The 112004-nt window shown below is 70.6% G+C and carries 105 protein-coding genes, 1 tRNA gene and 3 pseudogenes (1 of these 109 cut by a window edge); 51 read left to right on the forward strand and 58 right to left on the reverse strand.

Annotation, left to right across the window (positions count from 1 at the left end; genetic code table 11):
• Nucleotides 1–568 carry the 5' end (the start) of an NADH-quinone oxidoreductase subunit D gene (locus tag ACIHIX_RS09185; protein WP_399952104.1) on the reverse strand. 584 nt of this gene lie to the left of the window's left edge, so the window shows 568 of its 1152 coding nt (coding positions 1–568); the start codon lies at nt 566–568; the stop codon falls past the left edge of the window.
• A gap of 31 nt (nt 569–599) precedes the next feature.
• On the opposite strand from ACIHIX_RS09185, the gene ACIHIX_RS09190 reads away from it, so the two are divergent.
• Together ACIHIX_RS09190 and ACIHIX_RS09195 are read left to right on the forward strand one after the other, a co-directional pair.
• Nucleotides 600–1103, forward strand: coding sequence for a PH domain-containing protein (locus ACIHIX_RS09190; protein ID WP_399952106.1), 504 nt, complete (start codon nt 600–602; stop codon nt 1101–1103).
• Nucleotides 1100–2443: a PH domain-containing protein gene (locus ACIHIX_RS09195; protein WP_399952108.1), complete on the forward strand. Its 1344-nt coding sequence runs from the start codon at nt 1100–1102 to the stop codon at nt 2441–2443. The genes ACIHIX_RS09190 and ACIHIX_RS09195 overlap by 4 nt, the downstream gene beginning before the upstream one ends.
• A gap of 106 nt (nt 2444–2549) precedes the next feature.
• Here ACIHIX_RS09195 and ACIHIX_RS09200 read toward each other — a convergent pair whose 3' ends face one another.
• Complete coding sequence (locus ACIHIX_RS09200; protein WP_399952110.1) at nt 2550–3938, reverse strand: hypothetical protein; 1389 nt, start codon at nt 3936–3938, stop codon at nt 2550–2552.
• Between the two features lie 133 nt (nt 3939–4071).
• A complete protein-coding gene (locus tag ACIHIX_RS09205) occupies nt 4072–5199 on the reverse strand; it encodes an alpha/beta hydrolase (RefSeq protein WP_399952112.1) in 1128 nt (375 codons plus the stop codon).
• 233 nt (nt 5200–5432) lie between these two features.
• Between ACIHIX_RS09205 and ACIHIX_RS09210 the strand changes: the two genes are divergently transcribed.
• The 6 genes from ACIHIX_RS09210 (at nt 5433) to ACIHIX_RS09235 (ending at nt 10621) form a co-directional block, all read left to right on the forward strand.
• Nucleotides 5433–7244, forward strand: a complete 1812-nt coding sequence (locus ACIHIX_RS09210) for a phosphatidylglycerol lysyltransferase domain-containing protein (RefSeq protein WP_399952114.1) — start codon at nt 5433–5435, stop codon at nt 7242–7244.
• A gap of 122 nt (nt 7245–7366) precedes the next feature.
• Nucleotides 7367–8260, forward strand: a complete 894-nt coding sequence (folP, locus tag ACIHIX_RS09215) for a dihydropteroate synthase (RefSeq protein WP_399952115.1) — start codon at nt 7367–7369, stop codon at nt 8258–8260.
• Complete coding sequence (locus ACIHIX_RS09220; protein WP_399952117.1) at nt 8257–8760, forward strand: nuclear transport factor 2 family protein; 504 nt, start codon at nt 8257–8259, stop codon at nt 8758–8760. The genes folP and ACIHIX_RS09220 overlap by 4 nt, the downstream gene beginning before the upstream one ends.
• A gap of 321 nt (nt 8761–9081) precedes the next feature.
• Nucleotides 9082–9441, forward strand: a complete 360-nt coding sequence (gene folB / locus ACIHIX_RS09225) for a dihydroneopterin aldolase (RefSeq protein WP_399952120.1) — start codon at nt 9082–9084, stop codon at nt 9439–9441.
• Complete coding sequence (gene folK, locus ACIHIX_RS09230) at nt 9438–10049, forward strand: 2-amino-4-hydroxy-6-hydroxymethyldihydropteridine diphosphokinase (RefSeq protein WP_399952122.1); 612 nt, start codon at nt 9438–9440, stop codon at nt 10047–10049. The genes folB and folK overlap by 4 nt, the downstream gene beginning before the upstream one ends.
• A gap of 86 nt (nt 10050–10135) precedes the next feature.
• A complete protein-coding gene (locus tag ACIHIX_RS09235; protein ID WP_399952124.1) occupies nt 10136–10621 on the forward strand; it encodes a DUF3180 domain-containing protein in 486 nt (161 codons plus the stop codon).
• A gap of 196 nt (nt 10622–10817) precedes the next feature.
• Here the strand turns inward: ACIHIX_RS09235 and ACIHIX_RS09240 are convergent, their stop codons facing one another.
• From ACIHIX_RS09240 to dacB, 7 genes are all read right to left on the reverse strand, one after another.
• Nucleotides 10818–11147, reverse strand: a complete 330-nt coding sequence (locus ACIHIX_RS09240) for a hypothetical protein (protein WP_399952127.1) — start codon at nt 11145–11147, stop codon at nt 10818–10820.
• Between the two features lie 22 nt (nt 11148–11169).
• Nucleotides 11170–11775 carry a GTP cyclohydrolase I FolE gene (gene folE / locus ACIHIX_RS09245; protein ID WP_399952129.1) on the reverse strand — a complete coding sequence of 202 codons (606 nt, stop codon included), beginning with the start codon at nt 11773–11775 and terminating at the stop codon, nt 11170–11172.
• A gap of 123 nt (nt 11776–11898) precedes the next feature.
• Nucleotides 11899–13938 (reverse strand): ATP-dependent zinc metalloprotease FtsH, encoded by a 2040-nt coding sequence (gene ftsH / locus ACIHIX_RS09250; protein ID WP_399952132.1) that lies wholly within the window; start codon nt 13936–13938, stop codon nt 11899–11901.
• Nucleotides 13939–14134: 196 nt separating this feature from the next.
• Nucleotides 14135–14695: a hypoxanthine phosphoribosyltransferase gene (hpt, locus tag ACIHIX_RS09255; protein WP_329344192.1), complete on the reverse strand. Its 561-nt coding sequence runs from the start codon at nt 14693–14695 to the stop codon at nt 14135–14137.
• A gap of 53 nt (nt 14696–14748) precedes the next feature.
• The gene (tilS, locus tag ACIHIX_RS09260) at nt 14749–15801 is read right to left on the reverse strand and encodes a tRNA lysidine(34) synthetase TilS (RefSeq protein ID WP_399952135.1); all 1053 of its coding nucleotides are present in this window, start codon (nt 15799–15801) and stop codon (nt 14749–14751) included.
• Nucleotides 15802–15976: 175 nt separating this feature from the next.
• Nucleotides 15977–17107 carry a zinc-dependent metalloprotease gene (locus ACIHIX_RS09265; RefSeq protein WP_399952138.1) on the reverse strand — a complete coding sequence of 377 codons (1131 nt, stop codon included), beginning with the start codon at nt 17105–17107 and terminating at the stop codon, nt 15977–15979.
• 67 nt (nt 17108–17174) lie between these two features.
• Complete coding sequence (gene dacB, locus ACIHIX_RS09270) at nt 17175–18752, reverse strand: D-alanyl-D-alanine carboxypeptidase/D-alanyl-D-alanine-endopeptidase (RefSeq protein ID WP_399952141.1); 1578 nt, start codon at nt 18750–18752, stop codon at nt 17175–17177.
• A gap of 79 nt (nt 18753–18831) precedes the next feature.
• On the opposite strand from dacB, the gene ACIHIX_RS09275 reads away from it, so the two are divergent.
• Together ACIHIX_RS09275 and ACIHIX_RS09280 are read left to right on the forward strand one after the other, a co-directional pair.
• Complete coding sequence (locus tag ACIHIX_RS09275; RefSeq protein ID WP_194078292.1) at nt 18832–19323, forward strand: inorganic diphosphatase; 492 nt, start codon at nt 18832–18834, stop codon at nt 19321–19323.
• A gap of 136 nt (nt 19324–19459) precedes the next feature.
• Complete coding sequence (locus ACIHIX_RS09280; protein ID WP_399952144.1) at nt 19460–21133, forward strand: threonine/serine exporter ThrE family protein; 1674 nt, start codon at nt 19460–19462, stop codon at nt 21131–21133.
• A gap of 93 nt (nt 21134–21226) precedes the next feature.
• Here the strand turns inward: ACIHIX_RS09280 and ACIHIX_RS09285 are convergent, their stop codons facing one another.
• Entirely contained in the window at nt 21227–22090 is an 864-nt protein-coding gene (locus ACIHIX_RS09285) for a DedA family protein (protein WP_399952147.1), read from the reverse strand.
• A gap of 133 nt (nt 22091–22223) precedes the next feature.
• Between ACIHIX_RS09285 and ACIHIX_RS09290 the strand changes: the two genes are divergently transcribed.
• On the forward strand, nt 22224–22589 hold the full coding sequence (locus ACIHIX_RS09290; RefSeq protein ID WP_399952150.1) for a YbjQ family protein: 366 nt from the start codon (nt 22224–22226) through the stop codon (nt 22587–22589).
• An 18-nt stretch (nt 22590–22607) separates the two neighbouring features.
• Here ACIHIX_RS09290 and ACIHIX_RS09295 read toward each other — a convergent pair whose 3' ends face one another.
• On the reverse strand, nt 22608–23369 hold the full coding sequence (locus tag ACIHIX_RS09295; RefSeq protein WP_399952153.1) for a MerR family transcriptional regulator: 762 nt from the start codon (nt 23367–23369) through the stop codon (nt 22608–22610).
• 125 nt (nt 23370–23494) lie between these two features.
• Here ACIHIX_RS09295 and ACIHIX_RS09300 point away from each other — a divergent pair, with 125 nt between their 5' ends.
• Together ACIHIX_RS09300 and ACIHIX_RS09305 are read left to right on the forward strand one after the other, a co-directional pair.
• A complete protein-coding gene (locus ACIHIX_RS09300) occupies nt 23495–24778 on the forward strand; it encodes an ion channel protein (protein WP_399952156.1) in 1284 nt (427 codons plus the stop codon).
• A gap of 24 nt (nt 24779–24802) precedes the next feature.
• On the forward strand, nt 24803–26203 hold the full coding sequence (locus ACIHIX_RS09305; RefSeq protein WP_399952158.1) for a glutamate decarboxylase: 1401 nt from the start codon (nt 24803–24805) through the stop codon (nt 26201–26203).
• 13 nt (nt 26204–26216) lie between these two features.
• Here the strand turns inward: ACIHIX_RS09305 and ACIHIX_RS09310 are convergent, their stop codons facing one another.
• The 6 genes from ACIHIX_RS09310 to ACIHIX_RS09335 all read right to left on the reverse strand — a co-directional run bounded on the left by ACIHIX_RS09310 (nt 26217) and on the right by ACIHIX_RS09335 (nt 31744).
• Entirely contained in the window at nt 26217–26975 is a 759-nt protein-coding gene (locus ACIHIX_RS09310; protein ID WP_399952160.1) for an ABC transporter permease, read from the reverse strand.
• Nucleotides 26972–27910: an ATP-binding cassette domain-containing protein gene (locus tag ACIHIX_RS09315; protein ID WP_399952162.1), complete on the reverse strand. Its 939-nt coding sequence runs from the start codon at nt 27908–27910 to the stop codon at nt 26972–26974. Before ACIHIX_RS09315 ends, ACIHIX_RS09310 begins: the two co-directional genes overlap by 4 nt.
• A 73-nt stretch (nt 27911–27983) precedes the next feature.
• The gene (locus ACIHIX_RS09320) at nt 27984–28625 is read right to left on the reverse strand and encodes a PadR family transcriptional regulator (protein WP_399952165.1); all 642 of its coding nucleotides are present in this window, start codon (nt 28623–28625) and stop codon (nt 27984–27986) included.
• A gap of 10 nt (nt 28626–28635) precedes the next feature.
• Nucleotides 28636–29187, reverse strand: a complete 552-nt coding sequence (locus ACIHIX_RS09325; protein ID WP_399952167.1) for a DinB family protein — start codon at nt 29185–29187, stop codon at nt 28636–28638.
• A gap of 123 nt (nt 29188–29310) precedes the next feature.
• A complete protein-coding gene (locus ACIHIX_RS09330) occupies nt 29311–30771 on the reverse strand; it encodes an aldehyde dehydrogenase family protein (RefSeq protein ID WP_399952170.1) in 1461 nt (486 codons plus the stop codon).
• A 148-nt stretch (nt 30772–30919) separates the two neighbouring features.
• Complete coding sequence (locus tag ACIHIX_RS09335; protein ID WP_399952173.1) at nt 30920–31744, reverse strand: helix-turn-helix domain-containing protein; 825 nt, start codon at nt 31742–31744, stop codon at nt 30920–30922.
• Between the two features lie 354 nt (nt 31745–32098).
• On the opposite strand from ACIHIX_RS09335, the gene ACIHIX_RS09340 reads away from it, so the two are divergent.
• A complete protein-coding gene (locus ACIHIX_RS09340; protein ID WP_399952174.1) occupies nt 32099–32584 on the forward strand; it encodes an ATP-binding protein in 486 nt (161 codons plus the stop codon).
• A gap of 92 nt (nt 32585–32676) precedes the next feature.
• Here the strand turns inward: ACIHIX_RS09340 and ACIHIX_RS09345 are convergent, their stop codons facing one another.
• The 8 genes from ACIHIX_RS09345 to rpmG all read right to left on the reverse strand — a co-directional run bounded on the left by ACIHIX_RS09345 (nt 32677) and on the right by rpmG (nt 36236).
• Complete coding sequence (locus ACIHIX_RS09345; protein ID WP_399952176.1) at nt 32677–32937, reverse strand: DUF397 domain-containing protein; 261 nt, start codon at nt 32935–32937, stop codon at nt 32677–32679.
• A 148-nt stretch (nt 32938–33085) separates the two neighbouring features.
• Nucleotides 33086–33550: an SRPBCC domain-containing protein gene (locus tag ACIHIX_RS09350; RefSeq protein WP_399952178.1), complete on the reverse strand. Its 465-nt coding sequence runs from the start codon at nt 33548–33550 to the stop codon at nt 33086–33088.
• Nucleotides 33547–33903: an ArsR/SmtB family transcription factor gene (locus ACIHIX_RS09355; protein ID WP_399952181.1), complete on the reverse strand. Its 357-nt coding sequence runs from the start codon at nt 33901–33903 to the stop codon at nt 33547–33549. The genes ACIHIX_RS09350 and ACIHIX_RS09355 overlap by 4 nt, the downstream gene beginning before the upstream one ends.
• Nucleotides 33904–33928: 25 nt before the next feature.
• Nucleotides 33929–34300 (reverse strand): VOC family protein, encoded by a 372-nt coding sequence (locus ACIHIX_RS09360; RefSeq protein ID WP_399952184.1) that lies wholly within the window; start codon nt 34298–34300, stop codon nt 33929–33931.
• A 65-nt stretch (nt 34301–34365) separates the two neighbouring features.
• Nucleotides 34366–34602: a 30S ribosomal protein S18 gene (gene rpsR / locus ACIHIX_RS09365; protein WP_399952185.1), complete on the reverse strand. Its 237-nt coding sequence runs from the start codon at nt 34600–34602 to the stop codon at nt 34366–34368.
• Between the two features lie 5 nt (nt 34603–34607).
• Entirely contained in the window at nt 34608–35807 is a 1200-nt protein-coding gene (locus ACIHIX_RS09370) for a CobW family GTP-binding protein (RefSeq protein WP_399952188.1), read from the reverse strand.
• The gene (locus tag ACIHIX_RS09375; protein ID WP_399952191.1) at nt 35807–36064 is read right to left on the reverse strand and encodes a type B 50S ribosomal protein L31; all 258 of its coding nucleotides are present in this window, start codon (nt 36062–36064) and stop codon (nt 35807–35809) included. The genes ACIHIX_RS09370 and ACIHIX_RS09375 overlap by 1 nt, the downstream gene beginning before the upstream one ends.
• Nucleotides 36065–36071: 7 nt before the next feature.
• On the reverse strand, nt 36072–36236 hold the full coding sequence (gene rpmG / locus ACIHIX_RS09380; RefSeq protein WP_399952194.1) for a 50S ribosomal protein L33: 165 nt from the start codon (nt 36234–36236) through the stop codon (nt 36072–36074).
• A 63-nt stretch (nt 36237–36299) separates the two neighbouring features.
• Here rpmG and rpmB point away from each other — a divergent pair, with 63 nt between their 5' ends.
• The 4 genes from rpmB (at nt 36300) to ACIHIX_RS09400 (ending at nt 38038) form a co-directional block, all read left to right on the forward strand.
• Nucleotides 36300–36536, forward strand: a complete 237-nt coding sequence (gene rpmB / locus ACIHIX_RS09385; RefSeq protein ID WP_399952196.1) for a 50S ribosomal protein L28 — start codon at nt 36300–36302, stop codon at nt 36534–36536.
• On the forward strand, nt 36536–36841 hold the full coding sequence (rpsN, locus tag ACIHIX_RS09390; protein WP_399952199.1) for a 30S ribosomal protein S14: 306 nt from the start codon (nt 36536–36538) through the stop codon (nt 36839–36841). Before rpmB ends, rpsN begins: the two co-directional genes overlap by 1 nt.
• Nucleotides 36842–36895: 54 nt before the next feature.
• Nucleotides 36896–37393: a hypothetical protein gene (locus ACIHIX_RS09395; RefSeq protein ID WP_399952202.1), complete on the forward strand. Its 498-nt coding sequence runs from the start codon at nt 36896–36898 to the stop codon at nt 37391–37393.
• 108 nt (nt 37394–37501) lie between these two features.
• Nucleotides 37502–38038: a DUF4232 domain-containing protein gene (locus ACIHIX_RS09400; protein ID WP_399952205.1), complete on the forward strand. Its 537-nt coding sequence runs from the start codon at nt 37502–37504 to the stop codon at nt 38036–38038.
• Nucleotides 38039–38044: 6 nt separating this feature from the next.
• On the opposite strand, the gene ACIHIX_RS09405 is transcribed toward ACIHIX_RS09400, so the two are convergent.
• Entirely contained in the window at nt 38045–39157 is a 1113-nt protein-coding gene (locus ACIHIX_RS09405; protein WP_399952208.1) for a DUF2786 domain-containing protein, read from the reverse strand.
• A 65-nt stretch (nt 39158–39222) separates the two neighbouring features.
• Between ACIHIX_RS09405 and ACIHIX_RS09410 the strand changes: the two genes are divergently transcribed.
• The 3 genes from ACIHIX_RS09410 to ACIHIX_RS09420 all read left to right on the forward strand — a co-directional run bounded on the left by ACIHIX_RS09410 (nt 39223) and on the right by ACIHIX_RS09420 (nt 42680).
• Nucleotides 39223–39849, forward strand: coding sequence for a LysE family translocator (locus tag ACIHIX_RS09410; protein ID WP_399952211.1), 627 nt, complete (start codon nt 39223–39225; stop codon nt 39847–39849).
• 48 nt (nt 39850–39897) lie between these two features.
• Nucleotides 39898–40620, forward strand: a complete 723-nt coding sequence (locus tag ACIHIX_RS09415; protein WP_399952214.1) for a Clp protease N-terminal domain-containing protein — start codon at nt 39898–39900, stop codon at nt 40618–40620.
• A gap of 380 nt (nt 40621–41000) precedes the next feature.
• The gene (locus tag ACIHIX_RS09420; RefSeq protein ID WP_399952217.1) at nt 41001–42680 is read left to right on the forward strand and encodes a bifunctional 3'-5' exonuclease/DNA polymerase; all 1680 of its coding nucleotides are present in this window, start codon (nt 41001–41003) and stop codon (nt 42678–42680) included.
• A 27-nt stretch (nt 42681–42707) separates the two neighbouring features.
• Here the strand turns inward: ACIHIX_RS09420 and ACIHIX_RS09425 are convergent, their stop codons facing one another.
• Nucleotides 42708–46022, reverse strand: a complete 3315-nt coding sequence (locus tag ACIHIX_RS09425) for a BTAD domain-containing putative transcriptional regulator (RefSeq protein WP_399952220.1) — start codon at nt 46020–46022, stop codon at nt 42708–42710.
• Nucleotides 46023–46350: 328 nt separating this feature from the next.
• Between ACIHIX_RS09425 and ACIHIX_RS09430 the strand changes: the two genes are divergently transcribed.
• The 6 genes from ACIHIX_RS09430 to ACIHIX_RS09455 all read left to right on the forward strand — a co-directional run bounded on the left by ACIHIX_RS09430 (nt 46351) and on the right by ACIHIX_RS09455 (nt 52371).
• Nucleotides 46351–46902, forward strand: a complete 552-nt coding sequence (locus ACIHIX_RS09430; RefSeq protein WP_399952223.1) for a SigE family RNA polymerase sigma factor — start codon at nt 46351–46353, stop codon at nt 46900–46902.
• 5 nt (nt 46903–46907) lie between these two features.
• Nucleotides 46908–47273, forward strand: coding sequence for a hypothetical protein (locus tag ACIHIX_RS09435; RefSeq protein ID WP_399952226.1), 366 nt, complete (start codon nt 46908–46910; stop codon nt 47271–47273).
• 38 nt (nt 47274–47311) lie between these two features.
• Nucleotides 47312–48970, forward strand: coding sequence for a dolichyl-phosphate-mannose--protein mannosyltransferase (locus ACIHIX_RS09440; protein ID WP_399953747.1), 1659 nt, complete (start codon nt 47312–47314; stop codon nt 48968–48970).
• A 1188-nt stretch (nt 48971–50158) separates the two neighbouring features.
• Nucleotides 50159–50755: a helix-turn-helix domain-containing protein gene (locus tag ACIHIX_RS09445; protein WP_399952229.1), complete on the forward strand. Its 597-nt coding sequence runs from the start codon at nt 50159–50161 to the stop codon at nt 50753–50755.
• On the forward strand, nt 50752–51213 hold the full coding sequence (locus ACIHIX_RS09450; RefSeq protein ID WP_399952232.1) for a hypothetical protein: 462 nt from the start codon (nt 50752–50754) through the stop codon (nt 51211–51213). Before ACIHIX_RS09445 ends, ACIHIX_RS09450 begins: the two co-directional genes overlap by 4 nt.
• Before the next feature lie 501 nt (nt 51214–51714).
• Entirely contained in the window at nt 51715–52371 is a 657-nt protein-coding gene (locus ACIHIX_RS09455; protein WP_399952234.1) for a hypothetical protein, read from the forward strand.
• A gap of 56 nt (nt 52372–52427) precedes the next feature.
• On the opposite strand, the gene ACIHIX_RS09460 is transcribed toward ACIHIX_RS09455, so the two are convergent.
• Together ACIHIX_RS09460 and ACIHIX_RS09465 are read right to left on the reverse strand one after the other, a co-directional pair.
• Nucleotides 52428–53105, reverse strand: coding sequence for an AAA family ATPase (locus ACIHIX_RS09460; RefSeq protein ID WP_399952237.1), 678 nt, complete (start codon nt 53103–53105; stop codon nt 52428–52430).
• Entirely contained in the window at nt 53102–53860 is a 759-nt protein-coding gene (locus tag ACIHIX_RS09465) for a GntR family transcriptional regulator (RefSeq protein WP_399952239.1), read from the reverse strand. Before ACIHIX_RS09465 ends, ACIHIX_RS09460 begins: the two co-directional genes overlap by 4 nt.
• Nucleotides 53861–54279: 419 nt before the next feature.
• Between ACIHIX_RS09465 and ACIHIX_RS09470 the strand changes: the two genes are divergently transcribed.
• The 10 genes from ACIHIX_RS09470 to ACIHIX_RS09515 all read left to right on the forward strand — a co-directional run bounded on the left by ACIHIX_RS09470 (nt 54280) and on the right by ACIHIX_RS09515 (nt 60666).
• Nucleotides 54280–54663 (forward strand): ATPase, encoded by a 384-nt coding sequence (locus ACIHIX_RS09470; protein ID WP_399952241.1) that lies wholly within the window; start codon nt 54280–54282, stop codon nt 54661–54663.
• An 89-nt stretch (nt 54664–54752) separates the two neighbouring features.
• Nucleotides 54753–54929 (forward strand): hypothetical protein, encoded by a 177-nt coding sequence (locus tag ACIHIX_RS09475; protein WP_399952244.1) that lies wholly within the window; start codon nt 54753–54755, stop codon nt 54927–54929.
• A 112-nt stretch (nt 54930–55041) separates the two neighbouring features.
• Nucleotides 55042–55305, forward strand: a complete 264-nt coding sequence (locus ACIHIX_RS09480) for a DUF6284 family protein (protein WP_399952247.1) — start codon at nt 55042–55044, stop codon at nt 55303–55305.
• Nucleotides 55302–55751, forward strand: a complete 450-nt coding sequence (locus tag ACIHIX_RS09485) for a Pycsar system effector family protein (protein ID WP_399952250.1) — start codon at nt 55302–55304, stop codon at nt 55749–55751. Before ACIHIX_RS09480 ends, ACIHIX_RS09485 begins: the two co-directional genes overlap by 4 nt.
• Nucleotides 55748–56851, forward strand: coding sequence for a conjugal transfer protein (locus ACIHIX_RS09490; protein WP_399952253.1), 1104 nt, complete (start codon nt 55748–55750; stop codon nt 56849–56851). The genes ACIHIX_RS09485 and ACIHIX_RS09490 overlap by 4 nt, the downstream gene beginning before the upstream one ends.
• Nucleotides 56851–57237: an RRQRL motif-containing zinc-binding protein gene (locus ACIHIX_RS09495; protein WP_399952256.1), complete on the forward strand. Its 387-nt coding sequence runs from the start codon at nt 56851–56853 to the stop codon at nt 57235–57237. The genes ACIHIX_RS09490 and ACIHIX_RS09495 overlap by 1 nt, the downstream gene beginning before the upstream one ends.
• Nucleotides 57237–57560, forward strand: coding sequence for a hypothetical protein (locus tag ACIHIX_RS09500; RefSeq protein WP_399952259.1), 324 nt, complete (start codon nt 57237–57239; stop codon nt 57558–57560). Before ACIHIX_RS09495 ends, ACIHIX_RS09500 begins: the two co-directional genes overlap by 1 nt.
• Nucleotides 57548–57721, forward strand: coding sequence for a pRL2-8 (locus ACIHIX_RS09505; protein WP_399952262.1), 174 nt, complete (start codon nt 57548–57550; stop codon nt 57719–57721). Before ACIHIX_RS09500 ends, ACIHIX_RS09505 begins: the two co-directional genes overlap by 13 nt.
• A 147-nt stretch (nt 57722–57868) precedes the next feature.
• Complete coding sequence (locus tag ACIHIX_RS09510; protein ID WP_399952265.1) at nt 57869–59995, forward strand: FtsK/SpoIIIE domain-containing protein; 2127 nt, start codon at nt 57869–57871, stop codon at nt 59993–59995.
• 203 nt (nt 59996–60198) lie between these two features.
• On the forward strand, nt 60199–60666 hold the full coding sequence (locus ACIHIX_RS09515) for a hypothetical protein (RefSeq protein ID WP_399952268.1): 468 nt from the start codon (nt 60199–60201) through the stop codon (nt 60664–60666).
• 14 nt (nt 60667–60680) lie between these two features.
• Here ACIHIX_RS09515 and ACIHIX_RS09520 read toward each other — a convergent pair whose 3' ends face one another.
• A complete protein-coding gene (locus ACIHIX_RS09520) occupies nt 60681–61709 on the reverse strand; it encodes a hypothetical protein (protein ID WP_399952271.1) in 1029 nt (342 codons plus the stop codon).
• 144 nt (nt 61710–61853) lie between these two features.
• Here ACIHIX_RS09520 and ACIHIX_RS09525 point away from each other — a divergent pair, with 144 nt between their 5' ends.
• The 4 genes from ACIHIX_RS09525 to ACIHIX_RS09540 all read left to right on the forward strand — a co-directional run bounded on the left by ACIHIX_RS09525 (nt 61854) and on the right by ACIHIX_RS09540 (nt 66339).
• Entirely contained in the window at nt 61854–62741 is an 888-nt protein-coding gene (locus ACIHIX_RS09525) for a bifunctional DNA primase/polymerase (protein ID WP_399952274.1), read from the forward strand.
• 2 nt (nt 62742–62743) lie between these two features.
• Nucleotides 62744–64216 (forward strand): ATP-binding protein, encoded by a 1473-nt coding sequence (locus tag ACIHIX_RS09530; protein ID WP_399952276.1) that lies wholly within the window; start codon nt 62744–62746, stop codon nt 64214–64216.
• A gap of 475 nt (nt 64217–64691) precedes the next feature.
• Nucleotides 64692–64889 (forward strand): helix-turn-helix domain-containing protein, encoded by a 198-nt coding sequence (locus ACIHIX_RS09535; RefSeq protein WP_399952279.1) that lies wholly within the window; start codon nt 64692–64694, stop codon nt 64887–64889.
• 64 nt (nt 64890–64953) lie between these two features.
• A complete protein-coding gene (locus tag ACIHIX_RS09540) occupies nt 64954–66339 on the forward strand; it encodes a tyrosine-type recombinase/integrase (protein ID WP_399952281.1) in 1386 nt (461 codons plus the stop codon).
• A 45-nt stretch (nt 66340–66384) separates the two neighbouring features.
• On the opposite strand, the gene ACIHIX_RS09545 is transcribed toward ACIHIX_RS09540, so the two are convergent.
• The 12 genes from ACIHIX_RS09545 to bldG form a co-directional block, all read right to left on the reverse strand.
• Nucleotides 66385–66458, reverse strand: a tRNA-Thr gene (locus ACIHIX_RS09545).
• A gap of 109 nt (nt 66459–66567) precedes the next feature.
• Nucleotides 66568–68169 carry an alpha/beta hydrolase gene (locus ACIHIX_RS09550; protein WP_399952284.1) on the reverse strand — a complete coding sequence of 534 codons (1602 nt, stop codon included), beginning with the start codon at nt 68167–68169 and terminating at the stop codon, nt 66568–66570.
• A gap of 134 nt (nt 68170–68303) precedes the next feature.
• Nucleotides 68304–69509: a DNA polymerase III subunit delta' gene (locus tag ACIHIX_RS09555; protein ID WP_399952286.1), complete on the reverse strand. Its 1206-nt coding sequence runs from the start codon at nt 69507–69509 to the stop codon at nt 68304–68306.
• 115 nt (nt 69510–69624) lie between these two features.
• Nucleotides 69625–72927, reverse strand: coding sequence for a dTMP kinase (gene tmk, locus ACIHIX_RS09560; protein WP_399952289.1), 3303 nt, complete (start codon nt 72925–72927; stop codon nt 69625–69627).
• 124 nt (nt 72928–73051) lie between these two features.
• Nucleotides 73052–75892 (reverse strand): type I DNA topoisomerase, encoded by a 2841-nt coding sequence (gene topA / locus ACIHIX_RS09565; protein WP_399952292.1) that lies wholly within the window; start codon nt 75890–75892, stop codon nt 73052–73054.
• Nucleotides 75893–76135: 243 nt separating this feature from the next.
• Complete coding sequence (locus ACIHIX_RS09570; protein ID WP_399952295.1) at nt 76136–76333, reverse strand: hypothetical protein; 198 nt, start codon at nt 76331–76333, stop codon at nt 76136–76138.
• A gap of 143 nt (nt 76334–76476) precedes the next feature.
• Nucleotides 76477–79062: a protein kinase gene (locus ACIHIX_RS09575; protein ID WP_399952298.1), complete on the reverse strand. Its 2586-nt coding sequence runs from the start codon at nt 79060–79062 to the stop codon at nt 76477–76479.
• A 191-nt stretch (nt 79063–79253) separates the two neighbouring features.
• Nucleotides 79254–80771 (reverse strand): methyltransferase, encoded by a 1518-nt coding sequence (locus ACIHIX_RS09580; RefSeq protein ID WP_399952301.1) that lies wholly within the window; start codon nt 80769–80771, stop codon nt 79254–79256.
• Between the two features lie 69 nt (nt 80772–80840).
• Complete coding sequence (locus tag ACIHIX_RS09585) at nt 80841–81443, reverse strand: small secreted protein (RefSeq protein WP_399952304.1); 603 nt, start codon at nt 81441–81443, stop codon at nt 80841–80843.
• Nucleotides 81444–81636: 193 nt separating this feature from the next.
• Nucleotides 81637–84042 (reverse strand): sodium-translocating pyrophosphatase, encoded by a 2406-nt coding sequence (locus ACIHIX_RS09590; RefSeq protein ID WP_399952307.1) that lies wholly within the window; start codon nt 84040–84042, stop codon nt 81637–81639.
• 254 nt (nt 84043–84296) lie between these two features.
• A complete protein-coding gene (locus ACIHIX_RS09595) occupies nt 84297–84734 on the reverse strand; it encodes an ATP-binding protein (RefSeq protein WP_399952310.1) in 438 nt (145 codons plus the stop codon).
• A 116-nt stretch (nt 84735–84850) separates the two neighbouring features.
• Nucleotides 84851–85192 carry an anti-sigma factor antagonist BldG gene (gene bldG, locus ACIHIX_RS09600; protein ID WP_003975386.1) on the reverse strand — a complete coding sequence of 114 codons (342 nt, stop codon included), beginning with the start codon at nt 85190–85192 and terminating at the stop codon, nt 84851–84853.
• Nucleotides 85193–85271: 79 nt separating this feature from the next.
• Here bldG and ACIHIX_RS09605 point away from each other — a divergent pair, with 79 nt between their 5' ends.
• Complete coding sequence (locus ACIHIX_RS09605; RefSeq protein WP_399952312.1) at nt 85272–87839, forward strand: DEAD/DEAH box helicase; 2568 nt, start codon at nt 85272–85274, stop codon at nt 87837–87839.
• Here ACIHIX_RS09605 and ACIHIX_RS09610 read toward each other — a convergent pair.
• The 8 genes and pseudogenes from ACIHIX_RS09610 to ssd all read right to left on the reverse strand — a co-directional run.
• Nucleotides 87793–88170: pseudogene (locus ACIHIX_RS09610) on the reverse strand (Rv3654c family TadE-like protein); the annotation flags it as partial. The gene ACIHIX_RS09605 and the pseudogene ACIHIX_RS09610 overlap by 47 nt on opposite strands.
• Nucleotides 88167–88520: a TadE family type IV pilus minor pilin gene (locus tag ACIHIX_RS09615; RefSeq protein WP_399952315.1), complete on the reverse strand. Its 354-nt coding sequence runs from the start codon at nt 88518–88520 to the stop codon at nt 88167–88169. The pseudogene ACIHIX_RS09610 and the gene ACIHIX_RS09615, both read right to left, overlap by 4 nt.
• Nucleotides 88507–88695 (reverse strand): DUF4244 domain-containing protein, encoded by a 189-nt coding sequence (locus ACIHIX_RS09620; RefSeq protein ID WP_329336481.1) that lies wholly within the window; start codon nt 88693–88695, stop codon nt 88507–88509. Before ACIHIX_RS09620 ends, ACIHIX_RS09615 begins: the two co-directional genes overlap by 14 nt.
• Before the next feature lie 141 nt (nt 88696–88836).
• Entirely contained in the window at nt 88837–89628 is a 792-nt protein-coding gene (locus tag ACIHIX_RS09625) for a type II secretion system F family protein (protein ID WP_399952317.1), read from the reverse strand.
• Between the two features lie 58 nt (nt 89629–89686).
• A pseudogene (locus tag ACIHIX_RS09630) lies at nt 89687–90124 on the reverse strand (type II secretion system F family protein); the annotation flags it as partial.
• 300 nt (nt 90125–90424) lie between these two features.
• Nucleotides 90425–90877 (reverse strand): annotated as a pseudogene (locus tag ACIHIX_RS09635) (hypothetical protein); the annotation flags it as partial.
• On the reverse strand, nt 90861–92111 hold the full coding sequence (locus ACIHIX_RS09640; protein ID WP_399952320.1) for a TadA family conjugal transfer-associated ATPase: 1251 nt from the start codon (nt 92109–92111) through the stop codon (nt 90861–90863). The pseudogene ACIHIX_RS09635 and the gene ACIHIX_RS09640, both read right to left, overlap by 17 nt.
• Nucleotides 92108–93211, reverse strand: a complete 1104-nt coding sequence (gene ssd / locus ACIHIX_RS09645) for a septum site-determining protein Ssd (protein ID WP_399952323.1) — start codon at nt 93209–93211, stop codon at nt 92108–92110. Before ssd ends, ACIHIX_RS09640 begins: the two co-directional genes overlap by 4 nt.
• A 571-nt stretch (nt 93212–93782) precedes the next feature.
• Here ssd and ACIHIX_RS09650 point away from each other — a divergent pair.
• Complete coding sequence (locus ACIHIX_RS09650; protein WP_399952326.1) at nt 93783–94616, forward strand: HAD family hydrolase; 834 nt, start codon at nt 93783–93785, stop codon at nt 94614–94616.
• 383 nt (nt 94617–94999) lie between these two features.
• Here the strand turns inward: ACIHIX_RS09650 and ACIHIX_RS09655 are convergent, their stop codons facing one another.
• Nucleotides 95000–95824 carry an oxidoreductase gene (locus tag ACIHIX_RS09655; protein ID WP_399952329.1) on the reverse strand — a complete coding sequence of 275 codons (825 nt, stop codon included), beginning with the start codon at nt 95822–95824 and terminating at the stop codon, nt 95000–95002.
• Between the two features lie 101 nt (nt 95825–95925).
• Between ACIHIX_RS09655 and ACIHIX_RS09660 the strand changes: the two genes are divergently transcribed.
• Nucleotides 95926–96906 carry an ATP-binding protein gene (locus tag ACIHIX_RS09660; protein ID WP_399952332.1) on the forward strand — a complete coding sequence of 327 codons (981 nt, stop codon included), beginning with the start codon at nt 95926–95928 and terminating at the stop codon, nt 96904–96906.
• Between the two features lie 39 nt (nt 96907–96945).
• On the opposite strand, the gene ACIHIX_RS09665 is transcribed toward ACIHIX_RS09660, so the two are convergent.
• Nucleotides 96946–98220: a hypothetical protein gene (locus tag ACIHIX_RS09665; RefSeq protein WP_399952335.1), complete on the reverse strand. Its 1275-nt coding sequence runs from the start codon at nt 98218–98220 to the stop codon at nt 96946–96948.
• Nucleotides 98221–98527: 307 nt separating this feature from the next.
• On the opposite strand from ACIHIX_RS09665, the gene ACIHIX_RS09670 reads away from it, so the two are divergent.
• Nucleotides 98528–100996: a bifunctional SulP family inorganic anion transporter/carbonic anhydrase gene (locus ACIHIX_RS09670; RefSeq protein ID WP_399952337.1), complete on the forward strand. Its 2469-nt coding sequence runs from the start codon at nt 98528–98530 to the stop codon at nt 100994–100996.
• Between the two features lie 51 nt (nt 100997–101047).
• Here the strand turns inward: ACIHIX_RS09670 and ACIHIX_RS09675 are convergent, their stop codons facing one another.
• Both ACIHIX_RS09675 and ACIHIX_RS09680 read right to left on the reverse strand, forming a co-directional pair.
• On the reverse strand, nt 101048–101644 hold the full coding sequence (locus ACIHIX_RS09675) for a hypothetical protein (protein WP_399952340.1): 597 nt from the start codon (nt 101642–101644) through the stop codon (nt 101048–101050).
• Nucleotides 101641–102261 carry an RNA polymerase sigma factor gene (locus tag ACIHIX_RS09680; protein WP_399952342.1) on the reverse strand — a complete coding sequence of 207 codons (621 nt, stop codon included), beginning with the start codon at nt 102259–102261 and terminating at the stop codon, nt 101641–101643. Before ACIHIX_RS09680 ends, ACIHIX_RS09675 begins: the two co-directional genes overlap by 4 nt.
• A gap of 229 nt (nt 102262–102490) precedes the next feature.
• Between ACIHIX_RS09680 and acs the strand changes: the two genes are divergently transcribed.
• The 5 genes from acs to ACIHIX_RS09705 all read left to right on the forward strand — a co-directional run bounded on the left by acs (nt 102491) and on the right by ACIHIX_RS09705 (nt 107837).
• Nucleotides 102491–104449, forward strand: a complete 1959-nt coding sequence (acs, locus tag ACIHIX_RS09685) for an acetate--CoA ligase (RefSeq protein WP_399952345.1) — start codon at nt 102491–102493, stop codon at nt 104447–104449.
• 147 nt (nt 104450–104596) lie between these two features.
• Nucleotides 104597–106033, forward strand: coding sequence for a Na+/H+ antiporter NhaA (gene nhaA, locus ACIHIX_RS09690; RefSeq protein ID WP_399952348.1), 1437 nt, complete (start codon nt 104597–104599; stop codon nt 106031–106033).
• A gap of 64 nt (nt 106034–106097) precedes the next feature.
• Nucleotides 106098–106586, forward strand: a complete 489-nt coding sequence (locus tag ACIHIX_RS09695) for a phage holin family protein (protein WP_399952351.1) — start codon at nt 106098–106100, stop codon at nt 106584–106586.
• Nucleotides 106583–107527, forward strand: coding sequence for an alpha/beta fold hydrolase (locus ACIHIX_RS09700; protein WP_399952354.1), 945 nt, complete (start codon nt 106583–106585; stop codon nt 107525–107527). Before ACIHIX_RS09695 ends, ACIHIX_RS09700 begins: the two co-directional genes overlap by 4 nt.
• Nucleotides 107528–107654: 127 nt before the next feature.
• Entirely contained in the window at nt 107655–107837 is a 183-nt protein-coding gene (locus tag ACIHIX_RS09705) for a hypothetical protein (protein WP_228047413.1), read from the forward strand.
• 61 nt (nt 107838–107898) lie between these two features.
• Here ACIHIX_RS09705 and ACIHIX_RS09710 read toward each other — a convergent pair whose 3' ends face one another.
• From ACIHIX_RS09710 to nth, 3 genes are all read right to left on the reverse strand, one after another.
• Nucleotides 107899–109098, reverse strand: a complete 1200-nt coding sequence (locus ACIHIX_RS09710; RefSeq protein WP_399952357.1) for a MarP family serine protease — start codon at nt 109096–109098, stop codon at nt 107899–107901.
• 48 nt (nt 109099–109146) lie between these two features.
• On the reverse strand, nt 109147–109869 hold the full coding sequence (locus tag ACIHIX_RS09715) for an NUDIX hydrolase (protein ID WP_399952360.1): 723 nt from the start codon (nt 109867–109869) through the stop codon (nt 109147–109149).
• Nucleotides 109870–110107: 238 nt separating this feature from the next.
• Complete coding sequence (gene nth / locus ACIHIX_RS09720) at nt 110108–111031, reverse strand: endonuclease III (protein WP_399952362.1); 924 nt, start codon at nt 111029–111031, stop codon at nt 110108–110110.
• A 276-nt stretch (nt 111032–111307) separates the two neighbouring features.
• On the opposite strand from nth, the gene ACIHIX_RS09725 reads away from it, so the two are divergent.
• Entirely contained in the window at nt 111308–111982 is a 675-nt protein-coding gene (locus tag ACIHIX_RS09725; protein WP_266824125.1) for a Crp/Fnr family transcriptional regulator, read from the forward strand.
• Nucleotides 111983–112004 lie beyond the last annotated feature (22 nt).

A 112004-nucleotide genomic window follows, 5' to 3' on the forward strand; every position in this document is an offset into this window, starting at 1 on the left:
CGGCGACGGCGGCCCGCGCGCGTCCCGTCCAGCCGGCCGGGAGGTCCTCCTTGAGGCCGCCGACGCGGTTGAACATGTAGTGCATGCGCCCGCCGGAGACCTCCTCCATGACGTTCTGGAGCACCTCGCGCTCCCGGAACGCGTAGAAGACCGGCGTGATGCCACCGAGCTCCAAGGGGTACGACCCGAGGAACATCAGGTGGTTGAGGACCCGGTTGAGCTCCGCGAGCAGCGTGCGCGTCCACACCGCGCGCGTGGGGACCTCCATGCCCAGCATGCGTTCGACGGCGAGGACCACGCCCAGCTCGTTGGAGAAGGCCGACAGCCAGTCGTGGCGGTTGGCGAGCATGATGATCTGGCGGTAGTCGCGCGCCTCGAAGAGCTTCTCCGCGCCGCGGTGCATATAGCCGATCACCGGCTCCGCGTGCTGGATCCGCTCGCCGTCCAGGACGAGCCTGAGGCGCAGCACACCGTGCGTCGACGGGTGCTGGGGCCCGATGTTGAGCACCATGTCGGTGCTCTCCGCGGCGCCGCCGATACCGACCGTGGTCTCCGTCGTGGGAGTCATGGACACAGTCTCTCCTACGTACGCTGACCCTATGGAGACGGGGAGCGGGCAGGACACGGAACCGGTGGCGGGCGAGCCGGTGTGGATCGGGCTGCCCCCTGGGCTGCTGCGGATGCGAAGGCTGTTGCTGATGGTGTGGCTGGGGCTGATCGCCCTCGCGCTGGGTGTGCTGCTCGGCCTGTTCGCGGGCCCGGTCTGGGCCGCCCTCGCGCTGCTGCCGCTCGCCGTCATCGCCTGGGGCTGGGTGATGCTCGGCCGCAACTGGGCCTCCTGGCGCTACGCCGAGCGCGCGGACGACCTGCTGATCAGCCGGGGCGTGCTGTGGCGCGAGGAGACGGTCGTGCCGTACGGGCGGATGCAGCTCGTCGAGGTCACCTCCGGCCCCGTGGAGCGGCACTTCGGGCTCGCCAGCGTCCAGCTCCACACGGCCGCCGCGGCGACCGACGCCACCATCCCCGGCCTCGAACCGGCCGAGGCGGAACGGCTGCGCGACCGGCTCACCGAGCTCGGCGAGGCCCGATCGGCGGGCCTGTGACGACGCCGGGTCTCGACGACGGCGTGCCCGAGCTGCGGGCCAGGCCGCCGGTGACCGAGCGGCGGCTGCACCCGGTGACCCCGCTCAGACGGGCGTGGGCGCCCGTGGCGGTGCTCATCGGGTGGGCGGTGCACGACCCCGACCAGGCGCAGCGCCAGCTGACCCGGCTCACCACCACGACCCTGCTGATCGCGGTCGCCGTCCTGGTCCCGGCCGCCGCCCTGTACGGCTTCCTCACCTGGTGGTACACGCACTTCGCGGTCACCGAGTCCGAACTGCGCATCCGTACCGGTCTGGTGTTCCGGCGCACCGTGCACATCCGGCTGGAACGCATCCAGGCCGTCGACGTCACCCAGCCGCTCCTCGCGCGTGTGGCGGGCGTCGCCAAGCTGAAACTCGACGTCATAGGCGCCGACAAGAAGGACGAGCTCGCGTTCCTGGGGGAGCGCGAGGCGCGCACGCTCCGCGCGGAACTCCTCGCGCGCGCCGCCGGGTTCGCACCCGAGACGGCGCACGAAGTCGGCGAGGCTCCGGCGCGCGAGCTGCTGCGCACGCCCCCGCGCGACCTCGCGATCGCCCTCGCCCTGACGGGCGCCACCTGGGGCGCCCTGGTCGCCGCCCTCGTCGTACCGCCCGTCCTGTGGTTCGCCACCCACAGCCTGTGGACGGTCCTCGCCACCGGGCTGCCGCTGCTCGGCGCGGCGGGCGCGAGCAGCGTGGGGCGGTTCGTCGGCGAGTACGACTGGACCGTGGGCGAGTCGCCCGACGGACTGCGGATCGACCACGGACTCCTGGACCGCACGCACGAGACGGTGCCGCCGGGGCGCGTGCAGACCGTGCGGATCGTGGAGCCGCTGCTGTGGCGGCGGCGCGGCTGGGTGCGGGTGGAGCTGGACGTGGCCGGGTCGTCCAACTCGGTGCTGGTGCCGGTCGCCCCGCGCGAGGTCGCCGAGGCCGTCGTCGCGCGCGTGCTGCCCGGCGTGACGGTGCCGCCGCCGAGCGCGCTGTCCCGGCCGCCGCGACGCGCCGGACGGTGCGTGCCGGTGTGGTGGCGCGGCCATGGACTCGCCGTCACGGACGCGGTGTTCGCGGCCCGGCAGGGACTCCTGAGGCGCAGCGTCGCCCTCGTGCCGCACGCCAAGGTGCAGAGCGTACGGCTCGTTCAAGGCCCCTGGCGGCGCCTGTGGGGGCTCGCCGACGTCCATGTGGACACGGGGGCCGGCAAGACCGTCACGGCCCGTCTGCGGGACGCGGAGGAGGCGGCGGAGCTGCTGCGGGCGCAGGCCGAGCGCTCACGGACGGGACGCCGCGACGCGCTGCCGGACCGCTGGATGGCCTGACGGCGGCATCGCCGCGCCAGGAGCCGGACGCACGACTGCTCACGAAAACGGTGAGGCCGCGCGGCCCCGACCGGGAACCACGCGGCCTCACCGCCAGGCGACTCGCTCAGGACACCGCGCTGCGCAGCCCCTGCAGGTCGATCTGCTCCGTCTCGTCGTGCGCCGTCAGGTCGATGACCTGGCCGACACCGCGCGACTCCGCGTCGGCCGGCTTGAACTCCGCCTCGGCCTCGGCCTTGTGGAGCGCGAGCGCCTCCTGGCCGACCACGTCGGCGAGGTCCTCGTTCTGCACCGCCTCCAGGGCGGCGGACGCCTTCTGCATGCCGAAGAAGTCGAAACCGCCCTCGACCGTCGAACGCCGCACGGGCGCCGCCGGGACGACGGCCACGGCGGTCGGCGCGACGAAGTGTCCGGAGGGCTGCTGCACGGGCTGGGCAGGCTTGGCCGTCGTGGTGGGGGTGATGGCGACCGCGCGCTCGTGCTCGTCGGCCGCCACGGGCTGCCCCTGCGCCTCGTCCTCCTGCGCGGACTGCGCGGCCTCCGCTGCGGAGTCGCCGGAGGCGTGGACCTCGGCGGCGACGGGGCCGGCCTGGGCCGGCACGTGCTTGGTGGGGCTGTCGCCCTTGGGGCCGCCGTCGCCGTCCGGCGTGCCGTCCCCCTTCGGGGAACCGTCGCCCTTGGGCGAGCCCTCGCCCTGGGGAGCATCCGTGGAGGCGTCCGTGGAGGCGTCCGTGGAAGCCTCCTTGGAGGCGTGCGCAGAGGCTTCCTCGGGGGCGTCGGCATCGGCATCGCCATCACCCTTGCCGGCAGCCTCCGCGTCGAGCTTCGCCAGCGCCACCTTGGCCCGCAGGAACAGCTGCGAACCCTCCGGCGAGAAGATCGCGGGCGTCTCCGGCTCGTCGTCGGCGGCCTCCGCGACCTCCGGACCCGCCACCGCCTCCGCGCCCTCCGCCTGGTCGTCCTCGACCGAGGCAGCCACAGCCTCGTCCTCCTCGACGCCGGCCGCGGGAACCGGCACCGGAGGCAGCGCGCGGGCCGGCGCGGCCTCTATCTCCAGGAGACGGCGCCCCTCCAGGGCGCTCGCGCGCTCGGTCTCCGCCGTGGCGTACCGGCGCAGCAGCGCCGCGTGCTCATTGCGCAGGCCCGCGAGTTCGGAGCGCTTGGCCCGCAGCCGCTGCTCCAGCTTGACGCGCAGTTCGCGCGACTCCTCGAGATCGGTCTCCAGTTCGGCGACCCGCTCCTCGAACCGCCACTCGTCGCCGGCACGCGCGCGCGTGAGGTCGGCGACCTGCTTGCCGGCCTGCGCGTCCCAGCGGCGCATGACGGCAGCACCGACCACCGCCGTCGCCGCGGCGCTCGCGGCGATGACACGCAGCACGGCCTGTTGCGAGAACACCCAGGGTCCGAAGGCGCAGACGAGCGAGACGCCTGCGATCGCCGACGGGGGAAGCAGCCTGTGCAAAGGCGGTGAATGGCGGTGACGTCCACGTGGCATGGCCAGAAACTTACCGCGCGTAGGCGAATCGTGGTGCCCCGGCCCGTAAAAACACAGCCATCCCGAGGCCTTCACACGACATCAGGAATCAGACCGGCCACCGAATTCGACACCGCCAAGATCATTTCCGGTCTCACCGGTCGCTCAACCGCCCGCTGATCCACTGGAGAGTCGCCGGAATCTCCCGCCGCCAGGTGTTGAAGTTGTGCCCGCCGCTTTCGAGGATGATCGACGAGATACGGGTCCGGTCGGTCTCCTTGACGCGCTCTATGAACTTCAGGGTGTCCTTGTAGTTGGACTCGCCCACCTTGCTGCTGCTGACGAGCAGTGAAGTGTCGGGGGCCGGCTCGTGCTTGAGGTACCACCACAGATCGGCGCGGTTGCGGAGTTCCTCGTTCCCCTGGAAGAGATCACCCGTGGTGGGGTCGATGGGCGCCTTGTAGTACGGCGAAAGGCCCGCCCCCGCGGCGTACACCTCGGGGTGGTGCATGGCGAGCTTCAGTGCGCAGTAACCGCCCGTGGAGTCACCGATGACGCCCCAGCTGCCCGGCTTCTTCCCCACCCGGTAGTGCGCGAGTACGGCGTCCGGCAGATCTTTGGCGAAGAACGACTCCGTCTGCGGTCCGTTCGGAATGTCGACGCACTCCGTGTCCCGGGGCGGCGCCACCGTCGGCCGCAGCATCACCAGGATCATCGGCTGCATACGGCCGTCCTTGGCGAGCTCCAACGCCGTGCTCGGATAGTGGAGTTTGTCGACCAGCGCCCGCGCGGTGCCCGGATAACCGGTGAGGACCACGGCCGCCGGGAACGTGCGCGTGCGGTACTGCGGCTGGAAGTACTCCGGCGGCAGGTAGACGTAGGCGGACGTCGCGATGTGCGTCGTACGGCCCACTATGTCGACCTGCTGGATCTGTCCGGCGCGCTGCGGCCGTCCGCTGCCGGTCTCCTTGACCCGTCCCACGTCCGTCACCTGGAGCGGGCCGCCGGAGCCGCCGTTCGCCGTGTGGTTCATGACGACGCCCTGCTCGTCCTCCTGTCCGAACAGGTCGGCCCAGCTCGCGTAGAACCCGAAAGTCTGATTGGCACCGAGCCCGAGCGCCGCGAACAGCGCCAGCTGGGTCGCGAACAGCAGGCCCACGCGCCCGCTGACGGCCCGCCAGCTGCGCCGGGCCAGCCGTGGCCACAGCCATACCGTGCCGACGAACAGAGCCACGGCCGACGCGATCGCCAGCACCAGCACGTTGTTGCCCGTGAGACCCATGGTTGCTTCCTGCCTGCGCTTTCTCCCCGTACCGACGCGCCTCCCGCGGATCTTCGCGAGGGCTTGTCCGGCCCTTTTCCCGGCCTTTGAACCGGCTTTGGAGAAGTGAGTGAACCTCTCTCCCCGAGACACCGTCCTAGAGGGCGCAATGTCGCCGGATGCCCGAATCGGGCCCGGATCCAAGGTCTCTCGCAGAACTACGGGATGCGATGTCTGTCAGGACAGATGAGGAAATGTCGGGCGGGGTTCCGAGCCGATCACCGCGTGTGCGGCGCGTACTGCGCGGCCCGCGCCCTGAGGCCGTCCCGGTCCTGGTCGCCAGAGCCTGCGCGGTGGTGGGGCTTCTGGACATTGCCGCGGGGGTGTTCCCGCGCTTCCGTCACAGCCGTATGCACACCCTGGCCGAGGTGCTGCCCGGCGCGCTCGGGCCGTTCGCCGCGGCGCTCTCGCTGAGCGCCGGTGTGCTGCTGCTCCTGCTCGCGCACGGCCTCAGGCGCCACAAGCGGCGGGCCTGGCGGGCCGCCGTGGTCCTGCTGCCGGTCGGCGCGGTCGCGCAGTTCACGTACCGCCACTCCCCGGTGGGCGTGCTCATCTCGCTCGCCCTGCTCGCGCCGCTGCTGATCCACCGCGACCAGTTCAAGGCGCTGCCCGACCCGCGCAGCCGCTGGCGCGCGCTCGCCAACTTCGTCCTCATGGGCGCCGGTTCCCTCTTCCTCGGACTGGTCATCGTCAGCGTCCACCCCAGGACGCTGGTCGGCGACCCGAGCCTGGCCGATCGCATTACGCACGTCCTGTACGGCCTCTTCGGCTTCGAGGGCCCGGTCGACTACCAGGGCAACACCTCCTGGACGGTCGCCTTCTCCCTCGGCGCCCTGGGCCTGCTCACGGCCATCACCACGATCTACCTGGCCTTCCGCCCCGAACACCCCGCCGCGCGCCTCACAGAGGACGACGAGGTCCGTCTGCGGGCCCTGCTGGACAAGCACGGCGGCCGCGACTCCCTCGGCCACTTCGCCCTGCGCCGGGACAAGGCCGTCGTCTTCTCCCCCAGCGGCAAGGCCGCGGTGACCTACCGCGTCGTCTCCGGCGTCATGCTCGCCAGCGGCGACCCGATCGGCGACGTCGAGGCCTGGCCCGGCGCCATCGAGCGCTTCATGGACGAGGCCAGGGCCCACTCCTGGACGCCCGCCGTCATGGGCTGCTCGGAGACGGGCGGCGAGGTCTGGACCCGCGAGACCGGCCTGGACGCCCTCGAACTGGGCGACGAGGCGGTGGTGGACGTCGCGGATTTCTCCCTCGCCGGGCGCGCGATGCGCAACGTGCGCCAGATGGTCAAGCGCATCGAGCGCGCGGGGTACGAGACCCGCGTACGGCGCGTCCGTGACCTCGGCGACGCCGAGCTGGAGCGCGTCCGCCGCGCCGCCGACGACTGGCGCGGCACCGACACCGAGCGCGGCTTCTCCATGGCGCTGGGCCGCATCGGCGACCTCGCCGACGGCGACTGCCTGATCGCCACGGCCCACAAGACCGACGAACAGCCCGGTGAGTACGGCGATCTGAAGGCGATCCTGCACTTCGTGCCCTGGGGCCACGACGGCGCCTCCCTGGACCTGATGCGCCGCGACCGCTCGGCGGACCCCGGCATGAACGAACTCCTCATCGTGGCCGCGCTCCAGGCCGCCCCGAAGTTCGGCATCACGCGCGTGTCGCTCAACTTCGCCATGTTCCGCTCCGCCCTCGCGCGCGGCGAGAAGATCGGCGCGGGCCCGGTGCTCCGCGCCTGGCGCGGACTGCTGGTCTTCCTCTCCCGCTGGTTCCAGATCGAGTCCCTGTACAAGTTCAACGCCAAGTTCCAGCCCCGCTGGGAACCCCGCTTCGTCGTCTACCGCGCCTCGGGCGACCTGCCCCGCATCGGCTTCGCCGCCATGCAGGCCGAGGGCTTCGTGAACCTCGCCCTGCCCCTGCCGCGGTTCCTGCGCCGCCGCCGGACCGCCGCACGCGCGTGCGCGCACGCGGTGGCGGAAAGAGACATCCGCGCGGCATGACCCCGAAACAGCCGGGCCGCCTGAGGACAGGCCCGGGCGGAAGCCCCACCCCCTCTCCAGCCCGGGGGCTTCCGCTCGGGCCGCACGCCGGTACGGCTCCGCGCGGGGCCTAGGCTGAACGTATGAGCAAGCAGAGCGGACGCGGGCGCGTCGTCGGCCTACCGGCATGGGACCGCTGCGCGGTCATGGGGGTCGTGAACGTCACGCCCGACTCCTTCTCCGACGGCGGCCGCTGGTTCGACACGACCGCCGCCGTCAAGCACGGCCTCGCCCTCGTCGCGGAGGGCGCCGACCTGGTCGACGTCGGCGGCGAGTCGACCCGCCCCGGCGCCACCCGCGTGGACGAGGCCGAGGAGCTCAAGCGCGTCATCCCGGTCGTCCGCGGCCTCGCCGCCGAGGGCGTCACCGTCTCCGTGGACACCATGCGCGCCTCCGTCGCCGCCCAGTCCCTCGCCGCCGGCGCCGCCCTCGTCAACGACGTCAGCGGCGGCCTCGCCGACCCCGCGATGATCCCGGTCGTCGCCGAGGCGGGCGCCCCCTTCGTCGTCATGCACTGGCGCGGCTTCCTGGAGGGCGGCAACGTCAGGGGCGTCTACGCCGACGTCGTCACCGAAGTCATCGACGAACTGCACGCACGCGTGGAGGCCGTCCTCGCCGGCGGTGTCTCCCCCGACCGCATCGTCGTCGACCCCGGGCTGGGCTTCTCCAAGGACGCCGAGCACGACCTCGTCCTGCTCGCCCACCTCGACCGCCTGCTCGCCCTCGGCCACCCTGTGCTCGTCGCCGCCTCCCGCAAACGCTTCCTCGGCCGCGTCCTCGCCTCCGCCCCGGAGGCAGCGCCGCCGCCCGCCCGCGAGCGCGACGCCGCGACGGCCGCCGTCTCCGCACTCGCGGCGCACGCCGGCGCATGGGCGGTGCGCGTGCACGAGGTGCGCGCGACGGCGGACGCGGTACGGGTCGCGCGCGCCGTGGAAGGGGCGCGCGAAGCGGACAACAGCGCAGAGGGAGACCGGTGAGCACCGCCCACACCGACGTCGAGCAGGTGGAAGCCGCCAACACCGCCTACTACGAGGCGATGGAGCGCGGCGACTTCGAAGAACTCACCTCGCTCTGGCTCACCCCCGCCGACCTGGGCGTCGACGAGGAGTACCACGACCCCGCCGACGCCGGCGGGATCTCCTGCGTGCACCCCGGCTGGCCCGTGCTCACCGGCCGCGGCGAGGTCCTCAGGTCGTACGCGCTGATCATGGCGAACACCGACTACATCCAGTTCTTCCTCACCGACGTCCATGTCTCCGTCACCGGCGACACCGCCCTGGTGACCTGTACCGAGAACATCCTCAGCGGCGGCCCCGCCCCCGAGGGCGGCGAGGAACTCGGCCCGCTCGTCGGCCAGCTGGTGGTCGCCACCAACGTGTTCCACCGCACCCCGTCCGGCTGGAAGCTCTGGTCCCACCACGCCTCCCCCGTTCTGGCCGAAAACGACGAGCCCGAAGGGGACGACACATCGTCCTGAGTGGGTAGGCGCCACATGAGGGCGCCCCGGACCAAGAACCGGACGGACCAAGAACCGGACGGACCATGAACCGGACGGACCATGAACCGGACGGACCAAGAAGTGGTTGAGATCACGAACCCCTGGGTAGGGGCGGCTACCAACCCGTGAGCCGCCGGGTCCCCCAGGGGAAACACCCGGTGAAACCTCCTGGCCCCGGCCCGGCCCCACGCCCCCGTGGACCGGTGCTGTCAGTGCTCGCGGGTAGATTCGTTCGAGGCCGGTGTGCCGCCCGCACCCGGTACGAACCGGCCATTACCGACGATTGCAGGAGTGATTCGCGTGGATCGTGTCGCGCTGCGCGGCCTGAAGGCCCGCGGGCACCACGGCGTGTTCCCCAAGGAGCGCGAGGAGGGCCAGACCTTCATCGTGGACCTCGTCCTGGGCCTGGACACCCGGCCGGCCGCCGCCGACGACGACCTGTCGAAGACCGCGCACTACGGCATCGTGGCGGAGGAGGTCGTGGCCGTCGTCGAGGGCGAGCCCGTCAACCTCATCGAGACGCTCGCCGAACGCATCGCCCAGGTCTGTCTGAAGCACGAGGGCGTCCAGGAGGTCGAGGTCTGCGTCCACAAACCGGACGCACCGATCACCGTCCCCTTCGACGACGTGACGATCACCATCACCCGGAGCCGAGTATGACCGCGTCCTTCGCCACGGGTCCGAGCGACCCGACCGTCCAGCCGGTACCCGCCTCCGTCGTCCAGCAGGTGGACGCCGCCGACACCACCCTGCACAACCCCCAGCGCGCCGTGATCTCCCTCGGCTCCAACCTGGGCAACCGCCTGGAGACCCTCCAAGGCGCCATCGACGCCCTGGAGGACACCCCCGGCGTCCGCGTGAAGGCGGTCTCCCCGGTGTACGAGACCGCTCCGTGGGGCGTCGAGCCGGGCAGCCAGCCCTCGTACTTCAACGCGGTGGTCGTCGTGAAGACGACACTCCCCCCGTCCTCCCTCCTGGAGCGGGCCCACGCGGTCGAGGAGGCCTTCCACCGCGTCCGCGACGAGCGCTGGGGCGCCCGCACCCTGGACGTCGACATCGTCGCGTACGCCGACGTCGTCTCCGACGACCCGACGCTCACCCTCCCCCACCCCCGCGCTCACGAACGCGCGTTCGTCCTGGCGCCGTGGAACGACGTGGAACCGCAGGCACAGCTCCCTGGCCTCGGCCCCGTCTCCGGCCTCCTGGACGAGGTCACGCGCGACGGCGTCGAACCCCGCAAGGACCTGGAACTCCGGCTGCCCGAGTAGTCGTTAAGGTCAACAGCACGAGCGTCGGGCACAAGGATCAGGGCCACCACACCGTCCCTGCCATCCGGGGGAGCTGAAGGGTCACCGTGAGAGAGCTGCGCATCAGGCTGCTGGCCGGCGTGTTCATCGTCGCCGGAGTCCTGTCCTGGGCGGGCGCCCGCCTGTGGGCCTCGATCGGGACCCTCCCCAGCGTCCCCCTGGCCGCCCCCATCGTCCTCGCCCTGATCGCCGTGGTCCTGCTGTCCACGGCGCTCTCGATCCGCGCCCGCCTCAAGGCCCAGCGCGAGCGCCGCCCCGAGGCCAAGGGCGTCGACCCCCTGATGGCCGCCCGCGCCGTCGTCTTCGGCCAGGCCAGCGCCCTGGTGGCCGCCCTGGTCGCCGGCATGTACGGAGGCACGGGCGTCTACCTCCTGGAGTCCCTCGACATCCCCGCCCGCCGCGACCAGGCCATCTACGCCGGCTTCTCGGTCCTGGCGGGCATCGCGGTGATAGCGGCCGCCATCTTCCTGGAGCGCGTCTGCAAGCTCCCGGAGGACGACGACAACAACACGGGGGCCACCTCGGCGGCCTGACGGTCACCAGGGCTCGCGGGCGAGGTGACCGTTCACCAGGAAGCCGGGATGGGGGTCGAGGTGGTAGCTGTACAGCGTGAAGGGCTTCGGTCCTTCTGCCCTGCGGTGCCGGACGCTTCGCACTGCGACCCACGCTGATTCTCGAAGCTGCAAAGGATGCTGCTCGGGCGGGAAAGCCACACGAGCGGCCCAGCCATCAGCCACGACGAGATGCGATATCGGTGTACCCGTCCAGGAAGCCTTCGAAGGTCTCCCGGTCGTGAAGGACGACACGAGGAAACCTCTGCCTCAGATGGTGCGCATCGCCACCGCCGAGCAGTTGATCCGACGCCACCGTGAACGTCACATGATCGGTGACGACGTCCACGACTTCGCGGACCTTGGCACTCCCTACGTCCGTGACCGTCGTCTGGACCGTTCGCTCGCCGTCCAGTGTCCACAGGCGGCACCCCACCCGGACATCACGAGCTTGCAGACGGCCGTCGACGCCATTCACGGTCTGTTTGCTGGCCAGCCCCCACACCACCGCGATCCCCCTGACAATCAGGTCAACGCGCCAGTATCAGACTCATCGCCTCGGACCGGGTCGTAGCATCCCGGAGCTGACCACGCACCGCCGATGTCGTGGTCTTTGCGCCGGGCTTGCGAATGCCCCGCACCGACATACACATGTGCTCGGCCTCGATCACGACGATGGCACCGCGCGCCTCAAGGATCCGCATGAGCGAGTCGGCGATCTGCGTGGTGAGTCGTTCCTGCACCTGCGGGCGCCGGGCGAACACCTCCACCAGGCGGGCCAGCTTCGACAGGCCCGTGATCTTGCCCGTCTCCGCCGGAATGTACCCAACGTGGGCAACGCCATGAAACGGCAGGAGGTGGTGTTCGCACAGGCTCACGATTTCGATGTCCTTCACCAGGACCATCTCGTCGTGGCCCAGATCGAACGTCGTCGTCAACACGTCCTCGGGCGTCTGTCGAAGCCCCGCCAAGAGCTCCCGATACGCCCGAGCCACCCGCCCCGGCGTCTCCCTGAGTCCCTCGCGGTCCGGGTCCTCGCCGACCGCGATCAGCAGTTCGCGTACGGCGTTCTCGGCGCGCTTCTCGTCGAACTCGCCGATGGAGCCTTCGCCGTCCAGCGTCACGGGGTCGGTCATCTGGTGCCTCGTTCCTCGATGTCCCTGCCTGCACGGCTGAAAAACGCCGCGCCCCCCAGGCTAGAACCTGGGGGGCGCGGCATCCATTCCGGGCCTGGTGAGGACACCGAGGCCGAGGAACGGTCAGCTCTCCGGACGCTCCTCGGGGGCCGGCTCGGCCACCGGGGCGGACTCCGCCGCCGTGGCCTTGGCGGTCGAGATCGCCGGGGTCGCGCCGTTGGCGCCGTTCGTCAGGGCGAGCTCCTTCGGGGAGAGCACCGGCGGACGGGTGGACGGCGTACGGCGGGAGGAGCCGGTCCAGGCGGGCCTGGCCGGGCGCTTGACGATCGCGGAGAAGATCTCGGCGATCTCCTCCTTGCCCAGCGTCTCCTTCTCCAGCAGCTGGAGCACGAGGTTGTCGAGGACGTCGCGGTTCTCGACCAGGATCTCCCAGGCCTCGTTGTGCGCGTTCTCGATCAGCTTCTTGACTTCCTCGTCCACCAGGGCGGCGACCTCTTCCGAGTAGTCGCGCTGGTGGGCCATCTCACGGCCGAGGAAGGGCTCGGTGTTGTCGCCGCCGAACTTGATGGCGCCGAGCCGCTCGGTCATGCCGTACTGCGTGACCATCGCGCGGGCCGTTGCCGTGGCCTTCTCGATGTCGTTCGCGGCGCCCGTGGTCGGGTCGTGGAAGACCAGTTCCTCGGCCGCGCGACCGCCCAGCATGTAGGCGAGCTGGTCGAGCATCTCGTTGCGCGTGGTCGAGTACTTGTCCTCGTCCGGCAGGACCATCGTGTAGCCGAGGGCGCGCCCGCGGGACAGGATGGTGATCTTGTGGACCGGGTCGGAGTTGGGTGAGGCCGCCGCGACCAGGGCGTGTCCGCCCTCGTGGTACGCGGTGATCTTCTTCTCCTTGTCGGACATGATCCGGGTCCGCTTCTGCGGGCCCGCCACGACGCGGTCGATCGCCTCGTCCAGCATGTGGTTGTCGATCAGCTTCTTGTCCGAGCGGGCCGTCAGCAGCGCGGCCTCGTTCAGCACGTTGGAGAGATCGGCACCCGTGAAGCCCGGCGTACGACGGGCGACCGCCGAGAGGTCGACGTCCGGGGCGACCGGCTTGCCCTTCTGGTGAACCTTGAGGATCTCCAGACGGCCCTGCATGTCCGGGCGGTCGACCGCGATCTGGCGGTCGAAGCGGCCGGGGCGCAGGAGGGCCGGGTCGAGGATGTCGGGGCGGTTCGTGGCGGCGATCAGGATGACGCCGCCCTTCACGTCGAAGCCGTCCATCTCGACGAGCAGCTGGTTGAGGGTCTGCTCGCGCTCGTCGTGACCACCGCCGAGGCCGGCGCCGCGGTGGCGGCCGACCGCGTCGATCTCGTCGACGAAGACGATCGCCGGGGCGTTCGCCTTGGCCTGCTCGAAGAGGTCACGGACTCGGGAGGCACCGACACCGACGAACATCTCGACGAAGTCGGAACCGGAGATCGAGTAGAACGGAACGCCGGCCTCGCCCGCGACGGCACGCGCGAGCAGGGTCTTGCCGGTGCCGGGAGGACCGTAGAGCAGGACGCCCTTGGGGATCTTGGCGCCGACGGCCTGGAACTTGGCCGGCTCCTGGAGGAACTCCTTGATCTCGTGGAGTTCCTCGACGGCCTCGTCGGACCCGGCGACGTCCGCGAAGGTCGTCTTGGGGGTGTCCTTGGTGATGAGCTTCGCCTTGGACTTCCCGAAGTTCATGACCCGGGAGCCGCCACCCTGCATCTGATTCATCAGGAACAGGAAGACGACCACGATGAGGACGAAGGGAAGCAGGGAGAGCAGGATGCCGACGAACGCGTTCTGCTTGGTCGGCGAGACGGTGTAGCCGTCGGGGATCTGCTTCTGCTCGAACTTGGTCTGCAGTGTCGCGGCGAGGTTCTGGCCCTGGTCGCCGATGTAGCTCGCCTGGATCTTCGAGCTGCCGTCGACCTTCTCGCCGTCCTTGAGCTCGACCTTGATGGTCTGCTCGTCGCCTGTGGTCAGTTTGGCCTGCTGGACCTTGTTGTCATTGATCGCCTGGACGACCTGGCCGGTGTCCACCGTCTTGTAGCCACCGGACGAGCCGACGACCTGCATCAACACGACCACGGCAAGGACGGCCAGCACGATCCACATGACCGGCCCACGGAAGTATCGCTTCACGTCCATCCATACGGAGCGGTGTCGCCCCGTCCCTCCTGCCATAGTGAGTTTGATAAGACAGTTCTTCTGACGGTACCCCAGCTTTGTTGCCCAAAGCCGCACGGGACGGCTGAACGAGCCCGTCTGCATGCTCCAACGGCGCGAAGCCCGCCGGGGTTCCCGATCGTCTCAGGAAGACGGCTCGCTTGGCCCCAAGGCCGGGTCAGCCGCCGTAGACGTGGGGCGCGAGCGTACCGACGAACGGGAGGTTGCGGTACTTCTCGGCGTAGTCGAGGCCGTAGCCGACGACGAACTCGTTGGGGATGTCGAAGCCGACCCACTCGACGTCGATGGCGACCTTGGCGGCGTCCGGCTTGCGCAGCAGCGTGCACACCTTGAGCGTCTCGGGCTCGCGGGAGCCGAGGTTGGACAGCAGCCACGACAGGGTCAGGCCGGAGTCGATGATGTCCTCGACGATCAGGACGTGCTTGCCCTTGATGTCGGTGTCGAGGTCCTTGAGGATCCGGACGACACCGGAGGACTGGGTGCCCGCGCCGTACGACGACACGGCCATCCAGTCCATGGTGACGGGGGTGGACAGCGCCCGCGCGAGGTCGGCCATGACCATCACCGCGCCCTTGAGGACGCCGACGATGAGCAAGTCCTTGCCCGCGTACTCCGCGTCGATCTTCGCGGCCAGCTCAGCCAGCTTGGCGTCGATCTCTTCCTTGGTGATGAGCACCTCTTTGAGGTCGGTGCCCATGTCTTTCGCGTCCACCCGCATCACTTTCGGTCGTCCCACCGGCCGGTCCGTCACCCCTCGCGGAGGGATGGGATTCAGCCTTGCCGAATCACCAGTCTGCCACCCTGACGCTGGGCGACGACCTTGCCGGGGAGATTGATGGCCCCCTGGCCGCGCCAGCCGGTGATCAGCCGGTCGACTTCTTCGATGTGGCGGGCGAACAGCGAGCCCGCCGGGGCGCCTGCCTCGATGGCGGCGCGGCGCAGTACACGGCGGCGTACGGCGGGCGGCAGGGCGTAGAGCTTGGCGCACTCCAGCAGGCCGGCCGCGTCGCGTACGGCGGCCGCGGCCTGGCTCGCCCAGGAGTCGAGGGCGTCCGCGTCGTCGCGGGAGAGCTGGGCCGTACGGGCGAGTGCCTCGACGACTCCTTTGCCGAGGGCCTTCTCCAGGGCGGGCAGGCCTTCGTGGCGCAGCCGGGAGCGGGTGTAGGCGGGGTCCGCGTTGTGGGGGTCGTCCCAGACGGGGAGCGCCTGGACCATGCAGGCCTTGCGGGCGGTCTGCCGGTCGAGCTGGAGGAAGGGGCGGCGGTAACGGCGCGCGGCCCCCGGCCCGCCGGAAACGGCGGCCATTCCGGACAGGGAGCGGATGCCGGAGCCGCGGGCGAGGCCGAGAAGGACGGTTTCGGCCTGGTCGTCGCGGGTGTGGCCGAGCAGGACGGCGAGGGCGCCGTGGCGGTCGGCCGCCGCGTCCAGGGCGGCGTAGCGGGCGTCGCGGGCGGCGGCCTCGGGGCCGCCTTCGCGGCCGACGGTCACGGCGACGGACTCGACCGGGTCGAGGCTGAGCCCGCGCAGGCGCAGGGCGACTTCCTCGGCGCGCAGGTCGGAGCCGGGCTGCAGGCCGTGGTCGACGGTGACTCCGCCGGCGCGGATGCCGAGCTTGGGGGCCTCGAAGGCGAGGGCGGAGGCGAGGGCCATGGAGTCGGCGCCGCCGGAGCAGGCGACGAGCACGAGCGGGGACGGCGGGCGCTCGTGCGGGGAGTCATCGGACGAGGAAGTGTCGCCGGAAGAACTGCTGTGGTCGTTGAGGATGTCGTGGAGGACGCGGCGGACCGCCAGGCGTATCGCCGCGACCGCAGGATGGGGACCCATGTCCGGTTCCCTTCATGAAGTTTTCGGGGGTGAGCCCGAGGTTCGGTCACTCAGAGTGTGTAGATGGTGACAGAACCGGGCCGTTCCCCGAGCATTGCACGCCTACCCAGGGCTCACGGTCCCTCGGACGGGTGATTGGAGGGGCGTTCGCCTGCCGTCGGCCGGATTTCTTTGACTACTCGGCTTTGCGGTGCACCCGCGCGATCCAGTCCGCCGGTTTGGCGATCTCCGTCTTCGTGGGGAGGGTGTTGGGCGAGGTCCACACCCGGTTGAAGCCGTCCATGCCGACCTCGTTGACGACGGCCCGTACGAAACGTTCGCCGTCACGGTACTGCCTGAGCTTGGCGTCCAGCCCGAGCAGTTTGCGCAGGGCCGTGTCGAGCCGCGAGGCGCCCTTGGCCCGCCGCTGCTGGAACTTCTCGCGGATCTCCTGGACGCTCGGCACGACGGCCGGGCCCACGCCGTCCATGACGAAGTCGGCGTGGCCCTCCAGAAGGGACATGACGGCGGTGAGGCGGCCGAGGATCTCGCGCTGGGCCGGGGTCTGCACGATCTCCACGAGCGAGCGCCCGCCGTCGTCCTCCTCGGCCTCGGGGCGGCCGCCGGCCAGCGACTGGGCGGCCTCGCGGATGCGTTCCAGGACGGTCATGGGGTCGACGTCGGTCTCCCCCAAGAACGACTGGATTTCGCCCTCCAGGTGGTCCCGCAGCCAGGGCACCGCGGTGAACTGCGTGCGGTGGGTCTCCTCGTGCAGGCAGACCCACAGGCGGAAGTCGTGGGGTTGTACGTCGAGTTCGCGCTCCACGTGCACGATGTTCGGGGCGACGAGGAGGAGTCGGCCGCCTCCGTGCTCCCCGGCCGGGAGCTCACGGGTGGCGGGGGCGAAGGTCTCGTACTGGCCGAGGACGCGGGAGGACAGGAACGACAGCAGCATGCCGAGTTCGACGCCGGTCACCTTGCCGCCGACGGTGCCGAGGACCGCGCCGCCGGGTGTGTTGCCGCGGCGTTCCTGCATCTTGTCGAGGAGGGGCTTGAGGATCTCCCGGAATCCGGCGACGTTGGCCTTGACCCAGCCGGGGCGGTCGACGACGAGGACCGGGGTGTCGTGGGCCGCGTCGGTGCCCATCCGGGTGAATCCGCGGACGTGTTCCTCGGAGGCCTTGGCGTGCCGGCGCAGTTCGGCGACGACGGCGCGGGCCTCGTCGCGGCTCACTTCCGGGCCCGGCCGAACGAGCCGGGTCGCGGTCGCCACCGCGAGATTCCAGTCGACCATCTGAGAAGAGGCAGCACCACCGATGCTCGTCATGCGTCAACCGTACGTGAGCGTTCCCGCTTGGGGCAGGCCGCGGCGAGGTCGGCTCCCTGCCGGTCCGTCAGCCGCAGCCGCATGCCGCCAGTGCCGTCGCCGCCTTGTCCAGGGCCGACTGGGCCGCGTCCTTGCTGGTCGTGTTCGACGCCAGGAACGCGAAGGCCAGGAGGCGGCCGTCCTGGTCGACGACCGTGCCCGCCAGCGTGTTCACGCCGGTGAGGGTGCCGGTTTTGGCGCGTACGACGCCGGCCGCGCCGTCGGGCGTGTAGCGGGTGGTCAGCGTGCCCGTGAAGCCGGCCACGGGAAGGCCGGTGAGGACCGGGCGGAGTTCGGGGTGGGCGGGGTCGCCGGCCTTCGCGAGGAGGGCGGTCAGGAGGTCGGCGGTGAGCTTGTCGTCGCGGTTCAGCCCGCTGCCGTCCTTGAAGGAGACGCCGGTCACGGGGAGTTGCAGCTTCTTGAGCTGGGCGCGGATCGCCTTGCCGCCGCCGTCGAAGTCGGCGCGTGTCCTGGTGGCCACGGCGGTCTGGCGGGCCAGGGCCTCGGCGATGTCGTTGTCGCTGTTGGTCAGCATGCGCTCGACCAGGGTGGACAGGGGCGGTGAGGAGACCTCGGCCAGCGTCTCGGCGCGGTCCGTCGCCTTGGACAGGCCGGGGGACGTGGTCCTGATGCCCTCGGCCTCCAGGAAGGCGGCGAACTTGCGGGCCGCGTCGTCGGCCGGGTCCGGCGCCCGGACGGCGGTACCGCTGGTGGAGTCGTCCGTGCGGGCCTCGTCGGCCATCAGGGCGCTGACCTGGGCGAGGTTGGCGTCGACGCCGATGGGGTGGAGTCCGGAGCCGGCGTAGAGGGTGGTGTCGTACGACAGCGTCACCTTCCGTACGTCGTCCTTCTTGAGGGCCTTGGCCGTCCGCACGGCCAGCTCGCGCAGGCTCGCCCAGCCCTCGGCGTCCTTGCGGGCGGTGAGGGTGGGGTCGCCGCCGCCGACGAGGACGAGTTCGTGGGTGCCGGGTTCCAGGGCGGTGCGGGTGGTGAGGCGGTGGTCGGGGCCCATGGCCGACAGGGCGGCCACGGCGGTGGCGATCTTGGTGGTGGAGGCGGGGGTGAGGGCGTCGTCGGCACCGGCGCCGTACAGGCGCTTGCCGGTGGCCACGTCGACGACCGCGGCGGTACGGCGGGTGCCGAGCGCCGTGTCCTTGAGGAGCGGGGTGAGGACGGCGGTGAGGGCGCTGTCGCTCGGCGCGGACTTCACGGTGTTCGTGGCGCCGCCGAGGCCGGTGAGGACGGAGGCGGCGCTCGGGGCGGGCTCGGGGCCCGCCGCCGTCGTACCGGAGTCACCGCCGTGATCTGCGCCACCCGTCTGCTCCAGGGCGACCGCGTGGTCCCGCTCGGCCGTACGCTGACCGGTGGAGTCCCAGGGGCCCGCGGCGGTCACCACGACGGCCGTCAGGGCCAGGCCGGCGGTGGCCGCGCCCGCGGTGTACTGCCAGGTCTTGACCGTCGTCAGGCGCGTGACCTGCGGTTTCGCCGCGTTCGCGGCTCGTGCCAGCTGGGGGCGTACGGCTGCCAGACGGGGTCGGACGGCGTTCGCGACCCGCGCCACATGCGGTCTCGCGGCCCGCCAAGGCCTCAGTTCAGGCACGACCACCAGCCCCTTTCGCGATCACACACCTGCGTGAGGGACACTTAACCACCAGAACTATGTGCTGATCATGGAGGAGCCACCGGTGGAGTTCGACGTCACGATCGAGATCCCGAAGGGTTCGCGGAACAAGTACGAGGTGGACCACGAGACCGGTCGGATCCGCCTGGACCGTCGACTCTTCACCTCGACCGCCTACCCGACCGACTACGGCTTCGTCGAGAACACTCTCGGCGAGGACGGCGACCCGCTGGACGCGCTGGTCATTCTTGACGAGCCGACGTTCCCGGGCTGCCTCATCAAGTGCCGTGCGATCGGCATGTTCCGGATGACGGACGAGGCCGGCGGCGACGACAAGCTGCTGTGCGTCCCGGCGACCGACCCGCGCGTGGAGCACCTGCGTGACATCCACCACGTGTCGGAGTTCGACCGCCTGGAGATCCAGCACTTCTTCGAGGTCTACAAGGACCTGGAGCCCGGCAAGTCCGTCGAGGGCGCCAACTGGGTCGGCCGGGTCGACGCCGAGGTCGAGATCGAGCGTTCGTACAAGCGCTTCAAGGAGTCCGGCGGCCACTGAGCCTCCTGACGACTCCTGTGGCGAACGGGCCGCACGCACACGCGTGCGGCCCGTTCGCGTATCCGCGCGGCTGTGGGGAACGTGTCTGTGCGCATACTGAGGCGACGGATGGTGCCGTACAGGGAGCGATACGCAAGTGACGTCGGCGGAGGACCGCAAGCCGCAGTCGGACGAGGCGAGGAGCGTCTACGACCCGGAGATCACGTCCGAGTTCGCGATTCCCGACGGGCTCGCCGTCCCGAAGGGGGTGGGCGGGGAGTCGGAGACGTCCTCGGAGTTCGCCGTGCCGGAGGGTCTCCACGCACCCGAGGGGTCGGCCCTGGAGCCGGAGGGGTCGGCGTTCAGTACGCCGCGCACCTACAGCGCCAGGCACGCGCCGCCCGCGTTCACCCCGCCGACCGGCGTTCCCGTGGTCTCGCTGACCAAGGACGTGCCCTGGCAGGACCGGATGCGCACGATGCTGCGGATGCCGGTCGCCGAGCGGCCCGCGCCGGAGCCGCTGCACAAGGAGGACGAGACCGGGCCCGCCGTCCCGCGCGTGCTGGACCTGACGCTGCGTATCGGGGAGCTGCTGCTCGCGGGCGGTGAGAACGCGGAGGACGTGGAGGCGGCGATGTTCGCCGTCTGCCGCTCGTACGGCCTCGACCGCTGCGAGCCGAACGTCACCTTCACGCTGCTGTCGATCTCGTACCAGCCGTCTCTCGTCGAGGACCCGGTGACGGCCTCCCGGACCGTGCGGCGGCGCGGCACCGACTACACCCGGCTCGCGGCCGTCTACCAGCTGGTGGACGACCTCAGCGACCCCGAGACGGCGTTCTCGCTGGAGGAGTCTTATCGGCGGCTCGCCGAGATCCGCCGTAACCGGCATCCGTACCCCGGCTGGGTGCTGACCGGGGCCGGCGGACTGCTCGCGGGCGCCGCCTCGGTGCTGGTCGGCGGTGACGTGATCGTGTTCGTGGCGGCCGCGCTGGGCGCGATGCTCGGCGACCGGCTGGCGTGGCTGTGCGCGGGGCGCGGGCTGCCGGAGTTCTACCAGTTCACGGTCGCCGCGATGCCGCCGGCCGCGATAGGGGTCGCGCTGACCGTCGCGGACGTGGACGTGAAGGCGTCGGCGGTCATCACCGGTGGGCTGTTCGCGCTGCTGCCGGGGCGGGCGCTGGTGGCGGGGGTGCAGGACGGGCTGACCGGCTTCTACATCACCGCGTCGGCGCGGCTGCTGGAAGTGATGTACCTGTTCGTCGGCATCGTCGTGGGCGTACTGGTGGTCCTGTACTTCGGGGTCCAGCTCGGCGCCGACCTCAACCCCGACGTGGCGCTGATCATCGAGGAGCGGCCGCTGTGGCAGATCGGGGCGTCGATGCTGCTGTCGCTGACGTTCGCGGTGCTGTTGCAGCAGGAGCGGTCGACAGTCCTGGTGGTGACGCTCAACGGGGGCGTCGCGTGGTCGGTGTACGGCGCGCTGCACTACGTCGGGGGGATCTCGCCGGTTGCCTCCACGGCGGTGGCGGCGGGGCTGGTGGGGCTGTTCGGGCAGATGATGTCGCGGTACCGGTTCGCTTCCGCGCTGCCTTACACGACCGCCGCGATCGGGCCCTTGTTGCCGGGGTCCGCCACGTACTTCGGGCTGTTGTCGATCGCGCGGGACGATGTCGACAAGGGGTTGGTGTCGTTGGCCACGGCCGCGTCCTTGGCCATGGCCATCGCCATCGGGGTCAATCTGGGGTCGGAGATCTCGCGGTTGTTCTTGAGGCTGCCGGGTGGGGCTTCGGCGGCGGGGCGCAGGGCGGCGAAGCGGACGCGGGGGTTCTGAGGCCGGGTGCCTACCAGCTCGGGGCTTGAGGTCCGGCGGCTGCGGGTCGGTTGTGCTTGACCGCGCAGTTCCCCGCGCCCCTTCAGGGCGCTTCTAGTAGCCCTGGTTGTACGGGTACTGCTGGTTTTGCTGGTTGTCGTAACCCTGCTGCTGGGCGTACTGCTGCTGGTCGTAGCCGTACTGGTCGTTGTAGCCGTACTGCTGCTGGCCCTGGTTGCCGTTGTCGTAGTACTGCTGCTCGTTCTCCGACGGGATGCGGCGGAGTTGCGTCGTCGCGTCGTCCATCGGTGGGGGCTGGTAGGCCTGGGGCTGCGGGGTTGCCGGGGTCTCCGCCGCCCTCTTCTTCTTCGCGCGCTCCCGGAGGTACTCGATGATGATCGGGACGACCGAGACGAAGACGATGAGGACCAGGATCGCCTCGACGTTCTTGTGGATGACGTCGATCTGACCGAGCCAGTACCCCGCGAGGGTGACGCCCGTGCCCCAGGCGACGCCGCCGATCACGTTGTACGTCAGGAACGTGCGGTACTTCATACGGCCGGCGCCCGCCACGATCGGGGCGAAGGTGCGGACGATCGGGACGAAGCGGGCCAGGACGATCGCCTTGGGGCCGTACTTCTCCATGAACCCGTGCGCCTTCTCCAGGTTCTCCTGTTTGAAGAGCTTGGAGTTGGGACGGCTGAAGAGCCTGGGGCCGAAGAACTTGCCGATCATGTAGCCCACTTGGTCGCCGAGGACGGCGGCCAGCACGATCAGGAGGCAGACCAGCCACAGCGGCTGGCTGATGAATTCGCCCTGCGCCACGAACAGACCCGCCGTGAACAGCAGGGAGTCGCCGGGCAGGAAGGCGAAGAGTCCCGACTCGGCGAAGACGATCAGCAGGATGCCGGGGAGGCTGAACGTCTCGATCAGATAGTCGGGGCTGAGCCACTCGGGGCCTAGCGCGAGCGTGGTCACGGGTCTGTGGCTCCTGGTGCTGGGGGGACGGGCCGGGGCTGCTGCCCAAAAGTATCAACGCAGGCGTCGGAGCCCAGGTTCCATGGGGCCGCAGGGGATGCGCTGTGAGCTCTCCGGGAGAAAGCTGTGAGCCATGAGTATCGATGATTTCGGCGGCGGCCAGGGGCCACAGCCCGATGTGCTGGTGGTGACCACCAACGACGTGCCCGGCTTCCGGGTGCAGGAGGTACTGGGGGAGGTCTTCGGGCTGACCGTGCGCTCCCGGCATCTGGGCAGCCAGATCGGCGCGGGGTTGAAGTCGATGATCGGCGGTGAGCTCAAGGGGCTCACCAAGACGCTGGTGCAGACCCGCAACCAGGCCATGGAGCGGCTCGTGGAACAGGCACGCGCGCGGGGGGCGAACGCCGTGCTGATGTTCCGCTTCGACGTGACGGAGGCGGCCGACGTCGGCACCGAGGTGTGTGCCTACGGGACCGCCGTGGTCCTGACCCGGGAGTGAGCCCCCGGGTCAGGCCGATCAGAAGGCGTGACGGGCCGCGTTCGCCCTGATCGCGTCCCTCAGGTGCTCGGCCAGGCCGTCGCCCATGGCGTCGTAGAACGCCTTGAAGCGCTCGTCGGAGACGTACATGTCGCCGAAGCACAGGTGCATCTCGTAGGGAGTTTCGAAGTAGTACCTGCTGATGTGCTGCCGGTGTTCCTCGGCGAGGTCCATGGCGGCCTCGCCGGACGGCTGCTCGCCGGCCGTCACCAGGGCCGCGTACCGCTCGCCCCAGTCGTCGACCTCGGCCTGGATGCGCTTCCAGTCCTCCTTGGTGTACGTCGCGGCGCGGCGCTGGGACTCGGAGTACGCCTCGGTGCCGCCCCAGCGTGCCTCCGCCTCCTCGGCGTACTGCTCCGGGTCCTTGTCGCCGAAGACCTCGAACCGCTCCTCGGGTGTGAGGTTGATGCCCATCTCGCGTGCCTCCATGGCCTGCTCCACGGCCGCCGCCATCTTCTGGAGCTGCTCGATCCGGGCGGACAGCAGTTCGTGCTGGCGGCGCAGGTGAGTGCGCGGGTCCGTGGCCGGATCGTCGAGGAGGGCGGCGACCTCGTCGAGCGGGAAGCCGAGCTCCCGGTAGAACAGGATCTGCTGCAGCCGGTCGAGGTCGGCGTCGCTGTAGCGCCGGTGGCCCGCGTGGCTGCGCTCGCCGGGCGCGAGCAGGCCGATGTCGTCGTAGTGGTGCAGGGTGCGCACCGTCACTCCGGCGAAACCGGCGACCTGTCCCACGGAGTAGCTCACTTCGTCCGCTCCTTCCTTCTCGGTACGCCGTCCACGGTGCGTCCTCACGCCACGTGAGGTGCAAGCCCGTTCCCGCGGGGATCTCTCCGGATGTGGTGACCGTTTTGCCCGTTTATCGTGAGCCCGTGGCCCAGGACACCGCGCGGCAGACACCCGCAGCCCCGGCGACCCCGGCCCGTGCGCTGCTGCCCCTGATCCTCCCCGCTCTCGCCGTCGGCGTGGGCGCGAGCCTGATCTTCGTCGGGGTGAGCGCGGCGGCCGAGGCGCTCCAGGACGTGCTGTGGCAGAACCTGCCGGACGCGCTCGGCGTGGGCCGCTATTCGGTGCTGTGGATGCTCATCATGCTCACCGCGACCGGGGTGGCCGTCGGCCTGGTGGTGTGGAAGGTGCCGGGGCATGCCGGCCCCGACCCGGCCACCATGAGCCTGGACGCCCCGGTGCTGCCGCCCGGCGTGCTGCCGGGGCTGGTTCTCGCCGCCGCCTTGATGCTGGCCGGCGGGCCGAGTCTCGGCCCCGAGAACCCGATCATCGCCGTGAACGTCGGGATCGCCTTCTGGCTCGGCCGGCGGCTCCTTCCCCGGCTGCCGGGCGGGCTGTGGCCGGCGCTGGCGGAGGCGGCGACGATCGGCGCGCTGTTCGGTACGCCGGTGGCGGCGGCCCTGGTCATCTCCGAGGCGCTGGCCGGGCGGCAGGTGAAGGGGGCGCTGTGGGACAACGTCTTCGCGCCGCTGGTCGCCGCCGCCGCGGGCGCCCTGACGACCACCCTGGTGGCCCATCCGTCCTTCGATCTGGATCTGCCCGCGTTCGGCCGGCCCGGCTGGGGCGATCTGCTGGCGGCGCTGGTGATCTCGTCCACGGCGGCCCTGCTCGGCATGTGTGCCGTCCGCGCCTTCCCGTACGTCCACGCCGTCTTCGCCCGGCTGCGCCACCCGATGCTCGCGCTGCCCGTCGGCGGCCTGGTGCTGGGGCTCCTGGCCGCCGTGGGCGGTCATCTCACGCTGTTCAAGGGGCTGGAGGAGGTCGGGGAGATCGCCGCCCACCCGGACGGCTGGTCGGCCGGGGAGTTCGCCACGATGACCGTGGTGAAGCTGGCCGCGCTGCTGGTCGCCGCGTCCTGCGGCTTCCGCGGCGGACGGATCTTTCCCGCCGTGTTCGTCGGCGCCGCCCTCGGGCTGTGCGCCCACGCCCTCGTCTCCGGCGTCCACCCTGCCGTCGGCGTCGCCACGGGTGTGCTGGGCATGCTGCTCGCCATCACCCGGCAGGGCTGGGTGAGCCTGTTCACGGCCGCGGCGCTGGTGGCCTCGCCGACGATCCTGGCCCTGCTCTGCATCGCCTCGCTGCCCGCCTGGCTGCTGGTGACCGGACGTCCCCAGATGCAGCTGCGCGACGACGGAACCCCGATCCGCTGAACCCCCATTTCGAGGAGTCGATCGATGCCGCTCCACAAAGGTCCCGACCAACACGACGAGCGCCCGATGTCCGTCAACCCCTTCTACGGGGAGGCCAATCCGGTCGGCGGCATGACCGAGGCGCCGCCCACGCACCGGCTCCCGGACGCTCCCTTGCCACCCTCGACGGCGTACCAGCTGGTGCACGACGAGCTGATGCTGGACGGCAACTCCCGGCTCAACCTCGCCACCTTCGTCACCACCTGGATGGAGCCGCAGGCCGGCGTCCTGATGGGCGAGTGCCGGGACAAGAACATGATCGACAAGGACGAGTACCCGCGCACCGCCGAGCTGGAGCGGCGCTGCGTGGCGATGCTCGCCGACCTGTGGAACGCACCCGATCCGGCGGCCGCCGTGGGCTGTTCGACCACCGGATCGAGTGAAGCCTGCATGCTCGCCGGGATGGCGCTGAAGCGGCGCTGGAGCAAGCGGAATCCGAAGCCGGGCGCCCGGCCGAACCTGGTCATGGGCATCAACGTCCAGGTCTGCTGGGACAAGTTCTGCAACTTCTGGGAGGTGGAACCCCGGCTCATCCCCATGGAGGGCGACCGCTTCCACCTCGATCCACAGGCCGCCGCGGCCCTGTGCGACGAGAACACCATCGGGGTCGTCGCGATCCTCGGCTCCACCTTCGACGGCTCCTACGAGCCCGTCGCCGACCTGTGCGCCGCCCTGGACGAGTTGCAGGAACGCACCGGCCTCGACATCCCGGTGCACGTCGACGGGGCGTCCGGCGGGATGATCGCGCCGTTCCTCGACGAGGACCTGGCCTGGGACTTCCGGCTGCCGCGCGTCGCCTCCATCAACACCTCGGGGCACAAGTACGGCCTGGTCTACCCGGGCGTCGGCTGGGCGCTGTGGCGCGATCACGACGCCCTGCCCGAGGAGCTGGTCTTCCGCGTCAACTACCTGGGCGGCGACATGCCGACCTTCGCGCTCAACTTCTCCCGGCCGGGCGCGCAGGTCGTCGCGCAGTACTACACGTTCCTGCGGCTGGGCCGCGAGGGCTACCGGGCCGTGCAGCAGACCACCCGGGACGTCGCCGGGCGCCTCGCCGAACGCGTCGAGGCCCTCGGTGACTTCCGGCTCCTCACCCGGGGCGACCAGTTGCCGGTGTTCGCCTTCACCACCGGGCACGACGTGACGGCGTACGACGTCTTCGACGTGTCCCGGCGGCTGCGCGAGGGCGGTTGGCTGGTGCCTGCGTACACCTTCCCGCCGAACCGCGAGGACCTGAGCGTCCTGAGGGTCGTCTGCCGCAACGGCTTCTCCACCGACCTCGCCGAGCTGTTCGTGGACGACCTGCGCCGACTGCTGCCCGAACTGCGCCGCCAGCCGCACCCGTTGACCAAGGACAAGGGTGCGGCTACCGGGTTCCATCACTGAGGCCGACCGAGGGCTATGCGCTGAGCGCCGCGAACCGCCGTACCGCCAGCGGGAAGAAGACCGCGAGCAGGGCCAGCGGCCAGGCCACGGCCGGCCACACCTGGTCCGTGCCGAGGCCGCCGAACAGGTCCCGTACGGCCGTCGCCGTGCGGGACATCGGGTTCCACTCGACCACCGTGCCGAGCCAGTCCGGCATGGAGGCGGGCGTGGCGAGCGCGTTGGACAGGAAGCCGACCGGCCAGACCAGGATCTGCACGGCCTGCACAAGCTCGGGCTTCCCGGCCACCAGCGCCAGGAAGATGCCGATCCAGAGCATGGCGAAGCGGAAGAGCAGCAGCAGCCCGAGGGCGCCCGTGAACGCCACCGGACCACCGCCCGGCCGCCAGCCGAGTGCGAAACCGACGCCGACGAGCGCCCCGAGCCCGACCGCCGACTGAAGCATGTCCGCCACCGAACGCCCCACGAGGACGGCACCGTTGGCCATCGGCAGGGAGCGGAAGCGGTCGATGACGCCCTTGTCGAGATCCTGGGTGAGGGCGATCATCGTGCCCTCCAGGCCGAAGGCCATGGTGAGCGCGAGCATCCCGGGGACCAGATAGTCGACGTACTCCCCCTCGACGCCCCGGCCACCGCCGACGAGATAGCCGAACATCAGCAGCAGCATCACCGGGAAGACCAGGCCGACGACGACCCGCACCGGCTGCCGCGCCCAGTGGGCGAGTTCGCGCCGGGTCATGGTCCAGGAGTCGGTCAGCGCGTACGACATGCTCATGCGGCTCCCTCCGTCAGGTGCAGGAACACCTCGTCGAGCGTCGGCCGCCGCAGCGCCACGTCCTCCGCCTCGATTCCCGCCTCCTCCAGCGCCCGTACGACCCCGAAGAGCGCCGCCATCCGGTCGGTGACCGGGGCGCTGAGCAGCCTGCGGTCGGTGTCGACGCGGACCCCGGCCCGGTCGACCGGCAACAGCGCCACCGCCGCCCCCAGTTGCCCCGCGTCCCGCAGCACGACGTCGATGCGGTCGCCGCCGGTCGCCTTCTTCAACTCGTCCGGTGTGCCGTCCGCGACGGTCCGGCCGGCGTCCACGACCGAGACACGGTCGGCGAGTTGGTCGGCCTCCTCCAGGTACTGCGTGGTGAGCAGGACCGTCGTACCGCCGCCGACGAGCGACCGGACGGCCGCCCACACCTCGGCGCGGCCACGCGGGTCGAGGCCGGTCGTCGGTTCGTCCAGGAAGAGCACCTCCGGTTCGGTGATCAGGGAAGCCGCGAGGTCCAGGCGGCGGCGCATGCCTCCGCTGTAGTGCCGTACCGCCTTGCGGCCGGTGTCGGCCAGACCGAACCGCTCCAGGAGTTCGCCGGCACGCGCGCGTGCCCGGCGGGCGCCCAGGTGGTAGAGGCGGCCGAACAGTTCCAGGTTCTGCCGGCCGCCGAGCTCCTCGTCGAGCGCCGCGTGCTGGCCGAGCAGGCCGATGCGCAGGCGTACGGCGTAGGCCTGCCGTACGACGTCGAGTCCGGCCACCTCCATGCGGCCGCTGTCGGGGCGCAGCAGGGTGGAGAGGATGCGGACCAGGGTGGTCTTGCCGGCGCCGTTGGGGCCCAGCACCGCGTGCACCGCGCCCCGGGCGACCGTGAGGTCGAGCCCGTCGAGCGCCGGTCTGTCGCCGTATTTCTTGCGTGCTCCCTCGACGGTGATCGCCGCTTCGGTCACTGACACTCCCTTGCTAGTCAAAGTTGACTACCCGGACGAAGGTAACTCCGCGAAGCTCATTGGTCAAACTTGATTAGCCGGCGTCCTCCGGATGCCGCTCCCCCGTCGCGTACGGGTTCTCCTCGCCCTCGGCGAGAACGCCGACGAACGGGGCCCCCTCCCCCGCGAACGTGTACGCCCCGTCCTCGATCCGGGCGATGAGCCCCTGGGTCCACTCGGCCTCCGCGTCGGCCGTGTGGATCCAGAGGTTCATGATCTCGCCGATGTGGCCGAGCTGTTCGGGGCCGTCCTCGGGGACGTAGTGCTCGGTGACGGACGCGCGCCACTGCTCGCTCTGCCGGATCCGCTCCTTGAGCAGCGCCACCACCTCGGCACGCGGCAGGTCGAGCATGCAGCCGATGGCCGCCGACTTGACGTCCATCTTCTGGTCGTACGAGGTCAGCGCCTCGCGCACCAGCCGCAGGTACTCCTCGGTGCCCGCGTCCGTCATCTCGTACTCGGTGCGCGGCGGGCCGCCGGCCGTGGACGGGGCGATCTCGTGCGCGTGCAGCAGTCCCTGCTTCGCCATCTGCTTCAGGGCGTGGTAGATCGAGCCGGGCTTGGCGTGGGACCACTCGTGCGCGCCCCAGTACTCCAGGTCGTTGCGCACCTGGTAGCCATGGGCCCGCCCGTGCTGGCGCACCGCGGCCAGCACGAGGAGACGGATCGCTGACATGGGGTCCAGACTAGGACGCCCGCTCCCCGCTCTCCGCGAGGGCCACCAGGTCCCAGGCCGACCGGCCGTCCAGGGACTCCCGGATGATGTCGGCGTGGCCGGCGTGCCGGGACAGCTCGCGGATCAGGTTGAGCAGCATCCAGCGGACGGAGACCCGGCTGTCCGGCGGGAACCAGGGGTCGTTCGGGAGCGGGAAGGTGTCGTCGAGGCTGGGGACCGAACGGACGTACGCCTCCGTCTCGGCGGCGACCTTCTCCCCGTACGCGAGCTGAGACTCGACCGTCTCACCGTCGACCAGGGCGAAGCACTCGTGCCAGTTCGCCTCGGTCCGCTGTACGGCCGGCGGCTCGCCCTTGGCCCGGGCGATCCAGCCCTGCTCGACCTCGGCCACATGCTTCAGCAGCCCGGCGAGGGTCAGCTCGCTCGCGCTGGGGCGGGAGGCCGCCTGCTCGTCGGTCAGTCCGAGCAGTGCGCGCCGGACGGCGCCGCGCTCCGCTGCCAGATAGCCGAGCAGCGCGCCGCGCTCGTCGCCGTGCGCTTCCGCGGGAACATGGGTGACCATGACCGGCCGCCTTTCGTCGAGGTGGAGGTCGGGGGCTTTTCGGGGCTCTCCCTCCGACACCGACGAAACTACGGGCCCTTGCGGTCAGGTTCTGTCCGCAAGGGCCCGCCACGCGAGAACCGTCTAGAACGGGAAGCCGCTCCGGCCGTGCTGGACCGAGATCCACTTCAGGGTGGTGAACGCGTCCAGCATCGTGTCGCCGTTGAGGCGGCCGATGCCCGAGCTCTTCTCGCCGCCGAAGGGGACGATCGGCTCGTCGTGGACGGTGCCGTCGTTGACGTGGAACATGCCGGTGTCGATCTGCTTGGCGAAGTTCACGCCGCGCTCGATGTCGGCGGTGTGGACGGCGCCGCTGAGGCCGTACGGGGTGTCGTTGACGACGCGGACCGCCTCCTCCTCGCCGTCGACCGGGATGAGGAAGGCGACCGGGCCGAAGACCTCCTGCTGGAGGAGGGCCGAGTCGGCCGGGAGGCCGGTCAGGACCGACGGGGAGACCAGGTTGTCCCTCGTCTCGCCGCGCAGCAGGGCCGTCGCGCCCTCGGCGAGCGCCTGCTCGACGGTGCCCGAGACGGCGTCCGCCTGGGAGGAGTTGATGACCGGGCCGATGACGGTCTGCGGGTCGCTCGGGTCGCCGACCTTGAGGGACTTGACCTTGGCGACGAACTTCTCGGTGAACTCGTCGGCTATCGAGCGGTCGACCAGGACGCGGTTGGCGGCCATGCAGACCTGGCCCTGGTGGACGTACCGGCTGAAGACGGCGGCGTCGACCGCGTAGTCGATGTCGGCGTCGTCGAGGACCACGATGGCGCTGTTGCCGCCGAGTTCGAGGACCGAGCGCTTGAACTGCGAGGCGCAGACCGTCGCGACATGGCGGCCGACCTTGTCGGAGCCGGTGAAGGAGATGACCTTCGGGATCGGGTGCTCCAGGAAGGCGTCGCCGATCTCCGCGATGTCGGTGATGACGACGTTCAGCAGGCCCTTGGGCAGGCCCGCGTCCTCGAAGATCTTCGCGACCAGCGAGCCGCCGGTGATCGGGGTGTTCTGGTGCGGCTTGAGCACCACGCCGTTGCCGAGCGCGAGCGCCGGGGCGACCGACTTGAGGGAGAGCAGGAAGGGGAAGTTGAAGGGGCTGATCACGCCGACGACGCCGACCGGTACGCGGTAGACGCGGTTCTCCTTGCCGTCGATCGGCGAGGGGATGATCCGGCCCTCGGGGCGCAGGGAGAGGTGGATCGCCTCGCGCAGGAACTCCTTGGCGAGGTGGAGTTCGAAGCCGGCCTTGAGGTATGTGCCGCCGAGCTCGGCGATGATCACCTCGGTGATCTCGGGCTCGCGCTCCTCGATGAGGCGCAGGGCCTTCTCGAAGACCGCGCGGCGGGCGTACGGGTTGGTGCCGGCCCACTTCCTCTGGGCGCGGGCCGCCGACCTGTACGCCTCGTCGACCTCGTCGACCGTGGCTATCGTGATCGACGCCAGCTTCTCGCCGTCGTACGGGTTGAAGTCGATGATGTCCCAGGAGCCGGTGCCCGGGCGCCACTCACCGTCGATGTACTGCTGGGCCAGGTCGGTGAAGTACGACGACATGTGATCCCCAAATCACTAGCGGACACGGTCGCTTGTGGGCGTGCGACCAACATCACGGTCTGATCACACGTCATCGTACTTGCGCGACAAGCGAGTTGGGGACAGAGAGCTAAGTTATGGGGAGAACCCTCGGGCGCCCTGGGCTGCTTCAGGAGAGCTGGAGAAGACCCCGCAGCAGGTCCCGGCTCTCGTCCGGCCCCGGGCTGTCCTGCTGGAGCTCCTTGAGGGCGCTCTCGTACTGGGCGACGTCCTCGCGCTTGTCCAGATAGAGGGCGCTGGTGAGCTGCTCCAGATAGACGACGTCGGTGAGGTCGGACTCCGAGAAGCTCAGGATCGTGAACGCGCCGCTCTCGCCCGAGTGGCCGCCGAAGCTGAACGGCATGATCTGCAACCGGACGTTGGGGTGCTCGGAGATCTCGATGAGGTGCTGGAGCTGGCCCCGCATCACCTCGCGGTCGCCGTAGGGGCGGCGCAGGGCCGCCTCGTCGAGGACGATGTGGAAGTCGGGGGCGTTCTCGGCGACGAGGTACTTCTGCCGCTCCAGGCGCAGCGCCACCCGCCGCTCGACGTCGGCCTCGCTCGCGCCCTTCATGCCACGGCGGACGACTGCACGTGCATACGCCTCGGTCTGGAGCAGGCCGTGCACGAACTGCACCTCGTACGCGCGGATGAGGGAGGCGGCCCCCTCCAGACCCACATAGGTGGGGAACCAGCTCGGCAGGACGTCGGAGTAGCTGTGCCACCAGCCCGCCACGTTGGCCTCGCGGGCGAGGGAGAGCAGCGACATGCGCTCGGCCTCGTCCGTGATGCCGTACAGCGTCAGGAGGTCCTCGACGTCCCTGGTCTTGAAGCTCACCCGGCCCAACTCCATCCGGCTGATCTTCGACTCGGAGGCCCGGATGGAATAGCCCGCGGCCTCGCGCGTGATCCCCCGCGCCTCACGCAGTCGCCTGAGTTGTGATCCGAGCAGCATGCGCCGCACCACCGATCCCGGCTCTCCCGCGCTCACGTTCGCCAGCCTCCCCAACCGTCTTCAGGGGCCGAAGTCTGCCACTAAAACACTTCGAGCTGTACTCGTCCGATTACAGAGATGGAAAGAAGCCAAAGATTCCACACAGGAGGGAGCGAGGAGAAGGCAAGAGCGGGAAGGAAGTTGGCGGAAAAAATGCCCAACAAGCGGTACGGGAACGTCCAATTCGGTCACGTGCACGTGCATCTGCACCTTGCATCTGCACCACACATCCGAAACCATGGTCCCGCGCAACCGCTGCATCGCAACGACCGCGAGTTCCCGGGAGTGCCTCGCATGGGGATGAATGGATCGACCATGCTCGAGCCGTTACGGCAGGGCCTTCCGCCGCTGGATCCCACGGCCGTGTCCAACGCCGCCTCCTGTGCTCTGCCCGCCCGCTACGAAGCGGTGCGCGAGGCACGGCAGTTCACCCGCAGAACGCTCGACCAGTGGGACATCGGCGACCGTTTCGACGACGTCTGTCTCGTCGTCTCCGAACTGGTCACCAACGCCCTGCGGCACGGACTGCCGGGCGGCAACGGCCACGCCCCCGATCAGATCCCGCCAGTGCGGCTGCATCTGATGCGCTGGACGGACCGGCTGGTGTGCGCGGTGCGCGATCCCAGCCACGACAGCCCGGTGGCGCGCGACTCGGACGACTTCTCGGCGGAATCCGGCCGCGGCCTGTTCCTCGTCGACTCCTTCGCCGACAGCTGGGGCTGGCATCCGCTCGCCGGCACCCTCAACGGCAAGGTCGTCTGGGCCCTGTTCCTGCTCCAGCCGCGGGAATCCGCGGAGTGAGCCCCCGCGGTGTTTTTCGGCGCCGCGGTTCTACGCGCGTCACCGCCTGTAGGGAGCCGGTCACCCCGGGCTGACCGGGGTCCCGCGCTCGCTCACCCGGCTATCAGGTGGTCGAACTCGCCGTCCTTGACCCCGAGGAGCATCGCCTCGATCTCCGCCCGGGTGTAGACGAGCGCCGGGCCGTCCGGGAAGCGCGAGTTGCGCATGGCCACGCCGCCGTCGGGCAGCCGCGCGAACTCGACGCAAGAACCCTGCGAGTTGCTGTACTGGCTCTTCTGCCAGGCCACCCCGCTCAGATCCGTGGCCGCCATGCCGTTGTACACGTCCATGCCGTTGTACACGTCGTGGTCCACAGGTCGCTCCCCGGTGGTGCGGTGGCCTTGGGGCCAATGATGCAGTGGTCAACTGGTCCGGATCATAGCTCTGTTCACGTGCAGATGCATGAGCAGATGCACGTGCACGCGGGGTGTTCCCGTGGTTACAGATGTGACGTGTGCGGTGCTACATCCGTTCCAGCGCGTCCCCCAGAGCCCGCATCACATGCGACCTCCAGCCCCCGTCCATGATCGTCCGGGCCATCAGCTGCGCGGGGTCGTCGGGGTCGAATCCCTCGTGTACTAGAAAGAGACGCGTTCCGCGCCCTTCCTGTTCCACCTTCCACGTGATGGTCCAGTCGGCGGAGTTGGCGGGATCCGTGTCGGTCCAGCGGACGCTCAGCATCCGCTCGGGCTCGTAGGCGAGAACCTCCACGTCGAGGGTGCCGGAGAAGCGGGTGTTGGGCCGCGGGACCGAGGTCATCGTGTACCGGTGACCGACCTCCAGACGGAACGCCTCGGCCCCTTGCATCTGCCACTGCGCGAGCAGTTCGGGCTCGGTGAGGGCGCGCCAGACCTTGGCGGGCGGGTGCGGGAAGAACTGGTCGACGCGGATGACGGTGAGGTCGTCGCCTTCGGGTGCGGTGCTCATGGGGCGCCATCGTCGGGCATCCGGTCCAGCAGCTCGCCGAGCTCCCTCAGCCGACCGCGCCAGAACCGCTCGTACGGGTGGAGCCAGTCCTGCACCTCGGCGAGCGGGGCCGCCTCCAGGCGGTAGATGCGCTGCCGGCCGGAGCGCTGCTCGGAGACGAGTCCGGCGTCGCGGAGCACCCTGAGGTGCTCGGAGAGGCTCGGGCGAGCCATGTCGAAGTGGGTGGCGAGGGCCTGTACGGGCTGGGGGCCGCCGTCGCGCAGGAGGCGCAGCACCTCGCGGCGGGTGGCGTTGGCGAGCGCGGCGAACACCCGGTCCGCCTCGGCCTCTTCACGGACCCCCGCTGCGGTCATGCCGGCCCTCCTCCTGGTGCGCGTCCTAGTGATGCGCTTCCGTCAGCAGCATCAGACCGTTGCCATCGGGATCCGCGAACGAGGCCATCCGGCCCCAGGGGAGCTCGTCGGGACCCTGCACGCGGACGCCCGCGTCGGTGAGCCGTGCGCAGTCGGCGTCGACGTCGGTCGTCACCAACATGATCCCCCGTGCCTCGCCGGGCTCGAAACCGCCCATCCCCGGACCGGAGAGCGTGAACACGGTCTGCGCCCCGGCAGGCGCCACCTGGAGCCACCGCCCCTGGGGCAGATCGAGGTCGGCGGTGACGTCCATACCGAGGACCTCGGTGTAGAAGCGCAGGGCGCGGTCCTGGTCGGCGACGGGGAGGGTGACGAAGGAGGCGTGCGTGATGGTCATACGGAACACAATAGGTAGGCGATTCCCTACGCGTCAAATGTAGGGAATCACCTACCCATAGCCCTTCACCTGGCGCTGGAGTACGGCAGCAGTGCCATCTCGCGCGCGTTCTTGATGGCACTGGCCAGCTGTCGCTGCTGCTGGGCGGTGACGCGGGTGACGCGGCGGCTGCGGATCTTGCCGCGGTCGGAGATGAACTTCCGCAGCAGGTCGGTGTCCTTGTAGTCGATGTACGTCACTCCGGCCGCGTCCAGCGGATTGGGCCGGTGCTTGGCAGGCTGGCGTTCGGTCTTGCGGGGCACAGGTCTCAGACCTCCAGGAGGGTGTCGAAGGCGGGCGGCAACTGCTTCCAGGCGGTGCGGCCCGCGGCGTACTCGGTGTCGGTCAACAGGCAGGACTCCAACAGCCGTTCGAGTCCGTCGCGGTCGAGCGCGGGGGACGTGAAAACCAGGTGCTGGCAGCAGTCGCCGTGCTCGGGGTGCCAGTCCAGCGCGGCGGCGGCGCGACGCACCGGCGGGACCATGTCCCAGGCCGCGTCGGGGAGGGAGGCGAGCCAGGGCCCGGCACTCTCCACGCACAGCGCGCCCCCGGCCGCGTCCCAGTGCAGCAGGGTGTCCGGCCGGTCCGCGAGCCAGAACCGACCCCGGCTGCGGGCGGCGGCACAGGTGATGTCCTCCAGTGCCTCGTACAACCGCTCCGGGTGGAACGGCCGGTCCCGGTGCCATACGAGCGTGGAGACGCCGTGGGCATCGGCGTCGGCGGGCAGCAGGGCGCAGGCGGGGTGCTGGGCCGCGGCGGCGGCCTCGACATCGAAGCCGGCGAGGGCGGCTCGGACGAGGGGGCCCGGGGACGGAAGGGGGGTGCCGCGCTGCGGGCCCTCGGCCTGCCCCGCGAGCGGCCGTGCGCCGGCCGGGCCACCGGTGTCGATCAGGATCCGGCGGGCCGTCGGGTGAAGCTGGGCCAGTAGTTCGTGGTCCTCGTCGTCCGCCTCCTCCGAGTCGGCCACGGCGAGGACCGGGGCGTATTCCAGCTGGCGGGCGAAGGTGTCGGCGATGGTGCGTTGGTCGGTGGCGGCCGCGGCGAGGCCACGTTCGGCGAGGTCGTCGCCGTTGCCTAGGTAGGGCAGGACCAGTGCGGGGTCCACGGCGGTGATGACACCGGTGACCGTGAGGCCGCCGGCGGTCACCACCTCCGCCATGGCCTTGGGCTCGACGGAGTCCCACAGTTCGACCACGGCGAGCCGGGTCACCCCGTCGTCCGCGATCCGCCGCAGCTCGGGCACCAGGTCTTCCCTCAGCGCACAGCACGCGCAGTCGTTGACCAGTGGCGTCTCGGCGGCGGAGAGCAGACCGGAGGCGTCGCGCACGGTGCGGACGACCGTGCCGGCCGCGGCCGTCGCCAGGTCGTGGTGGAGCACCACACTGGCGGGCACGTCGGCGAGGAGCCGCGCGACGGCCGCCTTACGGGCGTCGGCGTGCAGCCCGCCGACGATCACGACCGAGAGCATCAGCCCCGCTCCCGGGGCCGGCCGTACCGGCGCTCGAAGCGCTCCACACGGCCGGCGGTGTCCAGGACGCGCGCGGTGCCGGTGTAGAAGGGGTGGCTGACGTTCGAGATCTCGACGTCGACGACCGGGTAGGTGTGGCCGTCCTCCCACTCGATGGTCTTCTCGCTCGTCATCGTCGAGCGGGTGAGGAAGGCGTGGTTCGCGGCCCGGTCACGGAAGACGACCGGTCCGTAGGGCGGGTGGATTCCGTCGCGCATGGCGGGGTCAGCGCTCCTCTCGGAAGTCGACGTGGCAGCCGGCGACCGGGTCGTACTTGCGCAGGGTCATACGGTCCGGGTCGTTGCGGCGGTTCTTGCGGGTGACGTAGGTGAAGCCGGTCCCGGCGGTGGACCGGAGTCTGATGACCGGGCGGAGTTCGTTGCGAGCCATGCCGTGTATCTTACTGAAAATGAATTCCATTTACACAACGGCTTCGAGAGAGGTGCGTCACCCATGTCCGCCCACTGCATGCTGACCGGCGCCCACCCCGGCTTCGGCAACCGCATCTCCCACTCCCACCGGCGCACTTCACGCCGCTTCGACCCCAACATCCAGTCCAAGCGCTACTGGCTGCCGAGCGAGAGCCGGTACGTGCGGCTGCGGCTGAGCGCGAAGGGGATCAAGACCGTCGACACGATCGGCGTCGAGGCGGCCGTGGCCCGCATCCGGGCCCGGGGAGTGAGGATCTGATGGCCAAGAAGAGCAAGATCGCGAAGAACGAGCGGCGCCAGGAGATCGTCGCCCGGTATGCGAAGCGGCGCGCCGAGCTGAAGGAGATCATCCGACGGCCGTCGTCCACGGAAGCCGAACGGCAGGACGCCCGGCGGGAGTTGGGCAGGCAGCCGCGCGACGCCAGCGCCACCCGGGTGCGCAACCGCGACCAGGTGGACGGCCGGCCACGCGGTTACTTCCGGGCCTTCGGCCTGTCCCGGGTGAGTCTGCGCGAGCAGGCGCACGCCGGGTACCTTCCGGGGGTCCGTAAGTCCTCCTGGTAGCTTGCTGCGGTCGTAGCGTCCGCCCGTAATCCGCTGATCCGCCAGGGAGCTTCCATGACATCGGCTTCGGTGACCTTCTCGCGCACCGCGACTGCCGCGGCCATGGCCCTCGCGGGTGTCCTCGCGCTCGGCGCGTGCAGTTCGGACGACGGCTCGGACTCCGACGACTCGACGCCGAGCGCGAGCGCCTCCTCCGGCGCATCCGACGGCGGTTCGGCCTCCTCGTCGGGCTCCGCCTCCGGTGACCTCGCGGGCAGTTGGCTCACCACCGCCAAGGGCAAGGCCGTCGTCCTGATGGTCAACGGCACCGAGGCGGGGCTGTTCGCGACCGGCGGGACGGTGTGCAGCGGGACCGCGGGCGAGGAGTCCGGCATGCAGATGATCCATCTCAAGTGCACGGACGGCAGCAAGGACCGGGCGACCGGGATGGTCGACTCCGTCGGCAAGACCACCCTCAAGGTGACGTGGGAGGGCGGCCTCGGCGCGGAGACGTACACCAAGGCCGAGGGTGGCACGCTGCCGTCGGGCCTGCCCACGGCGAGCCTGGGCTGACGTAGGGGCTGTTCGGCGGGGGCGGGCAACCGTTCCCCGGGCTCGTGCGTGATGATCCATGCACGAGCCTCAGCGGCGCCACGCCGCCCGGAGCATCCAAGGACCCCCATGCGCGCCCTCCCCTTCGCCGCCGGCGCCCTCGCCGCGGCCTTCCTGCTGACCGCCTGTTCCGACGACGACAGCGGCGGGGCCACCGACACCGGCGCCTCCGCCAAGGCCGGCGGCGCCTGCGTGATCGGCGAGATGGGCGTGCGGGTCGGCCCCGCCAACGCCGCCCCGGCCGCCGGTGACACCGGCAACGTGCCCGTGACGCTCACCAACAAGAGCGGCGCCAAGTGCACGCTGGACGGCCTGCCCGGGGTGGACCTCATCGCCGGCGGCACCACGGTGAGCGTGGAGTCCGATCCCGCCGCGACGGCCAGGAAGACGAGCCTCGCCGACGGCGCCGCGATCGCCTTCACCCTCACCTATGTCCGGGGCGAGAAGGGCGGCGACCGGAGCCTCGCCGTGACGAGCGCGGACTTCACCCTGCCGGGGTCCACCAAGACGTACGCCTTCAAGTGGTCGTACGGCGATGTCGCGTTGAAGAAGGACGGCCAGACGCCGGACGCCACGGTGTCCGGGTTCCAGGAGTCCAGCGAGTGACCCGGCTCAGCTGAGGGGCTTGCGGGACTTCACCTGCGCCCGGTCGGCCGCCTCGGCGCCCTGCACCCAGCCCGCCTCGTCGCTGACGCCGCGCAGGCGGGTGGTGGTGGTCTTCGGGAACATGCGGTCCAGGCGGTCGGTGACGGCGACCTCGCGGGTGGCGAGGACCGGCAGCAGGTCGTCGCCGACCTGGGTCTCGGCGGCGGCGCGCAGCCGGTCGCCGACGCGGTGGGCGTAGGCCGCGAGGAAGGACTGCCGGAAGGTCTTGGTGCGCTTGCGGCCGCCGGCCCGCTGGGCGGCCTCCGCCTTCGCCATCGCGGTCGTGGCCTGCACCAGGAGCGAGGTGTAGAGCAGCTCCACGGCGTCGAGGTCCGGGCCGAAGCCGACCACCGTGGAGAAGGCGAACGACTCGTTCCAGACCGCCCGGCAGTGGTTCGCCGTCGCCACCGCGTCCAGCAGCACCGCCTTGGCCTGCTCGTACGGCGGCTCGACCCCGATCCGGCAGGCGCCCGGGGCATCGTGCGTGGGCGCCTGCGCGTCCAGCACCGCCTCGTCGACGCTGTGCCGGGCCATCAGCTCCTGCGCCTTGGCGGTGAGCGCCTCGGCCTCGTCCGGGTAGCCCGTCGCCTCCGCCTTGGCGAGCAGCGCGCGGATGCGGGTGAGCATGCGGGGCTCGGCGGAGGAATGCCGGGTGACGGGTTCGTCCACGGGTTCGAGGGCGGGCAGTCGCAGCAGCAGGCGGTACAGCTCCAGGACCGCGGTCGCGTGCGAGAAGCGGTCGGTGCGGGGCGCGGGTTCGGCGGGCAGTTCGGCCAGCTGAGCCGCCCACCGGGGGCCGCGCGACCGGTCGTCGGGCGCCTGCGCGCGGATCAACGCCGCCACCAGACGTACATGTACGTCGTCCAGCTCGCGCCGCACCATCCGTACGACGTCGGCGGGCTGCCAGCCACGGCGCCAGGCCGCCGCGACGAACTCCCGCCCCCGGCGTTCGAGTTCGGGGTCGGCCTTCGCGTCGGCGGCGAGGAGGGAGGCGGCCGTGTCGAGGGCGGAGTCGGCGTCCGAGTAGAGGGCGGCCTCGAAGGCGCGGTCGACGGCGTCTGGGGCACTACTGCTGGTCACGGGCCGATCGTCTCACTCTCCGAAAATCGGGTGCCGCCGCCCGGGGTGGATTCGAGCATGGCCGCATGGTGGACATGTCTCTCTACGCGGCCTTTCTCGTGGCCGCTTTCGCGCTCTGTGTGACCCCGGGTCCCGACATGATGTTCATCGTGGCGATGGGCGGCCGGGGCGGCCCCGCGGCGGGGGTGATGGCGGCGTTCGGGGTGGCCTGCGCGATGTTCGTGCACACGGTCGCCGCGGCGCTCGGCCTGTCGGCGCTGTTCCTGGCGCTGCCGACGCTGTACCACGTGCTGCGCTGGGCGGGCGCGGCCTACCTGCTGTACCTCGCGGTGAAGGCGTTCCGGGACCGTTCGCCGATGGGTGAGGGGACGGCGGCGGGCCCCGGGATGCGGCGGGCGTTCTGGCAGGGCGCGGTCACCAACCTCCTCAACCCCAAGGTGATCCTCTTCAACGTGGCGTTCCTGCCCCAGTTCGTGGCGCCCGAGAAGGGTCACGTGTGGGAGCAGTTCCTGGTTCTCGGGCTCTCGATCACGGTGATGGGCTTCGCGGTGGACGGTTCGATCGGGCTGCTCTCCGGGAAGCTGTCGGCGCTGCTGCGGCGGAGCCGGCGGGTGGCGCGGGGGCTCAACATCTTCAGCGGGACGGTGTTCACGGGGCTCGCGGTGCGGCTGGCCGTCTCGGCACCCAAGTAGTGTCAACTTCAGGTTGACACCTTTGGGCTGTCAACCTAAGGTTGACACATGACGACGAACCCCAACATCACGTCATCCGTACGCCTCGACGACCTCATCGCGGCCATCAAGAAGGTCCACGCGGAGCCCCTCGAACAGCTTGAGGACGCGGTGATCGCCGCCGATCACCTCGGTGACGTGGCCGACCATCTGATCGGCCACTTCGTGGACCAGGCCCGCCGCTCGGGGGCCTCCTGGACGGACATCGGCAAGAGCATGGGGGTGACCCGGCAGGCGGCGCAGAAGCGGTTCGTGCCGAAGGAGGGCGGGGACCTCGGAGGGAGCCAGGACTTCAGCCGCTACACACCACGGGCCCGCAACGTGGTGATGGCCTCCCACAACGAGGCCGTCGCCGCCCGCAACGCCGAGGGCCGGCCGGAACACCTGGTCCTCGGCCTGCTGGCGGAACCGGAGGGGCTGGCCGCGAAGGCGATCGTCGCACAGGACGTCCTGCTCGACACCGTCCGCCAGGCCGCGACCGCCGCGCTCCCGCCGGCCGTCGAGGACGCCCCGGAGCTGGTGCCCTACGGCTCCGACGCCAAGAAGGTCCTCGAACTCACCTTCCGCGAGGCCCTGCGCCTGGGCCACAACTACGTCGGCACCGAGCACATGCTGCTGGCCCTCCTGGAGTTCGAGAACGGCCAGGGCCTCCTGTCCGCCCTCGGCATCACCAAGCAGGCGACGGAGGCGAACATCGCGGCGGCGCTGTCGCAGCTGACGGGAGAGGGCTGACGCCGGACGCCGGACGCCTGAGGGCTGAGGGCTGAGGCCGGAGGCTTGCGGCGGGGTGGCGCGGCCGGGACTGAACCCGGGGCTCCGCTGCCGGGTCGCCCTTGGAGTGTCTGCCCAGGGCCGTTGGCGGGGAGTCGGTGGCCACATCCCGCCGAAGGTCATCGGCGGGACCTCCTTGACCACCTTCCCGCCGCGAGCCCAGGCCGACGGTCGCCGGGGCTCGCGACCGCCGGCCTCGTGGGGCGGCCGGACTCGCCGCCGGGCGGAGGCCCGACGACGCGCGAGGCCCGCCCGGCGACGGTGTGGGGGCGACACGGCGGCCACGCGCGCGTGGGCCGCGGCCAGGGCCGTTGTCAGACCCGCCTGCGAGACTCGCCGGCATGACCGATCGCTGGGCGCTCGCTCCGGCCGAGGGCGGTGGCGTGGAGCTCGCCGCCCTCGGTGGGGACGGGCTGCCCATCGGCCCGGTGGTGCGGGAGGCGGATCTCGCGGCGGCCGTACGCGGGCGGCCGGAGGTCACGCGGTGGGTGTGGCGGTCCACCGCCGAGGTGTATCCGCGGCTGCTCGCCGCGGGGGTGCGCGTGGAGCGGTGCTACGACATCGAGGACGCGGAGACGCTGCTCCTCGGCCACGCCGGGAGATACGGCGAACCCCGATCGGCCGCCGCCGCGCTCGCCCGCCTGCGCGGCGGGCCCGTACCGCCCGACCCCCCGCTGCGCTCGGCCGAACCCGGCTCCCAGTCCTCCCTCTTCGAGCCCCAGGCCGTCCACCTCCCCCTGACCGACCTCCTGGAGGTCTACGCCGACCAGCTGCGCCGCCAGGACGCCACCGCGCACCCGGACCGGATGCGGCTGCTGATCACCGCCGAGTCGGCCGGAATGCTGGTGGCCGCCGAGATGAACCGCGCAGGGCTGCCGTGGAGCGCCGACGTGCACCGGGCGGTGCTGCACGAACTGCTCGGTGAGCGATACGCGGGCGGCGGTGAGCCGCGGCGGCTCGCCGAGCTGGCCGACGAGGTGTCCGCCGCCTTCGGGCGCCGGGTCCGGCCCGATCTGCCCGCCGATGTGGTCAAGGCCTTCGCGCAGGCCGGGATCAAGGTCGCCTCGACCCGTCGCTGGGAGCTGGAGACCGTCGATCATCCGGCCGTGAAGCCCTTGATCGAGTACAAGAAGCTGTACCGGATCTGGGTCGCCCACGGCTGGTCCTGGCTCCAGGACTGGGTGCGCGAAGGGCGGTTCCGGCCGGAGTTCCTGTGCCACGGGACCGTCACCGGCCGCTGGGTCACCAACGGCGGCGGCGCCCTGCAGATCCCCAAGGTGATACGCCGTGCCGTCGTCGCCGACCCCGGCTGGCGGCTGGTCGTCGCCGACGCCGACCAGATGGAACCGCGCGTCCTGGCCGCCATCTCGCGCGACCCCGGGCTGATGGAGGTGGCGGGCCGCGAGACCGACCTCTACCAGTCCGTCTCCGACCGTGCCTTCTCCGGCGACCGCGACCAGGCGAAACTCGCCGTGCTGGGCGCGGTCTACGGCCAGACCTCCGGGGACGGCCTCAAGAACCTCGCCGCGCTCAGACGCCGCTTCCCCAAGGCGGTGGCGTACGTCGACGAGGCGGCCCGCGCGGGCGAGGAGGGGCGGCTCGTACGGACCCACCTCGGCCGCACCTGCCCACCCGTGGCCGGCTCGGGCGACGACGCCGCCGAGGAGGCCGGCATCCCGCAGGACGGACTCGCGGACCAGGGCTGGGGGGTGGGCCACGCGTCCGGCACCGCCCGAGCCCGCGGCCGGTTCGCCCGTAACTTCGTCGTCCAGGGCAGCGCGGCCGACTGGACCCTGCTGCTGCTCGCGGCACTGCGGCGGACCTGCGCGGACCTGGCGGCCGAGCTGGTCTTCTTCCAGCACGACGAGGTGATCGTGCACTGCCCGGAGGAGGAGGCCGAGCAGATCGTCGCCGCCATCCGGGACGCGGCGGCACTGGCCGCCCGGCTGACGTTCGGTCAGACGCCGGTGCGGTTCCCGTTCACGACGTCGGTGGTGGAGTGCTACGCGGACGCCAAGTAGCCCGACCGTCCCGACCGACCGGTGCGGTCAGCCGGCGAGCAGTTCCCTGAGCTCGGCCAGGACTTCCTTCTTGTCGGTGCCGTCCAGCGCGGCCAGCGCGACGCGCCACTGCTCGCGCGCCTCCTCGGTCCGCCCCAGCTCCCGCAGCAGCAGTCCGTACTGGTGCCGGGCCAGCCCGCCCGTGTAACCGTCGGCCCGGGCGTCCGCGCGACGCAGCAGCTCGGCGCACTCGCTCTCGGCGCGCCCACCGCGGCCCAGCATCCGCAGGGCGCGCAGCAGCCCGAGCCGGGACTGGGACTCCCCGTGCCAGTCGCTGTGACCGCCGAGCATGCCGAGGCTCTCCTCGAAGTGCGGTACGGCCGCCTCCGGTTCGCCCAGGGTGAGGTAGGCGTAGCCGATGTTGCAGTGCGCGGAGTGGGCCACGATGACATTGCCGATGTCGCTCGCGATCGCGAGGGAGCGCCGGTGGTGCTCGATGGCGGCCCGGGGGTCGGTGTGCTCGTACAGGTTGCCGAGATGGCCGTACGCCACCGCGTCGCCCCAGGGGTCGTCCAGCTGGGGCGAGAGCTCCAGGCAGGCGAGGAGCGCCTGCTCGGACTCGGCGTAGCGGCCGAGGCTCTCCAGCAGCAGGCCCTTGTTGCCGAGGCAGCGCCGCACCCGGGAGACCACGCCGAGCCGCTGCCAGAGCCTGAGGGCCTGGTCGTTGGTGTCGAGGGAGTCGCCGTGCCGGCCGGCCAGGAAGTGCATGCCGGCCAGGTCGCTCAGCGCGTACGCCTCGGCGACCTCGTCGCCCAGACGCCGGGCCAGCTGGAGCGCCACCTGCCCCAGCACCTCCATCTCGGCGACGCGACCGCCGCGTTGGAGGCAGGGGAAGAGCAGCCGTAGCAGGGCGGAGACATGGGCGGCGGTGCGCTGGTCGGAGGCGTCGGCGTACCGCTCGGCGAGCGCGACGATGTTGTCCAGTTCCGCGGTGCTCCACGCGAACGCCTCCTCGGCCGAGGCGAAGGGCGGTACGGACGACACGTGCGCGGTGTGCTCGGGCGGCTGCGTCGGGGTCGGGCGGCGGCGGTCCCCCTGGTCGAAGCCGGGTACGACGGTCGCGGTGAGGACGCGTTCGGCGACGGCCGTGTACCAGCGCACGCCGGTGCGGGCGACGTCCACGGCCCGGCCGCTCTCGGCGAGTTCCCGGGCGAAGTCGCGGACCAGGTCGTGCGGGGCGTAGCGGCCGTACGCCGTCTCCTCCAGCAGGGCCACGTCGACGAGCCGGTCGAGCGCCTCCTCCGCGCGGTCCGTGTCGGTGCCGAGGAGCCGGGCGATGAGCGGGGCGCCGTAGGTGGGCAGATGCAGCGCGCCCAGGCGGCGCAGCGCGAGGGCGGCGTCGCGGTCGGAACGGCGGCCCGAGGCGGCGAGCGCGTCGTGGGCGACGGCCAGCGAACGGCGTACCGACAGGTCGTCGTACTCCAGCCGCTGCAACCTGCTTTCCGTGGCGGCCAGTTGGTCGGCGAGCACGTCCGGGGTGAGGGCGCGTCGGGCGGCCAGCCGGGCGGCGACGATCCGCAGGGCGAGCGGGAGGCGGCCGGTGAGTTCGACGAGGGGGTGGGTGGCGTCGATGCGGTCGCCGTCGTCCCCGTCATGAGGGTCGGGGGCGCGGCCCGAGGCGGCCCGCAGCAGGGCCGCGCTCTCCTCCGCCGAGAGCGGTTCGAGCGGGAGGCGGCGGGCGCCGTCGAGGGCGGCCAGCGGGGAGCGGCTGGTGACGATCACCGCGCAACCGGGGCCGGCCGGCAGCAACTGCCGTATCTGCGCGGCGCTCTCGGCGTCGTCCAGCACCATCAGCGTGCGGGTCGGCGCGAGCATCGAGCGCAGCAACGCGGCTGCCGCGTCCGGGTGTTCGGGGATGGACCGGGGGTCAGCACCGAGGTCACGGAGCAGCGCGGTGAGGGCCTGGGCCGAGGTGAGGGGGGTCATGCCGGGGGTCGCGCCGTGCAGGTTGACGTACAACTGCCCGTCCGGGAAACGGTCCCGCAGGTCGTGCGCCAGATAGAGGGCGAGCGCACTCTTGCCGACACCGGCCATACCGCTGATGACCGCGACGGGGGTGGGGCGGCCGGCGGAGGCGGTGGAGAGGGTGTGGCGCAGGTCGCGGAGGGGGGCGTCGCGGCCGGTGAAGTGGGGTGGGGGTGGCGGGAGTTGGGCGGGACGGGGTGGTGGGGCGGGGGGCGGCGCGGGAGCGGGGGTGGGCTCGGCGGGGATCGCCGGGGCGCGAGCCGGAGCGAGGCCCGCCTCGTCCGGCGGCGTGCCTACGGCTTCGGCGGACGGGTCGGTGGGTACGGCCGACGGGTCGGTGGGTACGGCCGACGGGGCGCCGGTCCCGCTCGCCGGGCCCCCGGCATCCGCACGCGCCCCCGCAGCAGCGCTTCCATGTGCCCCCGCGGCACCTGCACCTGCACCTGCACCGGAACCAGCACCAGCACCAGCACCAGCCGCCCTCGACGCCCCCGAGCCTGAGCCCGCCTCCGCGCCCGCGCCCACGACCGCCGACGGCCCCGGACCCCCCGGCGCCCCCCGAAGCACCTCGGCGTGCGCCTCCCGCACCCCCGCACCCGGCTCCACGCCGAGTTCCTCGATGAGGCGGACGCGCAGGTCGCGGTGGACGGCGAGGGCCTCGGCCTGGCGGCCGGTGCGGTGCAGGGCCAGCATCAGCTGGCGGTGGAAGGTCTCGCGCAGCGGATGTTCGGCGGCGAGGGCGGTCAACTCCGGTACGACGGCCTCCCGTCGGGCCCCGCCGACGGCGAGCTCGGCGTCGTACCGCCACTCCTGGAGCAGCAGCCGGGCCTCCCCCAGCCGTTGCACGAAGGCGTAGCCACCGAGTTCGGTGGGCAACCCGTCGAGCGGGGTGCCGCGCCACAGGGCGAGGGCCGCGGTGCAGGCGCGTGCCGTGCGCTCCCAGTCCCGGCCCGCGTGAGCGGCCCGGGCCTCGACGGTCAGGGACTCGAAGACATGGACGTCCAGTTCGCCCTGCTCGACGCGCAGGAGATAGCCGGGGGGCACGGCGCGCAGCCGGTCGGGGTCGTCGAGCAGCCGGCGCAGCCGGGTGACGTGGTTGTGCAGCGAGGCATGTGCGGATGCGGGCGGCGCCCCGCCCCACAGGGCGTCCTTGAGCGCGTCGACGGAGACGGTACGGCCGGCTTCCAGCAGCAGGGCGGCGAGCAGGACGCGCACTTTGGGGCTGCTCACCACGTGGGCGACGGGGCTGTCGGCCCCGTCGGCGGCGTACAGGACCGGCGGACCCAGGAGTCCGAAGCGCAACTCGCACCGCTTCACACCGACCCACTGCCTTCCCATGCGCTGTACCTGGCGAAATCGCGCCGTTGGCCACATGTTAGCGATCCGTTGGTGACGCCTGATGTGATCACTTCATCGGATCTGGCCCGAGGGTGCGCGCGTCGCACGCGTTACTCGGGGGAGTGTCGCCGTCGCGGCCGGATCCGGGGATGTGACAGGACCCCGGTCGTCGGAGGTGAACGACCGGGGTCCTCGTCCGTTTTCCGGGGCCTCTGCCCCCACCCGGCCGGGCCACCCGACCCCTCCGATGTGACCCACACCACACCCCGTGGGTGCATAGCGGGGCCGGGCCGACGTCCTTGTTAAAGGGTGTGAGGGAGGGGCGACGTTGACGAGGCAGGCGCGGTCCGACGCGTTCGACCGGTTCGTGGCGGACCGGTGGCCGACGCTGCTGCACCTGGCCCGGCTGCTCACCGCCGGGGACCGGCACCGGGCCGAGGATCTGTTGCAGGAGGCGCTGGTCAAGCTGTGGTTCGCGTGGCCGAGGGTGGCCGACCAGGCGCCGGAGGCGTACGTCCGCAAGATCCTGGTCCGCGCCGCGGCCCGCTCGGCCCGGCGCCGCTGGTGGGGCGAGCAGCCCATGGACCGGCTCGACCGGCTGCCCGAGCCGCCGGAAGCGGCGGACGAGGCCGCCGCCGTGGACGAACGGACCCGGCTGGAGGCCCTGTTGGCGCAGCTTCCGGCCCGCCAGCGGGCCGCGGTGGTGCTGCGCTACTACCAGGACCTGCCCGAGGGGCAGGTGGCGGAGGTGCTGGGCTGCCCGGTGGGCACCGCACGCTCGCTCACGGCACGGGGAGTCGGACGGTTGCGGCGGCTGATGACGGAGACGGGCGAAGGACGGGTGGAGAAGGAGCCATGGACCACTTCGAGCAGGAGCTAGCGCGCATGCTGCGTGACAGCTACGACCTCGGCTGTGACCACGGCCGAGGCGGGTCGCCGTACGGCCGAGGCGGGTCGCCGTACGGGGAACGGCACCGTCGTCGCCTGTACGCCGGTGTCCGCGCCCGGCAGCGGGTCCGGCGGGCCTGGATGGCCACCGGTTCGGCGCTGACGATCGCCGCACTCGGCGCCGTACTGATGACCCTGCCGAACTCCTTCGCCCAGGACAGCCCCACCACCCCCCGGCCGCGCCCCGCCACCTCCGCCCCGCTGCTTCCGGCACCGGCGACGGCGACGGCTCTCCCCGCCTCCACCACCGAGGGCGAGCCGCTGCCGTACGGCCTCGTCACGACCGCGAAGCCCACCACGTGATCGACGAGACCACGACGTCAGCAAGCGTGGCGGCACCCGTGGCGGCACAGTCGGCGCCGCGGCCGGGCCACCCACGGTCAACGGCTTGGGAACAGCGCCTGCGCCGCTTCGGCCATCTCCCCCGCCCGCGCGTGCCGTCCCTGCGCGACCGTCTGGTCGCCCCCTTCCCCCGGCCCCTCACCCGCTGGTCGGGCTGGGCCGGCCCGCTGCTGGTGGCGGCCCTGGCCGGAGTGCTGCGTTTCTGGCGCCTGGGCAGCCCGCACACGCTGGTCTTCGACGAGACGTACTACGCCAAGGACGCCTGGTCGCTGCTGCGCCTCGGGTACGAGGGCACCTGGCCGGACCGCAAGATCGCCGACCCGCAGGTGCTGGCCGACCCGCAGGTGATCCCGCTCTCCGACCCGGGGGTGTTCGTCGCGCATCCGCCCGCGGGCAAGTGGGTGATCGCCCTCGGCGAGTGGCTGTTCGGCCTCGACCCGTTCGGCTGGCGCTTCATGACGGCGGTGCTCGGCACGCTGTCGGTACTGATGCTGTGCCGCATAGGCCGCCGTCTGTTCCGTTCGACGGCCCTGGGCTGTCTGGCCGGCGCGCTGATGGCCGTGGACGGCCTGCACTACGTGATGAGCCGCACCGCGCTGCTCGACCTGGTCGTCATGTTCTTCGCGCTGGCGGCGTTCGGCTGTCTGCTGATCGACCGGGACCGGGCACGGGCCCGGCTCGCCGCGGCCCTGCCGCCTCCCGAGCCGGACGGCCGCACCCGCCCCCACGCCCCCACCGCCGCCCGCGCGGGCACCGGACCGCGCCCCTGGCGCCTGGCGGCGGGCGTCTGCCTGGGCCTGGCGTCCTCGGCCAAGTGGAACGGCCTGTACTTCCTGGCCTTCTTCGTCGCCCTGACCCTGCTCTGGGACGTGGCCGCCCGTCGAACGGCCGGGGCCCACCACCCCTACCGGGCCGTCCTGCGCAAGGACCTCGGCTGGTCGCTGCTCTCCCTGATCCCGGTCGCCGCCCTGACCTATCTGGCCACCTGGACCGGCTGGTTCCGCTCCTCCGACGGCTACGACCGGCACTGGGCGGACGGCCGCGGCGGCACCTGGTCCTGGATCCCGGCCCCGCTGCGCAGCCTGTGGCACTACGAGTACGGCGTCTACCAGTTCAACGTGGGCCTGGAGTCCTTCCACAAGTACGAGTCGAATCCCTGGAGTTGGCTGGTCCTGGGCCGCCCGGTCCTCTTCCACTACGAGTCCCCGAAACCCGGCACCAACGGCTGCCACACGACGACCGACTGCTCCCAGGCGATCCTCGCCCTGGGCACCCCACTCCTGTGGTGGACGGCCTGCGCCGCGCTCCTCTACCTGCTCTACCGCTGGGCCCTGCGCCGCGACTGGCGGGCCGGCGCGATCCTCTGCGCGGTGGCCGCCGGATACCTCCCCTGGTTCCTCTACCAGGACCGCACGATCTTCGCCTTCTACGCGGTGGTCCTGGTCCCCTACCTCTGCCTGGCCGTGACGATGACGCTGGCCGCCCTCCTCGGCCCCCCGGGCGCCACAGAGAGCCGCCGCACCCGAGGCGCGATCACCGCGGGCGTCCTCGTCCTCCTCATCGCCTGGAACTTCATCTACTTCTTCCCGATCTACACCGGCCAGACGATCCCGTACGCGGACTGGCATGCGCGGATGTGGCTGGACACGTGGATCTGATCCGACCGACCAGGCGAGAGACCCAAAAAAAGCCCAGCTCAGAGTCGATCTGAGCTGGGCTTCGATGGAGCCGCCTTCGGGATTCGAACCCGAGACCTACGCATTACGAGTTGTCCGATCTTGGTCCGGGGGCGTCTGTGAGTGTCTGCGGAACTGGCTTCGCACCTGGTCACGAGAGCCGCCAAACCTCGATGGACGTGCACGGACACCTCCGGAACAGCCGGCAATCGAGACCGCAACTGAGACCGCGCCTCACACAGTTGCACCCGAAGCCCCTGCCCAGTGGGAGACCAGCGAATCCACCCAACTTACTTTTCGGGGAGCGCGACCTGTGGCGAGCTCCGGCGCACCGCCTCTGAGCAGGGCCGTACTGGCCGGCACCTGTCGTCGCCTGTCGACGTTGACGACTGCCGGACGGCCCGCAGACGGCTCCGAGCAGCCCCAAGAAGCAAACACGCATTCGGTGACACACAGTCGGACTTAGTACGAGGGCACAGGGATGAGAACTTGACCATCTGGCCACGTAAGGGATGGGGAAGTTCTGGTTCATCCCTTGAGTTCACCCCCAAGGGGTTACGTTCTCGCATTGCCCTTGCCCGGCCTGCGCTGGCGGCTACGGTAGCCGCCTAGCCGTCTCGTGTGACTGCACTAGCGAGAGGGTATGGAATGACTGAGAGTGACGTACGCCTAACTTTGATCAGCCTAGGCCAACGGGCTGTAGTTAGGTAACGATCACTCGTCCGTCTTGTTGGCCCTTGGGGTGGGGGGTACAGTCATAACTGAACTGAATCGTCAGGAGTGCCCGGACTGTAGGCGGATCTATTACGAGCAAGGTCGTCGACACATGGTGGAAGCTGCCCGAACGACAGATGGCAGTTACCCATGCGATGAGTTCCTCCGAAAGCTGGAGGCATCGAGAAATAAGAAGGACCGTCGACGTCTGGCAGAAATTTTGATAGTGATAGAGGATTTTGCACACCGGCAACTAACTTTCCCGAGGGAAATCAATGATCTCGAAGATGGGATTCGGGAATTGAAGCCCGGGGATGTTCGACTCCCCTTCTTCAACGTTCCTGGGAGTGCGGCGAACGCGGTGCGCCTTACTCACGGATTCTTTAAAGGAACGTTGCGGACCCCTAGGGGGGAAATCCTCAGAGCTTTTTGGGTGCGAGAGGAGGACACGAAATCATGAAGTCTCTCTACGATCGATTTGCTGGCAGTGAAGACGGTGCCCAACTGTTGGCCGCCGCAAGGTTGCGGAGGGAAGTGCTACGTATCCTTCACCGTGCGCTGGAGGCTAGCGGGCTAACTCAATCTCAACTTGCCGATCGCCTCCGCGTCAGGAAGTCTGCGGTTAGCCAGGTTTTTCGTGGCGACGGAAATCTTCGAGTTAATACACTGGCTCATTATCTGAATGCCATGGGTTACGAGCTTGACATTCGGGTGGTCGGGGCCGGAGAGCCTCGTAAGGCCGTCCTGGAGGGGCGGGAAATGGTTCCCGCATTTGAGCAGGACTGGATCGAGATTAAATCAGGAGATCCCGTCAGCGAGGCCACTAGCGAGGAATACGCTGCTGGTCACGCCTTTTTCCACGTGGCGACCGAACCCGTTCAAATGCACTTTATTTCGCATCACCTGACGTCGCTAATGGTGGAGATGCGTATGGACCCCGAACATCCGGGCGAAGCCCTCTATGACTTCCAAGGCTACGCGGCGGAAGTAGCGCTGCCCAGCATTTCACCGGCCCAAGAATTTCACCCGATCCGAAGTGAGGCCACTTCGTGACCGATCGGCAAGGTGATTTTGCGCGGCTCAGTGATTTCGTAGCTCGCGTCGACCTGCGTGGAATAGTAGCTCAAGAATGTCATGCCGTCAGGCATTCTGGGGCCGCACCGGAACGAGCTGCGGTCTCTTTGGGCACGGCTTTCTCGTTCAGGCCTGGCGCTGTCGACTACCGTTTCACCCTGACCTGTCAGGCGTTTGAGGCGTCTAATGAACTCGTGGCTGAACTCTCGGTCGTATTGCTCACCAGCTTCACCTTCGAGGGTGACGAAGCCGGCGAGCCAGTGTACGAGGCATTTGGTGCCAACGTGGCGGTAATGACCGCCTACCCATACCTCCGGCAGCACATCCATGACCTGGCAAGCCGGATCGGTTTGGTGAATTTCACACTAGGCCTTCTGAAGCAGCCAAACAACGCCCAAGGCTTTTCGATAGTGGCAACCGGACCTGCCAGCACATAAGTGGCGCAATTGACTCGCCACCCGAAAACCCCGCCCCCGTGCTGCCCCGAAATTGACGTGGGGCATTTGAACTCACAGTTCAGATGGGGGTGGGGTACTGCCTTTGATCATACTTAAGGAGCGACCAGAGCCACAATTAGTGTCGCAAGATCACCCTCGTACAAAGAGGTACGGTTCGTCTGCCTTTGGTGGAAAACCCGGTCGCGGTACCACTGAAGGTCGCTCTCCGAGAGTAGACGCGTGGAACGCGTTACCCTTGCTGACCTTCTCCTATCGCTAGCTGTGGTGCCACCTAGACGAGTATTGGCGTGGCGCCCGCGTCGGCAGAGTACTTGCGGCCGAAAATTCCACTACGCTTTTAAATTCGACGATTCCGGATCGCTTGGAGGGTCCATGGCACAGAATCGCAAAGCTATTCCATCCGACATTAAACGCCAGGTTCGACAGCGGTGCGGGTTCGGGTGTGTCATATGCGGGCTACCTCTTTACGAGTATGAGCATATGTACGAGTACGCTCAAACAAAATCTCACGACCTTGACGAGCTCACCCTTCTCTGTGACAGGCATCACGCAGAAAAGACTAAGGGCCTGCTCCCAAAGACCACCGTCATAGAGGCGAATCAGAACCCGATCAATAGGAAAAATGGAATCTCAGAGCCATACGGCCTACACTTCTCCGGCAACCGATGCGAAGTAAACATCGGCGGGAATTGGTTTCATTCAACCTCGGCTCGACTGGTTCCTTTCATCATCAACAACCTCGAGATCTTCACCTTTGATTTTCGAGACGGTGAGCTACTGGTCAGTTGCCAGATACAGGACCAGCAGGGAAATTCGACTCTAGTAATCGATGAAAATGAGCTGATCTACGCGGTTGACTCGTGGGATATTGAATTCGTCGGAAAAACACTCACACTCAGAAACTCTCCCAGAGAGTTCCAGTTTCAGGTTACGTTTCAACCCCCCTCCCAGATAACCGTAAGTCGACTCGATATGCAATATCGAGATGTTCGCGTGTTCGTCGATCCGAATGGCTTCCACGTTCGAGGGCCCGGTGTGCGGACTCGGGACCTAGCCAATGCTTCCATGGCCGGCGGATTTGAATATGCAATTGCGCTAGACTCGAAAGTCCTCACAGCTGTGGGGTTGATCCTATAAGCGCATGGATTCTGGGCGTGGCCCACCTTGCTCTGCCCCAAGCCAGCAGCTTGGCCTCAGGGGCGGAAGTCCCGTAGGGCCGCGATCACGGCCTCAGGGTCGCCACTGTATGAAACGTGTGGTTCGTCTGCCTGAGGGGGAAAGAACCGGGCGCGGTATCGCTGAAGATCGCTCTCTGAGAAATAGATCGAGTTGGGGTCGTTCGCGTGGAACTCGTTGCGCTTACTGACCCTCTCCCAAAGCTCCTCGTGGCTGGCCGCGAGATAAACGAGCACCGGGGTGGCGCCGGCGTCGGTGGCGACGGCTCGCCAGTGGGCCCGATCCTCGGGTGTCCAAAAGCCGTGGTCAACGACCACGTCGTGTCCCGCCTTGAGCTCATCGCTGAGCTCAACAGCTATGTCCTCAAGCACCGGTCGCTCAAGGGTGGGGAAGATGCCACGGGGAAAGTCCACCCCATACACGCCATGGCGGCGGTACATCTCTTCGTCCGGGCACAGTCGTACGAACCCGCGAGCGATCAGCGCGCGGGAAAGTGTGGTCTTGCCGGAGCCAGGCAGTCCGGCCATCAGAACGCAGAACGGTGGGCGCGGCGACATCGGTCTCGTCATTGTCATGGAGATAGCTGCCATCTCCGCTTCGGCTTCGGGCGTGATTGTGCCAGCCCTACGGGCCGCGAGGAGTGACCCTAGGCGGTTTTCGAGCACGCTCGCGAGCGTGTCGTCTACCACCGTCATGCCGACACCTCCGATTCCGTGCGCCATGTGCGGCCGGGCCCTCCGAGGTCCACGCCGAATTCCACAACGTTCCCCTCGCTGTCGACGAACTTCGCCGTCATCACGACCACCGGTTCGGCCGGTGGGTTCTCCGGGTCAAGTTCTAGGAGCCGTGTGTACTCAGGGGTGAGCAGGCGCGCGGATGCGGTGTCGACGCGGTGACTGATCGGGTGGCCGGTCGCTAGCGCGATGAGCTGGAGCGATGTTCCCCCTGTCAGCCGCTCGCTCTCCGCCAGTTGGGGGATCAGCTTCCCGTATCGGGCAGGAATCCACGAAGTGCTGTGGGCCACGATGCCGTGCCTGTCTCGGTAAACACGGCTCCGGCGAATCACGTCGGAGCCCGGCTGGAGGTCCAACGCTTGGGCTACGTCAGCGGGCGCCGGCACCACGGCAGCCTGGTGGGAGTCTGATCTTTCGCCCGCTCCCCAGCTAGACCCGGTACGGCGTCCACGGTCCTGACGCTGGGAACCCGAGGACATCGGAGCAGGCTGATCGAGAACCTCTGTCCCGATCCCGTGGATGCCGCGCACCAGCCCCTCATTGCGCAGCTTGCGCAGGGCTTTTTCGGCTGTTGCGGTGCTCACTTTCCACTCTTCAGCAAGGTTCTTGATGCTAGGCAAGAGCGTTCCTGGCTCTAGTTGGCCAGACGTAATCAGCTCTGTGTAGTGGGCGGCAATCTTTGCGTACGGCGCCCGGTTGTCCGCCTGGCCTGCCATTTCGCCTGCTCCCTGTCGTCACTTCCCTGAGGTTCCCTACCTTACCGCTTGACACCACAGGGAACCCTAGGGAACCTTAGGGATGTGCCCGCCGGACAGTCCGACTGAACGGGGGGTGCTGGACCTCAATGCGCCCTAGTTCAGGGCGCATTGAGGCCAAGGGGCCCGGGACAGAGCGGGCCGAGGGCGCACCCGACCCTTGTCATTCGGGAGGGCTTAGTGACCGAAAGGTCACGTCTCCATACGCCTACAACGGGGTCACACCGCGCTACCTGATACGGGCGCGGGCCCCAAAGGAGACCTGCACTGCCTTGACCGCCGCAGCCAAGTGCTGCGGCCGGTTGCCTCCCCCGCTCGTCTCGTACGAGCGGGGTTGAGGGGAGCCGGAACACCCCCATCACTGCCTCTGAGGAGTCCTCATGGCTACTGCTGTTGAGATCGTGTCGTTCGGCTACCTGCACGGTGCGCCGCCAGCCGCGCACCTGACCATCGACCTGCGCCACCACTTCCGTGACCCGCACGTCTCACCGGAGCTCCGCTACATGACCGCCGACGATGAGCCGGTCCGCACCGCTGTACTGAACACCCCCGGCATCACGGACCTTGTGGACGCCACCGTAACGGCGGTCGCCGCGTTCGCCTCCGGCCCCAGCGCCGGGACCGTGACCGTCGCCGATGGCTGCGCCGGCGGACGCCACCGCGCCCCGACCTTCGCTCGCGCTCTGGCGGAGCGGCTGAGCGCCGCCGGATACGGCGTCGAGATCTGCCACCGCGACATGGACAAGGACGTCGTCCAGCACTGACGACTGCCCGATCCGCCGGACCAGCACCGGCGGTGAGGGGAGTCGGCCAGAGCGGCCGGCCCGTCCACCTTCTCAGGGAGCGATCGTCCATGAGCAAGCACACCAAGAACACCACCAGCGACGCGAAGAACGTGCAGGCCACGGTCGTCACGACCACCCGCGAGACCAGCACGGGCACCGAGACGCGCACGGTCGTCTTCGAGGGCGCCGCCGTGATCGTCGAGGGCGACAACCACGGCGGCATCCACCAGACCTTCAGCCGCTGACCCCCGCGCCCACGGCGCGGCCTCAACTCCTTTCAAACGGCGCGCGCCCCCGGAGCGGCTACTCCGGGGGCGCTGTTCGGGCCGTTTCCACCTGCTAGGGAGACCACGACCCATGAGCACCATCGTGACTGTTCAGGACGCTGTTACCGCGTTCGCCGACTTCATGGAGCCGACGGACGCGGAGCTGGACGCGATTGAACGGGAGATGCCGCTGATCCTGGCGGACGTCGACCTGATCGACGCGCAGATCATCACCCTTGACCGCACGCCGACCGAGGTCGACGCCCGGCGTATCCGCCGCGCCCGCCGGCGCGTGCTCGCCGAGCGGCTGGTGCTCGCCAACCGCGTTTCCGGCGCGACTGGGGGTGCGGCATGAGCAGCACCGACCCGAAGCTGACCGCCGCGCACGCCGAGGTGAAGGCGGAAATCGCCCGCACCGACAACAAGACCGCGCTGTTGCTGGCGTTCGTCGGCGCGGTCCTCGCCGGCGCCTGGACCATCGCCCGCGACCTGCCGCTGAACGTGCCCGCCTGCGTGGTGGGCGGCGCGGGGATGGCGCTGCTGGTCGCGGCGGCCGGCCTGCTGCTGCGGTCGGTACGCCCGAACCTGCGAGGGCGGCATGGCTTCCCGTTGTGGGCCACCCTCACCGCCGAGGAGATCACCCAGAACGTCACCGGCGGTGATCTCGCCGCCGACGTCGCCGGACTGTCCCGGCTCGCGGTCGCCAAGTTCACGTGCCTGCGTCGCGCGGTCGACCTCACCCTGACTGGCGGGGCCCTCCTCGTCCTCGCCCTCCTGCTGACAGTCGGGGGTGCCTCATGAGCCGGACTGAGTTGACGAAGGTTCAGATCGGGGTGCTGACGGCCGCGTTCGTGCCGATGCTCGCCACTGGTGTGGTCGGCGGGATTGGCACGTACAGCAACATCGGGCACGCCTACGGCACCGGCACCGCCCTGGGCGCGCTCGGAGCGGGCGAGGGCGCCACCGCGGTGCTCGCCCTGGTCCTGCTCGGTCTGACGATGCTGGGCCAGTCCTCCCCGCGCATCGTCCGCCTCGGACTGTGGGCCCTGCCGGCCGCAGCGTCCGTGATGGGGGCCATGGCCGCACCCGACCCGGCCCGCACCGTCATCTACGCCCTGACCCCGCTGGGCATGTCCGTCTCGGCCGAGGGCATGGCGTTCCTCGCCCGGCGGATCGTGGTGCACACCGATGGCCGCGACACGGAGCACGAGCGGCACACCGCCGACCTCGTACAGGCGCTCGCCTACCACCGCGCCCGCGCCGCCCAGCACCCGACCGATTGGGTCAGGAAGTGGTCGGAGCGCAAGTCCTGGCGCCTGGCCCGCAGGATCGGGGTCGGTGACACCGCGCTCGGATCGAGGCTGCTCGACGTGCAGCGCGATCGGGTCACCGAGGGCGCCGATGCCGCCCTCGCCGCCATGTTCGGCACCCCCACCGCCCCCGCGCTCCCCCAGAACGCGAATGCGGATGAATCTACCGAGACCATCAGGAAACGGTCTATGGCTGACCTGGGGGAATCGACCCCGCCCCCGGTCGTCACTCTGTCCCGGTTGAGCGTGCCCGATCCGGTCGCGGTCGACCTGGGCAAGTCGATCCTCCCGCTCAAGCCGATGCCCTCGATCGCCGCGACCGCCGCCCCGGCGCCGCGTTCGGTCGCGGCGGCATCGACTCCGCCGCGCGGCGTGACCGGACGCGTTCCCGACGCTGCTCGATCCCCCCGACCCAAGCGCACCTACGCGGAGTTGCTCGATGAGGCACGCACCGCGACGGCCGGTTGGCCGGACGCGAAGGTGACCGCCGAGGGCATCCGCCGGACGATCCACACCTCTCCGGCCAACGCCCGCAAGCTCCGTGACGCCCTGCTCGCCGAACGCGCCGCCAAGACTGTCGCGGCCCCGTGATGTCCGGCGTGTACGGCAAGTGCTTCGACCCAACCGGCGCCCTGCACGGCATACCCACCTACCCGTGGACGCTCGCCCCGGACGGACTGGCCACCCTGCGGCAGTTACGGGCCATGGGCCTGCGTCCGGGTGGTCAGCCGGTGCAGGCGCAGGTCATGCGCCTCCGCCGGCGGGCCGGAACGCCGCGAGTGGCCTACCTATACCGCGTCGACCTCGCCAAGCCCGTGCGGCCGATGACCCCGCGCAAGTGGGGCGCCCTCGCCCTGGCGATGCTGGCCCGCCGCACCTGCCCCATCTGCCGGGTCACCTACAGCTACTGCCTGCCGACCTCCCTCGGCTGCTGCGTGCTGTGCGCCTACCCGTCCACCACTGCTAGGAGCGCGTAATGGGCAACCCCAACACCCGCCGCCTGGACAAGGAAATCCAGAAGACGCAGGACAAGATCGAAGCGGTCCACAACGAGCAATGGTGGCCGCTGACCGCCTCGGAGCGCCGCCAGATCATGGGCGCGCTCACGCGCGGTTCCTACCGCGTGGTGCGGGGAAAGAGCACCGACCGCGCGGAACGCCGGTTGGAGGCGCTGAAGCAGTCGGTGCTGACCCGGCTGACCGCTGAGATGACCGCGTTGCAGACCGAGCGGCAGCGCATCGTCAACGAAGCTGCTCAGGCCAAGGCCGCGAAGAAGTCCGCCGGGGGGTGGCTCTGGTGAAGCCCACCCCGCCGGGTGAGTGCCCGCAGTGCTGGCAGCACGCCTACGACAAGAGCATCCACCGCAAGCTCAAGCCCCGCCAGGACTGCCCGGCGTGCGTGGATCACATGCACAACGGCTGCCCGAACCGCGTCCCCAAGAAGCAGTCCATTTGGCGGTGAGCACCCCCGCCGCGCACCCCTTGCACGTTGTGTGACCTGCACGTTCCTGCTTTGAGCGTCGGGGCGGCCGTCCCTGCCACGGTCCCGACCGCCCCGGCTCTTTCTCTCAACTCCCGCCCCGTGAGGGCAGTCAGGAGCACTCCCAGCATGACCGAGAACGTCATCAACCTGCACAAGGACACCGACCCGCCCGCCGACACGGCCACCGTGACCACGTTGACCGTGGTCCCCGACCCCGCCCCGGCACCGCTCGTGCCGTTGTGGGTGCGCTCGGGTCGCGCCATACGGCGCATCGCCACCGACGAGCGCACCACGACCGCCGCCCGCGCGATGGCCCGGCACAGTCTCTACACCCTCAACGGGGGCCGGATCATGGCCCGTCGCACGTGGGACGGACGGACCGGGGCACGCTATGAGCGCATGCTCCGCGCCGCCGAAGCGCAGGGCAACTTGGAGGTCGCGGAGGAGTGGGAGGAGCGTCTCCAGCGCTTCCGCGAGTCACGCCACCGCCGCCGCATGGACCTCCTGCACTCGCCCGAGCAGGTGGCCAGGGGCGTTGCCATGGGCACCGGGATGGGCATCGGTGTCCTGGTCGCTCTCGGGGTCGTGATGGCCCTGAACACGAAGGAAGTCGGCGATGTCATCACGCCGTTGAAGGCGACCATCGAGTTCATCGGCGCGCTGATCCACATCGTTCAGGTGGTCTGGCCGTACGCCACTGTGCTGGGCCCGCTGTTCGCTCTGCTGGGCATGTGGGCGGTCGGCCGGCATCAGCAAGCCGCACCCCAGTGGGCGCTGCCCGCCAACGTCCGCTCCGGCGAGGGCGAGCCGATCACCCCGTCCATCGTCGTCAAGGCCCTGCGGGATCTGGGCATCCCGGCGCTGCGCAACGCCATCAAGGAGATGGGGGACGTCGGCGCGTCCATGCTGGGGCCGATCACGATCGCCGGGTGCGGTGTCGAGGTCGACGTCACCCTGCCGTCCGGGGTGTCGACGAACGAGGTCCAGGCCCGCCGCCGCAAGCTCGCGGAGAACCTCACCCGGCACGAGCACGAGGTGTTCATCACGATTCCCGAGGCGGCCCGCACGGTCCGGCTGTGGATCGCGGACTCCGGCGCACTGGACGAGCCGATCGGCCCGTCCCCGCTGGTCACGGACGAGACGATGACCGCCAACTACAAGACAGGCAAGGCCCCGTGGGGCCAGGATCTGCGCGGCGATGCGGCAGAGCTGAGTGTGTTTCAGCGGCACCTGCTGATCACCGGCCGTTCCAATCAGGGCAAGACCGCCTCGCTGCGCTCCCTGGCGCTGTGGCTGGCCCTGGACCGGTCGGTGCAGTTCTGGCTGGGGGATCTGAAGGGCATCGGCGACTGGAAGATGTTCGACGGCATCGCCGAGGTCCTGATCCAGGGCCCGACCGACGACCACGTCATCCAGGTGACCGAGATGGCGGAAGCGGCCGTGGACGAGATGAACCGCCGTATGGAGGTGCGCCGCACCGACCCGAACGCGGTCTTCCCGCCGCTGATCGTCATCGTGGACGAAGCGCAGGTGGCGTTCATGTGCCCGGTCAAGGACGAGGACAAGCGCCCCTACGGCGGTTCGTCGTCCACCTCCCGGTACTTCATGGCCGCCCGCAAGCTCCACAACCAGGGCCGCGCGGTCGACGTGCTGCTGTGGCAGGGCACCCAGGACCCCACCGACCAGAACCTGCCCAAGCTGGTCCGCGAAGGCGCACACACCCGGGCCTCCCTCGTGGTCGGCACCGAATCACAGTCCCGCATGGCGCTCGGAGATAAGGCCGTCGACGACGGAGCCGCCCCGCACCTGCTCAGGCAGGGTCTGGACAAGGGAACGCTGGTCGTCGCCTCCGACGGCATCGCCATGCCCAAAGGCCAGTCGTCCATCACGGTGCGCACGCACTTCATCGGCGACGACGACGCCGAAGCGGTGGCCGCCCGCGCCAGGGCGCTGCGCAGCGGCATCGCCACCCTCACCCTGATCGAGCGGGGCGAGGAGCGTGACCCGCTCGCCGACATCGCCGCCGCCATCGGCGAGGCGCCCCGGCTGTTCACGGCCGACGTCCTCAAGCGGCTCGCGACGCTGAACGAGGACGCCTACGGCACCTGGACGAACGGCGACCTCAAGCGCGTGCTGGAAGCCGAGGGCGAGGAGCCGAAGAAGTCCCACGGCCGCATGGTCGTCCACCGCGATCACGTCCTGCGCGCCCTCGCCCACCGCGACTCCGACGGTTCCGCTTCCGCCTCCGAGTAGCGGGGAGGCGCACCCTCCCGTGCCGGGGAGGCGGGGAGAACTCCCCAACCGCCTCCCCGGACCGCATCCCCCGCATTGATCAGCGAAAACATCGTTTCGGGGAGGCGGGGAGGCGCGCAGGCCAGACCCCTGAGACCCCCTCCACAGGGCACCCCGAAGGGGGTGCCTTCGCCTCCCCGACCCGTGTTCGGAAGGGATTCCGCATGTACCCCGAACCTGCCCGCCACACGGCCGCTGAACGGGCCGTGGAAGTCCATCAGCCGACCCCGATTCAGCCCGTCGTCGTCCAACAGGCGACCCCGATGGTGCAGGTGCAGCCCGGCCACGTCCCCAGCGTGGCGAGCGTCGTCCTGCCCGACGGCCGCGTCGTCACCGGCTACGCCATGACCCACATGCAGCCCGAACCGATCGCCGCCAAACCGCCCGTCTCCCGCGCGGCCGTCAACGTCGCCCTCGGAGGCGTCGGCTTCCTCGCCGTGTGTGGCGGGCTGCTGCTCCTCACCACGTTCATCACCGCCCTTACGGCGCTGATCACTCAGCTCATCACCCTGGCCGCCGTGATCTTCGGCGGATGGATCGCCGTGCAGGTGCTCGGCACGCGTAGCCACGGCGGGGGAACGACCGTCAACATCCGCAAGGCAGTGATCAAGCGGAACAGGTTCTACGGCTGACGCTGCATCGCCGGCTAGGGCTGGGCGTAGGCGAGGGGCCAGCCTGCGAAGCCCTCTTCGGTCTGATAGACCAACTCCACATACTCCTCACCGAGAAGATCCTTCACATCCGCAGTGGGCTCACTCGGCAGCAGGACAGCGACCCGCAACAAGTCCTTACGCCCCGGGATGTGCCGGCGGTAGTCGGCCAACTGCCCGATCGCCATGCGGACATTGGCGCGCGTCGTCTGCCCCTTTGCCTCGTACAGCACGTGATCGGTCGCGTCGTACAGGTCGGGCGTCAAAGCCCCTGCCTCGCCCGCGATCGTGATCTGATAGCTGTGCGTCTCATGGCCGGCCGCGGCCAGATGCGCCGCGAACGCCTTCACCAACTCGCCTTCGCGACGCAGCACCTTGCGCTGCCCGGCGGGGATGTTCGCGACCGTCTCCGCGGTGGCGTGCTGCTCGGTCTTCTTCGCCTTCGCGCCGCTCTGCTTAGGCAGTACCGCCGGCGCCGATACCGCCGCCATGGGGTCGATGACCTCAACGGCCGTTTCCGTGGCGGCCGGCAGCTTGTCTGCCTCGGTCCACGCCGGCGTCGTTCCCTCCGCCGGCCGCAGCCGGAAGACCAGCACGTTGCGCATCACCTTGTCTTTACCGGGCCCGCGACGCACCTCGTACGGCTTGATGGGGTCCACCACCATCTGACCGATGTAGCGCTGAAGCTTCGCCCCGCTGTCCTTTGCCTTGCCGTGGGCGACGAACAGATGCAGTTCGCGCTGCTGCTTCACATGGCTCAGCAACGACTTGTTGCGCCCTGACGGCTTCTGGTCGCCGTTCGCGCCGGCACCCGTGTACAGGTACAGCGGGCCGAACTCATCGTCTTCGGCCCGGCCATCGAAGGTGTAGCCGTACTCCTCGCCCGCGGACGGGTCGGAGTACACGAACACCTTGCCCGCGGCATCGGCCGGCTCGATGCCCTGAAACGTGCCGCAGCCATAGGCAGCCGCGATGGCATCGCGCGTCGTCACCAAACCCGGCACAAGATCAACGGTCGTCGTCATGGGCGCGACCCTAACCGCCCCCACTGACAACCTGCCGCGGCATTTTTCGCGCCGGCAGCAAGCGGGCGGCCCCCTCATTCCGCCAAGAACCGGGGCCGCCCTTGTCCAACCGTCCCTCTACAGACCTGTTGGAGGTCTCCCAGCATGACCCAAGCCACCGACATCCGGCGAGAGGGCAACCGGCCCTTACAGCCCGCCGATCACCTGGGCACGGCGCTCCAGCTCGCGGCCGGCGGTCTGCCCGTGCTCCCTCTACGGGCGGGGAAACTGCCGTTCGGGAACTGCCCCACCTGCGCCCGCAACGCGTGCGGCGGCCGGCCCAACATGCGGACCCCCGGCCGTTGCGCCTGCCCGGCCCCGTGCCACGGATGGGCCGCAGCCACCACCGACCCCCACGTCCTCAACTCCCCGGCGTGGGCGCGAGCATGGCGGGAAGCGGCGGCAGTTGCCTATCACCCCGGCGGCGCCGGCCTCACCATCGTCGACCTCGACACCACGGACGCCATCGCGTGGGCCCGCGCCACCCTGCCCGACACACGGACCGTTCCGACGACGCGCGGTGAGCACTGGTTCTACCTGGGGACCATGCCATCCTCGAATGCGGTCCGGCCCGGCGTGGACGTCAAGTCCCTTATGCAATACGCCCGTTGGGTCGCACCCTGCGAGGGCGCGACAGCCCCGCTGCCGGACGTTGTGCGCTCCCTGGTGGTAAAGCAGGCACCGAAGCCTCTCAGGGCGCCACAGAGCCTCACAGCGCCCGTACCGGGCATTCGGGGCGCCTGCCCGCACCGTACTCCCGCCTACCTCGCCCGTGGCCTCGCCATGGCAGAGCAGCGCATCACGGAAGCCCGTAGCGAGATCCACGCGACGGTCTACCGCACGTTCCTCGCCGTGCTCTCCACCCATGGCCGTTGCGGCTGCCTCAGCGAAACGCACGTGGCCCGGCTGTTCACCGCCGCGCAGGCCAAGGGCGAAACGGCCCGGCACTGCACCGACGCGTGGACCAACGCCCGTACCAGGTTGGGACTCTGAGCATGTCCGACGACGACAAGAACCCCGCTCGCGAGGTCATCGCCGACTACGCGCACTCCCACTTCCGCTACTTCCGCACCGCCGAAGGCACCGTCTACGCACAGAAGAACGGCCACCCCGTCGCCCGCCCCATCCGCTCCCAGGGCACCACCGGAAGCCACCGCCAAGAACTCATGGTCGGCCTCTTCCGTGACGGGGTCGGCGTCTTCAACGGCACGGCACTCAAGGAGGCGTTGGACTTGATCGAAGCACTCGCGCTGTCCGAGGACGTACAGCCCGTGCACATCCGCGTCGCCCCCGGCTTCGACGGGGCCACGTGGCTGGACCTGGGCCGCGCCGACGGACAGTCCGTCCGTATCCACCCCACCGGATGGGACATCAAGGTCCCCGACCCGCGAGAGGTGTGCTGGCGGCGCACCCAGCTCACGGGGGAACTGCCGCTGCCCGCCAAGGACACGAACGGCAAGGGAATCGATCTGCTGCTCGGGCTGTGCAACTTCGCCACGGCAGAGACCGAGTGCCTGGCTCTCGCCTGGCTCATCGGGTGTCTCGGGCCGTCCGTGCCCGTGCCCGCGCCGTTCCTCACCGGTCCCCAGGGCGCCGGCAAGTCCACCGGCGGCCGCATGCTCGTCCGCATCATCGAGGGCATGACGGGGGATCTGCGCCGCGCGCCGAAGGATGAGGAGAACCTGATCGCGGCGGTCGCGGCAGGATGGGTGACCGCGCTGGACAACCTCTCCTACATGACCCCGGACCTCTCCGATGCCATGTGCTGCATCGTGACCGGGGCCGAGAGCGTCAAGCGCGCCCTGTTCACCGACGGCGACGTCTACCGCCTCGGCTACCGCCGCCCCCTGCTCCTGACCGGAATCGACGTCGGCGTCATCCGCCCCGACCTCGCCGAACGGCTCCTACCGCTACGCCTGGAACGCCCGAAGGTGCGCCGCACGGAAGCCGAACTATGGACGGAGTACGCACAGGCGCTGCCCGTCGTCCTCGGCTCGCTCCTGGACCTCACGGTCAAGGTCCGCGCCGTGGACGCGGACACACCCACCGACCTGCGCATGGCCGACTTCGCCCACCTGTGCGCGCAACTCGACGGCGCCACCGGCTGGGGGTCGCTCGCCGCCTACCGGGCCAGTCTCGACGACCTCAACGACGACGTCATCGAAGGCGACCTCCTTGCACAGACCGTCCTCCGCCACGCCGACACCATCGAACCGGGCGAGGCGCAGCGCAGGACGTCCACCGAGTGGCTGCACTGCCTCAACCTCCTCTACAGCGGCGAAGACTGCCGCGCGCTGCCCAAGGGGTGGCCGACCACGGGCAAAGTCCTCTCCGACCGCCTCAAGCGACTCCAGCCCACCCTTGCCGCCCGCGGGGTGCTCATCGACTCCGGGCGCACCAAAGAGGGCCGCTACCTCGAAATGACCCGCGCCACCACCGCGCCCCAGCACGAACAGCAGACGTTCTGACCGCACCTGCGACAAGCAAGAAGAGCACGCCTCCCCCGCGACGGGTGCTCTTCTTGCTGTTCGGCGCCGCGGCGCCGCCCGTAGGACGTGCCGCGCAGCGGCTCCTTCTTCACGTCCTGAGCCGCACCGCACCACTACAGACACCCCCTCTTTTTTTCCTAAGTAGGGGAACGCTGCGTCACCTGCGTCACCAACACCCCGCAAACGGCATGTGACCTGCGCGGACAGGGGTGACGCAGAGCCCTTCGGCTGCGTCATCCTGCGTCACCTGCGTCACCGATGACGAACAGCCTGCGTCACCGATGACGCAGCCCGCCCCCGCTGCGTCACCAAGAAACCCCAGGTCAGACGCCCTGAATGACGCAGGTGACGCGGTGACGCAGAAATCCGCACCTCGGACGCACGCGGGCAGCCGCACGCGCCATCACCCGAACTTCTCAGAGCACCCCGAGCAGCCTCCGAGGAGAGACACCTGATGACCACCGCCCTCGCACCCGACCAGTTGCTCTACACCCCCACCGAGGCCGCAAAGGTCCTGCGCTTCGGTCGCTCCACCGTCTACGAGCTGATGGCCGAAGGGTCCCTGAAGTACGTCAAGCGCGGTCGCGCCCGCCGCATCCGCCGCAGCGACCTTGAGGCCTACGTGAACAGCCTCGAACCCCTGCCCAACTGACCCACGCGCACCCGAGGCGGCCCCGGACCACCAGTCCGGGGCCGCCTCCCGCATGGAGGACCACATGAGCCCCCGCAACGCAAACATGGAATCGTCCATCTACGAGGGCAGCGACGGTTGGTGGCACGGCCGCGTAACCATGGGCGTCAAGGACGACGGCAGCCCCGACCGCCGGCACCGCCGGGCCCGGACCGAGGCGGAAGTCAAGCGCAAGGTCCGCGAGTTGGAAGCCCTCCGCGACAAGGGCCGCGCACCCAAGGCCGGCCGCAAGCCCACCGTCGAACAGTGGATGACCACCTACCTCACCGACATCGCTTCGTTGAAGCTCAAGCCGCGTTCCCTGGACGACTACTGGTCCAAGACCCGCAACGACATCATTCCCGGCATTGGTAAGCACCGGATCGACAAGCTCCAGCCGGAACATCTTGAGCGGATGTACCGCGTCATGCTCGACGAGGGACACGCCCCATCCCACGTGCTCAAGGTCCACCGCATCCTGTCCCGCGCCCTGAAAATCGCCCACCGCCGCCGCCTCATCGTCGAAAACGTGGCGACCCTGGTGGACCCGCCCACGGTCGACGAGACCGAGGCGAACCCCTTCTCCAAGGAGGAGGCCAAGGCCTTCCTGGAAGCCGCGGCAAGGCGGCCCAACTTCATGCGGTGGTGCGTCGGCGTCGGCATGGGCTTCCGCCAAGGCGAGACGCTCGGTCTCCGGTGGCCGTACGTCGACCTCGATAACGAGCTGTTCCACCCGCAATGGCAGCTCCAGCGACTCACGTGGCGCCACGGCTGCAAGGACCCGCACGCGTGCGGCGCCCGCCTTCACCGCTTCGAGCCCTGCCCGCCCGACTGCAAGACCCACAAGGACTACAAGCGCGGGTGCCCCAAGCCTTGCCCGAAGGACTGCGCCCGGCACGCCAGTGCCTGTCCCGAGCGCAGGAACGGCGGATTGGTCTTCACCCGGCCCAAGACGAAGAAGAGCACGAACCCCGTCCCCATCCCCCCGCCGTTCATCCCATACCTGCTGGAGCACAAGGAGCAACAAGAGGCGATGCGAGCAGCGGCAGGCGACCAGTGGCAGGAACACCAAGCCGTGTTCACCCGACCGGACGGCCGCCCCCTCGATCCCCGCGCGGACTGGGCCGAGTTCAAGGAGCTGCTGGAGGAAGCCGGAATCGACGACCGCCGCCTGTACGACGGCAGCCGCCACACCGCTGGCACGATCCTCAACGAACTGGGCGTAGACATGCCCACGATCATGGAGATCCTCCGCCACACCCAGATCAGTCAGACCCGCCGCTACGTGAAGGGCAGATCCCACCTCTCCAAGGACGCCATGCGCCGCATGGGAGACCACTTCATGCCGGGCCCGGAACTCCCAACTGAGACCACAACTGAGACCGAGGACCGACGCGCGGCCCGCGCACGTCGCCGACGTCGCGTCCGATGAACACAAAAGCCCAGCTCAGACACTGTCTGAGCTGGGCTTGAAAAGAGCCGCCTTCGGGATTCGAACCCGAGACCTACGCATTACGAGTGCGTTGCTCTGGCCATCTGAGCTAAGGCGGCGCGCCGTCCGCACCATGGTGCGGTCAGCAACGTCGGTAAGTCTACACAGTTTCGAAGGGTGCTCCGCACCAGCCCCGGAGGGGGTCGTTCCGGGGCTGGGAGGGGTGCGCTAGGAGCAGCGCTTGCCCTGCGTCGGGGGCGTCCCGTGGAGCAGGTAGGTGTCGATGGCGGAGTCGACGCAGGTGCTGCCGCGGCCGTAGGCGGTGTGGCCGTCGCCCTCGTAGGTGAGGAGACGGGAGGAGGTCAGTTGGGCGGCCAGGGCTCGGGCCCAGCGGTACGGGGTCGCCGGGTCGCGGGTGGTGCCGACGACGACGATCGGGGCGGCGCCGCGCGCGGTGATGCGGTGCGGCTCACCCGTGGCCCGCACCGGCCAGTACGCACAGTTCAGCGAGGCCCAGGCCAGGCCCTCGCCGAAGACCGGGGACGCCTTCTCGAAGTCGGGCAGCGCCTCGCGCACCTCGTCCGGCGTGGAGAACGCAGCGGGCAGGTCGAGGCAGTTCACGGCCGCGTTGGCGAACATCAGGTTCGAGTAGCGGGCGTCGGCGTCGCGCTCGTAGTAGCTGTCCGACAGGAACAGCAGTCCGGCGCCGTCGTTCTCCTTCATCGCCGACGTCAGCGCCTCGCGCAACTGCGCCCAGGCGCCCTCGTCGTACATCGCCGCGATCACCCCGGTCGTGGCGAGCGCCTCGCCCAGCTTGCGGCCGTCCGCGTCGCCGGTGGGGATCGGGTGCGCGTCAAGCTTGCGGAAGAAGGCCTTCAGCCGGGTCCCGACCTGGTCCGCCTGCTTGCCCAGCGGGCAGTCCGGCTGCTGCACGCAGTCCCGCGCGAACGACTGGAACGCCGTCTCGAACCCCGCCGTCTGGTCCAGGTTCATCCGCCGGGCGGGCAGGGACGGGTCCATCGCGCCGTCCAGGACCAGCCGGCCGACCCGGTCCGGGAAGAGGCCCGCGTAGGTCGCCCCGAGGAACGTCCCGTACGACGCCCCGACGTACGTCAGTTTCGCGTCGCCCAGCGCGGCCCGCAGGATGTCCATGTCCCGGGCCGCCTCGGCGGTGGAGACATGGCGCAGCAGCTCCGGCGACCGCGCCCCGCACCCCTCCGCGAACCTCTTGTACGCGTCGACGAGTTCGTCGGTCTCCTCCGCGTCGTCGGGTGTCGTGTCGGTCTGCGTGTACGCGTCCATGTCCCGCCCGTCGAGACACTCCACGGGCTCGCTGCGGGCGACGCCACGCGGGTCGACCGCCACCATGTCGTACCGGGCACGGACCTCGGCGGGGTAGCCGATCCCGGCGTACGCCTGGAGGTAGCCGACCGCGGAGCCGCCCGGCCCGCCCGGGTTCACCAGCAGTGAGCCGAGCGCCTTGCCGGAGCCGGTGGCCTTCTTGCGGGCGACGGCGAGGCGGACGTCACCGGCGTCCGGCTTGTCGTAGTCGAGCGGCGCCCTCATCGTCGCGCACTGGAAGCCGGGGACACCGCAGCTGCGCCAGCTCAGCTTCTGTTCGTAGTACGACGTGAGCGCGGCCGGCGTGGCCTTCGGCAGCGCGGCCAGCGCCGCCTCCGCGGCCGAGCTCGGAGAGCCCGTGGCACTCCCCGAGGAGCAGGCGGAGACGAGCAGCGCGGCGAGGGCGAGCACGGCACCGCCGGTGCGGGAACGCCGGGGGCGCGGCGGGGCGGTCGGGGCTGCGGAGCGAGGACTGCGCCTGAGGTACATCACGCGAGCGTAACTCTGCGCAGTGGTGCGAATGCCCTGCGTACACGATCGGGCTCGTACGAGTTACCTGGTCAACCTCCGGTTGATCGTGGGGGGGAGCAGGAGGGGGCGGGACGGATCCGTATCGCGGTCGGTCAGCCGGCTCGCAGTGCCATCGTCATCGCCTCCACCGCGAGCAGCGGCGCCACGTTGCGGTCGAGGGCGTCGCGGCAGGCGGCGATCGCCTCGATACGGCGGAGCGTGGACTCCGGGGAGCTGCCACGGGCGAGCCGCTCCAGGGCGTCCTCCGCGTCCGCGTTGGCGATGGCGACCCGGGAACCGAGCTGGAGGGCGAGGACGTCGCGGTAGAAGCCGGTGAGGTCGGTCAGCGCGACGTCCAGGCTGTCGCGCTGCGTGCGGGTTCTGCGGCGCTTCTGCTTGTCCTCCAGGTCCTTCATCACGCCCGCCGTGCCCCGCGGCAGCCGCCCGCCCTGGACCGCGCCCAGCGCCGCCTTCAGCTCCTCGGTCTCCTTGCCGTCCATCTCCTCGGCGAGCAGCTTGGCGTCCTCCGCGGCGGCGTCGACGAGTTCCTGCGCGGCCTTGAGGCAGCCGCCCACGTCGTCCACGCGCAGGGGCAGCTTCAGGACGGCGGCCCTGCGCTCCCGAGCGGCCGGGTCGGTGGCGAGTCGGCGGGCCCGGTCGACATGGCCCTGCGTGGCCCGGGCGACGGCCGCCGCCACGTCGGGCTCGATGCCCTCACGCCGTACGAGAAGGTCGGCGACCGCGTCCACGGAGGGGGTCCGCAGGTTGAGGTGCCGGCAGCGGGAGCGGATGGTGGGCAGGACGTCCTCGATGGAGGGGGCGCAGAGGAGCCAGACGGTACGGGGGGCGGGCTCCTCGACCGCCTTCAGCACGGCGTTGGCCGACTTCTCGTTCAGCCGCTCGGCGTCCTCGACGAGGATCACCTGCCAGCGTCCGTTGGCCGGTGACGTGAAGGACTTCCGGACGGTGTCGCGCATGTCGTCGGCGAGGATCTGCGCGCCCACGGCGGCGACGGTGGTGACGTCGGCATGCGTGCCGACGAGGGCCGTATGGCACCCGTCGCAGAACCCGCACCCGGGAACCCCGCCGAGGGCCCGGTCCGGGCTCACGCACTGCAATGCCGCCGCGAAGGCCCGCGCGGTCTGCGTCCGCCCGGCTCCCGGCGGGCCGGTGAACAGCCACGCGTGCGTCATCTTCGACGCGGTGGGCGGCGGCGCGTCGGAAGCGGCGGCGGTGACGAACGCGTCGGCATCCCGAGCGGCAGCGGTCAGCTGCTCACTCACCTTCTCCTGTCCGACGAGGTCGTCCCAGACGGTCATGGGTCACGCCGCCCTTTCGTCACGGTGGGGGGTACGAGCCGGAGACGCCGGCCCGCGGTACGGCCTCCATTGTGCGGGGCGGCACTGACAACGCCGCCCCGCGACCATCGCGGCGTCAGCCGCGACGCCCCCGGCCACGCCGCCCCCGCCCGTCACCGAACTCGTCGCCGTCCCGGTCGTGCGGGCCCAGCAACTCGTCCGCCAGCGACGGCAGATCGTCCAGCGGTGTCTCCTCGGCCCAGTCCGACCTGGCCCGCTTCCGGGGCGCGCCGGTCTCGTCGAGCTGAGGCATCTCCCGCGTACGGTCCTCGGCCCCGTCGGGCCGGGCCTGCTCCTCCCGGAAGAACCCCGGCGGCACCCGATCGGCCGGGGCCTCCCCCGGCACCGGCGGCAACACGGCCGTCTCGTCGGCGGCCCCCGGCACGACGGGAGGCAGCACCGCCGTCTCATCAGCCGCCCCCGGCACGACGGGAGGCAGCACCGCCGTCTCGTCCGCCGCGCCCGGCACCACCGGCGGCAGCACCGCCGTCTCGTCGGCCGCCGAAGCCGGAGGCTTGGGCAGCTCGGCGGTCACCTCGTTGTCAGCGCCTCGCCCCCCAGCGCCACGGCCCTCAGCGCCTCGCCCGTCAGAGCCACGGCCCTCGGAACCGCGCCCCTCACCGGCGTCCGCCCCGTCGGAGATCTTCCGCAGTACCGCCGTCTCCTCCACCGGCCCGCCCGACGCGTTCGTCGGCGTCACCACCGGCGTGGGCACGGTCGCCGCCTCCGGCGCCACCACCGGCGGCGTCGGCTTCTTCGGGCCCGCCTCAGCCGCGGCCGACGCCTGCTCGGCGAGCCGGCGCGCCTCCTCGGCCCGCAGCAACGCCTCCTCGGCCTTGCGCTGCTTCTCCACGCGCCGCGCCTCGGCCTCGGCGTGCAGCCGCGCTTCTTCCTCGGCCTGCTTGCGCCGCCGCTCCTCGTCAGCCTTGCGGCGAGCTTCCTCCTCGGCGCGGGCCTTCTCCTCGGCGAGCAGTCGCGCCCGCTCCTCCTCGGCCCGCTTCCGCGCTTCCTCGGCCCTCAGCCGGGCCTCCTCGGCCTGCCGTTCGGCCTCGCGCCGCTGCGCCTCCTCCAGCTCGCGCCGCTTGCGCTCCTCCTCCTCGGCGCGCAGCCGCTCCAGCTGCTCCTGGCGCTCGCGCTCCAGACGCTCTTCCTCGGCCTTGCGCGCGGCCTCTTCCTCGGCCTTGCGGCGCGCTTCCTCCTCGGCCTTGCGCCGGGCCTCCTCCTGCTCCCGGATCTCCTGCTCGGAGAGCGGCAGCAGTTGGTCGAGCCGGTGCCGTACGACGGTGGTGACGGCCTCGGGCTCTTGGCCCGCGTCCACCACCAGGTACCGGCCCGGGTCGGCCGCGGCGAGCGTCAGGAACCCGGAGCGCACGCGCGCGTGGAACTCCGCCGGCTCCGACTCCAGCCGGTCGGGCGCCTCGGTGAACCGCTCCCGGGCGATCTCCGGGGAGACGTCCAGGAGCACCGTCAGATGCGGAACCAGTCCGTCCGTGGCCCAGCGGTTGATGCGGGCGATCTCGGTCGGGGACAGGTCGCGGCCCGCCCCCTGGTAGGCCACCGACGAGTCGATGTACCGGTCGGAGATGACGACCGCGCCGCGCTCCAGCGCGGGCCGGACGACCGTGTCCACGTGCTCCGCGCGGTCCGCCGCGTACAGCAGCGCCTCCGCGCGGTGCGAGAGTCCGGCCGACGACACGTCCAGCAGGATCGACCGCAGCCGCTTGCCGACCGGCGTCGCGCCCGGCTCGCGCGTGACCACGACCTCGTGGCCCTTGGCCCTTATCCACTCGGCGAGCGCCTCGGCCTGGGTGGACTTCCCGGCGCCGTCGCCGCCCTCCAGGGCGATGAAGAAGCCGGTCGCCAGCGGCGCGGTCACCGGGTCGTCGCCGCCGAGCAGCGCGTCCCGCAGATCGTGCCGCAGCGGCACTCCGGAACGGTCGTCGACCTTGGCGAGCACCAGCGCGGCCACCGGCAGCAGCAGCGCGCCGACCAGCATCATCGTGAAGGCGGCCCCGCCGTGCGCGAACACGAACTTGCCGCTTTCCAGGCGATGCGGCCCGATCAGCGCGGCCACCAGCGGGGCGATGACCGCGCCGAGCGCCACGAAGACCCGTACGACCGCGTGCAGATGCTCGGTGGTGCGCGGGCGGCGGTAGTCCTCGGTCTCCTGGTCGAGCAGCGCGTGCCCGGTGTTGGCGGCCACGCCTGCGCCGACGCCGGCCAGCGCGACGATGAGCACGACGGTGGTGACGTCCGGGACGAGACCCGCGGCCAGCAGGGCGACGCCGGTGAAGGCGATCGCCAGCGCGAGCAGACGGCGGCGCGAGAGGGAGACCAGCACCTTGGGCGCCGTACGGATACCGACGACGACCCCGCCGGTCAGGGCCAGCACCAGCAGGCCGTACGTCACCGGCCCGCCGCCCAAATCCTTGGCGTGCAGCACGGAGACCGCGACGGCCGCGGAGACCGCGCCCGCGACGGCGGCCGAGGCGAGGACCAGCAGCGGCAGCACACCGGTGCGGCCCTTGTCGACACCGGTGCCCGTCTTGGGGCGGCGCAGGCCCTCCAGCGGCGAACGCGCGCGCGGGGTGCGCGTGTCGGGCAGCTCCAGGAAGGTCAGCACGGACAGCGACGCGGCGAACAGACCCGCCGCGACGTACGAGGCGAGGGCCGCCTGGTGCTGGTCGAACCAGTCGATCCCGGCGCCCAGAAGGTTGTTGACGAGCGCGGCGGTGACGAGCGCGGCGGCGGCCAGCGGGATCGCCACGAAGCCCGTACGCAGCGACAGGCGGCGCAGCGCGTCCAGGTGGTCCGGCAGCGGTCGTACCGTCGCGCCCTCCGGCGGCGGGGCCGGGAGCAGGGCGGGCGCCGCGCTCTCGCGGCACACGCTCCAGAAGCGCTCGGCGATTCCGGTGACGAAGGCCGTCACCAGGAGCATCGCCAATGCGTTCTCCGGCGTCCAGTCGATCCACAGGGGCGCGACGATCAGCAGCGCCGCCCGCACCCCGTCCGCGCCGACCATGGTCCAGCGGCGGTCGAGCGGCCCCTCCTGCGAGGTGAGGGACGTCAGCGGGCCGAGGAGGACCGCGCCGAAGAGCAGCGTGGCCAGGATGCGCACCCCGAAGACGGTCGCCACTGCGAACGCCACTCCTCGGTAATCACCCCCGAAGGACCCCTCGACGATCGCCGCCTGGAGGGCGAGGATCACCACCACCAGAAGGGCCAGGGCGTCGCCGACTCCGCCCACCAACTGCGCGCTCCACAGCCGCTTCAGCTGTGGTTGGCGCAGCAGGGCGCGGACGGCGCGCTCGCGGGAGTCCGCGGCAAGGGCGTCGTCGGGGGCCGTGTGGTGGGCCGTTGGCTGCTCGGCTCGCGTCATGCTTTCAGCCTATCGGGCAGCACCGACAGCCCGTGGCGCCCGTCCGAACGTGCGCACGCCCCGACACCAAAGTGATGCCGGGGCGTTCGTTTTGCGAAGCCTCAGTGGAGCGACGCGGCTTGTATCAGTCCTCCGACGCCGTCTTCGAAGCCGCCGCCTTCGTCGCGGTCGTCTTCTTCGCGGCCGTCGTCGTCTTCTTCGCGGCCGTCGTCGTCTTCTTCGCGGCGGTCTTCTTGGCGGCCGTCTTCTTGGCCGGGGCGGCCTTCTTCGCCGTGGCCTTCTTGGCGGGAGCCTTCTTCGCCGTCTTCTTGGCGGGGCCCTTCGCCCGCTTCTCGGCGAGGAGTTCGTAGCCGCGCTCGGGGGTGATGTCCTCGACGCTGTCGCCGGAGCGCAGGGTCGCGTTGGTCTCCCCGTCGGTGACGTACGGCCCGAAGCGGCCGTCCTTGACCACGACCGGCTTCTCGCTGACCGGGTCGGTGCCGAGCTCCTTCAGCGGCGGCTTGGCGGCGGCCCGGCCCCGCTGCTTGGGCTGGGCGTAGATCGCGAGCGCCTCGTCGAGCGTGATCGTGAAGAGCTGGTCCTCGGAGGTGAGCGAGCGCGAGTCCGTGCCCTTCTTCAGGTACGGCCCGTAGCGCCCGTTCTGCGCGGTGATCTCCTGGCCCTCGGCGTCGGCGCCGACGACGCGCGGCAGCGACATCAGCTTGAGGGCGTCCTCCAGCGTCACCGTGTCCAGCGCCATCGACTTGAACAGCGAGGCCGTCCGCGGCTTCACGGCGTTCTTGCCCGTCTTCGGGGTGCCCTCGGGGAGCACCTCGGTGACGTAGGGGCCGTAGCGGCCGTCGCGGGCGATGATCTGGTTGCCGCTCACCGGGTCGGCGCCGAGCTCGAAGTCACCGCTCGGCTTGGCGAGCAGCTCCTCGGCGAGCTCGACGGACAGCTCGTCCGGAGCGAGGTCCTCCGGCACGTCCGCGCGCTGGTGGCCCTCGGAGTCCTTCTCGCCTCGCTCGATGTACGGGCCGTAGCGCCCGACGCGCAGCACGATGCCGCTGCCCACCGGGAACGACGACACCTCGCGCGCGTCGATCGCGCCCAGGTCGGTCACCAGCTCCTTGAGGCCACCGAGGTGGTCCCCGTCGCCATTGCCGGCGTCGGCCGCGCCGCCCTCCGTGCCCTCGCCGAAGTAGAACCGCTTCAGCCACGGCACGGACTGGGCCTCACCGCGGGCGATGCGGTCGAGGTCGTCCTCCATCTTGGCGGTGAAGTCGTAGTCGACGAGGCGCCCGAAGTGCTTCTCCAGGAGGTTGACCACGGCGAAGGACAGGAAGGACGGGACGAGTGCCGTGCCCTTCTTGAAGACATAGCCGCGGTCGAGGATCGTGCCGATGATCGACGCGTACGTCGACGGGCGGCCGATCTCGCGCTCTTCGAGCTCCTTGACCAGGCTGGCCTCGGTGTAGCGGGCCGGGGGCTTGGTGGCGTGCCCGTCGACCGTGATCTCCTCGGCGGAGAGCCGGTCGCCCTGGCTGACCTGGGGCAGCCTGCGCTCGCGGTCGTCCAGCTCGGCGTTCGGGTCGTCGGCGCCCTCGACGTAGGCCTTCAGGAAGCCGTGGAAGGTGATGGTCTTGCCGGAGGCGCTGAACTCGACGTCCCGGCCGTCGGCGGCGGTGCCACCGATCTTGACGGTGACGGAGTTGCCGGTCGCGTCCTTCATCTGGGAGGCGACGGTCCGCTTCCAGATCAGCTCGTACAGCTTGAACTGGTCGCCGGTCAGTCCGGTCTCGGCAGGCGTGCGGAAACGATCACCCGAGGGGCGGATCGCCTCGTGCGCCTCCTGCGCGTTCTTGACCTTCCCGGCGTACGTCCGCGGCGCGGACGGCAGGTAGTCGGCGCCGTACAGCTGGGTGACCTGCGCGCGGGCCGCGGTGACAGCGGTGTCGCTGAGCGTCGTGGAGTCCGTACGCATGTACGTGATGTAGCCGTTCTCGTACAGCTTCTGGGCGACCTGCATGGTCGCCTTCGCGCCGAAGCCGAGCTTGCGGCTGGCCTCCTGCTGGAGGGTCGTCGTACGGAACGGGGCGTACGGCGAGCGGCGGTACGGCTTGGACTCGACCGACCGGACGGCGAAGTCCGTGTTCTCCAGCGCGGCGGCCAGCGCACGGGCATCGGCCTCGTCGAGGTGGAGGGTGTTGGCGCCCTTGATCTGGCCCAGGGAGTCGAAGTCACGGCCCTGCGCGACCCGCTTGCCGTCGACCGTCTGGAGCCGCGCGACCAGGGTCGACGGGTCGCTCGGGTCACCGGCCCGACCGGTCCCGAAGGTGCCGGTCAGGTCCCAGTACTCGGCGGAACGGAAGGCGATGCGCTCGCGCTCCCGCTCGACGACGAGACGCGTGGCGACGGACTGGACACGGCCCGCCGACAGCCGCGGCATGACCTTCTTCCACAGGACCGGCGAGACCTCGTAGCCGTAGAGGCGGTCGAGGATGCGACGGGTCTCCTGGGCGTCGACCATGCGCTGGTTGAGATCGCGCGGGTTGGCGACGGCGGCCCGGATCGCGTCCTTGGTGATCTCGTGGAACACCATGCGCTTGACCGGGACCTTGGGCTTGAGGACCTCCAGGAGGTGCCACGCGATGGCCTCGCCCTCGCGGTCCTCATCGGTGGCGAGGAAGAGCTCGTCGGAGTCCTTCAGCAGATCCTTGAGCTTCTTGACCTGGGCCTTCTTGTCGGCGTTGACGACATAGATGGGCTCGAAGTCATGCTCGACGTCCACGCCGAGGCGGCGGACCTCGCCGGTGTACTTCTCCGGCACCTCCGCGGCGCCGTTGGGGAGGTCGCGGATGTGCCCGACGCTCGCCTCGACGACGTAACCAGGGCCGAGATAGCCCTTGATCGTCTTCGCCTTGGCTGGCGACTCGACGATGACGAGTCGGCGGCCGCCGTGTGCGGTCTCGCTGGTCGGGGACAACTTCGCTCTTCTCTCCGGTCGACGCTGGGGCCTCCCCAGGCGGTCCCCGGGGTCGGGTCATGGTGACGCTGCGGAGTGTGACGGTACATCCCGCCCCCGTGTCAAACGGGAAAAGCCCGCAACGGCCACTCGAACGGTAACCCGACTACCGCCATTCCTGCCGCCCGGAGTACCCACCGGCCATTTCGAGCCTTAGTGGAGGACCCCCTCCCAATTACCGGGACCTCGGCCTTTCCATGGTCATCAGAGCCGCGTGAAGCACCATGTGCCGACGACGAGCGCGATCACCGAGGCACAGCTCGCGATCGCCGCCGATGCGACCGGGCTCACACCGTGCGCGACCGGTTCCCCGTGTCGCAGGCGGACCGCGGTCCACGTCAGCAGCCCGGCTCCGAACAGCGCGAACACCGTCCCCGCGAAGATCGCCGGTCCGCTCTCCATGGCTCCCCCTGCCCCTTTTCTCCCGACCGCGCAGGCCCTCGGGCATGGAGGCTGACACGCGCGGGCGGCGGCCAGGCGAACCCGAGGTGAACGCGGGACCAGCCCGGCTGTGGACTCCCCGCACGACCTTGGCCGGGCCCGGCTCAGACCGATCCGGGCGCGGGTATTTTTCCGGTCGTCTTCTCACCGTCGGTCCGGCTCACCGTGCACACCGCCTTCTTGAACCCCGTGTTCCAGTCGTCCTCGTCGGCCACCCAGCCGTAGACGGTGCGCTCCGATCCCGGTGCCCAGGTCGACTCGAATTTGTTGCCGCACAGCTTGGTCGCGTTGTCGGTGGCTTTCTCGTAGGTCATTTCCGCGGGTGCCTGAACAACGCCGATGACCTGGTCGGTGTGGGGTTTCCCGCAGTCGGTGAGCGGGGCGTTGTAGCCGTCGTCCTCCTCCTCGTAGATCCAGCAGTCACCCGTACTCATCTGACCGACCCACAGCCGGGCGCCCTCGTCGCGGAACCGGCCGACCTCACCGCCTATCGCCGCATGGCGGCCGAGTACGAGACATGCCGTACCGCTGTTGGCCGCGGTGAAGCCCTCCTTGGTCGGTACGACGGCGTAGAGCGCCGCGTCGGGCAGGGCGTCGACGACCGCACGCGTCTGGTTCGCACAGCGCTGGGCGCCCGACGCGCGCGCGTCGGCGTAGTCGGTGGCCGTGTCGACCGCCACGACCTGGCCGTCCGGCCAGTCGTCGGCGCAGTCCACCACCCCGAGGTTCGGCGCCGACTTGAACGGCGTCCCCGTCCAGACCGCCTGCACGCAGTCCCCGGTCTCCAACGGCTTGCCCAGGCCCACGACATCGCCGTACGGCAGCACCGGCCCGGTCGGCGGCGCCGAGCTCTTGGGCACGCTGGAGGTGGGCGGTTTGTTCGCCGCGGTGGTGTTGTCGTCGCCGTCCCCGCCGCCGGTCAGCGAGACGGCCAGCCAGGTCCCACCGGCGACGACCAGAACGACGGCCACGACGAGCGCGACAAGGGCGAGGCGCTTCCTGTCCCCGGAGGGTGGAGCGGGCGGCCCGGGCATGCCTCCTCCGGGTACACCCGGACCGCCACCGGCCCAGCCGGCACCGGAAGTGGCGCCCGGATAGGGCTGGGTGGGGGCTCCGGAGGTGGGGACGCCACCCGCGTAAGGGGGCGTGGAGCTGCCCGCGTAGGGGGGCGTGGAGCTGCCGGCGTAAGGGGATGCCGGGCTGCCGGCGTAGGGAGGCGTCGGGCTGCTCCCGTACGGGGACGGGCCGCCGCTGCCCGCATAGGGGCCGTAGGGCGTGGGACCGCCGCTCCCCGCCGGGGGCGGCTGAGCGCCGCCGCTCGCGTAGGGGCCGTGTGCGTAGGGGTTGCCGGGTTCGGGCGACTGCTGCGCGGCGCCGGTCTGCCGCCATGGGTCGTACGCCGCCCCAGGCGCCCCACCCGGCGTGTGCGGTGTCTGCGCGGCACCCGGGGTGAAGGGCCCGCCCGGCGTACCCGGAGTCTGCGGCGTCCCAGGCGTCTGCGGCGCACCCGGCACCCCTGGAGCACCGGACGTACCTGGCGCACCCGGCGTACCAGAAGCGCCTGGCGTACCCGGAGTCTGCGGCGTGCCCGCCCCCGCACCGCCACTCCCCCACCCCGGCGAGGTGCTGGCGACGTACCCGGGCGGCGGCCCGTCCACGACCCCACCACCCCCCGGAACCGCACCTGAGCCGACCGGCTGCGCGCCCCGCCCCTCAGCCGCACCACCCGCACGGAGCCCCTCGGTCGAACCGCCGGCACTGAACGCCCCGGCCGCACCCCCCGCACCGAACCCCTCAGGCGCTGGCCCGAAGCCCGGCGTCGCCCCCCGCACCACCCGCTCAAGCCCCCGCGCCGCCGCCTCCGGTGACGACCTGCGCACCGGGTCCTTGACCAGCAACCCCTGGAGCACGGGGGTCAGTTCACCCGCCCGTACCGGCGGGGTCGGCTCCTCGCCGAGCAGGGCCGTCAGGGTCGCGTACTCGCCGTGCCGGTCGAAGGGACCGTGGCCCTCCACGGCCGAGTACAGGGTCGCGCCGAGCGAGAACAGATCCGCGGCCGGTGTGGGCGGCTCCCCCCGCGCGCGTTCCGGCGCGAGATAGCCGGGCGTGCCGAGGATGCCGGCCGTGGCGGTGAGCCGGGGCTCACGGGACTCGGGTTGGAGTGCGATGCCGTAGTCGGTGAGCAGCACGCGCGCGTACGGGTCGCCCGAAGCGTCCGACGCCAGCAGGATGTTGGCCGGTTTCACATCCCTGTGGAGGATGCCGATCCGGTGTCCGGCGGTCAGCGCGTCGAGCACGGCGAGCCCGACGCGGGCCGCCTGGACGGGCGGCAGCGGGCCCGAACTCCGTACGACCGCCTGGAGGTCGACCGCGTCCGGCACGTACTCCATGACGATCCACGGCAGCCCCTCGTGCACCACCACGTCATGCACCGTCGCCACATGCGGGTGCCCGCGCAGCCGTGCCGCGTGCCGGGCCTCGCTGCGGGCCCGCGCGATGCGCTGCGCGGGTTCGCTCGCGTCCATCGGCACGTCCGGGAGGGCGATCTCCTTGAGCGCGACCTCGCAGGCCAGCTCGTCGTCGTACGCCAGCCAGACCCGGCCCATGCCGCCCGCGCCGAGCGTCCGCAGCAGGCGGTAGCGGCCGCCTACGACCCTGCCCTCACCGTGATCCGGCGTCTCCCCCGTCATCACGCCTCCCCCCGAGGCCCGAGCGGGTGCGCCTCCCCCGAGGACGCGTCGGACCTGTCCCTCGAAGGTAGCCTCGCACGTGCCACTGACAGGAGACCTTTTCGGCACCAATCAGACCAGACCGGGCACATGCGTCTCAGGAGTGCGCCTCGGCCTCAGCCGACTCGGCCCCAGGCCCCGCCCCGCCCCGCTCAGGCAGGCTCCAGGAACCCCTGCTCCACCAGCAGCCGGATCTGTGCCGGCGTACGGTCCCGCAGCAACACCGGGTCCTCGCCGACCAGTTGCGCGATGGCGTCCAGGATCCGCCCCGCGCTCAGCGAGCCGTCGCACACGCCGGCGAAGCCCGCGCCGACCGTGTCCACCTTGGTGGCGCGGCGCATGCCGCGGTTCTGACGCAGCACCACGTGCTCCGGGTCCTCGGCGCCGGGCAGCCCGACCTGCTCCTGCACGATCTCGGGCGCCAGCTTGAAGTGCCCTTCCAGCAGCGCCGCGTCGTCGTGCGCCCGCAGATAGTCGAGCCGCTCGAAGTGCGCCCGTACGGTGTCGCCGAGCGGCTGCTCCACGGGGTGCGGCCACTCCTCCGCGACCACCGTGGGGTCGGCGGCCCCCGTCCTGCGCAGGGTGATCCAGCCGAATCCGACCGCTCGCACCTTGCGCGCCTCGAACTCGTCCAGCCAGGCGTCGTACAGCGCCTGGTACTCGGCCGGGTCCCCGCGGTGGTCGCCGGCGTCCCTGAGCCACAGTTCGGCGTACTGCGTGACGTCCTGCACCTCGCGCTGGACGATCCACGCGTCGCACCCGCGCGGCACCCACGACCTGAGCCTGTCCTGCCAGTCCTCCCCTTCCACGTGCTGCCAGTTGGCGAGGAACTGCGCGAACCCGCCCTCGTTCAGCCGATCCCCCGCCTGCTGAACGAGCGACCGGCACAGATCGTCCCCGCCCATCCCGCCGTCCCGGTACGTCAGCCGGGCGCCCGGCGAGATCACGAAGGGCGGGTTGGAGACGATCAGGTCGTACGTCTCGTCGTCGCGCACCGGCTCGAAGAGGGAGCCCTCCCGCAGCTCGGCCGCCGGGGCGCCGGACAGCGCCAGCGTCAGCGCGGTGATGTGCAGGGCGCGCGGGTTGAGGTCGGTCGCCGTCACGCGCGTGGCGTGCCGCGCGGCGTGCAGTGCCTGGATGCCGGACCCGGTGCCGAGGTCGAGCGCGGAGCCGACCGGCGTGCGGACGGTGATGCCGGCGAGGGTCGTGGACGCCCCGCCGACGCCGAGGACGACGCCCTCCTCCCGGCTGCCGATGCCACCGGCGCCCCCGACGGCGCACCCGAGGTCGGACACGATGAACCAGTCCTCGCCCTCGGGCCCGCCGTACGGCCGTACGTCCACGGTCGCGGCGACCTCGGCGCCGTGGGCCTCCGTGAGCCACCCGGCCGCCAGACACGCCTCCAGGGGCAGTACGTCGGCCACGCGCGCGTGGGGCACGGGCTGCTGGAGCAGGAAGAGCCGTACGAGCACCTCCAGGGCGCTGTCCCCACGGGTCGCCCGCAGCGCGGGCACGGTCTCGCTGCGGGCGAGCGCCGCGTACGCGGGGGCGCCGAGCAGTTCGAGCAGCCCGTCGGCGGTGAAGGAGGCGCCCAGGAGGGCGTCCCGCAGGGCGGCGGCGACGTCGGGACGGTCGGCGGAGGGCAGGGGGGCAAGGCTGGAGTCACTCACGCCCCCATTGTGAACGCAAACCGGCGCCGCAGGCGGTGCCTGTGGCGCCGGAGCGACGTGACGCGAGGGTCAGCCGGTGGTCGCCGACGGCGTGGTGGACGCGCTCTTGCAGCTCGCCTGCTGGGCCATGGCCTTGCCGACGTCGCCCTCTTCGAGGTTCTTCAGGGCGTCGCTGCCGCTGGTGCTCAGCTTGTCGAGCTCGGTCGCGACGTCCTTGAGGCCGTCCGCGAACTTGCCCTGGTCCTTGGTGTCGAGCTCGTCGACCTGCTTCTTCAAAGAGGCGTAGGAGGCGGAGAGGGTGTTGAGCTCCTTGACCGCGTCCAGCTGCTTCTTCTCGGCGTTCTTGCTGTCGCCGGTGTCCGGCGCTCCGGCCTTCTGCACGGCGGCGCCGATCGCCTTGTAGGCGTCGGACATGTCCTGGAAGGCCTGGGCGTCGGTCTTCTGGACGTCCTTGGGCGCGCTGCTGTCCGAGGTCTCCTTCTGGATCGCGAGATTGGCGGCCTCGATCTTCTTGGCCTGCGGCTTGACGGCGTCACAGACCTGCTTGGCCCAGGCGTCCAGCTTCTCGCTGTTGTCGTCACCGCTGCTGCATGCCGACAGCGCCATCGCCAGTACCGCACCGCCGGACAGCGCGGCTGCGAGCTTCTTGTTCACCGGATTGGTCCCTTCCATGGCTCCTCGGCCCCGGAACATACACGGCGCCTGGAGGACACCTACAAGCAGGGAGTCCGTTAAGTCATGCATTAAAGCCATTTGCACCAAGTGAGAGAAGGCTCACGAAGGGGGCGTGCCCACACAGAGCGGGCGGGCGGCGCGTCCACGCACCACCCGCCCGCCCCAGGTGAGGAGGCTGTCGCAGGACCGCCTACGAAACCACCGCGGGGTCGGCCGAACCGGCCACCCTCTTGGCACCCTCCTCGTCCCCCACGGCGATCCCGCGCCGCTTGGAGACATAGACCGCGCCGACGATCACGGCGAGCGAGAGCAGGGCGATCCCGATCCGGACGCCGATGCTCTTGTCCTCGCCGTAGCTGAACTTGATGACCGCGGGCGCGATGAGCAGCGCGACGAGGTTCATCACCTTCAGCAGCGGGTTGATCGCGGGCCCGGCGGTGTCCTTGAAGGGGTCGCCGACCGTGTCGCCGATGACGGTCGCGGCGTGGGCCTCGCTGCCCTTGCCGCCGTGATGGCCGTCCTCGACGAGCTTCTTGGCGTTGTCCCAGGCGCCGCCGGAGTTGGCGAGGAACACCGCCATGAGCGTGCCCGTGCCGATCGCGCCCGCGAGATACGAGCCGAGGGCGCCGACACCGAGCGTGAACCCGATGAAGATGGGCGCCATGACGGCGAGCAGCCCTGGGGTCGTCAGCTCCCTGAGCGCGTCCCGGGTGCAGATGTCCACGACCTTGCCGTACTCCGGCTTCTCCGTGTAGTCCATGATCCCGGGCCGCTCGCGGAACTGCCGCCGCACCTCGTAGACGACCGCGCCCGCCGACCGCGACACGGCGTTGATGGCGAGCCCCGAGAAGAGGAACACCACCGCGGCGCCCGCGATGAGGCCGACGAGGTTGTTGGGCTGCGAGATGTCCATCATCAGGCTCATCGGAGCCCCGTCGCCGGAGAGTTTCTCGCCGACGTCCTGGGCGCCCGTCGTGATGGCGTCACGGTACGACCCGAAGAGCGCCGACGCCGCGAGGACCGCGGTGGCGATGGCGATGCCCTTGGTGATGGCCTTGGTGGTGTTGCCGACGGCGTCCAGGTTGGTGAGCACCTGTGCGCCCGCGCCCTCGACGTCGCCGGACATCTCGGCGATGCCCTGGGCGTTGTCGGAGACCGGCCCGAAGGTGTCCATGGCGACGATGACGCCGACCGTGGTGAGCAGCCCGGTACCGGCCAGCGCCACCGCGAACAGCGCCAGCATGATCGACGTACCGCCGAGCAGGAAGGCCCCGTAGACGCCGAGGCCGATCAGCAGGGCGGTGTAGACGGCCGATTCGAGACCGATCGAGATACCGGCGAGGACGACGGTGGCCGGGCCGGTGAGCGAGGTCTTGCCGATGTCCTGGACGGGACGCCGGGTGGTCTCGGTGAAGTAGCCGGTCAGCTGCTGGATGACGGCGGCGAGCAGGATGCCGATCGCCACCGCGACGAGCGCGAGGACGCGCGGGTCGCCGTCCTTGCCGGCGATCGCCCCGTCGGTGACACCGTCGAGATCGGCGTACGACGACGGCAGGTACGCGAAGACGGCCGCGGCCACCAGCACGAGCGAGATCACCGCGGAGATGAAGAATCCCCGGTTGATCGCGGACATGCCACTGCGGTCGGACCGGCGCGGCGCCACCGCGAAGATGCCGATCATGGCGGTCAGGACGCCGATCGCCGGGACGATCAGCGGGAAGGCGAGCCCGGAGTCACCGAAGGCCGCCTTGCCGAGGATCAGCGCGGCGACCAGGGTCACGGCGTACGACTCGAAGAGGTCGGCCGCCATGCCCGCGCAGTCGCCGACGTTGTCGCCCACGTTGTCGGCGATGGTCGCGGCATTGCGCGGGTCGTCCTCCGGAATGCCCTGCTCGACCTTGCCGACCAGGTCGGCGCCGACGTCGGCGGCCTTGGTGAAGATGCCGCCGCCCACACGCATGAACATGGCGATCAGGGCGGCCCCGAGGCCGAAACCCTCGAGCACCTTCGGCGCGTCGGCCGCGTAGACCAGCACGACACAGGAGGCGCCCAGCAGACCGAGCCCCACCGTGAACATGCCGACGACGCCGCCCGTGCGGAAAGCGATCTTCATTGCCTTGTGCGAGACGGCGGTGAGATCCTTTTCGGGTTCACCTTCCGCAGGTGTCGCTTCCCGTGCCGCCGCGGCAACGCGCACATTGCTGCGCACGGCGAGCCACATGCCGATATATCCGGTGGCCGCCGAGAACGCCGCGCCGATCAAGAAGAAGACGGATCGACCGGCGCGCTGATTCCAGTCGTCCGCGGGCAGCAGCATGAGCAGGAAGAACACGACCACGGCGAATACGCCGAGCGTGCGCAACTGCCGGGCCAGATAGGCGTTGGCGCCTTCCTGGACGGCCGATGCGATCTCTTTCATGCTGTCGGTTCCCTCGCCCGCCGCGAGCACCTGGCGTACCAGGACGCCCGCGACCACGAGCGCGGCCACTGCGACGGCGGCGATCACCCAGATGATGATCCGGTTGTCGTCGGTCAGTACCGCGGCTGCGAGGGTAGTGGGATGGTCCAGCTGATGAGGGGTAGAAAGCCCCGCCATTCGTCCTCCTTGACGCTTGGGCTGAGCTCAAGATGTGGACGGATTGTAGGTAGCGGAACCTGATCAAAACAGTGGGCGGTAAACGGAATTAGCCTCCACATGCTCTTCAGCAAATGATCGACGTCACGCCACAGAACCCGAAAGAGCTAATGCCCCAAAGGCATTGACTGATCGTGAATCATTTCACGAATTCCGAAAATACAAAGGGCCCCGCCGGAGCGGGGCCCTTTGATGTTCTGCTGTATGTATGAAGGTCAGGGAAGCGTCGCGGCCGGCGGGGTGGTCGGCCAGGTCATACGGATCGACCCGCCGTGCTCCCCCGCGGTGACCTCCACGTCGTCGACGAGGCCGCTGATGACCGCCAGGCCCATCTCGTCCTCCTCGGTCTCCGCGTCCGGATCCTCGGCCGCCGCGCCGGGCGCCCGGTCACCCGGGGCCGAACGCGGCGCCTCGTCGCCGACCTCGATGGAGAACTGCTTCTCCTCCTCGATCAGCAGCACCTTCACCGGAGAGGTGATACCGCTGTTCTGATGCAGTCCGACGGCACGGGAGCAGGCCTCGCCGACGGCGAGCCTGACCTCGTCGAGTACGGCCTCGTCCACTCCGGCCCTGCGCGCCACCGCTGCCGCCACCAGTCGGGCGGTCCGGACGTGCTCGGGCAGCGCGCTGAAGCGGAGCTCAACGGTGGCCATGCATCCCCCTCGGAACTACGGGCGTGCTGTCGGGGGACCGGACCGCCGAAAGTCCGGACCCCCCTGTACTACAGCCGTCCCGGGCGCGGTTCAGGTCACCGGCCCGGTCCGGTGGTTCAGTCGGTCGCCGCCACCGCTTCCTCGACCGAGGTGTGGATCGGGAACACCTTGGTGAGACCGGTGATGCGGAAGATCTTCAGAATGCGCTCCTGGTTGCAGACCAGGCGCAGCGAGCCCTCATGGGCACGCACCCGCTTCAGGCCGCCGACCAGCACGCCGAGCCCGGTGGAGTCGAGGAAGTCCACGCCCTCCATGTCGACGACGAGGTGGAAACTCCCGTCGTTCACCAGCTCGACCAGCTGCTCGCGCAGCTTGGGCGCGGTATATACGTCGATTTCGCCACCGACCTCGACGACCGTACGATCGCCGACGGTACGGGTCGACAGGGACAGGTCCACGGATCCTCCAGCACCTTGCTATCGAGCGGTCGCCCGTTAGGACACTCGGCAGAGCCCCCAGGACGGTTCGCCAGCCGCGATGGCATTCAATCACTTACCGGCAGGCGTGCACGACGCCTTGGTCCCATTGTCCGTCACGCCGGTGACACACTCGGTGCCGATGGCCAAGAATCACCGATCCGATCGATCCCCGACGAACGCCGTGTCCCGGGTGGACCCGGGCACGGTGCTGGGCCGGCTCGCCTCGGGCCCGAGCCGTGCTTCGCGCATCACTCATACGGAGCACTTGCCCCCGCGTGAGGGCCGCCATGCCGTCTGGCCTGACCGGATTCGCCCGGAGGTGCTCGCGGCGGTCCAGGCGGCGGGCATCGAACACCCCTGGGCCCACCAGGCACGCGCCGCGGAGCACGCCCTGGACGGCGAGTCGGTGGTCGTCGCCACCGGTACCGCCTCCGGCAAGTCCCTGGCGTACCTCACGCCCGTCCTGACGGCCCTCCTGGACGGCTCCGAGGCCCCGAACGGCCGCGGCGCCACCGCGCTCTACCTGGCGCCCACGAAGGCGCTCGCGGCGGATCAGTGCCGATCTGTGAAGGAACTTTCACAACCGCTGGGCAATTCAGTTCGACCGGCCGTCTACGACGGTGACACCCCGTTCGAGGAACGCGAGTGGATCCGTCAGTACGGCAACTACGTCCTGACCAACCCGGACATGCTGCACCGCGGCATCCTCCCGTCCCACCCCCGCTGGTCCTCCTTCCTGAAGGCGCTCAAGTACGTCGTCATCGACGAGGTTCACACCTACCGCGGCGTCTTCGGCTCCCACGTCGCCCAGGTCCTGCGCCGGCTGCGCCGCCTCTGCGCCCGCTACGGCGCCTCCCCGGTCTTCCTGCTGGCCTCCGCGACCGCCGCCGAGCCCTCGGTCGCCGCCCGGCGCCTGACCGGCCTCCCGGTGGTCGAGGTCGCCGACGACGCCTCCCCGCGCGGCGAACTGGTATTCGCCCTCTGGGAACCCCCGCTCACCGAGATGCAGGGTGAGAAGGGCGCCCCGGTCCGCCGCACGGCCACCGCCGAGACGGCCGACCTCCTGACCGACCTGACCGTGCAGGGCGTCCGCTCGGTCGCCTTCGTACGCTCCCGGCGCGGCGCCGAGCTCATCTCGGTCATCGCCCAGGAACGTCTGGCCGAGGTCGACCGCTCCCTGGCCCGACGCGTCGCCGCCTACCGCGGCGGCTACCTCCCGGAGGAACGCCGCGCCCTGGAACAGGCCCTCCACTCCGGCGAGTTGCTGGGCCTCGCCGCCACGACGGCCCTGGAACTCGGCATCGACGTCTCGGGGTTGGACGCCGTCGTCATCGCCGGCTACCCGGGCACGCGCGCGTCCCTGTGGCAGCAGGCGGGCCGGGCGGGCCGCTCCGGCCAAGGCGCCCTGGCCGTCCTGGTCGCCCGCGACGACCCCTTGGACACCTTCCTCGTCCATCATCCCGAGGCCCTCTTCGAGCAGCCCGTGGAATCGACGGTCCTCGACCCCGACAACCCGTACGTCCTCGCCCCGCACCTGTGCGCGGCGGCGGCGGAACTGCCTTTGACCGAAGAGGACATGGACCTGTTCGGCCCGGCCTGCGCGGACCTGCTGCCGCAGCTGGAGGCCGCGAAGCTGCTTCGCCGCCGCACGAAGGCCTGGCACTGGACCCGCCGGGAATCCGCCGCCGACCTCGCCGACATCCGCGGCGAGGGCGGCCGCCCGGTGCAGATCGTCGAGTCGGGCACGGGCCGTCTGCTCGGCACGGTCGACGCCGGCGCCGCCCACACGACCGTCCACGAGGGCGCGGTCCATCTTCACCAGGGCCGCACCTACATGGTGCGGAAGCTGGACCTGGAGGACTCGGTGGCGCTGGTGGAGGAGGCGAACCCGCCGTACTCGACCGTGGCCCGCGACACGACCGCCATCGCCGTCCTGGAGACGGACGTCGAAGTCCCCTGGGGCCAGGGCCGGTTGTGCTACGGCTCCGTCGAGGTCACCAACCAGGTGGTCTCCTTCCTCCGCAGACGCCTCATCACCGGTGAGGTCCTGGGCGAGACCAAACTCGACCTCCCTCCTCGAACGCTGCGCACCCGCGCGGTGTGGTGGACGGTCACCGAGGACCAGCTCGATGAGGCCCGCATCAACCCCGAGATACTCGGCGGCGCCCTGCACGCCGCCGAACACGCCTCCATCGGCCTGCTCCCCCTGTTCGCGACCTGCGACCGCTGGGACATCGGCGGCGTCTCGATCCCGCTGCACCCCGACACCCTGCTCCCCACGGTCTTCGTCTACGACGGCCATCCCGGCGGCGCGGGCTTCGCGGAGCGCGCCTTCCACACCGCCCGCGCCTGGCTCACCGCCACCCGCGAGGCCATCGCCTCCTGCGAGTGCGACGCCGGCTGCCCGTCCTGCATCCAGTCCCCCAAGTGCGGCAACGGCAACGACCCGTTGCACAAGAGGGGGGCGGTGCGCTTGCTCACGGTGTTGCTGCGGGGAGCGCCGGCGGAGGGGGCGGTTGCGGAAGCGAGGGCTCAGGCGCAGGGGGCGACAGAGGGGGCTCCGGCATCGGCGAAGGAAGCGGCGGCGCCGGAAACGGCTGTTCCGCCGGTCCCGCCCGTGCCCTGACCTCCGCCGTGAACGGCCCCCGTCCCGCCGCCGCCGTCACATCCGAGACGTCACCCACCAGCGCGCACCGCACCAGCCGGGTGCCCTGCTCCCGGGCCACCCGACCCGCCCGAGCGCAGGCCCCCGCATCACCGTCCGCCCAGTGGTCCGCCGCCGCGAGCGCCGCGAGATCCGCACCGCCGGCCGCACGGTGCCGGGTCACCACGGCCTGCCCCAGCGCGAGCACGACCCCGAACACCACGCAGAGCACGGCGATCGCACCGACACTCCAGACGGTGGCGGAGCCCCGGTCGGAACCGAGGCCGCGCCGCCACCCACGGCGCCCGCTCATGGCCCGCCCTCCACCGAGGCCACGGCCTCCTCCCGTACCTCGAACGGCAACCCGTGCAGTACCGGTGGCCTGGCCACGACCACGACCCGGACCTGGGTCTCCTCCCGGCTGACCGTGACCTTCGCACCGCGCGGCGCCGCTTCGCGGGCCACCTCGACGACCGAGTCGGCCGGATCCTGCCGGGCCGCCGCACGCGCCCCTGTCCGGGCCGCGTCCACACACTGGATCTGCGCGGCCACCACGAGCAGCCCCCACACCAGTGCCATCGCGAACATCACCAGCACGGGCAGCACCACGGCCGACTCCGCCGTCACGAACCCTCGGTCCGCGCCCCGCTCACATCCGCGCATCGAGGGCCTGCTTCACGATGCCCTGGAGCTCCGCACTCACCGCTCCGCTGGTCACCACCTTGTAGAGGACGACCGCGAACGCCACCGCCGCGACGATCCCCATCGCGTACTCCGAGGTGACCATCCCCGCGTCCTTCCGCGCCGCCCGAAGCCGCGCGAGTACCACCTTGCACATCTCAACCCCCGTAAGGAATAAGCTCTGTTGAAGCCTTGCCGAAACTCTTTCGAGCCTCTGTCGGAGCTCTCTGGAAGCTCTCTCGCCCACTGCTGCTTCTGGTCGATCACCAGCTCTGCCGCACGCCCGCATCCACCCCCGTCATCCACCACCCCCGCCCCCACCCAGAGCCGGACCGGCGAGCCCGATCACCACGGGCAGCACCCCCACCGCGATGAACGCGGGCAGGAAACACAGCCCCACGGGCGCGGTCACGAGGACCGCAGCCCGCCGGGCCCGTGCCGTCGCGGTGCGCGCCCAGTCGGCGCGGGCCTCCGCGGCGATTCGGGCCACGGGGCCGGCCGCCGGCAGCCCGGACACGTCGGCGCGCTCCAGCAGCCGCGCCAGCGGCCCTGCCCCCGGCATCGAGGCCAACCGCCGCCACGCGTCGCCGGGTTCACCGCCCAGCCGCACCTCCGCCGCGCCCCGCGCCAGCGCCTCCCCGACCGGACCCCCGAGCGCCTCGCCCACGGCGTGCGCCGCGATCACCGGACCGGCACCGGCCGCGATACAGGCCGCCAGCAGATCGGCGGCGAGCGGCAGTTGACGCGCGGCCTCGCCGACGTCGTACTCCTCCTCGGCGCCCGCGGCCGTCTGACGCCTCCGCCACCACCACAGCCCCGCGGCGACGACCAGCCCGGCCACGACCCCGGCGGCCCCACCGACCAGGGCCCACCCGCCGGCCACCACCCCCGCCGAGGGAAGCCACCGCCGCACGGCTCTTCGCACCTCACCCCGCGTCCCGGCGGGTGCCTCCTCTCGCGCCACCAGCCGAGCCAGCCGACGCCGTGTCCGACGCTCCTGCCGAGCCCTCTCGACCCATCGCGCGACCCACGCGAGAGTCAGCAAAGCCCCCACAACTACCCCCAGCCTGTGGACAACTTCCGTGCTCACCGCACCTCACCTCCGTCCGCGCCCTCCGAGCGACCACCGCCCCGCACCCTGACCCCGCTCACATCGCCTCCGCTCCCCGCACGATCCGCATCGCCCACCACATCCCCAGCCCCTCCAGCACCCCGCCCACCGCAAGGCATCCGAGGCCCGGCCCGGTGTGCAGCAGCACATGGAGGGGATCGGAGCCGAGGGCCGTGCCGAGGAGCAGGCCCAGGACCGGCAGGCCGGCGAGCATCACCGCCGTGGAACGGGCGCCCGCCAACTGGGCGCGCAGGTCGGCACGTTGGTCCCGTTCCGCCCGCAAGGCCGCTTCGAGCCGGTCGAGTCCGGCGGCCAGCCCCGCACCTCGGTCCACGGCGACCCGCCAGCACGCCGCGAGCCCCAGCAGCCCGCCGGCCCCCGGCTGACGTGCCGCAGCCGCGAGCGCGCCCGGCACATCACCGCCGAACCGCGCCGCCGCCAGCACCGCGGCCCGAGCACCACCAAGCCCATCGCCGAGCCCGTCACCAAGCCCACCCGCAGGCCCCCGGCCGATCCCGCCGCCAGGCCCCCCACCAAGTCCGCCGCCGGGCCCACTACCAAGTCCGCCGCCGGGCCCGATACCGAGCCGGACACCGGACCCCTTGCCCAACACGCCTCCGAGCCGATCACCTGCTCCCTCGCCGAGACCACGACCGAGCCGGTCCCCAGCCGCCTTGCCAAGCCCACCACCGAGCCGATCACCAGCCCCCTTGCCAAACCCGCCACCGAACCGATCACCAGCCCCCTCGCCAAACCCGCCACCGAGCCATTCGCCGTCCCGAGCCGCCCGCAACAGGGCCTCTCCCGGTTGTCGCCCCGCCCGCACCTCCCCTGCGACCGCCCCGCACAGCGCGATGACCTCGTCGCCTCGCCGTTCCCGCAGTCGTCGCGCCCGGCGCGCCAGCCGTACCCGCCGCAGCAACGGCACCCCGGCCACCCCCACGACGAGCGGCAGCACCGACGCCCCCAGCAAGGCGAGCACCACCCCGGCCACCACTGACCACCACTCGGCGCCCAGGCGACCGCGCAACCGCCTTACCTCACCGCCAAGTTGCCGCCACCCCGGCGGCCCGACCCCGACCGCACCGGCCGCCCCGATCGCCCCACCGGTCCCCGCGAACAGCAACCGCGCCCGCCGGGCCCCGACCTGCGGCCCACCCAACAACCACACGGACGCCCCGGCGCAGGCCACGGCAGCGGCGACTGACATCTCACTCACTCCAGGCATGACGCCCCTCCCCAATCTCTTCCACCTCTCCGACCTCCCCGAGCAGCCCCCGCAGCCGCTCCCAACCCCGCTCGTACACGAAGCCCTCCGCGCCCCACCGCAGCGCCGGCACCGTCCGCACCAGCCCCGACGGGTCCCGTTCCAGCACCTGGACCTCGGCGATCCGCCGCCGCCCGGTCCGGTCGCGCGCCAGATGCAGCACTACTGACAGCGCGGCCGCCACCTGGGAGTGCAGCGCGGCCCGGTCGAGCCCGGCGGCCGTGCCCAGTGCCTCCAGTCGGGCCGGCACATCGGCGGCGGCGTTCGCGTGGACCGTCCCGCAGCCGCCTTCGTGGCCGGTGTTCAACGCGGCCAGCAGATGCACCACTTCGGGCCCTCGCACCTCGCCCACCACCAGCCGGTCCGGCCGCATCCGCAACGCCTGTCGCACCAGGTCCTGAAGCGTGACGAGGCCCGCGCCCTCCTGGTTGGCGGGTCTGCTCTCCAGGCGCACGACGTGCGGATGGTCGGGTCGGAGTTCCGCCGAGTCCTCGGCGAGCACGATCCGTTCGCCCGGCCCGACCAGCCCCAGCAACGCGCTCAGCAGCGTGGTCTTGCCGCTGCCGGTGCCGCCGCTGATGAGGAAGGACAGCCGCGCGCCGACCAGCGCCCGCAGCACCCGGTCCCCACCCGGCGGCACCGTGCCCGCCGCGACCAGTTCGTCGAGCGTGAACGCGCGCGGCCGTACCACCCGCAGCGACAGACAGGTGCAGTCGACGGCCACCGGGGGCAGCACCGCGTGCAGTCGCGTCCCGTCGGGCAGCCGGGCGTCCGCCCAGGGCCGTGCGTCGTCGAGGCGCCGCCCGGCCACCGCGGCCAGCCGCTGCGCGAGCCGTCGTACGGCCGCGGCGTCGGGGAAGGCGACGCCGGTGAGCTCCAGTCCGCCGCCTCGGTCCACCCAGACCCGGTCCGGTGCCGAGACCAGTACGTCGGTCACGGACGGGTCGGTGAGCAGCGGCTCCAACGGACCGCTGCCGACCAGCTCGGACCGCAACCGCTCGGCCGCGCCGAGGACTTCGGCGTCCCCGAGCACCCGTCCCTGCTCTCGCAGTGCCTGCGCCACGCGCGCGGGGGTCGCCTCCGCCCCGCTCTCGGCAAGCCACTGCCGTACGCCGTCAAGAAGCGCCGGTGCCGATTCCCCGCCGACCGGTACGCCACGCGCGCGTACCCACTCGCGCCCCACTGCCGTGGTCATGCCGCCTCCACCAGTGCCCGCTCCCAGAACTCCTTGCAGAACCGCGTCAGCGGCCCCTTCCCGGCTCCGGGTGGTGTCCGGCTCTCGTGCGGCCGCAGGAGGCCCGCCTCGACCGGCACCTCGCCCACCAGCGGCAGTCCGAGCAGCCGGGCCACCTCCCGGTCGTCGAGTCCGGGCGCGTAGGGCCCCCGCACCACGACCCGCAGATCGCGGACGACCATCCCGACCGCGGAGGCCACCCGCCCGGCCGCCGCGACGGCCCGGAGTTCGGCGGGGACGACGAGGAGGCCGAGGTCGAGCTGGGCGAGCGTCTCGGCCACGCCGCCGTCGATACGGCGGGGCAGGTCGACGACGACCGTGCCGCCCCGGCGCCGGGCGGCGGCGAGCACCGCGCGGACAGCCTGCGGCGGGACGGCGACGCAGTCGCCGCGGTCCCAGCTGAGCACCCGCAGGGAGTGCAGTTCGGGCAGCGACTCCTCCAGGGCGCCGCCGCCGACCCGGCCGCGCGAGGCGGCGAACGCAGGCCAGCGCAGCCCTTCGGCGGTCTCGCCGCCGAGCAGTACGTCGAGTCCGCCGCCCAGCGGATCGGCGTCCACGAGCAGGGTGCGCAGTCCCTCCCGCGCGGAGGTGACGGCGAGGGCGCACGCGAGCGTGGACGCTCCGGCCCCACCGCGTCCGCCGATGACGCCGACGGTGAGGGCGGGCCGGCCGACGCCCTCGGCGACGTCGGCGATCCGGTCGACGAGCCACTGCTCGCCGTCGGGCAGCATCAGGACGTGGTCGGCGCCGATCTCGACGGCCCGGCGCCACACCCCGGAGTCGTCCTGGTCCCTGCCGACGAGCACCACCCCGCCTCTGCGCACGGCTCCCCGCACACGCCGCACGGCGTCGTCGCCCACGAGGACGAGCGGCGCGGCCTCCCAGCGGTCCCGTGGCTCGGGCACCCCCGGATGGACCTCGGGCGTGGCGCCGGCCGCCGCGCACAGGCGGAGCAGGTCGTCGAGGAGCCCGGGGTCCTCGGTGATGATCAACGGTCCGCCCTGGCGCCCTCCGGCGCCGGACGGCGGATCGTGTGTGACGGCTGCGGTCACGATGTCCATCCCCCTTCGCTGCGTCCCGCGAGGCCCCGAGGGCCCCGCGAATCCCGAACGTGTGAAGAACCGGCAACCGGTCTCCATATGAACGGCCGATAGGAACCGGCCAAACGCGCCCGACTAACCGGATCCGGCCACAAGTCGGAGTCGGCGGGCCGCGCTGGAATCACGATGCGGCGAAGACGGAAATGAAGTGGATCTTGGTCAAAATCTGTGGACAACTCAGCCGTTGTGAATACGGCATCACCCAAACCGGTGAGTCCTGTACCCACCTTGTACGACTTCCGCAGAGCAGCGCTTCGGCTACACACAGTGACGGATCATGAGCATGCAGAAACGGCGGCCACAGCCGCCTCGACGGGGCGGTGCAGTCGCCTAAGAAGAAGAGAAAACCCACCCGGACATGCGACGACCCCCACCGGGGGGGAGAGTGGGGGTCGTCTCCACGGCCGACTCGGGGGGGGAGGAGCCGGGCCGGGTTAGCACGGTCGCGAACGATCCGTGACTTCCATGGTGTACCCGAGAGCCCTCTCAGGCAAACCCACGCGCCCCACCTTACGCCGAATGGGCTGCGCCTATGCTCGGGGTCGTGGAAAACCACTCCTTGCCCCGCACAGCGGCCTTCTTTGACCTGGACAAGACGGTCATTGCGAAGTCGAGCACGCTCACGTTCAGCAAGTCGTTCTACCAAGGCGGCCTGATCAACCGCAGGGCCGCCGTGCGGACGGCTTACGCCCAGTTCGTCTTCCTCGTGGGCGGTATGGACCACGACCAGATGGAGCGGACCCGCGAGTACCTCTCCCAGCTCGTGCGCGGCTGGAACGTCCAGCAGGTCAAGGAGATCGTCGCCGAGACCCTGCACGACCTGATCGACCCGATCATCTACGACGAGGCCGCCTCCCTCATCGAGGAGCACCACACCGCCGGCCGCGACGTCGTGATCGTGTCCACCTCGGGCGCGGAGGTCGTCGAGCCGATCGGCGAACTCCTGGGCGCGGACCGCGTGGTGGCGACCCGGATGGTGGTCGGCGAGGACGGCTGCTTCACCGGCGAGGTGGAGTACTACGCCTACGGCCCGACCAAGGCCGAGGCGATCAAGGAGCTGGCCGAGTCCGAGGGATACGACCTGGAGCGCTGCTACGCCTACAGCGACTCGGCGACCGACCTGCCGATGCTCGAGTCGGTCGGTCACCCGCACGCCGTGAACCCGGACCGCGCACTGCGTCGCGAGGCACTCGCGCGCGGATGGCCGATTCTCGATTTCCACCGGCCGGTCCGGCTCAAGCAGCGCTTCCCCGCGTTCTCCGTACCGCCCCGTCCGGCTCTCGTCGCGGTGGCGGCCATAGGGGCCGCGGCGGCCACCGCGGGTCTCGTCTGGTACGCGAGCAGGCGCCGGGCGACGGCGCTCTGAGCTGGGCCACCGTCACGACTGTGCCCTTCTCGGGTATATCGGTGCCCGTTTAGCGCCCGTTTGCGAGTAAAAGTAAAGAACTGCAGCCAGCACTTCCGCTTGCCCGAGTCCTGGAGTACAAAGGGGTTAACGGCCCGCGAGACCAAGGACATCCGAGAGGATCACCTTCAATAACGCATTTGGCCCCACGGACCGAGCATGGACACTGGGCACCCACGCGACGTCGACCCGTCGATTACGGGCCAGCCGCACCAGGTGACGGGCAAAGTTCCCGGCCTGATGGGCAACATATCGAGGACGCTTGGTAACCCGGTGAACATGCCAGCGGCGGTACGAATCCTCGTACCGCCGCAACCCTGTTCGGGATCTTTTACCCGGGCCTCTTACGCGGCCCCGCGTTGCAGCGCCTCGCACACCGCCGTCGACTCGCGCACACCGAGCTCGACCGCCTTGCCGCAGTGGGCGATCCAGGCGGCCATCCCCTCCGGAGTGCCGGAGACATAGCCTTCCAGCGCCGCCAGATAGGCCGCACGGCCCAGTTCGGCGTGGCCGACCTCCGCCGGGCAGACGGACTTGGGGTCGAGACCGCTGCCGATCAGCACGATGCGCTCGGCCGCGCGCGCGACGAGGCCGTTGCGGGAGGTGAAGGGGCGCAGCGCGAGGAGTTCGCCGTGCACGACGGCCGCCGTCACCAGCGCGGGGGCGGAGCTGCCCGCGATGATCAGCTCGGACAGCCCCTCCAGCCGGCCGTTGACCTCCGTGGCGCCGGGCAGCGGCAGTTCGATCAGCGGCTCGTCCACCGGCTCGCCCTCCTGGCGCGGGCGGCCGACCTCGTCGCCGCTGGTCGCCGCGGCCACCAGATGCAGCCGGGCCAGCACCCGCAGCGGCGACTGCCGCCAGATGGAAAGCAGTTGGCCCGCCTCGGCGGTCAGCCTGAGCGCGGCGCCCACCACGCGCGCCTCGTCGTCGCCGCTGAAGTCGGAGCGGCGACGCACCTCTTCGAGAGCCCAGTCGGCGCCGGACAGCGCCGCGGAACCCCGGGCGCCGCGCAGCGCGGCCTCGCCGGTGACCGTGTTGCTGCGGCGGCGCATGATCCGGTGCCCGTAGACCCGGTCCACGGCCTTGCGCACGGACTCCACGGAGTCGGCCACACCGGGCAGCGAGGCCAGGGCCGCGAGCGGGTCGGCGGTCGCACCTGTCGTACTCATGAGTACGACATTACGCAACCACGGCCCGCACCCCACGAAGGAGTGGTCTTCTTCACGCACTCCTGCCACGCACAGCTATCACCCCACTACCCTTCGTGAACATGAAAATTGCTTTCGTCGGGAAGGGCGGCAGCGGGAAGACCACCCTCTCCTCCCTGTTCATCCGCCATCTCGCCGCGACCGGCGCACCGGTCGTCGCCGTCGACGCCGACATCAACCAGCATCTGGGCGCCGCCCTGGGTCTCGACGAGGCGGAGGCCGCCGCACTGCCCGCGATGGGCGAGCGGCTGCCACTGATCAAGGAGTACCTGCGCGGCGGCAACCCGCGGATCGCCTCCGCCGAGACGATGATCAAGACGACCCCGCCCGGCGAGGGCTCCCGTCTGCTGCGGGTGCGCGAGGACAACCCCGTCTACGAGGCCTGTGCCCGGCGGGTGGAACTCGACGGCGACACCGTCCGTTTGATGGTCACCGGCCCCTTCACCGACGCCGACCTGGGGGTCGCCTGCTACCACTCCAAGACCGGAGCGGTGGAGCTGTGCCTGAACCACCTGGTGGACGGTCAGGGCGAGTACGTCGTGGTGGACATGACGGCCGGCTCCGACTCCTTCGCCTCCGGCATGTTCACCCGCTTCGACATCACGTTCCTCGTCGCCGAGCCGACCCGGAAGGGGGTCTCCGTCTATCGCCAGTACAAGGAGTACGCCCGGGACTACGGCGTCGTGCTGAAAGTCGTCGGCAACAAGGTGCAGGGCCAGGACGACCTCGACTTCCTGCGCGCCGAGGTCGGGGACGACCTGCTCGTCACGGTCGGGCACTCGGACTGGGTGCGCGCCATGGAGAAGGGCCGGCCGCCCCGCTTCGCGCTCCTGGAGGACGTCAACCGCCGCGCCCTGCGCCTGCTGCACACGGCCGTCGACGCGACGTACGACCTGCGGGACTGGGAGCGCTACACCCAGCAGATGGTGCACTTCCATCTGAAGAACGCCAGGTCCTGGGGCAACGAGCGCACCGGGGCCGACCTGGCGGCGCAGGTCGACCCCGGTTTCGTCCTCGGCGAGAGCCTGGTGCCGAGCGCCTGACGGCGCCCGACGGCCCGGTGCCCGGCCTCGGAGCCCTTGCTACTGCTTGGCCGCCGGAGCTCCCGGTACGCCCTTCGGGGCCGGGGCCGGGTGGCCCGAGAGGAAGGACGCCCAGCCCTGCTTGGGGGCCTCGCCGACACCGAGGGTCCGCATCTTGGCCAGAGCCTCGGGGTCCTGGGCGTCCAGCCAGTCGGCGAGCTGCCGGAAGGAGACGCAGCGCACGTCGGGCTTGTTGCAGACCTGCTCGACGGTCTCCTCGACGGCACGCATGTAGGTGCCGCCGTTCCAGGACTCGAAGTGGTTGCCGATGATCAGCGGGGCGCGGTTGCCGTCGTAGGCGCGGTGGAAGCCCTTGAGCAGGCCCTCACGCATCTGGTCGCCCCAGAACTCGTACTTGTTCGGGTCGCCCTGGGTGTTGGTGCCGGACTGGTTGACCATGAAGTTGTAGTCCATGGTCAACTGCTCGTAGGAGTGCCCGGGGAACGGCACGAGCTGCATCGACAGATCCCACAGGCCCTCCTTCTTCCGGGGCCAGAGCTGGTCGTTGACGCCGCTGGTGTCGTACCGGAAGCCCAGCTCCCGGGCCGCCTTCATGAAGTTCTTCTGGCCCTCCAGGCAGGGCGTACGGGCGCCGACGAGCTCCTTGTCGTAGTCGAAGGGGAGCGGGGAGGCCTTCTTCATGCCGGTGTTGGTCTTCCAGGACTTCACGAACTGCTTCGCCTGGGCGATCTCGTCCTTCCAGTCCGCGACCGACCACTGGCCCACCCCGCCGTTGCTCCCGCAGAAGTGGCCGTTGAAGTGCGTGCCGATCTCGTTGCCCTCCAGCCACGCGCCGCGCAGCTGCTTCACGGTCTCGGCGATGCCCTCCTCGTCGTTGAAGCCGATGTCGGAGCGGCCCGGGGAGTGCTGCGGCGGCCGGTAGAGGTCCCGCTTCTCCTCCGGCAGCATGTACACGCCGCTGAGGAAGTAGGTCATGGTCGCGTTGTTCGCCTTGGCGACCTTGCGGAAGTGGGAGAACAGCTTCTGGCCGTCCTCGCCCGCGCCGTCCCAGGAGAACACCACGAACTGCGGCGGCTTCTGACCGGACTTCATGCGTTCCGGCCGGGGCAGGTGCGGCTGGGCTCCGGTGTAGGCGGTGGAGCCGTCGCCGATCAGGCGGACCGCTCTCTTGGGGGGTGCCTGGGCCGGCTTGGCCTTCTGCGGGCCCAAGGCCCCTTCCTTGGAACCGTCGGCGCCGATCGCGCAACCGGCGAGCGATGCGGCACAGACCGCGGCGACCACGGCGCCGGCGGCGATCCTCTGGGTGGCGGCCATGTTCCGCCCACCTACTTCCTTCTGTCTCGGGAACTGGGGCCAACGACAGCGCCGCCAAGCTCGCACGTGACCGAGAAGGAATTAGTACGACAAGCCGATCAAATATCCGCACCACTCTGATGGGTGACTTATTAACCCATTTGCCAGGAAAGTCTATGCCTGGCCTTTACTCTGAATTACGATCCGTTTACCGAGCGTTGATTCATCCCGCCGCTGCACGCCGTGACCCACGGCCGCGACCCGACCCCCGCCAGAGCCGGGGGACCACCTGTTCCGCGACCGCGCTGCCCCGGAGGAGACGGGAATTATGTCCGCCTGCGTCCCTACCCGCGCCGCCGACCCGAGTCGGTCCAAGCGCATCCACCGACCCCACAGCCCCCCGCCGTCCGGGCCCCGCCGCTTCCGTGTCGCGGGCGCCGACGTGTCGGCCTCGATCGCGGTCTTCCTGATCGCACTGCCCCTGTCCCTCGGCATCGCCCTCGCCACCGGCGCCCCCCTCCAGGCCGGCCTCGTCGCCGCCGCCGTGGGGGGCCTGGTCGCCGGCCGGCTCGGCGGCTCCCCTCTCCAGGTGAGCGGCCCTGCCGCCGGGCTCACGGTCGTCACCGCCGACCTCATCCACCGCTACGGCTGGCGGACGACCTGCGCCATCACGGTCCTCGCCGGTCTCGCCCAACTGGGCCTCGGTTGCCTGCGCGTGGCGCGCACCGCGCTCGCCGTCAGCCCCGCCATCGTGCACGGCATGCTCGCCGGCATCGGCGTCACCATCGCCGTGGCCCAGCTGCACATCGTCCTCGGCGGCACCCCGCAGAGCTCCGTCCTGGCCAACCTCCGGGCACTGCCAGCCCAGTTGGCAGGCCTCGACCCCGCCGCGGTGTCGGTGAGCGCGCTGACCCTGGCGCTGCTGCTGCTCTGGCCGCGCGTCCCCGGCCGAGCGGGCCGGCTGCTGCGCAGGATCCCGGCCGCGCTCCTCGCCGTCACCGGGGCCAGCTCGGCGGCCGCGCTCCTCGGGCTGACCCTGCCCAAGGTCGACCTGCCGTCCTGGAGCAGCCATGCCCTGGCCGGACTCCCCGAGGGTCCGGTGCTCGGCCTCGTCGCCGCCGTCCTGACGACCACCCTGGTGTGCAGCGTGCAGTCGCTGCTCGGCGCGGTCGCCGTGGACAAGATGGCGGCCCGCCGGCCGGGGCTGACCGCCCGGGTCGGCCGCTCCGACCTGGACCGCGAGCTGTTGGGCCAGGGCGCCGCCAACATCGTCTCCGGCGCGCTCGGTGGGCTCCCGGTCGCCGGGGTCGCCGTGCGGAGTTCGGCGAATGTGAACGCGGGCGCGGTGAGCCGGAACTCCACGATGTTGCACGGCGTTCTCGTAGTGATCGCCGCGCTGCTGATGGTCCCGGTCCTGGAGTTCATCCCGCTCGCCTCGCTCGCCGCCCTGGTGATGGCCGTCGGCATCCAGATGGTGTCCCTGCACCACATCCGTACGGTGACCCGCCACCGAGAGGTCCTGGTGTACGCCGTCACCACCCTCGGCGTGGTGGTCCTCGGCGTCCTGGAGGGCGTGACGCTCGGCATCGCCGTGGCCGTCGCCGTAGCCCTGCACCGCCTCACCCGCACCCGTATCACGCACGAGCACGACGAACAGGAAGGAGTCCATCACGTCCACGTGAGAGGCCAGTTGACGTTTCTCGCGGTGCCCCGGCTCAGCCGCGCCCTGCACCTCGTGCCCCAAGGCGCCTCCGTCGTCGTCGAGTTGGACGGCTCCTTCATGGACCACGCGGCGTTCGAGGCACTGCAGGACTGGCAGCACACCCACACCGCGCAGGGCGGCACCGTCGAGCTCACCGGCCGCCGGGCCGGGGTCCGGATCGCCGAGCCCGGGGAGACCACCGAGCCCGGCCCCCGTTCCGGAGCCCCGCGGGACTCGGCCGATCCCGCCACCAGCGCCGCGGGCTGCCGGTGCAGCCCCTGGACTCCCTGGCGCAACCACCAGTGCGAGGACCCGCGATCCGCGCCGCGGCCCGCCCCGCACGTGGACCGTTCAGAGGGCTCGGGCACGGCGGACGGCACCGGTGCGTCCGGCACGAGCGGCCATGAACTGGCCCGCGGCATCAGCGCGTTCCAGCGTCACACCGCCCCGCTGGTGCGGGGCGAGCTGGCCCGGCTGGCCCGGGAGGGCCAGCGTCCCTCCCAGCTCTTCCTCACCTGCGCCGACTCGCGTCTGGTCACCTCGATGATCACCGCCAGTGGTCCGGGCGACCTGTTCGTGGTGCGCAACGTGGGCAACCTCGTTCCCCTGCCCGGCGAGGAGAGCGGGGACGACTCGGTCGCCGCCGCGATCGAGTACGCGGTGGACGTGCTGAAGGTGCGGTCCATCACGGTGTGCGGCCACTCCGGGTGCGGAGCCATGCAGGCACTGCTCAACTCCGAGCCCGGGGGCGTCCGGACGCCGCTCAAGCGGTGGCTGCGGCACGGGCTGCCGAGCCTGGAGCGCATGGCCGACGACAGCCGCCCGTGGGCGAGGCTCGCCGGCCGGGCACCCGCGGACGCGGTGGAGCAGCTCTGTCTGACCAACGTGGTCCAGCAGTTGGAGCATCTGCGGGCGCATGACTCGGTGGCCAGAGCCCTGCGCGAGCGGGAGCTGGAGCTGCACGGGATGTACTTCCACGTGGGCGAGGCGCAGGCCTATCTGCTCACCGAGGTGTCCGACGCGGGGGTGTTCGACCACGTGACGGGGCATGCGACCGACGCCGAGGCCGCCGAGGAGCTGCCCAGCCCGGCATAGGCCGGGCCCCGCCCGCGCACCCCGTCGGCGTACCTCGCCCGCGCGCCCCGCTCAGCGGAGACCGGATGTCTCCGCCGGGTGGGGTGGGGCGGGGACGGGATTGCACGGGGCGACCTCACCACGGACGAAGACGAGGCCGGTGACCGGCAGGAAGCTCCCGTCGGGTTGGCGCTGCCCCATCTTCTCGAGGACCAGGGAGTCGCCGCGCCGCAGGTCGAACACCCAACCGGGGCTCTCGTCCGAGCGGCTCCGCACCCCCTTCCCGCGGGGCTGGGTGCACTCGTGGCCGTTCGGCACGTCGTCCACGACGATGTGGATGCCGTTCGCCTTCAGGCGTTCGACGAGTCCGTCCGGCAGGGTGCCGCCGAGGCCGAACTCGTTCATGGTGACCGTCAGGGTCCCGTCCGCGTGCGACACCACCGCGTAGGCCGGGCTCTCGGCGGGGGAACCCGGCATCAGCAGCCAGGCGCCCGCGACGGCGGCGCAGGCCAGGCCGACCAGGCCGAGCCTCGGCGCGGTCAGGACCCTGAGGCGCCGGTGCCTCACGGACGTCGGCGCCGTGTCCGTCGTACGGTCGTCCGCGCGCAGGTCGATCTCGCGGCGGAGTTCCGCCAGCAGCCGGTCCTCGAATGTCGTCCTGGTGGTCATGCCTCTCCCCCGGTTCCTCCGGTGACGTACGACAGGGATGTGCCGCGCGGGCCTTCGGCGGGCTCACCCGCCGCCCGGCGCAGCGACTTGCGGGCCCGGTGCAGCCGTACGCGAGCCGTGACCTGGGTGATGCCCAGGGCGGCGGCGGTCTCGGAGACCGTCAGCTGGTCGACCACGATCAGCTCCAGAACGGCTCGCTCCCCCGCGGGGAGCCGTTCCAGCGCGGCGAGGGCGCGGCGGCCCGGGGACTCGGCGTCGAGCTTGTCCTCCAGGCGGGCGATGTCGTCCGGCTCCAGCAGCCGGCGCCCCGAGATCCGCCGGTCGCGGGCCGATTCGCGGGCCATCCTGCGGTACTCCCCCGCGACGACGTTGCGGGCGATGCCGTAGAGCCAGGCCGTCTCGCTGCCCCGGCCCGGGCGGTAGGTGTGGGCCGAGTCCAGGACCGCGAGGAAGGTCTCGGCGGTCAGGTCGGCGACGGTGTGCGGGTCCGCGACACGCCGGGCCACGAATGATGTCACCGCGTCCACATGACGCCGGTAGAACTCCTCGAAGAGTTCAGGGTCCTGGACCGCCGCCTGCGGCCCGCCCCGTATCCCCTGCACGCGTACCCCCTTCATGTCGGTGACGCTGTCACCCGTACTTGGAGCGGAGTGTGAAAGGCGTTACAGGGACTGAACTCTGCCTGGTCGGCGTCCGTGGGTACGGATGACGTCGGCCACCGCGAGAGACGGAAGAAAGCCCGCCCACAGGTCTAAACCAATTTTCCGTCGGCCCTTGTCAGCGCACCCCCTGGTCTGATGAGCTGTGGCCTGGGACACAACGGACACCCTGGGAAAGGGAGATGTCGTGAGCAACGAATCCTTGGCCAACCTGCTCAAGGAAGAGCGCAGGTTCGCGCCACCCGCCGACCTGGCGGCGAACGCCAACGTCACCGCGGAGGCGTACGAACAGGCCAAGGCTGACAGGCTCGGCTTCTGGGCCGAGCAGGCCCGCCGGCTGACCTGGGCCACGGAGCCGACCGAGACACTGGACTGGTCGAACCCGCCGTTCGCCAAGTGGTTCAAGGACGGCGAGCTCAACGTCGCGTACAACTGCGTCGACCGGCATGTGGAGGCGGGGCACGGGGACCGTGTCGCCATCCACTTCGAGGGGGAGCCCGGCGACAGCCGCGCGATCACCTACGCCGAGCTCAAGGACGAGGTCTCCAAGGCCGCGAACGCCCTGCTGGAGCTGGGAGTTCAGAAGGGCGACCGGGTCGCGGTCTACATGCCGATGATCCCGGAGACGGCGATCGCGATGCTCGCCTGCGCCCGGATCGGCGCCGCGCACTCCGTCGTCTTCGGCGGGTTCAGCGCGGACGCGCTCGCGACCCGTATCCAGGACGCCGACGCCAAGGTCGTCATCACCTCCGACGGCGGCTACCGGCGCGGCAAGCCGTCCGCGCTCAAGCCGGCCGTCGACGAGGCCGCCGACAAGGCGGGCAATGTCGAGCACGTGCTCGTCGTACGGCGTACCGGGCAGGAAGTGGCTTGGAACGACAGCCGGGACGTGTGGTGGCACGAGGCCGTCGACCGGCAGTCCGCCGAGCACACCCCCGAGGCCTTCGAGGCCGAGCAGCCGCTCTTCATCCTCTACACCTCGGGGACGACGGGTAAGCCGAAGGGCATCCTGCACACCTCCGGCGGCTATCTCACCCAGGCCGCCTACACCCACCACGCCGTCTTCGACCTCAAGCCGGAGACGGACGTGTACTGGTGCACGGCCGACGTCGGCTGGGTCACCGGGCACTCGTACATCGTCTACGGCCCGCTCGCCAACGGCGCCACCCAGGTCATGTACGAGGGCACGCCGGACACCCCGCACCAGGGCCGGTTCTGGGAGATCGTGCAGAAGTACGGGGTCACCATCCTGTACACGGCGCCGACCGCGATTCGTACGTTCATGAAGTGGGGCGACGACATCCCCGCGAAGTTCGATCTCAGCAGCCTGCGGGTGCTGGGATCGGTGGGCGAGCCGATCAACCCCGAGGCCTGGATCTGGTACCGCAGGCACATCGGTGCCGATCTGACCCCGATCGTGGACACCTGGTGGCAGACCGAGACCGGCGCGATGATGATCTCGCCGCTGCCCGGTGTCACCGAGACCAAGCCCGGCTCGGCCCAGACCCCGCTGCCCGGTATCTCCGCGACCGTCGTCGACGACGAGGCCAACGAGGTGCCCAACGGCGGCGGTGGCTACCTGGTCCTGACCGAGCCGTGGCCGTCGATGCTGCGCACCATCTGGGGCGACGACCAGCGGTTCCTCGACACGTACTGGTCGCGCTTCGAGGGCAAGTACTTCGCCGGTGACGGCGCGAAGAAGGACGACGACGGAGACATCTGGCTGCTCGGCCGGGTGGACGACGTGATGCTCGTGTCCGGGCACAACATCTCCACCACCGAGGTCGAGTCGGCGCTCGTCTCCCACCCGTCCGTCGCCGAGGCGGCCGTCGTCGGTGCCGCCGACGAGACCACCGGGCAGGCCATCGTCGCCTTCGTGATCCTGCGCGGCACGGCGAACGCCGAGGACGAGAACCTCATCGCCGACCTGCGCAACCACGTCGGCGCCACCCTCGGCCCGATCGCCAAGCCCAAGCGCGTCCTGCCGGTGGCCGAGCTGCCGAAGACCCGCTCCGGCAAGATCATGCGCCGACTGCTGCGGGACGTCGCCGAGAACCGTCAGCTCGGTGACGTGACGACCCTGACCGACTCCACGGTCATGGACCTCATCCAGGCGAAGCTCCCGGCCGCGCCCAGCGAGGACTGAGCAGGTCACAGAAGGGGCGCCCGGCGTGAGAACGCGCCGGGCGCCCCTTTTAGGTAAACTAAACAAAACTCACGTGACCCCATAGGTGTGCCGGGAAGTCTGGTCGGCGAGCAGCTCAGCCGTACCCACCGACCGGAGGTCCCCCGCATGGCAGCGCCCCGCTCCACCACCCCCCGCAAGGTCTTCGGACGGCTCTCGCTGCCCGAACACACCTTCGTGGCGGACGCGCTGCGCACCGAGACCGTCGGCGGCGTCCTGCTGCTCGCCGCCGCGATCGCCGCGCTGGTCTGGGCGAACGTACCCGCGCTGCACGACAGCTACGAGAGCGTCAGCCACTCCCACCTGGGCCCCGAGGCCCTCGGTCTGAACCTCTCCGTCGCCCACTGGGCCGCCGACGGGCTCCTCGCGGTCTTCTTCTTCGTCGCCGGCATCGAACTCAAGCGCGAACTGGTCGCCGGTGACCTCAAGGACCCCAGGGCGGCGGCGCTGCCGGTCGTCGCGGCCCTGTGCGGCATGGCCGTACCGGCGCTCGTCTACACCCTGACCAACCTCAGCGGCGGCGGATCGCTCGACGGCTGGGCGGTCCCGACCGCCACGGACATCGCCTTCGCGCTCGCCGTGCTCGCCGTCATCGGCACCTCGCTGCCCAGCGCCCTGCGCGCCTTCCTCCTCACCCTGGCCGTCGTCGACGACCTCTTCGCGATCCTGATCATCGCGGTCTTCTTCACCGCCGAGATCGACTTCGCCGCGCTCGGCGGCGCGCTCGTCGGCCTGGCCGTCTTCTGGCTGCTGCTGCGCCGGGGCGTGCGCGGCTGGTACGTGTACGTCCCGCTCGCCCTGGTGATCTGGGGCCTGATGTACAACAGCGGCGTCCACGCCACCATCGCGGGCGTCGCGATGGGTCTGATGCTGCGCTGCACCACGCGCGAGGGCGAGCAGCACTCGCCCGGCGAGCACATCGAACATCTCGTACGACCCTTCTCGGCGGGCCTGGCCGTGCCGCTGTTCGCCCTGTTCAGCGCCGGTGTCTCGGTCTCCGGCGGCGCCCTGGGCGACGTCTTCACCAAGCCGGAGACGCTCGGCGTCGTCCTCGGGCTCGTCGTCGGCAAGGCGGTCGGCATCTTCGGCGGAACCTGGCTGACGGCACGCTTCACCCGGGCCTCGCTCAGCGACGACCTGGAGTGGGCGGACGTCTTCGCGGTGGCGTCCCTCGCCGGCATCGGCTTCACCGTGTCGCTGCTCATCGGCGAGCTGGCCTTCGACGGGGACGCGGCCCTCACCGACGAGGTCAAGGCGGCCGTGCTGGCCGGCTCGCTGATCGCGGCGACCCTCGCGACCGTGCTGCTGAAGATCCGCAACGCCAAGTACCGGCGGATGGTCGAGGCCGAGGAGCGCGACGACGACCTCGACGGCATCCCCGACATCTACGAGGAGGACGACCCGGCGTACCACCTGCGGATGGCCGCGATCCACGAGGGCAAGGCCGCCGAGCACCGCCGGATCGCGGAACTCAAGGCCGCCGAACGGGCGGGGCTTGCCGAAGTGGCGGGCGGGGCAGGCGAGGAGGACGACCGTCGGGCATGATCTGACGGGACGGTACAAAAGACGAATCCATACGCAGGACGAATCCTTACGCAGGGAGAACGCGATGAGCGCACCCGACGGCAGCCCGGTCGGCGCCGAACGCAGCATCGGCCAGTTGTTCGCCTCGGCGACGACCGAGATGTCCGCGCTGGTGCACGACGAGATCGCACTGGCCAAGGCGCAGCTCAAGCGGGACGTCAAGCGCGGCGCGACGAGCGGCGGCGCGTTCACGGTGGCCGGCGCGGTGCTGGTGTTCTCGCTGCCGATGCTGAACTTCGCGCTGGCGTACGGCATCCGGACCTGGAGCGACTGGAACCTGGCGGTCTGCTTCCTGCTCTCCTTCGCCGCCAACGTGCTCATCGCGGGCCTCCTCGCGCTGATCGGCGTGGTCTTCGCGAAGAAGGCGAAGAAGGGCGGCGGCGCGCAGAAGACCGCGGCGTCGATGAAGGAGACGGCGAGCATCCTGCAGAACGCCAAGCCGCACCCGCGGCCCGAGCTGCCGCAGGACCGTGTCCCGGAGGCCATCGAGGCTGTGGCACGCTCGTCGTCATGAGCGAGCCCGCCACCCCTTCGGCCGAATCGGTAGTACGGCCCGACGTCCTCGGCGACAGACCGCTGACGCACCGGGACGTCGCCGCCAACGGCGCGCGCTTCCACATCGCCGAGATGGGCGACGGCCCGCTGGTGCTGCTGCTGCACGGCTTCCCGCAGTTCTGGTGGACCTGGCGGCATCAGCTGCCCGCGCTCGCCGACGCCGGGTTCCGCGCCGTCGCCATGGACCTCAGGGGCGTCGGCGGCAGCGACCGCACCCCGCGCGGCTACGACCCCGCGAACCTCGCCCTCGACATCACCGGTGTGATCCGCTCCCTCGGCGAGCCGGACGCCGCGCTGGTCGGCCATGACCTGGGCGGATATCTGGCGTGGACGGCGGCGGCGATGCGGCCCAAGCTAGTCCGGCGCCTCGCGGTGGCCTCGATGCCGCATCCGCGGCGCTGGCGCTCGGCGATGCTCTCGGACGTCAAGCAGACCCGCGCCGGGTCCTACGTCTGGGGGTTTCAGCGCCCCTGGATCCCGGAGCGGCAGCTGACCGCGGACGACGGTGCGCTGGTCGCCGAGCTGATCCGGGACTGGTCCGGGCCGAGCCTGCCGGACGACGACGCGGTGGAGACGTACCGGCGCGCGATGTGCATCCCGTCGACCGCGCACTGCTCGATCGAGCCGTACCGGTGGATGGTGCGCTCGCTGGCCCGTCCCGACGGCATCCAGTTCAACCGGCGCATGAAGCGGCCGGTCCGGGTGCCGACCCTGCATCTGCACGGTTCGCTGGATCCGGTGATGCGGACGCGGAGCGCGGCGGGTTCCGGGGAGTACGTCGAAGCGCCGTACCGCTGGCGGCTGTTCGACGGACTGGGGCACTTCCCGCATGAGGAGGATCCGGTCGCTTTCTCCACCGAACTGATCAATTGGCTGAAAGACCCCGAACCCGATCGGTGACCGTCCGAACGCGCCCGGTATCCGGACCTGAACACCTGTCCTACGAACAGCCAAATGCCCGGCGCATAGGCCAATTGGGGGCCCTGGGGGTGGTTATCGACCTTGGGGCAGGGGCAGACGTCGGGGTATGGGCTGGACGCACGACTACAGTGACGCAGCACGCAACCGCCGCTCGGGCCACGGTCTGAGCCCCCACCAGCGAGGAGGAGCCCCGCAGGAGCAGGGCACGGACCTCCGGGTGGGGATCCCGCGCATCCTGCGCCGCCGGGCCCGCTGGGTCTCGGTCCGGCTGCGTCACACCCGAGGCTGAAGCGCCCCGGCTGACGCGGCCTCACACCCTTACACGGTCTCCGGCGACACCCTCACGCGGTCTACAGCGCGCAGCTGTCGCTGTCCACCTGCTCGTTCGCGGTGCGCCCCTTGGTGATGTCCTCCCGGATCTCGTCCGCGGTGAGCGCGTAGCCGGTGTCGGCGTTGTCGAGGGACTTCGCGAAGACCACGCCGTACACCTCTCCTTGGGGGGTGAGCAGCGGGCCGCCGGAGTTGCCCTGACGGACGGTCGCGTAGAGGGAGTACACATCGCGGTGCACGGTGCCGCGGTGGTAGATGTCCGGACCGTTGGCCGGGATCCGGCCGCGCACGCGCGCGGCACGGACGTCGTACGAGCCGTTCTCCGGGAACCCGGCGATGATCGCGTCGTCACCGCTCTCGGCGTCCGTCGCCGTGAACTTCAGCGCGGGCGCCTTCAGTTCGGGTACGTCGAGGACGGCGATGTCGCGCTCCCAGTCGTACAGGACGACCGTGGCGTCGTACTTCTGGCCCTCGCCGCCGATCTGGACGGTGGGTTCGTCGACGCCGCCCACGACATGGGCGTTGGTCATGACGCGGCGCTCGCCGAAGACGAAGCCGGTGCCCTCCAGGACCTTGCCGCAACTCTGGGCGGTGCCCATTACCTTGACGATGGACTGCTTGGCCCTGGCCGTGACCGGGCTGTTCACCAGCTCGGGGTCCGGCGGCTGGACCTCCTTGATCGGCTCGTCGGAGAACGGGCTGAAGACCTGCGGGAAGCCGTTCTGCGCGAGGACCGAGGTGAAGTCCTTGAACCAGGTGTCGGCCGCGTCGGGCAGCGCCTCCGAGACGCCGAGGAGCACCTTGGAGCCACGGACCTCCTTGCCCAGGGTCGGCAGGGTGGTCTGGGCGAGGGCGGAGCCGATGAGCCAGGCCACGAGGAGCATCGCGACCACGTTGACGAGGGCGCCGCCGGTGGCGTCCAGGGCGCGGGCCGGGGACCAGGTGATGTAACGGCGCAGCTTGTTGCCGAGGTGGGTGGTCAGGGCCTGGCCGACGGAGGCGCAGACGATGACGACGACCACGGCCACGACGGCCGCGGTGGTGCTGACCTCGGAGTTGTCCGTGAGGGCGTCCCAGATGACGGGGAGCAGGTATACGGCGACGAGTCCGCCGCCCATGAAGCCGATCACCGACAGGATGCCGACGACGAAGCCCTGGCGATAGCCGACGATCGCGAACCACACGGCGGCGACCAGCAACAGGATGTCCAGCACGTTCACCGGTTCAGGCCTCGCCTCATCACATGACACAGCACGGCAGACACCCTGTCATGACCGCCAGTCGAGCGGGACCTGCTTGTCCCGGTCCCAGGGGCGCTCCCAGCCGGAGTAGTGCAGCAGCCGGTCGATGATTCCGGCCGTGAACCCCCACACCAGGGCCGATTCGACCAGGAATGCCGGACCTCGGTGGCCGCTGGGGTGGACGGTGGTGGCCCGGTTGTCCGGGTCCGTGAGATCCGCCACGGGGACGGTGAAGACGCGGGCCGTCTCGTTGGGGTCGACCACTCCCACCGGGGTGGGCTCGCGCCACCAGCCCAGCACGGAGGTGACCACGAAGCCGCTGACCGGGATGTAGAGCTTGGGCAGCACACCGAAGAGCTGGACGCCGCTCGGGTCGAGCCCGGTCTCCTCCTCGGCCTCGCGGAGAGCGGCACGCAGCGGCCCCTCGGCGAGCGGGTCGCCGTCCTCGGGATCGAGGGCGCCGCCGGGGAAGGACGGCTGTCCGGCATGGGAACGCAGCGAACTGGCCCGCTCCATGAGCAGCAGCTCGGGCCCGCGCTCGCCCTCCCCGAAGAGGATCAGTACGGCGGACTGCCGCCCCGCGCCGTTCGCCGGCGGCAGGAAGCGGCTCAACTGGAGCGGCTCGACCGTCTCGACGGCGTGCACGACCGGGTCCAGCCAGCCGGGGAGGCCGTCCTTGCTCAGCGTCACGCCCGGCGCCTCGTCCGGGCCGCTCGTGTGCCTGCCCTGCGTATTGCTCGTATGCCTCATCGCCACCCCCGTCGTCCTGCCCCGTCCAACGCCCGGCAAGCCGTTGATCGTTCCAGCCGGGCGCCCTGGGATCGGCCCTTAGGTCGTCCCTGGATTCGGCCCTGAGGTCGCCCCTGGGGCCGGACCTGGATTCGGCCCTGAGGTCGTCCCCGAGTTCGATCCCGAGGCCCGCTTCGGGATCGCCCCTGAGGCTGCCACCGGCATCCGCCCCGCGTCCGGGTGCCCGGTCGGCGGCCCGTCATCCGGCCCCCAGCGGCGGTGCCGCCTTGCCGCCCGCGTCCAGGTAGGACTGGGGCGGATTGAGACGCTGGCCCGGGAAGCCGCCCTTCTCGTACTTGAGGAGCTTCTTCGCCTTCTCCGGGTCGGTCTCGCCCTCGCCGAACGCCGGGCAGAGCGGGGCGATGGGGCAGGCGCCGCAGGCGGGTTTGCGGGCGTGGCAGATGCGGCGGCCGTGCCAGATCACGTGGTGGGACAGGTCCGTCCAGTCGCTCTTCGGGAACAGCGCGCCGATCGCGGCCTCGATCTTGTCGGGGTCGGTCTCGTCCGTCCACTGCCAGCGCCGCACCAGCCGCTGGAAGTGCGTGTCCACGGTGATGCCGGGCCGTCCGAAGGCGTTGCCGAGCACGACGAACGCGGTCTTGCGGCCCACGCCGGGCAGCTTGACCAGCTCCTCCAGCTTGCCGGGCACCTCGCCGCCGAACTGCTCCACCAGGGCCTTCGACAGCCCTATGACCGACTTGGTCTTGGCCCGGAAGAACCCGGTCGGCCGCAGAATCTCCTCGACCTCCTCGGGGTTGGCGGCGGCCAGGTCCTCGGGGGTGGGGTACTTGGCGAAGAGCGCGGGGGTCGTCTGATTGACCCTCAGGTCGGTGGTCTGGGCGGACAGGACCGTGGCGACGACGAGCTGGAAGGGGTTGGTGAAGTCCAGTTCGGGGTGGGCGTACGGATAGACCTCGGCGAGTTCGCGGTTGATACGGCGAGCCCGGCGGACGAGGGCGGTGGCCGACTCGTTCGACTTCGCGGACGGCTTCACGGCGACCTTCTTCGCCGGAACGGCCTTCTTCGCGGCGACTTTCTTGGCCGCGACCTTCTTCACCACCACAGGCGCCTTCTTTGTCGCTTTTGCCGCTTTCTTTCCGCCACCGGAGTTCTGTTCGCCCACAGCGGAATCCCGACGTACAACCACCCGTCCAGCCCCCTTGGCCTGTGCTCTCACCGGCGATTTGGACACCCGGCCAGCCTAAAGCCCGGCACCGACAATCGCCCCGGACCCAGAAGATCGGCCCCCGATTGGACCCCTGCCGCTTACCTCAGGACAGGTGTGCGGCATCCTTGTGACAGATCACACTGTTTGGACCGTCCGGCAAAATGGGGAACACGGTCCCCTGGTACCAAGGGGGAGCAAGATCCCCTGAGCAGGTCGACAAGGAGAGAACTCGTGGACGACGTTCTGCGGCGCAACCCGCTCTTCGCGGCGCTCGATGACGAGCAGTCCGCGGAGCTCCGCGCCTCCATGAGTGAGGTGACCCTCGCGCGCGGCGACTCCCTCTTCCACGAGGGCGACCCCGGCGACCGGCTCTATGTCGTCACCGAGGGCAAGGTCAAGCTCCACCGCACCTCCCCCGACGGCCGCGAGAACATGCTCGCCGTCGTGGGCCCCGGTGAGCTGATCGGCGAACTGTCGTTGTTCGACCCGGGCCCGCGTACGGCGACCGCCACCGCGCTGACCGAGGTCAAACTGCTCGGCCTGGGCCATGGCGACCTCCAGCCCTGGCTGAACGTCCGCCCCGAGGTCGCCACGGCGCTGCTGCGCGCCGTCGCCCGCCGCCTGCGCAAGACCAACGACCAGATGTCCGACCTGGTCTTCTCGGACGTCCCCGGTCGTGTCGCCCGCGCGCTCCTGGACCTCTCCCGCCGCTTCGGCGTCCAGTCCGAGGAGGGCATCCACGTCGTCCACGACCTCACGCAGGAGGAGCTTGCCCAGCTGGTCGGCGCGTCCCGCGAGACGGTCAACAAGGCCCTCGCCGACTTCGCCCAGCGCGGCTGGCTGCGCCTGGAGGCGCGTGCGGTGATCCTGCTGGACGTGGAGCGACTGGCCAAGCGTTCGAGGTGACCGTTCCGTGGGCTCCGTCCTG

Source organism: Streptomyces sp. NPDC051913 (assembly GCF_044593635.1).
Lineage (GTDB): Bacteria > Actinomycetota > Actinomycetes > Streptomycetales > Streptomycetaceae > Streptomyces.

What these genes read in the sequence shown, in the direction of transcription:
- ACIHIX_RS09190 (WP_399952106.1), top strand. Translation starts at nt 600, where the DNA reads ATGGAGACGGGGAGCGGGCAGGACACGGAACCGGTGGCGGGCGAGCCG.
- ACIHIX_RS09200 (WP_399952110.1), bottom strand. Translation starts at nt 3,938, where the DNA reads ATGCCACGTGGACGTCACCGCCATTCACCGCCTTTGCACAGGCTGCTT.
- ACIHIX_RS09205 (WP_399952112.1), bottom strand. Translation starts at nt 5,199, where the DNA reads ATGGGTCTCACGGGCAACAACGTGCTGGTGCTGGCGATCGCGTCGGCC.
- ACIHIX_RS09210 (WP_399952114.1), top strand. Translation starts at nt 5,433, where the DNA reads ATGTCGGGCGGGGTTCCGAGCCGATCACCGCGTGTGCGGCGCGTACTG.
- folP (WP_399952115.1), top strand. Translation starts at nt 7,367, where the DNA reads ATGAGCAAGCAGAGCGGACGCGGGCGCGTCGTCGGCCTACCGGCATGG.
- folK (WP_399952122.1), top strand. Translation starts at nt 9,438, where the DNA reads ATGACCGCGTCCTTCGCCACGGGTCCGAGCGACCCGACCGTCCAGCCG.
- folE (WP_399952129.1), bottom strand. Translation starts at nt 11,775, where the DNA reads ATGACCGACCCCGTGACGCTGGACGGCGAAGGCTCCATCGGCGAGTTC.
- ftsH (WP_399952132.1), bottom strand. Translation starts at nt 13,938, where the DNA reads ATGGACGTGAAGCGATACTTCCGTGGGCCGGTCATGTGGATCGTGCTG.
- hpt (WP_329344192.1), bottom strand. Translation starts at nt 14,695, where the DNA reads ATGCGGGTGGACGCGAAAGACATGGGCACCGACCTCAAAGAGGTGCTC.
- tilS (WP_399952135.1), bottom strand. Translation starts at nt 15,801, where the DNA reads ATGGGTCCCCATCCTGCGGTCGCGGCGATACGCCTGGCGGTCCGCCGC.
- ACIHIX_RS09265 (WP_399952138.1), bottom strand. Translation starts at nt 17,107, where the DNA reads ATGACGAGCATCGGTGGTGCTGCCTCTTCTCAGATGGTCGACTGGAAT.
- ACIHIX_RS09290 (WP_399952150.1), top strand. Translation starts at nt 22,224, where the DNA reads ATGAGTATCGATGATTTCGGCGGCGGCCAGGGGCCACAGCCCGATGTG.
- ACIHIX_RS09305 (WP_399952158.1), top strand. Translation starts at nt 24,803, where the DNA reads ATGCCGCTCCACAAAGGTCCCGACCAACACGACGAGCGCCCGATGTCC.
- ACIHIX_RS09310 (WP_399952160.1), bottom strand. Translation starts at nt 26,975, where the DNA reads ATGAGCATGTCGTACGCGCTGACCGACTCCTGGACCATGACCCGGCGC.
- ACIHIX_RS09320 (WP_399952165.1), bottom strand. Translation starts at nt 28,625, where the DNA reads ATGTCAGCGATCCGTCTCCTCGTGCTGGCCGCGGTGCGCCAGCACGGG.
- ACIHIX_RS09325 (WP_399952167.1), bottom strand. Translation starts at nt 29,187, where the DNA reads ATGGTCACCCATGTTCCCGCGGAAGCGCACGGCGACGAGCGCGGCGCG.
- ACIHIX_RS09330 (WP_399952170.1), bottom strand. Translation starts at nt 30,771, where the DNA reads ATGTCGTCGTACTTCACCGACCTGGCCCAGCAGTACATCGACGGTGAG.
- ACIHIX_RS09335 (WP_399952173.1), bottom strand. Translation starts at nt 31,744, where the DNA reads ATGCTGCTCGGATCACAACTCAGGCGACTGCGTGAGGCGCGGGGGATC.
- ACIHIX_RS09340 (WP_399952174.1), top strand. Translation starts at nt 32,099, where the DNA reads ATGCTCGAGCCGTTACGGCAGGGCCTTCCGCCGCTGGATCCCACGGCC.
- ACIHIX_RS09350 (WP_399952178.1), bottom strand. Translation starts at nt 33,550, where the DNA reads ATGAGCACCGCACCCGAAGGCGACGACCTCACCGTCATCCGCGTCGAC.
- ACIHIX_RS09355 (WP_399952181.1), bottom strand. Translation starts at nt 33,903, where the DNA reads ATGACCGCAGCGGGGGTCCGTGAAGAGGCCGAGGCGGACCGGGTGTTC.
- ACIHIX_RS09360 (WP_399952184.1), bottom strand. Translation starts at nt 34,300, where the DNA reads ATGACCATCACGCACGCCTCCTTCGTCACCCTCCCCGTCGCCGACCAG.
- ACIHIX_RS09370 (WP_399952188.1), bottom strand. Translation starts at nt 35,807, where the DNA reads ATGCTCTCGGTCGTGATCGTCGGCGGGCTGCACGCCGACGCCCGTAAG.
- ACIHIX_RS09375 (WP_399952191.1), bottom strand. Translation starts at nt 36,064, where the DNA reads ATGCGCGACGGAATCCACCCGCCCTACGGACCGGTCGTCTTCCGTGAC.
- rpmG (WP_399952194.1), bottom strand. Translation starts at nt 36,236, where the DNA reads ATGGCTCGCAACGAACTCCGCCCGGTCATCAGACTCCGGTCCACCGCC.
- rpmB (WP_399952196.1), top strand. Translation starts at nt 36,300, where the DNA reads ATGTCCGCCCACTGCATGCTGACCGGCGCCCACCCCGGCTTCGGCAAC.
- rpsN (WP_399952199.1), top strand. Translation starts at nt 36,536, where the DNA reads ATGGCCAAGAAGAGCAAGATCGCGAAGAACGAGCGGCGCCAGGAGATC.
- ACIHIX_RS09395 (WP_399952202.1), top strand. Translation starts at nt 36,896, where the DNA reads ATGACATCGGCTTCGGTGACCTTCTCGCGCACCGCGACTGCCGCGGCC.
- ACIHIX_RS09400 (WP_399952205.1), top strand. Translation starts at nt 37,502, where the DNA reads ATGCGCGCCCTCCCCTTCGCCGCCGGCGCCCTCGCCGCGGCCTTCCTG.
- ACIHIX_RS09410 (WP_399952211.1), top strand. Translation starts at nt 39,223, where the DNA reads ATGGTGGACATGTCTCTCTACGCGGCCTTTCTCGTGGCCGCTTTCGCG.
- ACIHIX_RS09415 (WP_399952214.1), top strand. Translation starts at nt 39,898, where the DNA reads ATGACGACGAACCCCAACATCACGTCATCCGTACGCCTCGACGACCTC.
- ACIHIX_RS09420 (WP_399952217.1), top strand. Translation starts at nt 41,001, where the DNA reads ATGACCGATCGCTGGGCGCTCGCTCCGGCCGAGGGCGGTGGCGTGGAG.
- ACIHIX_RS09425 (WP_399952220.1), bottom strand. Translation starts at nt 46,022, where the DNA reads ATGGGAAGGCAGTGGGTCGGTGTGAAGCGGTGCGAGTTGCGCTTCGGA.
- ACIHIX_RS09435 (WP_399952226.1), top strand. Translation starts at nt 46,908, where the DNA reads ATGCTGCGTGACAGCTACGACCTCGGCTGTGACCACGGCCGAGGCGGG.
- ACIHIX_RS09445 (WP_399952229.1), top strand. Translation starts at nt 50,159, where the DNA reads ATGAAGTCTCTCTACGATCGATTTGCTGGCAGTGAAGACGGTGCCCAA.
- ACIHIX_RS09455 (WP_399952234.1), top strand. Translation starts at nt 51,715, where the DNA reads ATGTACGAGTACGCTCAAACAAAATCTCACGACCTTGACGAGCTCACC.
- ACIHIX_RS09460 (WP_399952237.1), bottom strand. Translation starts at nt 53,105, where the DNA reads ATGACGGTGGTAGACGACACGCTCGCGAGCGTGCTCGAAAACCGCCTA.
- ACIHIX_RS09465 (WP_399952239.1), bottom strand. Translation starts at nt 53,860, where the DNA reads ATGGCAGGCCAGGCGGACAACCGGGCGCCGTACGCAAAGATTGCCGCC.
- ACIHIX_RS09470 (WP_399952241.1), top strand. Translation starts at nt 54,280, where the DNA reads ATGGCTACTGCTGTTGAGATCGTGTCGTTCGGCTACCTGCACGGTGCG.
- ACIHIX_RS09475 (WP_399952244.1), top strand. Translation starts at nt 54,753, where the DNA reads ATGAGCAAGCACACCAAGAACACCACCAGCGACGCGAAGAACGTGCAG.
- ACIHIX_RS09480 (WP_399952247.1), top strand. Translation starts at nt 55,042, where the DNA reads ATGAGCACCATCGTGACTGTTCAGGACGCTGTTACCGCGTTCGCCGAC.
- ACIHIX_RS09485 (WP_399952250.1), top strand. Translation starts at nt 55,302, where the DNA reads ATGAGCAGCACCGACCCGAAGCTGACCGCCGCGCACGCCGAGGTGAAG.
- ACIHIX_RS09490 (WP_399952253.1), top strand. Translation starts at nt 55,748, where the DNA reads ATGAGCCGGACTGAGTTGACGAAGGTTCAGATCGGGGTGCTGACGGCC.
- ACIHIX_RS09495 (WP_399952256.1), top strand. Translation starts at nt 56,851, where the DNA reads ATGTCCGGCGTGTACGGCAAGTGCTTCGACCCAACCGGCGCCCTGCAC.
- ACIHIX_RS09500 (WP_399952259.1), top strand. Translation starts at nt 57,237, where the DNA reads ATGGGCAACCCCAACACCCGCCGCCTGGACAAGGAAATCCAGAAGACG.
- ACIHIX_RS09510 (WP_399952265.1), top strand. Translation starts at nt 57,869, where the DNA reads ATGACCGAGAACGTCATCAACCTGCACAAGGACACCGACCCGCCCGCC.
- ACIHIX_RS09515 (WP_399952268.1), top strand. Translation starts at nt 60,199, where the DNA reads ATGTACCCCGAACCTGCCCGCCACACGGCCGCTGAACGGGCCGTGGAA.
- ACIHIX_RS09520 (WP_399952271.1), bottom strand. Translation starts at nt 61,709, where the DNA reads ATGACGACGACCGTTGATCTTGTGCCGGGTTTGGTGACGACGCGCGAT.
- ACIHIX_RS09525 (WP_399952274.1), top strand. Translation starts at nt 61,854, where the DNA reads ATGACCCAAGCCACCGACATCCGGCGAGAGGGCAACCGGCCCTTACAG.
- ACIHIX_RS09530 (WP_399952276.1), top strand. Translation starts at nt 62,744, where the DNA reads ATGTCCGACGACGACAAGAACCCCGCTCGCGAGGTCATCGCCGACTAC.
- ACIHIX_RS09535 (WP_399952279.1), top strand. Translation starts at nt 64,692, where the DNA reads ATGACCACCGCCCTCGCACCCGACCAGTTGCTCTACACCCCCACCGAG.
- ACIHIX_RS09540 (WP_399952281.1), top strand. Translation starts at nt 64,954, where the DNA reads ATGAGCCCCCGCAACGCAAACATGGAATCGTCCATCTACGAGGGCAGC.
- ACIHIX_RS09550 (WP_399952284.1), bottom strand. Translation starts at nt 68,169, where the DNA reads ATGTACCTCAGGCGCAGTCCTCGCTCCGCAGCCCCGACCGCCCCGCCG.
- ACIHIX_RS09555 (WP_399952286.1), bottom strand. Translation starts at nt 69,509, where the DNA reads ATGACCGTCTGGGACGACCTCGTCGGACAGGAGAAGGTGAGTGAGCAG.
- tmk (WP_399952289.1), bottom strand. Translation starts at nt 72,927, where the DNA reads ATGACGCGAGCCGAGCAGCCAACGGCCCACCACACGGCCCCCGACGAC.
- ACIHIX_RS09570 (WP_399952295.1), bottom strand. Translation starts at nt 76,333, where the DNA reads ATGGAGAGCGGACCGGCGATCTTCGCGGGGACGGTGTTCGCGCTGTTC.
- ACIHIX_RS09575 (WP_399952298.1), bottom strand. Translation starts at nt 79,062, where the DNA reads ATGACGGGGGAGACGCCGGATCACGGTGAGGGCAGGGTCGTAGGCGGC.
- ACIHIX_RS09585 (WP_399952304.1), bottom strand. Translation starts at nt 81,443, where the DNA reads ATGGAAGGGACCAATCCGGTGAACAAGAAGCTCGCAGCCGCGCTGTCC.
- ACIHIX_RS09590 (WP_399952307.1), bottom strand. Translation starts at nt 84,042, where the DNA reads ATGGCGGGGCTTTCTACCCCTCATCAGCTGGACCATCCCACTACCCTC.
- ACIHIX_RS09595 (WP_399952310.1), bottom strand. Translation starts at nt 84,734, where the DNA reads ATGGCCACCGTTGAGCTCCGCTTCAGCGCGCTGCCCGAGCACGTCCGG.
- ACIHIX_RS09605 (WP_399952312.1), top strand. Translation starts at nt 85,272, where the DNA reads ATGGCATTCAATCACTTACCGGCAGGCGTGCACGACGCCTTGGTCCCA.
- ACIHIX_RS09615 (WP_399952315.1), bottom strand. Translation starts at nt 88,520, where the DNA reads ATGCGCGGATGTGAGCGGGGCGCGGACCGAGGGTTCGTGACGGCGGAG.
- ACIHIX_RS09620 (WP_329336481.1), bottom strand. Translation starts at nt 88,695, where the DNA reads ATGTGCAAGGTGGTACTCGCGCGGCTTCGGGCGGCGCGGAAGGACGCG.
- ACIHIX_RS09640 (WP_399952320.1), bottom strand. Translation starts at nt 92,111, where the DNA reads ATGACCACGGCAGTGGGGCGCGAGTGGGTACGCGCGCGTGGCGTACCG.
- ssd (WP_399952323.1), bottom strand. Translation starts at nt 93,211, where the DNA reads ATGGACATCGTGACCGCAGCCGTCACACACGATCCGCCGTCCGGCGCC.
- ACIHIX_RS09650 (WP_399952326.1), top strand. Translation starts at nt 93,783, where the DNA reads ATGCTCGGGGTCGTGGAAAACCACTCCTTGCCCCGCACAGCGGCCTTC.
- ACIHIX_RS09655 (WP_399952329.1), bottom strand. Translation starts at nt 95,824, where the DNA reads ATGAGTACGACAGGTGCGACCGCCGACCCGCTCGCGGCCCTGGCCTCG.
- ACIHIX_RS09660 (WP_399952332.1), top strand. Translation starts at nt 95,926, where the DNA reads ATGAAAATTGCTTTCGTCGGGAAGGGCGGCAGCGGGAAGACCACCCTC.
- ACIHIX_RS09665 (WP_399952335.1), bottom strand. Translation starts at nt 98,220, where the DNA reads ATGGCCGCCACCCAGAGGATCGCCGCCGGCGCCGTGGTCGCCGCGGTC.
- ACIHIX_RS09670 (WP_399952337.1), top strand. Translation starts at nt 98,528, where the DNA reads ATGTCCGCCTGCGTCCCTACCCGCGCCGCCGACCCGAGTCGGTCCAAG.
- ACIHIX_RS09675 (WP_399952340.1), bottom strand. Translation starts at nt 101,644, where the DNA reads ATGACCACCAGGACGACATTCGAGGACCGGCTGCTGGCGGAACTCCGC.
- ACIHIX_RS09680 (WP_399952342.1), bottom strand. Translation starts at nt 102,261, where the DNA reads ATGAAGGGGGTACGCGTGCAGGGGATACGGGGCGGGCCGCAGGCGGCG.
- nhaA (WP_399952348.1), top strand. Translation starts at nt 104,597, where the DNA reads ATGGCAGCGCCCCGCTCCACCACCCCCCGCAAGGTCTTCGGACGGCTC.
- ACIHIX_RS09695 (WP_399952351.1), top strand. Translation starts at nt 106,098, where the DNA reads ATGAGCGCACCCGACGGCAGCCCGGTCGGCGCCGAACGCAGCATCGGC.
- ACIHIX_RS09700 (WP_399952354.1), top strand. Translation starts at nt 106,583, where the DNA reads ATGAGCGAGCCCGCCACCCCTTCGGCCGAATCGGTAGTACGGCCCGAC.
- ACIHIX_RS09705 (WP_228047413.1), top strand. Translation starts at nt 107,655, where the DNA reads ATGGGCTGGACGCACGACTACAGTGACGCAGCACGCAACCGCCGCTCG.
- ACIHIX_RS09715 (WP_399952360.1), bottom strand. Translation starts at nt 109,869, where the DNA reads ATGAGGCATACGAGCAATACGCAGGGCAGGCACACGAGCGGCCCGGAC.